The sequence below is a fragment of the Mycobacterium sp. ACS1612 genome (genome assembly GCF_001667505.1).
Taxonomy (GTDB): domain Bacteria; phylum Actinomycetota; class Actinomycetes; order Mycobacteriales; family Mycobacteriaceae; genus Mycobacterium.
Window position 1 is genome coordinate 53,352 of record NZ_LZHZ01000018.1, and the last position, 115,343, is coordinate 168,694.

General features: G+C 66.7%; 112 protein-coding genes and 1 pseudogene (2 of these 113 cut by a window edge). 39 read left to right on the forward strand and 74 right to left on the reverse strand.

From position 1 onward, the window contains the following. Positions 1–1,542 carry the 3' portion of an MOSC domain-containing protein gene (locus A5724_RS06005; RefSeq protein ID WP_067797758.1) on the forward strand. Its footprint begins 165 nt before the window's first position, so the window shows 1,542 of its 1,707 coding nt (coding positions 166–1,707); its start codon lies off the left edge, out of view; the stop codon is at positions 1,540–1,542. Between the two features lie 15 nt (positions 1,543–1,557). After that, a complete protein-coding gene (locus A5724_RS06010) occupies positions 1,558–2,820 on the forward strand; it encodes a carboxylesterase family protein (RefSeq protein WP_067797761.1) in 1,263 nt (420 codons plus the stop codon). Here the strand turns inward: A5724_RS06010 and hrpA are convergent, their stop codons facing one another. Together hrpA and A5724_RS06020 are read right to left on the reverse strand one after the other, a co-directional pair. Then, complete coding sequence (gene hrpA, locus A5724_RS06015; protein WP_067797764.1) at positions 2,821–6,750, reverse strand: ATP-dependent RNA helicase HrpA; 3,930 nt, start codon at positions 6,748–6,750, stop codon at positions 2,821–2,823. A gap of 10 nt (positions 6,751–6,760) precedes the next feature. Next, a complete protein-coding gene (locus A5724_RS06020) occupies positions 6,761–7,654 on the reverse strand; it encodes a mycobacterial-type methylenetetrahydrofolate reductase (RefSeq protein WP_067798305.1) in 894 nt (297 codons plus the stop codon). 286 nt (positions 7,655–7,940) lie between these two features. Between A5724_RS06020 and A5724_RS06025 the strand changes: the two genes are divergently transcribed. Together A5724_RS06025 and A5724_RS06030 are read left to right on the forward strand one after the other, a co-directional pair. Beyond that, complete coding sequence (locus A5724_RS06025; protein ID WP_156752154.1) at positions 7,941–8,153, forward strand: hypothetical protein; 213 nt, start codon at positions 7,941–7,943, stop codon at positions 8,151–8,153. 43 nt (positions 8,154–8,196) lie between these two features. After that, positions 8,197–8,715 carry a hypothetical protein gene (locus A5724_RS06030; protein ID WP_067797770.1) on the forward strand — a complete coding sequence of 173 codons (519 nt, stop codon included), beginning with the start codon at positions 8,197–8,199 and terminating at the stop codon, positions 8,713–8,715. Between the two features lie 8 nt (positions 8,716–8,723). On the opposite strand, the gene A5724_RS06035 is transcribed toward A5724_RS06030, so the two are convergent. Then, on the reverse strand, positions 8,724–8,960 hold the full coding sequence (locus A5724_RS06035; RefSeq protein WP_067797774.1) for a hypothetical protein: 237 nt from the start codon (positions 8,958–8,960) through the stop codon (positions 8,724–8,726). Between the two features lie 104 nt (positions 8,961–9,064). On the opposite strand from A5724_RS06035, the gene A5724_RS06040 reads away from it, so the two are divergent. Beyond that, a complete protein-coding gene (locus A5724_RS06040) occupies positions 9,065–10,462 on the forward strand; it encodes a YdiU family protein (protein WP_232004731.1) in 1,398 nt (465 codons plus the stop codon). A gap of 20 nt (positions 10,463–10,482) precedes the next feature. On the opposite strand, the gene A5724_RS06045 is transcribed toward A5724_RS06040, so the two are convergent. Then, positions 10,483–11,400 (reverse strand): CoA ester lyase, encoded by a 918-nt coding sequence (locus A5724_RS06045; protein WP_067797782.1) that lies wholly within the window; start codon positions 11,398–11,400, stop codon positions 10,483–10,485. Positions 11,401–11,458: 58 nt separating this feature from the next. On the opposite strand from A5724_RS06045, the gene A5724_RS06050 reads away from it, so the two are divergent. The 3 genes from A5724_RS06050 to A5724_RS06060 all read left to right on the forward strand — a co-directional run bounded on the left by A5724_RS06050 (position 11,459) and on the right by A5724_RS06060 (position 13,542). Beyond that, the gene (locus tag A5724_RS06050; protein WP_067797789.1) at positions 11,459–12,214 is read left to right on the forward strand and encodes a S9 family peptidase; all 756 of its coding nucleotides are present in this window, start codon (positions 11,459–11,461) and stop codon (positions 12,212–12,214) included. Positions 12,215–12,285: 71 nt separating this feature from the next. Continuing rightward, positions 12,286–12,987, forward strand: coding sequence for a cutinase family protein (locus A5724_RS06055; RefSeq protein WP_067797792.1), 702 nt, complete (start codon positions 12,286–12,288; stop codon positions 12,985–12,987). 39 nt (positions 12,988–13,026) lie between these two features. After that, positions 13,027–13,542, forward strand: coding sequence for a nitroreductase family protein (locus tag A5724_RS06060; protein ID WP_067797796.1), 516 nt, complete (start codon positions 13,027–13,029; stop codon positions 13,540–13,542). A gap of 46 nt (positions 13,543–13,588) precedes the next feature. Here A5724_RS06060 and A5724_RS06065 read toward each other — a convergent pair whose 3' ends face one another. Next, positions 13,589–14,245, reverse strand: a complete 657-nt coding sequence (locus A5724_RS06065) for a hypothetical protein (protein ID WP_067797799.1) — start codon at positions 14,243–14,245, stop codon at positions 13,589–13,591. Between the two features lie 73 nt (positions 14,246–14,318). Here A5724_RS06065 and A5724_RS06070 point away from each other — a divergent pair, with 73 nt between their 5' ends. Continuing rightward, complete coding sequence (locus A5724_RS06070; protein ID WP_067797802.1) at positions 14,319–15,341, forward strand: zinc-binding alcohol dehydrogenase family protein; 1,023 nt, start codon at positions 14,319–14,321, stop codon at positions 15,339–15,341. Here A5724_RS06070 and A5724_RS06075 read toward each other — a convergent pair whose 3' ends face one another. The 11 genes from A5724_RS06075 to A5724_RS06115 all read right to left on the reverse strand — a co-directional run bounded on the left by A5724_RS06075 (position 15,342) and on the right by A5724_RS06115 (position 25,033). Beyond that, positions 15,342–16,208: a hypothetical protein gene (locus tag A5724_RS06075; protein ID WP_197518572.1), complete on the reverse strand. Its 867-nt coding sequence runs from the start codon at positions 16,206–16,208 to the stop codon at positions 15,342–15,344. An 83-nt stretch (positions 16,209–16,291) separates the two neighbouring features. After that, on the reverse strand, positions 16,292–16,453 hold the full coding sequence (locus tag A5724_RS32900) for a hypothetical protein (RefSeq protein WP_369830610.1): 162 nt from the start codon (positions 16,451–16,453) through the stop codon (positions 16,292–16,294). 22 nt (positions 16,454–16,475) lie between these two features. Beyond that, complete coding sequence (locus A5724_RS06080; protein ID WP_067797807.1) at positions 16,476–17,198, reverse strand: SDR family NAD(P)-dependent oxidoreductase; 723 nt, start codon at positions 17,196–17,198, stop codon at positions 16,476–16,478. Positions 17,199–17,207: 9 nt separating this feature from the next. After that, on the reverse strand, positions 17,208–17,768 hold the full coding sequence (locus A5724_RS06085) for a sigma-70 family RNA polymerase sigma factor (protein ID WP_067797810.1): 561 nt from the start codon (positions 17,766–17,768) through the stop codon (positions 17,208–17,210). A 79-nt stretch (positions 17,769–17,847) separates the two neighbouring features. After that, positions 17,848–18,579 (reverse strand): triose-phosphate isomerase family protein, encoded by a 732-nt coding sequence (locus A5724_RS06090; RefSeq protein WP_197518573.1) that lies wholly within the window; start codon positions 18,577–18,579, stop codon positions 17,848–17,850. A gap of 48 nt (positions 18,580–18,627) precedes the next feature. Continuing rightward, positions 18,628–21,423, reverse strand: coding sequence for a LuxR family transcriptional regulator (locus A5724_RS06095; RefSeq protein WP_067797816.1), 2,796 nt, complete (start codon positions 21,421–21,423; stop codon positions 18,628–18,630). 120 nt (positions 21,424–21,543) lie between these two features. Then, positions 21,544–22,299: an SDR family oxidoreductase gene (locus A5724_RS06100; RefSeq protein WP_067797818.1), complete on the reverse strand. Its 756-nt coding sequence runs from the start codon at positions 22,297–22,299 to the stop codon at positions 21,544–21,546. 81 nt (positions 22,300–22,380) lie between these two features. Further along, entirely contained in the window at positions 22,381–23,154 is a 774-nt protein-coding gene (locus A5724_RS06105; protein WP_232004720.1) for a methyltransferase, read from the reverse strand. Then, a complete protein-coding gene (locus A5724_RS34410) occupies positions 23,055–23,399 on the reverse strand; it encodes a methyltransferase dimerization domain-containing protein (protein ID WP_369830611.1) in 345 nt (114 codons plus the stop codon). The genes A5724_RS06105 and A5724_RS34410 overlap by 100 nt, the downstream gene beginning before the upstream one ends. 63 nt (positions 23,400–23,462) lie before the next feature. Further along, complete coding sequence (locus A5724_RS06110) at positions 23,463–24,629, reverse strand: RNA polymerase sigma factor (protein ID WP_067797821.1); 1,167 nt, start codon at positions 24,627–24,629, stop codon at positions 23,463–23,465. Beyond that, positions 24,626–25,033 carry a YciI family protein gene (locus tag A5724_RS06115; RefSeq protein ID WP_067797823.1) on the reverse strand — a complete coding sequence of 136 codons (408 nt, stop codon included), beginning with the start codon at positions 25,031–25,033 and terminating at the stop codon, positions 24,626–24,628. The genes A5724_RS06110 and A5724_RS06115 overlap by 4 nt, the downstream gene beginning before the upstream one ends. Before the next feature lie 170 nt (positions 25,034–25,203). Here A5724_RS06115 and A5724_RS06120 point away from each other — a divergent pair, with 170 nt between their 5' ends. Further along, on the forward strand, positions 25,204–25,473 hold the full coding sequence (locus A5724_RS06120) for an FAD-binding protein (protein WP_067797826.1): 270 nt from the start codon (positions 25,204–25,206) through the stop codon (positions 25,471–25,473). Continuing rightward, entirely contained in the window at positions 25,470–25,658 is a 189-nt protein-coding gene (locus tag A5724_RS06125) for a helix-turn-helix transcriptional regulator (RefSeq protein ID WP_067797829.1), read from the forward strand. Before A5724_RS06120 ends, A5724_RS06125 begins: the two co-directional genes overlap by 4 nt. A gap of 2 nt (positions 25,659–25,660) precedes the next feature. On the opposite strand, the gene A5724_RS06130 is transcribed toward A5724_RS06125, so the two are convergent. Continuing rightward, positions 25,661–26,491 carry an LLM class F420-dependent oxidoreductase gene (locus tag A5724_RS06130; RefSeq protein WP_067798308.1) on the reverse strand — a complete coding sequence of 277 codons (831 nt, stop codon included), beginning with the start codon at positions 26,489–26,491 and terminating at the stop codon, positions 25,661–25,663. Between the two features lie 53 nt (positions 26,492–26,544). Continuing rightward, positions 26,545–27,189, reverse strand: a complete 645-nt coding sequence (locus A5724_RS06135) for a dihydrofolate reductase family protein (protein WP_067797833.1) — start codon at positions 27,187–27,189, stop codon at positions 26,545–26,547. Positions 27,190–27,275: 86 nt separating this feature from the next. Here A5724_RS06135 and A5724_RS06140 point away from each other — a divergent pair, with 86 nt between their 5' ends. Beyond that, positions 27,276–29,606: a Tex family protein gene (locus A5724_RS06140; protein ID WP_067797836.1), complete on the forward strand. Its 2,331-nt coding sequence runs from the start codon at positions 27,276–27,278 to the stop codon at positions 29,604–29,606. Here the strand turns inward: A5724_RS06140 and A5724_RS06145 are convergent. Genes A5724_RS06145 through A5724_RS06190 form a run of 10 tightly spaced genes read right to left on the reverse strand, consistent with a single transcriptional unit; the run spans position 29,565 to position 40,422 of the window. Continuing rightward, positions 29,565–30,692 carry an ABC transporter ATP-binding protein gene (locus A5724_RS06145; protein WP_067797839.1) on the reverse strand — a complete coding sequence of 376 codons (1,128 nt, stop codon included), beginning with the start codon at positions 30,690–30,692 and terminating at the stop codon, positions 29,565–29,567. The two genes, A5724_RS06140 and A5724_RS06145, sit on opposite strands and share 42 nt — an antisense overlap. Before the next feature lie 13 nt (positions 30,693–30,705). Further along, positions 30,706–31,629, reverse strand: coding sequence for a carbohydrate ABC transporter permease (locus A5724_RS06150; protein WP_156752155.1), 924 nt, complete (start codon positions 31,627–31,629; stop codon positions 30,706–30,708). After that, positions 31,629–32,519: a carbohydrate ABC transporter permease gene (locus A5724_RS06155; protein ID WP_067797842.1), complete on the reverse strand. Its 891-nt coding sequence runs from the start codon at positions 32,517–32,519 to the stop codon at positions 31,629–31,631. The genes A5724_RS06150 and A5724_RS06155 overlap by 1 nt, the downstream gene beginning before the upstream one ends. A 7-nt stretch (positions 32,520–32,526) precedes the next feature. Next, complete coding sequence (locus A5724_RS06160; RefSeq protein WP_067797845.1) at positions 32,527–33,807, reverse strand: ABC transporter substrate-binding protein; 1,281 nt, start codon at positions 33,805–33,807, stop codon at positions 32,527–32,529. Positions 33,808–33,823: 16 nt separating this feature from the next. Next, a complete protein-coding gene (gene melA, locus A5724_RS06165) occupies positions 33,824–35,122 on the reverse strand; it encodes an alpha-galactosidase (protein ID WP_067797848.1) in 1,299 nt (432 codons plus the stop codon). After that, complete coding sequence (locus A5724_RS06170) at positions 35,119–36,087, reverse strand: DMT family transporter (RefSeq protein WP_232004721.1); 969 nt, start codon at positions 36,085–36,087, stop codon at positions 35,119–35,121. Before A5724_RS06170 ends, melA begins: the two co-directional genes overlap by 4 nt. A 17-nt stretch (positions 36,088–36,104) precedes the next feature. Continuing rightward, on the reverse strand, positions 36,105–37,076 hold the full coding sequence (locus A5724_RS06175; protein ID WP_067798315.1) for an N-acetylglucosamine kinase: 972 nt from the start codon (positions 37,074–37,076) through the stop codon (positions 36,105–36,107). A gap of 4 nt (positions 37,077–37,080) precedes the next feature. Beyond that, a complete protein-coding gene (locus tag A5724_RS06180; RefSeq protein WP_067797850.1) occupies positions 37,081–38,223 on the reverse strand; it encodes an SIS domain-containing protein in 1,143 nt (380 codons plus the stop codon). After that, positions 38,216–39,529, reverse strand: a complete 1,314-nt coding sequence (locus A5724_RS06185) for a D-tagatose-bisphosphate aldolase, class II, non-catalytic subunit (RefSeq protein WP_067797852.1) — start codon at positions 39,527–39,529, stop codon at positions 38,216–38,218. Before A5724_RS06185 ends, A5724_RS06180 begins: the two co-directional genes overlap by 8 nt. After that, entirely contained in the window at positions 39,526–40,422 is an 897-nt protein-coding gene (locus A5724_RS06190; protein ID WP_067797855.1) for a class II fructose-bisphosphate aldolase, read from the reverse strand. The genes A5724_RS06185 and A5724_RS06190 overlap by 4 nt, the downstream gene beginning before the upstream one ends. Positions 40,423–40,553: 131 nt before the next feature. Between A5724_RS06190 and A5724_RS06195 the strand changes: the two genes are divergently transcribed. Then, positions 40,554–41,333, forward strand: a complete 780-nt coding sequence (locus A5724_RS06195) for a DeoR/GlpR family DNA-binding transcription regulator (protein ID WP_067797858.1) — start codon at positions 40,554–40,556, stop codon at positions 41,331–41,333. 255 nt (positions 41,334–41,588) lie between these two features. Here the strand turns inward: A5724_RS06195 and A5724_RS06200 are convergent, their stop codons facing one another. Together A5724_RS06200 and A5724_RS06205 are read right to left on the reverse strand one after the other, a co-directional pair. Beyond that, positions 41,589–42,590 (reverse strand): glycoside hydrolase family 6 protein, encoded by a 1,002-nt coding sequence (locus A5724_RS06200; protein ID WP_067797861.1) that lies wholly within the window; start codon positions 42,588–42,590, stop codon positions 41,589–41,591. Between the two features lie 54 nt (positions 42,591–42,644). Continuing rightward, positions 42,645–43,952, reverse strand: coding sequence for a S1C family serine protease (locus A5724_RS06205; protein WP_067797864.1), 1,308 nt, complete (start codon positions 43,950–43,952; stop codon positions 42,645–42,647). Between the two features lie 135 nt (positions 43,953–44,087). On the opposite strand from A5724_RS06205, the gene A5724_RS06210 reads away from it, so the two are divergent. The 3 genes from A5724_RS06210 (at position 44,088) to A5724_RS06220 (ending at position 46,969) form a co-directional block, all read left to right on the forward strand. After that, positions 44,088–45,125 carry an alpha/beta fold hydrolase gene (locus tag A5724_RS06210; RefSeq protein WP_067797867.1) on the forward strand — a complete coding sequence of 346 codons (1,038 nt, stop codon included), beginning with the start codon at positions 44,088–44,090 and terminating at the stop codon, positions 45,123–45,125. 81 nt (positions 45,126–45,206) lie between these two features. Continuing rightward, complete coding sequence (locus tag A5724_RS06215; RefSeq protein WP_067797869.1) at positions 45,207–45,863, forward strand: class I SAM-dependent methyltransferase; 657 nt, start codon at positions 45,207–45,209, stop codon at positions 45,861–45,863. A gap of 83 nt (positions 45,864–45,946) precedes the next feature. After that, positions 45,947–46,969: a fused (3R)-hydroxyacyl-ACP dehydratase subunits HadA/HadB gene (locus A5724_RS06220; protein ID WP_067797872.1), complete on the forward strand. Its 1,023-nt coding sequence runs from the start codon at positions 45,947–45,949 to the stop codon at positions 46,967–46,969. A gap of 13 nt (positions 46,970–46,982) precedes the next feature. On the opposite strand, the gene A5724_RS06225 is transcribed toward A5724_RS06220, so the two are convergent. Beyond that, positions 46,983–48,053, reverse strand: a complete 1,071-nt coding sequence (locus A5724_RS06225; RefSeq protein ID WP_067797875.1) for a glycoside hydrolase — start codon at positions 48,051–48,053, stop codon at positions 46,983–46,985. 128 nt (positions 48,054–48,181) lie between these two features. Here A5724_RS06225 and A5724_RS06230 point away from each other — a divergent pair, with 128 nt between their 5' ends. Next, on the forward strand, positions 48,182–49,018 hold the full coding sequence (locus A5724_RS06230) for a class I SAM-dependent methyltransferase (RefSeq protein ID WP_197518574.1): 837 nt from the start codon (positions 48,182–48,184) through the stop codon (positions 49,016–49,018). Between the two features lie 129 nt (positions 49,019–49,147). Continuing rightward, a complete protein-coding gene (locus A5724_RS06235; RefSeq protein WP_082964887.1) occupies positions 49,148–50,116 on the forward strand; it encodes a GlxA family transcriptional regulator in 969 nt (322 codons plus the stop codon). Between the two features lie 5 nt (positions 50,117–50,121). On the opposite strand, the gene A5724_RS06240 is transcribed toward A5724_RS06235, so the two are convergent. From A5724_RS06240 to A5724_RS06265, 6 genes are all read right to left on the reverse strand, one after another. Further along, on the reverse strand, positions 50,122–50,544 hold the full coding sequence (locus tag A5724_RS06240; RefSeq protein WP_067797881.1) for a cupin domain-containing protein: 423 nt from the start codon (positions 50,542–50,544) through the stop codon (positions 50,122–50,124). Then, positions 50,541–51,461, reverse strand: a complete 921-nt coding sequence (locus A5724_RS06245; protein WP_067797884.1) for an NADP-dependent oxidoreductase — start codon at positions 51,459–51,461, stop codon at positions 50,541–50,543. The genes A5724_RS06240 and A5724_RS06245 overlap by 4 nt, the downstream gene beginning before the upstream one ends. Before the next feature lie 11 nt (positions 51,462–51,472). After that, a complete protein-coding gene (locus tag A5724_RS06250; protein ID WP_067797887.1) occupies positions 51,473–52,714 on the reverse strand; it encodes an MFS transporter in 1,242 nt (413 codons plus the stop codon). An 8-nt stretch (positions 52,715–52,722) separates the two neighbouring features. After that, positions 52,723–53,361 carry an HD domain-containing protein gene (locus A5724_RS06255; protein ID WP_067797890.1) on the reverse strand — a complete coding sequence of 213 codons (639 nt, stop codon included), beginning with the start codon at positions 53,359–53,361 and terminating at the stop codon, positions 52,723–52,725. A 75-nt stretch (positions 53,362–53,436) separates the two neighbouring features. Continuing rightward, positions 53,437–54,567: a 1,4-beta-xylanase gene (locus A5724_RS06260; RefSeq protein ID WP_067797893.1), complete on the reverse strand. Its 1,131-nt coding sequence runs from the start codon at positions 54,565–54,567 to the stop codon at positions 53,437–53,439. A gap of 109 nt (positions 54,568–54,676) precedes the next feature. Next, positions 54,677–55,114 (reverse strand): hypothetical protein, encoded by a 438-nt coding sequence (locus A5724_RS06265; protein WP_067797897.1) that lies wholly within the window; start codon positions 55,112–55,114, stop codon positions 54,677–54,679. Positions 55,115–55,335: 221 nt separating this feature from the next. On the opposite strand from A5724_RS06265, the gene A5724_RS06270 reads away from it, so the two are divergent. Beyond that, positions 55,336–57,351: a hypothetical protein gene (locus A5724_RS06270; RefSeq protein ID WP_067797899.1), complete on the forward strand. Its 2,016-nt coding sequence runs from the start codon at positions 55,336–55,338 to the stop codon at positions 57,349–57,351. Positions 57,352–57,373: 22 nt separating this feature from the next. On the opposite strand, the gene A5724_RS06275 is transcribed toward A5724_RS06270, so the two are convergent. The 4 genes from A5724_RS06275 to A5724_RS06290 form a co-directional block, all read right to left on the reverse strand. After that, positions 57,374–58,702, reverse strand: coding sequence for an MFS transporter (locus tag A5724_RS06275; protein WP_082964888.1), 1,329 nt, complete (start codon positions 58,700–58,702; stop codon positions 57,374–57,376). A 347-nt stretch (positions 58,703–59,049) separates the two neighbouring features. Then, a complete protein-coding gene (locus A5724_RS06280) occupies positions 59,050–59,559 on the reverse strand; it encodes a (2Fe-2S)-binding protein (RefSeq protein WP_067797902.1) in 510 nt (169 codons plus the stop codon). Next, positions 59,556–60,506 (reverse strand): xanthine dehydrogenase family protein subunit M, encoded by a 951-nt coding sequence (locus tag A5724_RS06285; RefSeq protein ID WP_067798324.1) that lies wholly within the window; start codon positions 60,504–60,506, stop codon positions 59,556–59,558. Before A5724_RS06285 ends, A5724_RS06280 begins: the two co-directional genes overlap by 4 nt. After that, complete coding sequence (locus A5724_RS06290) at positions 60,503–62,860, reverse strand: xanthine dehydrogenase family protein molybdopterin-binding subunit (RefSeq protein WP_197518575.1); 2,358 nt, start codon at positions 62,858–62,860, stop codon at positions 60,503–60,505. The genes A5724_RS06285 and A5724_RS06290 overlap by 4 nt, the downstream gene beginning before the upstream one ends. A gap of 893 nt (positions 62,861–63,753) precedes the next feature. On the opposite strand from A5724_RS06290, the gene A5724_RS34145 reads away from it, so the two are divergent. Continuing rightward, complete coding sequence (locus A5724_RS34145) at positions 63,754–63,867, forward strand: FAD-dependent oxidoreductase (RefSeq protein ID WP_232004722.1); 114 nt, start codon at positions 63,754–63,756, stop codon at positions 63,865–63,867. A gap of 176 nt (positions 63,868–64,043) precedes the next feature. After that, entirely contained in the window at positions 64,044–64,433 is a 390-nt protein-coding gene (locus A5724_RS06300; RefSeq protein ID WP_067797908.1) for a RidA family protein, read from the forward strand. Between the two features lie 356 nt (positions 64,434–64,789). On the opposite strand, the gene A5724_RS06305 is transcribed toward A5724_RS06300, so the two are convergent. The 14 genes and pseudogenes from A5724_RS06305 to rpsF form a co-directional block, all read right to left on the reverse strand. Then, complete coding sequence (locus A5724_RS06305) at positions 64,790–65,779, reverse strand: LacI family DNA-binding transcriptional regulator (RefSeq protein ID WP_232004733.1); 990 nt, start codon at positions 65,777–65,779, stop codon at positions 64,790–64,792. 5 nt (positions 65,780–65,784) lie between these two features. Further along, positions 65,785–66,435 (reverse strand): nucleoside/nucleotide kinase family protein, encoded by a 651-nt coding sequence (locus tag A5724_RS06310; RefSeq protein ID WP_067797914.1) that lies wholly within the window; start codon positions 66,433–66,435, stop codon positions 65,785–65,787. After that, positions 66,432–67,352 (reverse strand): PfkB family carbohydrate kinase, encoded by a 921-nt coding sequence (locus A5724_RS06315; protein WP_067797917.1) that lies wholly within the window; start codon positions 67,350–67,352, stop codon positions 66,432–66,434. Before A5724_RS06315 ends, A5724_RS06310 begins: the two co-directional genes overlap by 4 nt. After that, positions 67,330–68,112 (reverse strand): ATP-binding cassette domain-containing protein, encoded by a 783-nt coding sequence (locus A5724_RS06320; RefSeq protein WP_067797920.1) that lies wholly within the window; start codon positions 68,110–68,112, stop codon positions 67,330–67,332. The genes A5724_RS06315 and A5724_RS06320 overlap by 23 nt, the downstream gene beginning before the upstream one ends. Next, positions 68,109–69,119 (reverse strand): ABC transporter permease, encoded by a 1,011-nt coding sequence (locus A5724_RS06325; RefSeq protein WP_067797923.1) that lies wholly within the window; start codon positions 69,117–69,119, stop codon positions 68,109–68,111. The genes A5724_RS06320 and A5724_RS06325 overlap by 4 nt, the downstream gene beginning before the upstream one ends. 1 nt (position 69,120) lies before the next feature. Beyond that, positions 69,121–70,119 (reverse strand): substrate-binding domain-containing protein, encoded by a 999-nt coding sequence (locus A5724_RS06330; RefSeq protein WP_067797926.1) that lies wholly within the window; start codon positions 70,117–70,119, stop codon positions 69,121–69,123. 185 nt (positions 70,120–70,304) lie between these two features. Further along, a pseudogene (locus A5724_RS33625) lies at positions 70,305–70,454 on the reverse strand (replicative DNA helicase); the annotation flags it as partial. 7 nt (positions 70,455–70,461) lie between these two features. Beyond that, positions 70,462–71,094 carry an LAGLIDADG family homing endonuclease gene (locus tag A5724_RS34415; RefSeq protein ID WP_232004723.1) on the reverse strand — a complete coding sequence of 211 codons (633 nt, stop codon included), beginning with the start codon at positions 71,092–71,094 and terminating at the stop codon, positions 70,462–70,464. Beyond that, positions 70,989–71,774 carry a hypothetical protein gene (locus A5724_RS34420; protein WP_232004735.1) on the reverse strand — a complete coding sequence of 262 codons (786 nt, stop codon included), beginning with the start codon at positions 71,772–71,774 and terminating at the stop codon, positions 70,989–70,991. The genes A5724_RS34415 and A5724_RS34420 overlap by 106 nt, the downstream gene beginning before the upstream one ends. 70 nt (positions 71,775–71,844) lie before the next feature. Then, on the reverse strand, positions 71,845–73,656 hold the full coding sequence (gene dnaB, locus A5724_RS06345) for a replicative DNA helicase (protein ID WP_067797935.1): 1,812 nt from the start codon (positions 73,654–73,656) through the stop codon (positions 71,845–71,847). Between the two features lie 483 nt (positions 73,657–74,139). Continuing rightward, the gene (gene rplI / locus A5724_RS06350) at positions 74,140–74,595 is read right to left on the reverse strand and encodes a 50S ribosomal protein L9 (protein ID WP_067797938.1); all 456 of its coding nucleotides are present in this window, start codon (positions 74,593–74,595) and stop codon (positions 74,140–74,142) included. A 19-nt stretch (positions 74,596–74,614) separates the two neighbouring features. Continuing rightward, entirely contained in the window at positions 74,615–74,869 is a 255-nt protein-coding gene (gene rpsR, locus A5724_RS06355) for a 30S ribosomal protein S18 (protein ID WP_067797941.1), read from the reverse strand. A gap of 42 nt (positions 74,870–74,911) precedes the next feature. Further along, on the reverse strand, positions 74,912–75,418 hold the full coding sequence (locus A5724_RS06360) for a single-stranded DNA-binding protein (protein ID WP_067797944.1): 507 nt from the start codon (positions 75,416–75,418) through the stop codon (positions 74,912–74,914). An 80-nt stretch (positions 75,419–75,498) separates the two neighbouring features. Further along, positions 75,499–75,789 (reverse strand): 30S ribosomal protein S6, encoded by a 291-nt coding sequence (gene rpsF, locus A5724_RS06365; RefSeq protein WP_067797947.1) that lies wholly within the window; start codon positions 75,787–75,789, stop codon positions 75,499–75,501. Positions 75,790–75,931: 142 nt separating this feature from the next. On the opposite strand from rpsF, the gene A5724_RS06370 reads away from it, so the two are divergent. Further along, positions 75,932–77,245: an adenylate/guanylate cyclase domain-containing protein gene (locus A5724_RS06370; RefSeq protein ID WP_067797950.1), complete on the forward strand. Its 1,314-nt coding sequence runs from the start codon at positions 75,932–75,934 to the stop codon at positions 77,243–77,245. On the opposite strand, the gene A5724_RS06375 is transcribed toward A5724_RS06370, so the two are convergent. The 15 genes from A5724_RS06375 to A5724_RS06445 form a co-directional block, all read right to left on the reverse strand. Continuing rightward, a complete protein-coding gene (locus A5724_RS06375) occupies positions 77,185–77,754 on the reverse strand; it encodes an HD domain-containing protein (protein ID WP_082964890.1) in 570 nt (189 codons plus the stop codon). The two genes, A5724_RS06370 and A5724_RS06375, sit on opposite strands and share 61 nt — an antisense overlap. Beyond that, entirely contained in the window at positions 77,751–78,590 is an 840-nt protein-coding gene (locus A5724_RS06380) for an inositol monophosphatase family protein (RefSeq protein ID WP_067797953.1), read from the reverse strand. The genes A5724_RS06375 and A5724_RS06380 overlap by 4 nt, the downstream gene beginning before the upstream one ends. Next, positions 78,587–79,789: an alpha-D-ribose 1-methylphosphonate 5-triphosphate diphosphatase gene (locus tag A5724_RS06385; protein ID WP_067797956.1), complete on the reverse strand. Its 1,203-nt coding sequence runs from the start codon at positions 79,787–79,789 to the stop codon at positions 78,587–78,589. The genes A5724_RS06380 and A5724_RS06385 overlap by 4 nt, the downstream gene beginning before the upstream one ends. Positions 79,790–79,820: 31 nt before the next feature. Beyond that, positions 79,821–80,567: a phosphonate C-P lyase system protein PhnL gene (locus A5724_RS06390; RefSeq protein ID WP_232004724.1), complete on the reverse strand. Its 747-nt coding sequence runs from the start codon at positions 80,565–80,567 to the stop codon at positions 79,821–79,823. Between the two features lie 5 nt (positions 80,568–80,572). Continuing rightward, the gene (locus A5724_RS06395; RefSeq protein WP_067797964.1) at positions 80,573–82,393 is read right to left on the reverse strand and encodes an alpha-D-ribose 1-methylphosphonate 5-phosphate C-P-lyase PhnJ; all 1,821 of its coding nucleotides are present in this window, start codon (positions 82,391–82,393) and stop codon (positions 80,573–80,575) included. After that, positions 82,390–83,502 (reverse strand): carbon-phosphorus lyase complex subunit PhnI, encoded by a 1,113-nt coding sequence (locus A5724_RS06400; protein WP_067797967.1) that lies wholly within the window; start codon positions 83,500–83,502, stop codon positions 82,390–82,392. Before A5724_RS06400 ends, A5724_RS06395 begins: the two co-directional genes overlap by 4 nt. Further along, entirely contained in the window at positions 83,502–84,083 is a 582-nt protein-coding gene (phnH, locus tag A5724_RS06405) for a phosphonate C-P lyase system protein PhnH (protein ID WP_067797970.1), read from the reverse strand. Before phnH ends, A5724_RS06400 begins: the two co-directional genes overlap by 1 nt. Then, positions 84,080–84,502 carry a phosphonate C-P lyase system protein PhnG gene (locus tag A5724_RS06410; RefSeq protein WP_067797973.1) on the reverse strand — a complete coding sequence of 141 codons (423 nt, stop codon included), beginning with the start codon at positions 84,500–84,502 and terminating at the stop codon, positions 84,080–84,082. The genes phnH and A5724_RS06410 overlap by 4 nt, the downstream gene beginning before the upstream one ends. Beyond that, positions 84,499–85,254, reverse strand: a complete 756-nt coding sequence (locus tag A5724_RS06415) for a GntR family transcriptional regulator (protein WP_067797976.1) — start codon at positions 85,252–85,254, stop codon at positions 84,499–84,501. Before A5724_RS06415 ends, A5724_RS06410 begins: the two co-directional genes overlap by 4 nt. 96 nt (positions 85,255–85,350) lie before the next feature. After that, complete coding sequence (gene phnE / locus A5724_RS06420) at positions 85,351–86,988, reverse strand: phosphonate ABC transporter, permease protein PhnE (protein WP_082964892.1); 1,638 nt, start codon at positions 86,986–86,988, stop codon at positions 85,351–85,353. Beyond that, positions 86,985–87,782 (reverse strand): phosphonate ABC transporter ATP-binding protein, encoded by a 798-nt coding sequence (gene phnC, locus A5724_RS06425; protein WP_067797979.1) that lies wholly within the window; start codon positions 87,780–87,782, stop codon positions 86,985–86,987. Before phnC ends, phnE begins: the two co-directional genes overlap by 4 nt. Continuing rightward, positions 87,779–88,741, reverse strand: a complete 963-nt coding sequence (locus tag A5724_RS06430; protein WP_067797982.1) for a phosphate/phosphite/phosphonate ABC transporter substrate-binding protein — start codon at positions 88,739–88,741, stop codon at positions 87,779–87,781. The genes phnC and A5724_RS06430 overlap by 4 nt, the downstream gene beginning before the upstream one ends. A gap of 261 nt (positions 88,742–89,002) precedes the next feature. Beyond that, a complete protein-coding gene (locus A5724_RS06435; protein WP_232004725.1) occupies positions 89,003–90,649 on the reverse strand; it encodes a glycosyltransferase family 87 protein in 1,647 nt (548 codons plus the stop codon). Continuing rightward, the gene (locus A5724_RS06440) at positions 90,646–93,123 is read right to left on the reverse strand and encodes a transglycosylase domain-containing protein (RefSeq protein WP_156752157.1); all 2,478 of its coding nucleotides are present in this window, start codon (positions 93,121–93,123) and stop codon (positions 90,646–90,648) included. The genes A5724_RS06435 and A5724_RS06440 overlap by 4 nt, the downstream gene beginning before the upstream one ends. Continuing rightward, positions 93,116–93,541 (reverse strand): DUF5318 domain-containing protein, encoded by a 426-nt coding sequence (locus A5724_RS06445; protein WP_067797988.1) that lies wholly within the window; start codon positions 93,539–93,541, stop codon positions 93,116–93,118. Before A5724_RS06445 ends, A5724_RS06440 begins: the two co-directional genes overlap by 8 nt. A 112-nt stretch (positions 93,542–93,653) precedes the next feature. On the opposite strand from A5724_RS06445, the gene A5724_RS06450 reads away from it, so the two are divergent. From A5724_RS06450 to A5724_RS06505, 12 genes are all read left to right on the forward strand, one after another. Further along, positions 93,654–94,505, forward strand: a complete 852-nt coding sequence (locus A5724_RS06450; RefSeq protein ID WP_067797991.1) for a DUF1707 domain-containing protein — start codon at positions 93,654–93,656, stop codon at positions 94,503–94,505. A gap of 113 nt (positions 94,506–94,618) precedes the next feature. Continuing rightward, complete coding sequence (locus A5724_RS06455; protein ID WP_067797994.1) at positions 94,619–95,173, forward strand: PadR family transcriptional regulator; 555 nt, start codon at positions 94,619–94,621, stop codon at positions 95,171–95,173. A 27-nt stretch (positions 95,174–95,200) separates the two neighbouring features. Next, positions 95,201–96,295, forward strand: coding sequence for an inositol-3-phosphate synthase (locus A5724_RS06460; RefSeq protein ID WP_067797997.1), 1,095 nt, complete (start codon positions 95,201–95,203; stop codon positions 96,293–96,295). Positions 96,296–96,425: 130 nt separating this feature from the next. Further along, positions 96,426–97,241, forward strand: a complete 816-nt coding sequence (locus A5724_RS06465) for a hypothetical protein (protein ID WP_082964894.1) — start codon at positions 96,426–96,428, stop codon at positions 97,239–97,241. A gap of 88 nt (positions 97,242–97,329) precedes the next feature. After that, on the forward strand, positions 97,330–98,220 hold the full coding sequence (locus A5724_RS06470; RefSeq protein WP_067798000.1) for an alpha/beta fold hydrolase: 891 nt from the start codon (positions 97,330–97,332) through the stop codon (positions 98,218–98,220). Between the two features lie 2 nt (positions 98,221–98,222). After that, positions 98,223–98,855: an alpha/beta fold hydrolase gene (locus tag A5724_RS06475; protein WP_067798003.1), complete on the forward strand. Its 633-nt coding sequence runs from the start codon at positions 98,223–98,225 to the stop codon at positions 98,853–98,855. Positions 98,856–98,918: 63 nt separating this feature from the next. Continuing rightward, the gene (locus A5724_RS06480) at positions 98,919–100,988 is read left to right on the forward strand and encodes a PhoX family phosphatase (RefSeq protein ID WP_067798006.1); all 2,070 of its coding nucleotides are present in this window, start codon (positions 98,919–98,921) and stop codon (positions 100,986–100,988) included. 10 nt (positions 100,989–100,998) lie between these two features. Further along, positions 100,999–101,799, forward strand: coding sequence for an LLM class F420-dependent oxidoreductase (locus A5724_RS06485; protein ID WP_067798007.1), 801 nt, complete (start codon positions 100,999–101,001; stop codon positions 101,797–101,799). A gap of 51 nt (positions 101,800–101,850) precedes the next feature. Next, complete coding sequence (locus tag A5724_RS06490) at positions 101,851–102,525, forward strand: GntR family transcriptional regulator (RefSeq protein ID WP_067798010.1); 675 nt, start codon at positions 101,851–101,853, stop codon at positions 102,523–102,525. 48 nt (positions 102,526–102,573) lie between these two features. After that, on the forward strand, positions 102,574–104,337 hold the full coding sequence (locus A5724_RS06495; protein ID WP_067798013.1) for an ABC transporter substrate-binding protein/permease: 1,764 nt from the start codon (positions 102,574–102,576) through the stop codon (positions 104,335–104,337). Between the two features lies 1 nt (position 104,338). Beyond that, the gene (locus A5724_RS06500; protein ID WP_067798016.1) at positions 104,339–105,067 is read left to right on the forward strand and encodes an amino acid ABC transporter ATP-binding protein; all 729 of its coding nucleotides are present in this window, start codon (positions 104,339–104,341) and stop codon (positions 105,065–105,067) included. A 56-nt stretch (positions 105,068–105,123) separates the two neighbouring features. Next, positions 105,124–105,567, forward strand: a complete 444-nt coding sequence (locus A5724_RS06505; protein ID WP_067798019.1) for a MarR family winged helix-turn-helix transcriptional regulator — start codon at positions 105,124–105,126, stop codon at positions 105,565–105,567. A gap of 12 nt (positions 105,568–105,579) precedes the next feature. Here the strand turns inward: A5724_RS06505 and A5724_RS06510 are convergent, their stop codons facing one another. Continuing rightward, positions 105,580–106,920, reverse strand: coding sequence for an amylo-alpha-1,6-glucosidase (locus A5724_RS06510; RefSeq protein WP_067798022.1), 1,341 nt, complete (start codon positions 106,918–106,920; stop codon positions 105,580–105,582). A gap of 53 nt (positions 106,921–106,973) precedes the next feature. Between A5724_RS06510 and A5724_RS06515 the strand changes: the two genes are divergently transcribed. Further along, a complete protein-coding gene (locus A5724_RS06515; protein ID WP_067798024.1) occupies positions 106,974–107,639 on the forward strand; it encodes an SDR family oxidoreductase in 666 nt (221 codons plus the stop codon). Positions 107,640–107,646: 7 nt separating this feature from the next. Here A5724_RS06515 and A5724_RS06520 read toward each other — a convergent pair whose 3' ends face one another. Further along, complete coding sequence (locus A5724_RS06520; RefSeq protein ID WP_232004726.1) at positions 107,647–108,918, reverse strand: lipase family protein; 1,272 nt, start codon at positions 108,916–108,918, stop codon at positions 107,647–107,649. 66 nt (positions 108,919–108,984) lie between these two features. Here A5724_RS06520 and A5724_RS06525 point away from each other — a divergent pair, with 66 nt between their 5' ends. After that, complete coding sequence (locus A5724_RS06525; RefSeq protein ID WP_067798031.1) at positions 108,985–109,401, forward strand: ester cyclase; 417 nt, start codon at positions 108,985–108,987, stop codon at positions 109,399–109,401. Between the two features lie 41 nt (positions 109,402–109,442). Here the strand turns inward: A5724_RS06525 and leuS are convergent, their stop codons facing one another. Beyond that, complete coding sequence (gene leuS, locus A5724_RS06530; protein ID WP_156752159.1) at positions 109,443–112,283, reverse strand: leucine--tRNA ligase; 2,841 nt, start codon at positions 112,281–112,283, stop codon at positions 109,443–109,445. 186 nt (positions 112,284–112,469) lie between these two features. On the opposite strand from leuS, the gene A5724_RS06535 reads away from it, so the two are divergent. Then, the gene (locus A5724_RS06535) at positions 112,470–113,375 is read left to right on the forward strand and encodes an LpqN/LpqT family lipoprotein (protein ID WP_067798338.1); all 906 of its coding nucleotides are present in this window, start codon (positions 112,470–112,472) and stop codon (positions 113,373–113,375) included. An 82-nt stretch (positions 113,376–113,457) separates the two neighbouring features. Next, the gene (locus A5724_RS06540; protein WP_067798037.1) at positions 113,458–113,799 is read left to right on the forward strand and encodes a hypothetical protein; all 342 of its coding nucleotides are present in this window, start codon (positions 113,458–113,460) and stop codon (positions 113,797–113,799) included. 2 nt (positions 113,800–113,801) lie between these two features. On the opposite strand, the gene A5724_RS06545 is transcribed toward A5724_RS06540, so the two are convergent. Next, a complete protein-coding gene (locus tag A5724_RS06545) occupies positions 113,802–114,407 on the reverse strand; it encodes a YqgE/AlgH family protein (RefSeq protein WP_067798040.1) in 606 nt (201 codons plus the stop codon). Between the two features lie 118 nt (positions 114,408–114,525). On the opposite strand from A5724_RS06545, the gene A5724_RS06550 reads away from it, so the two are divergent. Continuing rightward, positions 114,526–115,343, forward strand: partial view of an MFS transporter gene (locus tag A5724_RS06550; protein WP_067798043.1) — the 5' portion only. The gene runs 466 nt beyond the window's last position; 818 of the gene's 1,284 nt are visible here — the first part of the coding sequence; the start codon lies at positions 114,526–114,528; the stop codon falls past the right edge of the window.

Genomic DNA, 115,343 nt, shown 5'->3' on the forward strand with positions numbered 1-115,343 from the left:
GGCGAGCAACGCGCCGTAATGGTGTACCAGACCGAGTCGTACGACTACTGGCGCGAGTACCTGGACCGCGACGATCTGGTGCCCGGCCACTTCGGCGAGAACTTCACCGTCACCGGGATGGCCGACCACGACGTCTGCATCGGCGACCGCTACCGGATCGGCGAGGCCGAGTTCGAGGTCACCCAACCCAGGGTCACCTGCTTCCGAGTCGGCATGCGCATCGGCGAGCCCGACATGCCGAATCTGCTTGTCGCGCACCATCGACCAGGGTTCTACTTCAGGGTCATCACCGAAGGCGCCGTGCAGACAGGCGACGATATCGTGCTGACGCGCCGGGGCAGGCACCAGCTCAGCGTCGCCGACGTCGACGCGCTGCTGTACCTATCCGGCCGGGACAAAGATCTACTGAACAAGGCCGTCGACGTGCCTGCCCTCAGCCCGGGGTGGCAGCAGTCGTTCCGCGATATGCTCACGGCGAGTGAAAAACCCAGCGTGCCAAGACAAGTCGGATGGCCGGGGTTCCGGCCGCTGCGAGTGGCGGCTACGCATCGTGAGACCTCCACGGTGTTGTCGATCAGATTGGAGGCGGCCGACGGCGGTAGCCTGCCTGCCGCGCTGCCTGGTCAGTACCTCACGGTGAAGGTTCCCGATGCAGGCGATCCGGCGCCGACACGCAGCTACTCGCTGTCAGGGGCACCGGGCGCGGAGTACTACCGAATCAGCGTCAAACGCGAGGAGCACGGCCACGTCAGCCGCTGGCTGCACGACCACGCCGAGGCGGGCGTCGTGTTGGACTGCGCGGCGCCGCGAGGCGACTTCTACCTCGTCGAAGACACCGGTCCTGTGGTCCTGGTCTCCGCGGGTGTCGGCGTCACACCGGTCATGGCGATGGCGCACGCGTTGGCGGCCGCGAAAAGCACTCGCCAAATCTGGTGGCTGCACACGACGCAGACCGAAGCGACGTACGCGTTCGCCGACGAAGTCGCGGCGCTGCTCGCAGCACTGCCTGACGCGCACACGCACGTGTTCTACACCCGCGCGGCCAACGCGCCCGCGCGGCTGGACCGGCAATCGGTGGCGGCGCTGGGGGTGCCGACCGATGCGACCGCCTACCTGTGCGGCCCCGGCGCGTTCATGGCCGACATCCGCGACGCCCTCGTGGCCGCGGGACTCGACCCCGCGCACATCCACACCGAGTTGTTCGGCGCGTTGCCGCCGATCAATCCCGGCGTCGTGGGCGCGCCGCCTGCGACCCGGCCACACCCACCCGACGGTGCGCCGGGCACGGGGCCGCGGATCACCTTCGCCCGCAGCGGGCTCACCGTCAACTGGGCGCCCGCGTACCGCACGCTGCTCGAACTGGCCGAGGTGTGCGACGTGCCGACCCGGTACTCCTGTCGCAGCGGCGTCTGCCACACCTGCCTGACCGCGGTGATCGAGGGCACCGCCGACTATGTCGAGCCGCCGCTCGACGCGCCGGCGGACGGCTCGGTGCTGTTGTGCACGGCGACGCCGCACACCGATCTCGTCCTGGACCTCTGAGGCTACGGTGGACGTGTGCAGCAGCGACGACTCGATCCACCCGCGGGACCGCTGGTTGCTGACGATGACGGCACTCTGCTGCACGCCCGGGGGATTCGATACGGGCGCGCAGCGCGGTTCGCGGCACCGCAGCCCCTCGCCCCGTGGTCCGATGTCATCGACGCCACCGCCCGCGGCCCGGCGTCCCCGCAGTTGTCCTCCCGGTTGGAGTGGGTGACGGGCCCTGTCGTCGACGGTCTCGCCCAGAGCGAGGACTGCCAGGTTCTTTCGATTACCGCTCCGAGCGATGCCGACGGGTTGCCCGTGATGGTCTGGTTCCACGGCGGCGCATACGTATCCGGCAGCGGTGAAGCGCCGAAGTACGACGCGGACGTGCTCGCGCGCGACGGTCGCGTCGTCGTGGTCCGGGTCAGCTACCGACTCGGTGTGCTGGGCTACTTGAGCCCCAGCGGCGTGGACAACCTCGGACTGCGTGACCAGATCCTGGCGCTGCAGTGGGTGCGCGCCAACATCGCGACCTTCGGCGGCGACCCCGAAAACGTGACCCTCTTCGGCCAGTCCGCGGGTGCCGACTCGGCGTACTCGCTGATGTTGTGCGAGCACACGGCGGGCCTGTTCCATCGCGTGATCATGCAGAGCGCACCACTGGGTGTGCTGCACGGCCGCGAGGCGATGACCGCCGCGATGCGCTCGGCTGCCGCTTCGGTCACGACAGGCGAAGTGCTCGATGCCCAGACCGCGGCCGCGGCCGCCGCCGCACGATTCGGACTTGTCAGCGGCATGCCGTTCGCTCCGATCATGGGACGCGATCCGCTGCCGCCTCAGTCGCAGACCGATGCGCGGTTGGCCGATGCGGCGCGGCGCATTGAATTGCTCATCGGCTACACCCGCGACGACGGCGCACCGTTCGTCGCCATGGATCGCCGCATCGCTCGGCTGAAACGCTATGGCCCCGTTGGCCGTATCGCCGAACGCGCCGCCTCGGCCGTGATGACACGCCGTGCGTTCGCCAAGCCAGCGCAGCGTCTCGCCGACCTGTGGCGTGAAAACGGCGGCCGCAGCGCGACATTCCGCGTCGACTGGGCACCGTCGTCGATGGGTGCGTGCCACTGCATCGAACTGCCGTTGCTGTTCGACGCATCGGCCTGGGCGGGCGCGCCGATGCTGGGCGGCCGCCAGGTCGACGGTCTGCTTGCTGAGTCGATGCGCCGCAACTGGACTGGGTTCGCGCACCGCGGCGTCAGTGGACTCGATTCGGCCACGCTGCGGTTCGGCTAGTCACGGCGCGATCGCGTCGATCGCGCGGTAGATCCGCTGCTCGCTGACCGGCCGTGCGGTGCCGAGTTGTTGCGCCCACAGGCTCACCCGTAGCTCCTCGATCAGCCGCTCGATATCGCGGACATCTTCGGCGGCGCCGCGGGCAGGCGAAAGGGCTTGCCGGAGTTCGTCGTAGGCGTCCTCGACGGCGTGTACCCGCTGCATCCGGTCGTTATCACCCCTGACGTCGCGCGGCAACCGCTCCAACCTGCGGCCGATGGCGGCCAGGTATCGGGTGAGGTCGCCGAGATGCGCCGCGCCGGTGGCGGCGATGAATCCGCGCGGCAGCAGCCTGTCGAGTTGTGCCCGGATGTCGGCGACCGCGTCGGCCTGCGCCTGCGATGGGTGGGTGGGGATCGCCACCTGTACCTCGTTGGCCACGGCGAGCACCTTCTCGACCCGCCCGACGATGTCCACCGTCGTCGAGGCCAGTGCGCCCGCCACCCGCTGCACCAACGCGGTGAACTCCGCGCGGTTCCACACCGGGGTCGGCGCCAACGTCGCGACCGCGGCGTCCGCGCAGTCGTCGAGCAGCGCGGCCAGCGAGCCGTCCGGATTCGAGCCAAGCAACAATCGGGTGCGAGGATCTAACTGTCGCTCAACGGTTTTCACCGGCGACGCGACCGTCAGCCGGATCAGCCGCCGAACGCCTGGGCCCATCGCCACATCCTGTTCGGCTTGGTTCGCGAACACCCGCACGTCCACCGCACTGCCTGCGTCGACGAACGCCGGATAGCCGCGCACGGTGTGACCACCGGTATGGCGTTCGACGACGCGCGGCAACTCGTCGAGGTCGTCGGGCCAGCCTCGAAGGCCGGTGCATTCCATGCCGTCGGCGACCGCGGCGGCCACCGCCTGTCGTGTCGGCGCCGCCAATCGATCTTGCAGGGCACCGAGATCCTTACCGCGCGCCACCTCGGTGCCGTCCGCCGACTCGACCGCGAAGGTCACGCGCAGGTGCGACGGCAGCTTGTCGAGGTCGAACGCGTCGATCGGGACCAGCACCCCCGACAGCCGTTGTAGCGCCCGCTGCAGCGATTGCAGCAGCGGTTCGGTGCCCGGTTCGAGACTGGCCAGCACGGTGCGGGCGGTGTCCGGTGCGGGAACGAAGTTGCGTCGCAAGTCTTTCGGCAACGATCGGATCAGCGCGGTGACGAGTTCCTCGCGCAGCGCGGGCACATGCCAGGCGAACGCGTCGCCGCCGAGGCGCGCCAACACCTCGACCGGCACGTGCACGGTGGTGCCGTCGTCCTCAGCCCCCGGCTCGAACTTGTAGCTCACCGGCAGCGACAGGTCGCCCGCCTGCCATGCGTCGGGCCGGTCCTCGGCGGCGTCTTCGGTGCGCAGCAGATCGTCGCGGCCCAACGTCAGCAGATCCGGGGTGCGGTGCCGCTGCTTTTTCCACCACGCGTCGAAGTGCCGGGCCGAGACCACCTCGGCGGGGATACGCGCGTCATAGAACGCGTAGATCTCGTCGTCACCGACGACGAGATCGCGGCGACGGGCCCGCTCCTCGATCTCCTCCAATTCCTCACGCAGCCGCGCGTTGTCGCGGAAGAAGTGGTGTCTGGTCCGCCAGTCCCCCTCCACCAGCGCGTGCCGGATGAAAAGCTCACGCGCAAGCTCGGGTTCGATCTGGGCGTAGTTGACGCGGCGGCGCCGCACCAGCGGCAGGCCGTACAGCGTCACCCGCTCGAAGGCCATCACGGCGCCGCGTTCGGCTTCCCAGTGCGGTTCGCTGTAGCTGCGCTGCACCAGATGGTCGGCGATCTTCTCGATACCCTCGGGTTCGATGCGCGCCGCGATCCTGCCGTACAGCCTGGTGGTTTCCACCAGTTCAGCGACGACCACCCAGCGTGGGGGCCGCTTGGTCAGCACCGACCCGGGCGCCAGCACGAACTTGGTGTTGCGGGCGCCGGTGTAGTCCCGCGAATCGCCTTCGCGCAGCCCGATGTGTGACAGCAGGCCGGCCGTCAGCGCCGCGTGGATCCTGGCAGGGTCGGCGTCCTCGTCGGTTTCACGGATGCCGATGTCGCGGGCGATGCTGCGCAGTTGGCCCGTGAGGTCCTGCCACTCGCGGATCCTCAGGTAGTGCAGGAACTCTTCGCGGCACATCCGCCGAAACGCATTGCCGGAGCGCTCTTTTCGTTGCTCCCGCAGGTAGCGCCACAAGTTCAGGTACGAGATGAAGTCGGAGCGCTCGTCGGCGAAGCGAGCATGCTTCTGGCGAGCCGCCTCCTCACGGTCAGCAGGCCGCTCACGCGGGTCGGGAATCGACAGCGCGGCGGCCAGCACCAGCACTTCACGCACGCATCCCTCGGTGTCGGCCGCCAGGATCATCCGGCCGATCCGCGGGTCGACGGGTAGCCGCGCGAGGCGGCGGCCGACGTCGGTGATGGCGCCGTCGCGATCGAACGCGCCGAGTTCCTGTAGCAGCAGCACCCCGTCGCGGATGCTGCGCTTATCGGGTGGATCGAGGAATCCGAACTGTTCGATGTCGCCGAGTTGCAGTGCCGCCATCTGCAGGATCACCGCGGCGAGGTTGGTCCGCAGAATTTCGGGATCGGTGTACCGGGGCCGGGATTCGAAATCCTCCTCGGAGTACAGCCGGATGCATACGCCCGGTGCCACGCGGCCCGATCGGCCCGCACGCTGCGCCGCCGACGCCTGGGAGATCGGCTCGATCGGCAACCGCTGCACCTTGGTCCGGCGACTGTATCGCGAGATGCGCGCGGTGCCGGGGTCGACGACGTAGCGGATGCCCGGCACGGTCAGCGACGTCTCGGCGACGTTGGTCGCCAGCACCACCCGGCGGCCGGAGTGCGGAGCGAACACCTTATGCTGCTCGGCGGTCGGCAGCCGGGCGTACAGCGGCAACACCTCGGTGTTCTTCAGGTCGCGTAATGCGTCTGCGGTGTCGCGGATTTCGCGCTCACCGGACAGGAACACCAGCACGTCGCCTGGCGGCTCTTGCTCCAGTTCGTGGATCGCGTCGACGATGGCCTCGGTCTGGTCGCGCACCTCGGTGCGGACGATCTCGTGGTCGGGGTCGTCGGGGTCGTCGGGACTGCTCAGGCCGTCGTCTGCTGCAACCACGACTTCCAAAGGGCGGTAACGGATTTCAACGGGATAGGTGCGACCGGACACCTCGACGATCGGCGCACCGTCGCTGGGTCCATGTTCGGCACCGCCGAAGTGGGCGGCGAACCGTTGCGGCTCGATGGTCGCCGACGTGACGATCACCTTGAGGTCAGGCCGCCGCGGCAGCAGCTCGCGCAGATAGCCGAGCAGGAAGTCGATGTTCAGGCTGCGCTCGTGCGCCTCGTCGAGGATCAGCGTGTCGTAGCGCAACAGCCGGCGGTCGCGCTGTATCTCGGCCAGCAGGATGCCGTCGGTCATCAACTTCACCAGCGTGCGGTCGCTGGCCTGGTCGGTGAAGCGCACCGTGTAGCCGACGGCGTCGCCGAGCGGGGTGCCGAGTTCGTCGGCGATCCGCTGCCCGACGGTGCGCGCCGCCAGTCGGCGGGGTTGGGTGTGGCCGATGGTGCCGCGGATGCCGCGCCCCAACTCCAGGCAGATCTTCGGCAGCTGCGTGGTCTTACCCGATCCGGTCTCGCCCGCGACGACCACCACCTGGTGTTCGGCGATGGCCCTGGCGATCTCGTCGCGCCGCGCACTGACCGGCAGATCGGGATAGGTGATCGTCGGCACGGCGGCCCGGCGGGTGGCGACCAGCGCCTCGCCGGCGGTCACCTGCTCGGCGAGTTGCGCCAGCTTCTCCTGGCTGACCCGGCCGCGCAGATTCTTCAGCCGGCGGCCGAGGCGGGCGGCGTCGCGGATTGTCAGGCCGTCGAGACGCTTTCGAAGTTCGGGAACGGACGGCTCGGACACTCCGGCCAGGCTAGCCGTTGGCCGGTGACCAGTAGTCGAGCATCTCCGCGAACGTCTCGAAGGCGGGCGCCGACGCGCCGTACGCCGCCTCGAGGTGGATGCTCAACGGGAAGCCCAGTTCGGCGACGCCGTCGACGACGCGCTTGTACAAGTCGACCATCATCTTGCGCTTCTGCGCCGGGTCGGTCTCCGCCAACTGCGTGACGAATGCCTGCTCGTCGGCGACCGCGGCGTTGCCGGGGTCCTGGATCAGCCAGTTGATCAACCCGACGCGCGCCTCGACCTTGGGCACGAACCCGAAGGACAGCAGTATCTCGGGCCGGTGGTCGGTGGTTTTGGCGAATTCGGTGAGGAAGCCGACGATCGCGTCGGAGTACAGCAACTGTGTCATGCCGTACGTAGCGCCCTGATCGCATTTGAAGTTGAACCGGCCGTGTTCGCCCTCCCGGGTCGGAATCAGGATGGCGCCGCGGTTGGGCACAAGCTCGGTGTAGATCGACAGCGCGTCGGTGGGCGCGACCCCCGAGCCCTCACCGTCGTTCATCGTGCGCGGCACCCCGACGAACGCGATGCCGTCGAAGCCCGCGTCGCGCAGGTTGGTCAGCCGGTGCCGCAGCGCGGATTCATCCATGAACGCCGTGACCTGAGTACACAACCCCTTCAGGCCCGGCAGTTCGGGTTTGATGACGTTCCAGAAGTCCAACACGTCCATCCGGGGCTTCATCTCGATGGGACGGTCCTCGTCCTCCTCGATCATCCCGGGGATCATCACGTGTCCGATCCGGTCGTCGATGCCGGTCTCCTTGGCGAAGCGCACCACCTTGCGCGCTTCCTCCACAGCCTGTTCGGGGCCGAGATCGGCGTTCGGGGGTACCAGCTCGAACGCGACGGTGTTGAGGGTCAAGAGGTTGCTCCTCATTGCGCGATTGTCTGTCCGTCCGGAAGGGCGTCGGTGACCGCCGGGGAGGAGCAGAGCTCATCTACTGCTTTTCGAGATTAGCGGCTCTACTCATCTCGTCAGCCATCGCCCGCACCGCGTCTGGCAGTGATTGCATCCTCGGCGCAATTCTGCCAGGCCCGGTACAGATCCTGCCAGCGGGATGACCGCGTTCTACCTGGGCGTTCCACCGACTGGGTGGAGTACCGGGTTCGCCGGCCATCCGAGAAACTTGGCCAACGAGGAGCTTCGAATGAAGAAGATCACCTTTGCCACCGCCACATCCGGCGCGCTGGTGGTGTTGGCAGTCGCACTTGCGGGCCAGGCCGCGGCGGACGCAGGCAGCGGTTCGAATGTCGTGGCGCCCGCACCGGTCTATCCGCAGTCCGCGTACGGCGGCACGAATCCATACACGCCGTACGGCGTCGACCCGTACGTTCCCTACGGCGTATGGGCTCAGCACTAGCTGGCCTTGATTCGCATGGCGTGAGGCACAATTGGGGCATCCGATGGTGCCCTCGAGATGTTCTTGGCGCTTGCCGGCCGGGTGTTTCGCCCTGCTGGCGCTGCTGACCGCCTGCGGCACGGACGGTTCGGCCACACCGACGAGGACGGCCACCGCGACGACGGTGCCCGCGGCGACCACATCAATCCCCGCCCCGGCGGCGGCGCCCCCGCAGCGCAGCGAGAAGTGGATCGACCTCCAGGTCGGACAGTGTCTGGCCGACCCGCCGCCAACCGATCCGAGCGTCGTCACGGTGGCGGTCGTCGACTGCGCGCTGCCGCACGCCGCGGAGGTCTATCTGCGCACCGATGTCGAGGTCAACGCCGCGATCGCCGACGTAGCGGATCAACGGTGCCGCGCGGGACTGCAGCAGTACACCGGGCAGGCACCGGGGCCGCTGGCGATGACGTACCTGATCGACTCCAAGCAGGACCGGACGTCGGACAACCCGATGCCGAGCACGGTCATCTGCCTTCTGCAGGCGGCAGGTGGCGGCCCATTGACGGGTTCAGCGCACCGCTGAGTCGAGAGTTACTGCATCACAAAGTTATTCGGTGCCGGCGGAGGCGGCGGCGGGTCCGGCAGACACAACCCGGTGTTGGCGTAGTCGAAGTACCGGCCTGGCAGGCAGAACGGCGCGCAGTGGTCGGTGGTGCCCGTCTCGCCGTCGGCGCACGCGGTGTTGACCGCGGGCGGTGCGGTGATGGCGGACGCCATCGCTGCCGTCAACGCCAACGCGGACAGCGCCGCGATCACAACCCGTCGCATCGGCTCAGTCTAGGTGCGACAACACCCGTAGTCTGGGTGAAGTGAGCATTGCTTCGAATGCCACCGTCGTTTTGGATGACCGGTTCGCCCGCGAATTGCCCGAGATGGCGGTGCCCTGGAAAGCCCAGGAGCCGCCCGAGCCTCGTCTGCTGATCCTCAACGAGCGGTTGGCCGCCGATCTGGGTCTGGACGCGGCGTGGCTACGGACGCCTGACGGTGTGCGATTCCTGGCCGGTGTGGCGGTACCCGAGGGCGCCACCCCGGTCGCGCAGGCGTACGCCGGTCATCAGTTCGGCGGGTACGTCCCGCGCCTGGGTGATGGACGCGCACTGCTGCTCGGGGAGATCGCGCGGCCCGACGGTGCGCTTCGCGATGTTGCGCTCAAGGGTTCAGGCGCGACTCCGTTCGCCAGGGCCGGTGACGGCCTGGCCGCAGTCGGCCCGATGTTGCGCGAGTACGTCATCAGCGAGGCGATGCACGCGCTCGGGATCCCCACCACCCGGTCGCTGGCGGTCGTCGCGACGGGTCGCGACGTGCTCCGGGAGACCCCGCTGCCGGGTGCGCTGCTGGTGCGGGTGGCGAGCAGCCATCTGCGGGTCGGCAGCTTTCAATACGCCGCCAACGCGGGGGATGTCGACCTGGTACGCCGACTGGCCGAGCACGCCATCGCCAGGCACCATCCGGCCGCCGCTGAGGCGGCCAACCCGTATCGCGCACTGTTCGAGGCGGTGGTCGCGGCGCAGGCGTCCCTGGTCTCGCAGTGGATGGCTGTCGGCTTCGTGCACGGGGTGATGAACACCGACAACATGACCATCTCCGGCGAAACCATCGACTACGGGCCATGCGCGTTCATGGATGCCTACGACCCGGCCACGGTGTTCAGCTCGATCGACAGCTGGGGTCGCTACGCGTACGGACAGCAGCCCGCGGTCGCGGCGTGGAACCTTGCCCGGTTCGCCGAGACGCTGCTGCCGCTGTTCGCCGAGGACGCCGACGACGCGGTCACGCTCGCCCAGGAGTCACTCGACGGGTTCCGCAGTCGGTACACGGCGGCGACGACGACGGGAATGCTGGCGAAGCTCGGGCTGCGCGACGTCGACGACGAAGTGGCCGTCCCGCTGCTTTCCGACCTGCTCGACCAACTCGAGCAGAGCCGCGTCGACCACACGTCGTTCTACCGGCACCTCGGACGGGCGGCCGGCGGCGACACCGAGCCCGCGCGTGGCCTGTTCGTAGACCTCGCCCGGTTCGACGGTTGGCTGGCGCGCTGGCGGGCGTTGGGGCCGGACGCCGACGCGATGGACCGCGTCAACCCGGTGTACATCCCGCGCAATCACCTGGTCGAGGAAGCGTTGTCGGCGGCCACCGCCGGCGACCTCGATCCGCTGACACGGCTGCTCGACGCCGTCACCACGCCGTACGACGTACGGCCCGGTCTCGAGCGCTACGCCGAGCCGGCGCCCGACGACTTCGGCTCCTACCGAACCTTCTGCGGCACCTAGGCGCGAACGGCGCGGAAGGGTCAGTAGTGGTAGGTGTCTGACGGCGCAGGCATGTGCACCGGCTCGTCGTCGAAATGCGACACCTCGATGCCGTAGGACCGTGCGAGCTCCAGGATCTTGGTGGCCCTGGCGATGCGCGGCAGGTCGGACCCGTTGCGGATCTCTCCGCCATCCCGCTCGAACTCCGCGAAAAACTCTTTCGCCCAAGCGATTTCGTCCTGCGACGGGGACAATCCCTCGTTGACGACGGCGCACTGGTCGGGGTTCAGGCAGATCTTGCCGGTCATCCCGAACTCCACCGACACCGCGGTGGCCTCGATCAGCTTCAGTGGGTTCGAGCCGATGGTCGGCCCGTCGATCGCGCTCGGCAGATGCGCCGCCTTGGCGGCGATGGTGAATCGGGACCGGGTGTAGGCCAGCGTGGCAGGGTCGTCCCCGAAGCCGGTGTCGCGGCGGAAATCGCCGATGCCGAACGCGAGTCGGAATGTGCCCTTCGCCGCGGCGATCTCGGTGATGCGTTCCAGGCCGCGGGCCGTCTCCACCAGCGCAACGATCGGCACGTTAGGCAGCCGCTTCGCGGTTTCGGTGACGTGGTCGACCGACTCGACCATCGCCAACATGACGCCGCCGACGGAAGTGTCGGCGAGTGCCTTCAGATCGTCGGCCCACCACGGCGTGCCGAACCCGTTGATCCGCACCCAGTCCGAGTTGCCCGCGGCGAGCCACTGCACCACGTTGTCGCGGGCAGTGGTCTTGTCCTTCGGCGCGACGGCGTCCTCGATGTCGAGGACGACGATGTCCGCGCGCGAGTGCGCGGCCGCCTGGAACCGGTCTGCCTGCGCGCCGTTTACCAGCAGCCAGCTCCTCGCCAGAACCGGGTCGAGGCGCGAACCGACGTCGGCCGGATCCGGCGCGTCGGTGGTGACCTGTTCAGACATGGGTCAATGCTGGCCTAAACGGTGGCGGCAAGGCAAAGGGGGGTGGTAAACCTCCGGCATGGCCGAGCGTGTCACCTTCCTCAGCTCGACGGGGCCCGCTCTGGCAGGCATCATCGACCGGCCCGCTGGCGAGCCGCGTGGCTGGGGCGTCTTCTCGCACGGATTCACCCTCGGTAAGGACTCGCCTGCCGCGGCGCGCATCTGCAAGCAGCTCGCCGAGGACGGCATCGGCATGCTGCGCTTCGACGCCCTTGGGCTCGGCGATTCGGAGGGCGACTGGGGCGACGGCTCGTTCACCGTGAAGGTCAACGACGTGATCCGGGCGTGCGAGTTCATGGCCGACCAGGGCACACCCGTCGACATTTTGGTCGGGCACTCGTTCGGCGGTGCGGCGGTGATCGCCGCCGCACGGCAGTGCCCAGCGGTGTCCGCGGTGGCCACCATCGGCGCGCCGATGGACCCTTCCCACGCCGAACAGCAATACGACGCCGTGGTCGACCAGGTGTTGTCCGAGGGCAGCGCGCAGTGGATGGTGGGCGGACGCTGCCTGACACTGAAACGGGCGTTCGTCGAGGACGTCCGCGCGGCGGCGCTGCACGACAAAATCCGTGGCCTGAAGATGCCGCTGCTGATCCTGCACTCCCCGACCGACAACACCGTCGGCATCGCCAACGCCAGCGAGATCTTCCGCACCGCCCGTCATCCGCGCAGCTTCGTCTCCCTCGAAGGATCCGAGCACCTGCTGACAGGCCCGGGGCAGGCGCGCCGCGCCGCGCGCATCATCGGCGCATGGGCCGACGCCTATCTCGGGTAGGCGTTTGGGGTCCAAACGGGCCGGGTATCCAGCCGCGGCATTTGCGAAGCGACGTTGTTCGGGAGTCTGCAATGAGTGTCATCGGTCGGGTTGTCGGCGCTGCGGTCATCGCGGTTTCGACGGTTTCAGGCAGTGTCATCAGTAGTGCGGGTGCGGCGGCCGCGCCGTGTCCCGACGTCGAAGTGATTTTTGCCAGAGGCACTTTCGAGCCCGCGGGCGTCGGCGGAACAGGGCAGGCGTTCGTCGATGCGTTGAGCAGTCGGCTCGCCGGTAAGTCGGTCGACGTGTATCCGGTCAACTATCCGGCGTCGCTGGACTTCGCGACCGCCTCCGACGGTGTGGTCGACGCAAGCAACAAGGTTCGCGACGTCGCGAACAGTTGCCCGGACACCAAGATCGTGCTCGGCGGCTACTCACAAGGTGCGGCGGTCGTCGCGTACACGACCGTCGATTCGGTGCCCGACGGTTTCGCGCTTCCTGCGGGCATCACCGGGCCGATGGCCCCTGAAGTGGCAAAGCATGTCGCGGCGGTGGCGTTGTTCGGCAAGCCGTCGAGCGGTTTCCTGCAGATGATCTACACCGGGGCGCCGCCGATCACGGTCGGGGCGCTCTACACGGGCAAGACGATCGACCTGTGCATCCCCGAGGACAACATCTGCTCGCCGACCGGCACCGACAACGCCGCGCACAACCTGTATGCGGCCAACGGGATGACGGATCAAGCCGCTGACTTCGCCGCCCAGCGGGTCAGGCCGAACGGGTCGAGAACATAAGAACCGAATATCTGCGGGCGTCCGGGCGTTGAGTCAGCCGTGGAAACCTGGGATGCGATCCGAGCGCGTCGAAACGTCAGGAACTATCGGCCCGACCCGGTGCCCGACGACGCTCTGCAGCGAATCGTGGAGGCGGGCTGGCGCGCGCCCTCGGCGAAGAACCGCCAGCCGTGGGATTTCGTCATCGTCACCGATCCTGGGCAACTGCAGGAACTTTCGACCGTCTGGCCAGGCGCTGGCCACATCGCGTCGGCACCCGCTGCCATCGTTCTGGTCGCCCCGGTGCCGCCCGACGAGCGACGCAAGCTGCTCGACCAGTACGACCTGGGCCAGGCCACGATGGCGATGACCGTCGCCGCGACCGACCTTGGCGTCGGCACCGGCCATTCCTCGGTCGGCGATCAGGAGAAGGCCCGCGCGATTCTCGGAGTGCCCGCCGACCGCATCGTCGCCTACATGCTCGGCGTCGGCTATCCGGCCGACCGCCCGCTGAAGCCGATCGCCAAACCCGACCGCAGGCCGATCGACGAGGTCGTGCACCGCGGCAAGTGGTGACTCAGGACAGCACCAGCTAGGCGATGTTGACCAGGACGAGCCAAGTTCATCCGTCGAGCTCACCAAGAATCCCACGCTCGATGGCGGCGCGGGAGCGCTCCGGCAGCACGATCAGACCGTCCAGTTCCCGCGCGGCGACGGCGTAGGCCTGCTCCCGTTCCTGCCGCGTCGCGCCCTCGTCCACCGCGACCCGCAAGGCGCTGCGGGCCCGGGTCAGCCGCTGCTGCTCCGGCTTCGTGAAGTCGTTGCGCCGCTTGCGTATCGCTTCGCTTTCCGCGACGTCGAAGGCCGTCACGTAGTTCTCGACGGCGTCCAGGTACTCGCGGGCGGCGTCACCGTCCTGGAGCAGATCCTCGACGTTGGCGGGCCGCAGCAGATCCGCCCGCAGCTTGGCCCGGTGGAAACGCTCGGTCAGCGGGTTGCGCATATCGGTCATCAGCGGGAAGTCGAGTAGCTTGCCGACGTCCAGTTCGTAGTCCAGCCAGCGGGTATCCGTTCGGTCGTGCTCCTTGATCGTCCGGGTGATGGCACGCCACTGCGCCGCCCGACTGGTCACTGTCGTCGCCGCGGCGCCCACTGACTCGCGGTCCTGCTGCTGACGGTCGCGAGCAGCGGAGATGGCCTTCACTCCGGCGAACCCGAGACCGATGAGCGGCACGACGACTATCAGCAACTCGACGAGTCGGACCAGCAACAGCCCCATGACGCCAGGATGCCATTGCGCCGCGACTGCGCGTATTCTGGGTTGCTCAACCCAATCTTGTCTGGAGGCCGGCATGCCCAATGCACTCGCCGTCGTACGTGAACAGTCCAGTGACCAGAGCATGCGCGCGATCATCCTGACCAAGTTCGGTGGGCTCGACAGCTTGGTCTACGCCGAAATCCCGAAGCCGCTGCCGAAGGACGGCGAAGTCGTGATCGAAGTCAAAGGCTTCGGCATCAACCATGCGGAGATGCACATGCGGCGCGGCGAATGGGCCGAGGCCGCCGAGGTCAGCGGCATCGAGTGCGTCGGCGTCGTCGATTCGTGTCCCGGCGGTGAGTTCCCGGTGGGCGCCAAGGTGGCGGCACTGATGGGCGGTCTCGGGAGAACCATCAACGGCAGTTACGCCGAATACACCCGGGTACGCGCCACGAACGTCGCACTCATCGAATCCGACCTGCCGTGGTCGCAACTCGCCGCGCTGCCCGAGACGTACGCGACGGCGTGGACATGCCTGTTCCGCAACCTCGAACTCGGGGCCGGGCAGACCATCCTGATCCGCGGCGCGACTTCGTCTTTCGGGCAGGCCGCAGTCAAGATGAGTGTGGCCGCGGGTGCACGGGTCATCGCCACCACGCGCAGTCGCGAACGGTTCGGACTGCTCGAGCAACTCGGGGTGTCGCGCGTCGAATTCGAGGCGCCGGATCTGGCGGGCCGCATCGCCGAGTCGAAACAGCTGGACGCGGTGCTCGACCTGGTCGGCAACAGTACGATTCTCGACTCCCTCGACATGCTGCGCCGCGGCGGCAGCGCATGCCTGGCGGGGTGGTTGGGCGGACTCGATCCGATCGGCGACTTCAACCCGTTGGCGCGGATGGCCAGTGGGGTGAATCTGAACTTCTTCGGCAGCTTCGTGTTCGGCACACCTGGTTTCCCGCTGTCAGATGTGCCGTTGCAGGACATCGCGCAACAGGTGGCCGACGGCCGACTGGAGGCCGCACCGTCGCGCGTGTTCCCCTTCGACCAGATCCACGAGGCGCACCGTGTCATGGAGTCCGGCGAGGCAGGCGGGAAGATGGTCGTGGTGCTCGACTAGCTACCCCGCCAGCGACAGGCGTCTCGCGGGGGCCAGCCAGGTCGCGATGTTGCGGACGTAGTCCTTGAAGATGTCGAGCCGGGACGGGTCGGCCTTGATTTGCGTGCCCGGCACCTCGGTGACGAAAGTCGGTGCGCCGCAACCAAGATCCCAGTTGTAGTCGGCGAAGTGATGGAATGTCGATTCGGCGATCGCCCGGCCGATGGTGCGACCGTCGGGTGAGCGTTCACCGTCCAGGGCGACGGCGAGGTTGAAGTGCCGACCGGTCGCGGTGCTGCGGCCCCGCGCGATCGTGGTCGCGAATGGTCCAGTCGCCGATACCAGGCCCTCGTGGGGGTGAGCCGGGAACCATTCGATCCGTCCGCTTGCCGTCCTGTCCGTTCGCAGCAACTCGTGCACCGGTCCGTCGACGAGCACGGGTTGATAGTCGCCGTTGGCGCCGGAGTGGTAGTTCGGCCACGAGATGGCCGGGGTGTCCTGGTCGTCGCACATCGTGGCAGGGTCGATGCTCTTGTCGTGGAACTCGTTGACCACGCCCAGTGAGCCGAGTCGGCTTATGCAGCAACCCAAGTCCTGATGGTCACGTGCGGTGAGCACACCTCCGCCGTTCTCGCGGAACTGGCGTATCGCGTACGCGTCGGCGGCCGACAAGCCGTCGCCGACGTCCACGGCCATCAGCCACAGTTGGTCGTAGCCGAGGTCGTCGAGGTGGCTGAGCACCGGATCGTCTCCGTCCCGATTGGCCCGGTTACGTGCCACCACCTCGTGGCCAGCGGCGCGCAGCTCGTCGGCGAGCAGTGAGAACCGGGCGACGTCCCAGTCGTCGGAACTCTCAGTGATCGTGGTTTGCAACAGGATTCGTGACATCAGGACCAACTCCGTTCAATCGACTTCGGCGGCAGTGACGCGTAGATGCGCCCTGGCGGCCAGTTCCTGGTCGTCGACCAGGGTCAGCATCGGCCGGCCCGAATCACCCGCGAAGGTTGGCCTTCGAGTTCGAAGAGCATCTCCCCCTCCAGCATGGCGTGCGCCCCCTCGGGAAAGAACGGCGGTTGTACCTCCTGCACAACCGACAACGCGTTTTCCCAGTCGGGGTCATACTTCGTGGGCATCGAGATCTCTCCTTGTTTTCCGTCAGACCGCCGTGCCGCCGCCGTCGACGTGCAGGGTCGACCCGGTGATGAACGTCGACCGCGGGGAGGCGAGGAACAGAATCGCCTCGGCGATCTCCTCCGGTTTGGCGGTGCGGCCCAGCGGCAGCGCACGACCCAACTCCTCGTTGGTGTCGCCCCATTCCGCCTCGACGCCTTCAGTTTTCGTCGGGCCGGGTGCGACGCTGTTGACCCGCACGCCGTGTGGGCCGAACTCCGCTGCCCACGTTCGGGTCAGTGATTCCAGCGCCGCCTTGGATGCGCTGTACGCGCCAGCACCGGGGACTCCTCGTGACGCGACCATCGTGGTGACGTTGATGATGCTGCCGTGTCCGCGTTCGACCATCCCCGGTACCAGTCCGGCGGCGAGGAAGTAGCTGGCGCGGACGTTGGTGTCGAAGGTCTTCTCGAACGACGTCACGTCCTGGTCGACGGTGAGCGAGGCCGGGAAGCTGGCCGCGTTGTTCACCAGGATGTCGATGTTCCCGACCTGGACCACAAGCGATTTCACCGACTCGATGTCCGACAGGTCGGCCTGGACGAAGCGCACGCTGCCGTCGATTGCCGCTGCGGCCGCCTTCCCCCGCTCGGCGTCGCGTCCCGAGATGACGACCGTCGCGCCTTCATGTGTCAGCAGCCGCGCGGCTGCCAGGCCGATGCCAGCCGTTCCTCCGGTGACCAGGGCCGTCTTGTACGCCAACTCCACTGCTGACTCCTATGCGACTTGTGATTCGATGTCGGCCAGCGCGATGCGCAGCCGTTGCCTGCCCCGCGATGCGCGCGACATCACGGTTCCGTGCGGGATGCCGAGGATCGCGGCGGTTTCCGCGTATGTGTAGCCCTGGACGTCGGCGTAGAACACCACCGAACGGAAACCGTCCGGCAGTGCGGCCATCGCCGTCTTGATCACGTGGTCGGGCAGCGCATCGAGCACCTCGGCTTCGGCGGACCGGTGCGCAGCGGTCGTCCGCGCGGCGCCGTCGGCCAGGTCGCGCTCGGTGATCACGTCGACGGGGACCTCACAAGGGCGGCACTGGCGGGCGCGGAAGGCGCTGATCCACCGGTTCTGCAGGATCCGGAACAGCCACGCCTTGAGGTTGCTGCCGTCGTGGAACGTGTGGAACCCCGCGTAAGCGTGCATGAGTGCGTCCTGCAACAGGTCTTCGGCGTCAGCCTCGTTGCGGGTCAGCCGGCGGGCCCGGCGAAGCAGCACGCCGAACAGCGGTTCGGTTTCGCGGGCGAAGCGCGCAGCGAGGTCGGCATCGGGTCCTGGCATGCAGACAGACTCGCGCGCATCGAGATGAAGCGAACCCTTGGTTCTCCGTAGTCGGTGGTCCGTAGTCCGTAGTGGACCGCTAACCGGTCAAGGTCTCAGCCGCTTCGTCGAGGACCTGTCTCAACCCGTCGATCCGGTGCGCGCGCCGGCCCAGGAACACCCCGTCGAAGCCGGGGTGCAGTGCGCGCAGCGTACCCGGTCCCGCCGTACCGCCGTAGATCAGCCGGCCCGCCCCTGCGGCCAGCGCGGGCACGGAGGTCTTCAGCGCCTCGCCGACACGTAGGACGTAGCCGGTGTCGGCCGGCGCGTCGGCGCCGATCGCCCACTGCGGTTCGTACGCGATCACCACGGGTTGGCCCGCTAGTTGATCGGTCACCAGTCGGGCCTGCCGAACCACCTCGGCTGCGGCACCGTCCGGGTCGTGGACGGCCTCGCCGACACAGATCAACGGCACCAGCCGGTGCCGCGCCGCCGCCGCGGCTTTGCGGTTCACCATGTCGTCGTCCTCGCCGAACAGGGAGCGGCGCTCGGCGTGGCCGATTTCGGCGTACTGGCAACCCATTTCGGCCAACAGCGCGGCGGTGACTTCGCCGGTCGCCGGGCCGGCTTCGGCCCAGCTGACGTCTTGGCTGCCGACCCGCACCCCGAAACGGCCGAGGGTGTCCAGCGCCCGTTCCAGCAGCGGGAACGGCGGCATGACGGCCACCTCGACGGCCGCAGGTAGCGGGTGCTCGGTCAAGAGGTCGGCGACACCGGCCATCCAGTCACGGGCCTGCGCATAACCGAAGTAAGCCTTGAGGCTCACCGCCACCAGAACAGCTTTTGACGCCGACAACTCAGTCTCCCAAGGTATTTCGTGCTAGCTGGCCCAGGAGACAGTGCGCAGCTGCCTGCGCGACTTGATGCCGAGCTTGGCGAAGACCTTGCGCAGATGCCATTCGACGGTGTGAGTGCTGATGAACAGCTGCGCGCCGATCTCCTGATTGGTCAGCCCGTCTCCGGCCAGTCGGGCGATCTGTGCCTCCTGCGCGGTCAGCTCACCACCTGAACTGTGCGGCTTGTTGCGCACCGTCTCACCAGTCGCAACCAACTCCCGACGGGCGCGCTCGGCGAAAGCCTTGGCACCCATCCTGGTGAACAACTCATGGGCGTCGGTGAGTTGGCGTCGAGCGTCGATCCTGCGGTTGACCCGGCGCAGCCATTCGCCGTAGTGCAGATGGGCCCGCGCCAGGTGCACCACGACGCGGGTGCGGCCGAGGTGTTCGATCGCCTCGGAGTACAGCGTGTCGGCGTGCTCGTCGTCGGCGACAAGGGCTTGCGCGTTGGCGAGCGCGCCCAGCCCCCAATCCGTTTCGCTCGCGCCGGTGTGCGCCTGGAATCGCGCTACCGCGGCCGCGGCAGTTTCGCTGTCGCCACTGTGCGACGCCGCTTCGATCAGCTCGAACAACCCCCAGCCGTGGAAGCCGAGATCCTCGTAACGACTGGCCTCCGCGGCGGCCGCGGCGGCCTGGTCATACCGGCCGAGACCGTTGTAGAGCACCGCCGTGGCGTATCCGGTGAGCCCCAACAACCGGCCTTCCCCCCTGGCAATTCCGTCGGCGGTCGCCGACTCGATCGCCTTAACCGCCTCCGCCGCGTCGCCCCGCCAGGCCGACAGCAGCAGCGAGTGATACCTGACCGGCGACAGATGGTCGGTCGAGCCCGAGATCGAATTCGCCTCTTCGATCAACGTCGCCGACGCGGCGAATTCGCCTGCCAGCAGGTGCGCGCCCGCCCGATACACCAGTGCGCGTGGCAGCACGTCGAGTGCGCCGGCGTCGCGGGCCTGGCGCACCACCGCGGCCGACAATTCCTCGATGATGGCCTCGTCCCACACCTCGTGGGCCGCGGACTCCTGCAGGATCGGAAACGCGGGCACCATCCAGCGCCGCACCTGCAGATCATCCGAATGCGCCAGTTCGCACATCGCATCCAGCGCGACGCGCAGCGGGCCGGCGCCCGCACTCACCCCACCGGTGATCCGCTCCGCGATGCCCTTCAACATCAAGTCGATGCTCCGCGGCGCGGCGGACGACCGGTCGATGACGGCACCCGCTGCCGCTGCCGCATCCGCGAGCGCACCAGGTTCACCAAGGCGTCCGGCGTACAACATCGCGGCGATCGATTCCGCATACGTCTCGCTGGCGGCGTAGTCGTCAAGGTTCTCCAGTTGCTTTGCGGCATCGAGCAATTCGCGCGCGGTGGCGAAGACGCTCGGCGCACCGGCGTGACCTCCGCGGCTGCGGGCGAATTGCATCTGTGCGCGCAGCCGAGCCACCTCGGCTTTCTGCAGATCCGACAATTGCCCCAGTTCGGCGATCGCGAGCAGTTCGTATGCCGCCTCGGGTGCTGCCGCGTCCCGTTTGGCGCGGGCGGCCGCCAGCGCCCTGGCGCTACGTTGCGCAGGGTCGGACGTCAGCGCGGTGGCGCGTTCGAGGAACGCCGCCGCCGCGGCGACACCCCCTCGGCTCTGCGCGCGACTTGCCGACGCCTCCAACTCCGCGGCCACGCAGTCGTCGGGTCCCGCCGCAGCATTGGCGGCGTGCCATGCGCGGCGGTCCGGATCCGACTGCGGATCGGTGGCGTCGGCCAACGCCCGGTGGACAGTTCTGCGGTCGATCAGACCGGCAGCGCGGTAGGCGGCCGATCGCATCAGCGGGTGGTGGAAGCGCATCCGCGGACCGAATTCGATCAAACCGGCGGCCTCGGCCGGCGCCAGCGCGTCCACCGGGATGCCCAATTGCGCGGCGGCGCGCAGGAACAACGCCGCATCCCCGACCGGTTCGGCGGCAGCCAGCAGCAGCAGCCGCTGCGTGGGCTCGGGCAGCGACTGGATGCGGCTGACGAAACCGTCCTCGAGGGCCGCCGCCGACGACCGCTTACCGGAGATCCAGAAGCCGCCCGCGAGCTCGGTGGCCGACACACTGCGTGGCACCTCGAGGAGGGCAAGTGGGATTCCCCTGGTCTCGGCCACGATGCGGTCCCGCACGCGTGGGTCGACGCTGCCCAGCAGCACCGAATCGAGCAATTCCCGCGCGTCGCCGTCGGACAGTCCGGTGATCGGAAGTTCCGGCAGCCCGGACAGCGCCTCGGCGCCGCGGTCTCGTGCCGCGAACAGCACCGCGACGGGTTCGGCGAGCAGACGGCGGGCCACAAACGACAGCGTCTGCACCGACACCGCGTCCAGCCACTGCGCATCGTCGACGATGCAGAGCAGGGGCCGGGTGGTGGCAGCCGCAGCCATCAGCGACAGCACCGCCAGCCCGACCAGGAAGCGGTCCGGTGGTGCCCCCACCCCGCGGCCGAACGCGACGTTGAGCGCTTCGCGCTGCGGCTCCGGCAGTTCGTCGAGGTGCTCCAACAGCGGCGCGCACAGCTGTTGTAGCCCGGCAAACGCGAGTTCCATATCCGATTCGACACCCGCCACACGCACACAGCGGAACTCCGACGAGTTCTCGGATACGTAGTCCAGCAGCGCCGTCTTCCCGACGCCTGCCTCACCGCGCAGCACCAACACCTGGCTGGTGCCGGATCGGGCGGTCGACAACAGACCCCGCAGCGTCTCGCATTCGCTGTCGCGACCGCGAAGACGTTGCCCCCCATCCTGACTCGACATAGACACCACCGCGCTTGTTTGCAGTGGTGACCTTACCGGTAAGCCGCCCCGGCTCCGCGACCGCCCCGATCATGATCAGGTAATGTTCGCCAATTCGCCTGCAGTCCAGTCCGATTCGGGCTATGCCGTGGCGGCGGTTTGCAGCAGCCACTCCTCGAACCGGGTGTCGAACAGGGTCGCGTCCTGCGTGGGGCACAGCGTGCGCTCGCCGATGTCGATGCCCCAATACTGTGCCTTCGGGTCGGCGATGACCTCGCGGGTATCACCGCGGGCGGTCAGCGCGGTCCTGATCAGGTCGGGCAGCAGAACTGCCTCTGGCCCACCTATTTCGGTGATGCCCTTGACGGGTGCGTTGACGGCGGCGATGGCGAGCCCTTCGGCCACGTCGGCGGCGGCCATCGGCTGGAAGTACGCCGGTGGCATCCGCACCACGCCGTCGACCGTCGCCGAGTCGGCGAGCGTGTTGACGAACTCGAAGAACTGCGTCGCGTGCACCAGGGTGTATGGGACCGGACCCTCGGCGATCAGCTTCTCCTGCAGGAGCTTGCCCTCGAAGTAGCCGCTGTGCGGGGCCAACCGTGCGGTGCCCACCACCGACAACGCGACGTGGTGGCCTACCCCGGCGTCCTTCTCGGCGGTGAGCAGGTTAGTGGTGGCGGTGCGGAAGAACTCGATGGCCGCGTCGTCGAGCGTCGGCGAATTCGACACATCGACCACCACCGACGCCCCTGCCAGGACCTCCGCCAGGCCTTCACCAGTGAGTGTGTTCACCCCGGTCGACGGCGCCGCGGCGACCGCCTCTTGACCGCGGCGGATCAAGTTGTCCACCAGCTTGGATCCGATGAGTCCGGTGCCCCCGATGACGACGATTTTCATGGCGATCCTTCCGTTGTCTGACCTTCCTGACGGCCAGAACGGGTGGACGCCCGCGAAGTCATCCCGCGGGGCCTTGATGCGTTACTTGATAGCGACGACCATCGAGTCCGGGCCGGCGAGGTGCTCGACGAAGCTGTTGCTGAAGCCGGTGTCGGCCATCCAGCCACGGCAGTCGGCGCCGGTGAAATCGAATCCGGTGGGCCCCCCGATCAGCATATTGAGGCTCATCAGCAGTCCGAACGCGTTGTGCCGCCGCTCGTCGTCGATGAGCGCCTCGTAGACGATCAACGCCCCGCCGGTGGGCAACGCGTCGTATGCCTTGCGCAGCAGTAGCCGCTTTTCGTCGAGATCCCAGTCGTGCAGGATGTGGCCCATCACCAGCACGTCGGCGGTGGGTAGCGGGTCGGCGAAGAAGTCGCCGCCGATGAACTGCAGGCGGTCGGTCAAACCATGTTGTGCCACATAGGAGTTGAAGATCGGCCCTACGGGCGCCAGATCGAATCCGCCGCCAGTCAGATGGCCGTGCGCGGAGGCGATGGCGACGGGCACGGCGCCTTGCGCGCAGCCGATGTCGACCACACTGCGGTAGTCGCCGAAGGGGAACTTGGCCGCGATGGCGTCGCCCGCGGCCCGACTCAGCCCTGTCATCGCCGCGGCGAAGCCCGCGAGTTTCTCTGGATCGGCGTAGAGCGTTGCGAAGAAGTCCCCGCCGGTCTTGGCCTCACTCTGCGGCTGCCCCGTCTGTAGCGCCTCGGTCAGCGACCCCCAGAACCGATACAGCCGAACACTGGACATCTCCAGCACGCCACCCAGGTAGGTGGTTTTGCCCGGGTCGAGGAAGAGGTCGGTCTCCATCGTGTTCGTGTACCTGCCGTCCTCGCGGTCGAGCATCCCGAGCGCGACGAGCGCGTCGAGAAGTCGCGCGCGCCGCGCGGGTGCAGGCCCAACCGGTCCCTCAGTTGCTCGGCGTCCAGCGGTCCCGTCTGCGCCAGCAGGCCGAAGATTCGGAGTTCGACGGCACTCAGCAGCGCCCGCGAAGCCCAAAAACCGAAGCCCAGTTGCATGATGCGGTCTGGCGCCGGCGCGTTTCGTCCACTCATTCGACTTCCGCCTTTGGCGTCAGCATGCCCGAAATCGAGTTCCTGGTCGCCGGATTCACCCGATCACAGCCCTGGCTTCTGTTCGGCGTGATCGGCATGTTGACGCAGTGTGGCCGCCCGCAGCGTGAGGTGGTTGCGTTCCGCGACGTTCTGCGCTTGTTCGGCCGCCTTCGCGTAAAGCTCTGCGGCCGTTATCAATTCGCCTGCCTGCTCGTGCAAATAGGCCGACGACGCGGTGTATCTCGGCAGTCCGGTATCGACCTCGGCGAGCGCGGCGAGGCCCGCGTGCGGGCCGTCGGCCTGTCCCACCGCCACCGCCCGGTTGAGCTTCGCGATCGGACTGTCGGTGAGCCGGACCAGTTCGTCGTACCACTCGACAATCTGTACCCAGTCGGTCTCGTCGGCGGTCTGGGCATCGGCGTGCAGTGCGGCGATCGCCGCCTGCGCTTGGTACTCCCCGAGGCGATCGCAGGCAAGCGCGGCCTGCAACACCGCGACGCCCTCGGTAATCAGGTCGCGGCGCCACAGGCTTCTGTCCTGATCGGACAGCGGGACGAGGCTGCCGTCGGCGCGGGTCCTGGCCACACGCCTGGCGTGATGCAGCAGGAACAGTGCCAGCAGCCCCGCCGCCTCCGGGTCGTCGGTGGCCGCGGCCAGCTGTCGGGCCAGCCGGATGGCCTCGGCCGCGAGGTCGACATCGCCGCTGTAGCCCTCGTTGAAGACCAGATAAAGCACCTTCAACACCGTGCGCAGATCTCCCGGCCGGTCCAGCCGGACGTCGGCCACCATGCGCTTGGCCCGGCTGATCCGTTGCGCCATCGTCGTTTCCGGCACGAGGTAGGCCTGCGCGATCTGGCGGGTGGTGAGCCCGCCGACCGCCCGCAAAGTCAGCGCGACTGCCGACGCGGGACTCAGGCTCGGGTGCGCACACAGAAAGTAGAGCTGCAGTGTGTCGTCCGCGACCTCGGTCGGACCTTGCGGCGGTTCCTCGGACATCAGGTTCTCGCGCTGTCGCCGCGCGGCGTCCGAGCGAACCACATCGATGTAGCGCCGCCACGCGGTGGTGATCAGCCAGCCCTTGGGATCGTCCGGACACCGATCCGGCCACACCTCGATCGCCTTGAGCAGCGCCTCCTGCACGGCGTCTTCGGCGGTTGCGAAGTCCGCGCCCCGGTGCACGAGCGCCGCCAGTACGCCGGGGATCAGCTCCCGCAGCTCGGCCTCATTCATTCCATGACGGTTGGCTGATGGGTCAGAAACGGCCGCAACTCCAGCCACTCGTGGATCGGTTTGCCGCCTGCGCCTGGCGCCGCGGACAGTTCACCCGCCAACTCGACAGCGCGCTCATATGAGTCGACATCGATGATCATCCAACCCGCGATCAGGTCCTTGGTCTCGGCGAACGGGCCGTCGGTGACGGGCGGCTTGCCTTCCCCGTCGTGACGGACCCACACCCCGTCCGGCGCGAGGGCCTGGCTGTCGACGTACTCGCCGCTGGCCTGCAGCTTGGCCGCGAAGTCGTTCATGTACTTGATATGCGCCTCGACCTCGGCTGGCGCCCACTGGTCCATCGGCACGTCGTTCACGGCTGCCGGAGCGCCGCGGTAGTGCTTCAACATCAGGTATTTGGCCATGATTTCTCCCTTCGCGCTGGCGACCCTAGTTGGTCGCCTACCCCAAGGACGGAGCCGTCATTCGGATCTCGACATACGGCCTCCCGGAGTCAAGTCCCGGGGAAAGCCCGGGGTCACCCGGGCGGTCGAACTGCCAGGGTGAAGCCGAACTCCACAGAACTGAGGACGATATGGACAGCAGCGCCCTGACCGCATTCGCGGCGGCCGTCTCGAACAGCGTTGTCACCGATGTCGACGTCTTGACCGCACGTGGCCGCGACTACTGGGGCTTCGGCGGCGTGCCAGGTATCGCGGTCCGGCCCACGACCCGCGACGAGGTCGTCGCCGTGGTGAAGATCGCCGCGGCGCACGGCATCCCCGTGGTCACCCGCGGCGGCGCGTCGAATTGCAGTGCGGGCATGATGGCCGCACCGGACGCCAGCGCGGCCAGGGCACCATGACGCCGCTGACCACACAGGAACGTCACATCACCAGGCTTGCCCGCGAGGGCTACACGAACTCCGCGATCGGTGCTCAGCTGTTCATCAGCGCGCGCACCGTCGAGTGGCACCTGGGTCGCATTTACGCCAAGCTGGGCGTCACATCACGCCGCGAATTGCGCAGCGTCGCTCTGCAACTGGTGTGAGTTCAGCCGCGATACTGCGACACCTGTTCGGCGTACTCGTCGAGCAGGCGCAGCGAGTCGTCCAGCGGCTTCGACGGCAACATCAACGCGACCTGGCCGTAGCCGAGTTCCTCGGCGGCGTGCCAGTAGTCGGGGTCCGCGGGTGTACCGAACATCGCGAGCGGGACATCGTGGCCCGCGCCATCGCGCATTTGACCGATGCGCCGTTTCAACGCCTCGACCGGCAGCGGGTTGGAGATCCAGCCCGCTTCGTGGCGGATCACCCTCTTGACGGTGGCGTCGGAATCTCCGCCGATGTAGATCGGCGGGTGCGGTTTCTGGACGGGTTTGGGCCGCATGTAGGACGGCTCGAAGTCCACGAACCTGCCGCGGTATTCGGCGGGCTCGCTGGTCCACAGCGTCTTGATGGCCTCGATGCGTTCGTCAAGCAGCTTGCCGCGCGTCTTCGGATCGGTGCCGTGGTCGCGCATCTCCTCGAGGTTCCAGCCCGCGCCCACCCCGAACACGAACCTGCCGTTGGAGATCAGATCAATGCTGGCGGCTTCCTTGGCGGTGATGATCGGGTCACGCTGGATCAGCAGCGCAACCCCGGTGAACAACTCGATCGTCGAGGTCACGGCCGCGGCGGCGGCCAGCGTCACGAACGGATCCAGGGTCCGGTAGTAGATGGAAGGCAGTTCGCCGCCGAGCGGATACGCCGACTCCCTGCTGGCGGGGATGTGCGTGTGCTCGGCGATGACAAACGAGTGGAAACCGCGCTCTTCGATCGCGCGGGCCAGCGACACCGTGTCGATGGTGTCGTCGTTGACGAACGTGGAAACCCCGATTTTCATCTGCACGCCACCAGGCTAGCCCCGGCCCGCTGTGACTTGACTGGGGCCAACGCTCAGCGCCGCCAGAACAGATGGTGTGTCACGCCGCTCGGGCTAGGCACGACGTCGTGGTGGAAGCGGTCGTCGAGTTCGTCCGGTGAGTGCCACAACCGCGAGCCCGACCCGATCTCCACCTCTGACACGGCCACATGCAACGTGTCGACAAGGTCGGCGCACAGGAACTCCCTGATGGTGCTCGCGCCGCCGCCGAGGCGGACGTCTTTACCGTCGGCGGCCGCTCGGGCCTTGGCGAGGACGGTAGCAGGATCGACGTTGACAAAGTGAAAAGTCGTGTCGGACAACGTGAACGACGGCCGTTCGTGATGTGTCAGCACGAACACCGGGGTGTGGAACGGCGGCGTGTCACCCCACCAGCCCTTCCAGTCGTGGTCACGCCACGGCCCGCGCTGGGGACCGAACTTGTTGCGGCCCATGATCTCTGCGCCGATATTGTTGGTGAAGTCCCGCGTGAAATAGTCGTCGAGGCCCCTGCTGCCGCCCGGGTCGGTACGGTTGGGCCAACTCGCCGTCGCGCCGGCCCAGGAGAACATCGAGCCCGGGTCGGCGTCGCCAAAGGGGTGCTCCAGGCTCTGGTTCTCCCCCGCCCCGAATCCGTCCCTCGAGACGTTGAAGTTCTGGACTCTCAATAGTTGCACCACGTTTTTGTCTCCTCGTCGTAGACATGTAGACATGCCCATGATCAGACCACCGCTCGGCACAGCAGTCATCGCTGTAGAGTCTTCGCGTGTCTGAAAGCTCAACGGTGAAGTCGATAAATGCCCGTCTCGCTGCGGAATTGGCCGTCGGTGAAGGTCAGGTGGCCGCTGCTGTGCGGTTGCTCGACGAGGGCGCAACCGTCCCGTTCATCGCCAGGTACCGCAAGGAGGCGACCGGCAGTCTCGACGACGGCCAACTGCGCGTGCTGTCCGAACGCCTGCAGTATCTGCGGGAACTGGACGACCGTCGGGAGGCGGTGCTGGCCTCCATCCAGGAACAGGGCAAACTGACCGACGAGTTGAAGGCCGACCTGCTGGCCGCCGACACCAAGGCGCGCGTCGAGGACATCTACCTGCCGTACAAGCCGAAGCGGCGGACCAAAGCGCAGATCGCTCGCGAAGCCGGTCTCGAACCCCTCGCCGACCGGCTGTTGGCCGATCCGAATCTGGTGCCCGAGGAGGCGGCCGCGGACTTCCTGAACGCCGACGTGGCAGACGCCGCGGCGGCATTGGACGGTGCGCGGCATATCCTCGCCGAGCGTGCCGCCGAAGACGCCGAACTGGTCGGCGCTGTCCGCGAGAAGTTCTGGTCGAGTGGTTCGCTGAAGACGGCGCCCTGGTCTGCGGATGCCGCGAAAAGCGATGCCGCGCAGAAGTTCCGCGACTACTTCGAGTATGCGGAGGCGTTGGAGAGCATGCCGTCGCACCGCGTGCTCGCCGTGATGCGCGGCGAGAAGGAAGAGGCCCTTGCGCTGACGTTCGACGGCGGCGACGACACCGAGTACCAGGCCATGATCGCCAGGACGCTCGGCATCGACATGACGGCCAACGCCGCCGCGACGCCGTGGCTGGCCGCCACCGTCGACTGGGCGTGGCGCACCAAGCTGATGATCTCTGCCAGGGTGGACGCCCGCATCCGGTTGCGGCAGCGCGCCGAGGAGGAGGCCGTGGCGGTGTTCGCCAAGAACCTCAAGGACCTCCTGCTCGCGGCGCCCGCGGGTAACCGCACCACGCTGGGCCTCGACCCTGGCTACCGCACCGGCGTCAAGGTGGCGGTCGTCGACGGCACGGGCAAGGTCGTGGACACCTGTGCGATCTTCCCGCATCAGCCTCAGCGGCAATGGGATTCGGCGAAAGCGGTGCTGGGCGCGCTCGTCGCGCGGCACGGCGTCGAATTGATCGCCGTCGGCAACGGCACGGCGTCGCGCGAAACCGACGCGCTGGCTGCCGAACTGATCGCCGACATCCGGGCCGCCGGAGGCAAGGCACCCGTGAAGGCCATGGTGAGCGAGGCAGGCGCCTCGGTGTATTCGGCGTCTGCCTACGCGGCGCACGAGTTGCCGACGCTCGACGTCACCCTGCGCGGCGCGGTGTCGATTGCGCGGCGACTGCAGGATCCGCTGGCCGAGTTGGTGAAGATCGAACCGAAGTCGATCGGTGTCGGCCAGTATCAGCACGATGTGACGCCCGGCACGCTGGCCCGCAGCCTGGACGCCGTCGTCGAGGACGCGGTGAACGCGGTGGGTGTCGACTTGAACACCGCGTCGGTCCCGCTGCTCTCCCGCGTCTCCGGGGTATCGGAGTCGCTGGCCGAGGCTATCGTCGCGCATCGCGACCAGTCCGGACCGTTCCGCAACCGTAGGGCGCTGCTGAAGGTTCCTCGGCTGGGTCCCAAGGCATTCGAGCAATGCGCGGGCTTCCTGCGGATCCGTGGCGGCGACGACCCCATCGATGCGTCCGGCGTGCACCCCGAGTCGTATCCGGTGGTCCGCCGCATCCTCGACCGCTCGGGTATCACCCTTGCCGAACTCATCGGCAACGAGCGCACGTTGGAATCCCTTCGGCCCGCTGACTTCGCCGACGACCGGTTCGGCATCCCCACGGTGACAGATATCCTCGCCGAACTCGAGAAGCCGGGACGAGATCCGCGACCAGCGTTCACCACCGCCACCTTCGCCGCCGGTGTGGAGAAGGTGGCCGACCTCAAGGTCGGCATGGTATTGGAAGGCGTGGTCACCAACGTCGCGGCGTTCGGTGCGTTCGTCGATGTCGGCGTCCATCAGGACGGCCTCGTACACGTCTCCGCGATGGCCGACCGCTTCGTGTCCGACCCGCACCAGGTGGTCCGGTCCGGACAGGTGGTGCGCGTGAAGGTGCTCGACGTCGATGTCGAGCGCCAGCGGATCGGACTTTCGCTGCGGCTCAACGACACGCCACCGCAACATCAGGGCAAGCGGCCCGATCAGCAGCAGAGCAAGAGGCCTAAGCCGAACCGCGGCAGGGATTCTGGACGCCGCGACTCGGCGCCGGCCAGCGGCTCAATGGCCGACGCTCTGCGCAAGGCGGGTTTCGGTGGCTGACCGCCGCGCGTCGCCGGTTTCGGCATCGAAGAAGTAGGTTCGGTCCTGCGGTAGCGCAAGCCCGACCTGCGCTCCGTTCGCCAGTTCGGTGCCCGCCGGCGCGTTCACGATCACAGGTACCTGCTCGGTCGTGGACAGCACGCCATCCCCGGAGACCTTGACCTGCGCGGTCACCAGGGCATGGCTGCCCAGAGGTTCGACGAAATCCACGCGGGCGGGTACGGTGCCTTCGGCCGGATCGGCGCGCAACTGCAGATGTTCAGGGCGCACCCCGACGGTCACCGGACCGTCGGGCGCCGAAACGGTTGTCACCTGTGTCCCGCCGAGGTGCAGGACGCCGGAGCGGATCACACCCGGTATCAGGTTCATCGGCGGACTGCCCATGAAAGCGGCGACGAAGGTGTTGGCGGGGCGGTTGTAGATGTCGTCGGTGGTGCCGATCTGTTGCACTTCGCCGCCCGCCATCACGCACAGCCGGTCGCCCAGCGTCATGGCCTCGACCTGGTCGTGCGTGACATAGATCGACGTCACGGGTACTTCGCGGTGCAGCCGTTTCAGATCACCTCGAACTTGGTTGCGCAGCTTGGCATCCAGGTTCGACAGCGGTTCGTCGAGCAGGAACGCCTGGGGTTTGCGGACCAGCGCACGCCCCATCGCGACGCGCTGCCGCTGACCGCCCGACAATTGGCCGGGTTTGCGGTCGAGCAGTTCCGTTATCTGCAGCAATTCCGCGGTGTCCCTGACTCGTCGCTCGACCTCCGCGCGGGGCGTCCGGCGCTGCCGTAGCCCGTAGGCGAGATTGCGGTACACCGACATGTGTGGATACAGCGCGTAATTCTGGAACACCATCGCGATATCACGCTCACCGGGCGCCAGGCTGTCGACGACGTCCCCGCCGATCCGGATCTCACCCGACGTCGGCTTGTCCAACCCGGCCAGTAACCGAAGCGCCGTGCTCTTGCCGCACCCCGAGGGGCCGACCAGGACGAGGAATTCGCCGTCGGCCACCGTTAGGTTGAGCCCGTTGAGCGCCGTCACTCCCCCGGCGTACCGCCGCGTGACATCACGAAACTCCACTTCGGCCACCGCAATACTCCCTTCAGCCCTTCAGGCCGGTATTGGCCACCGACTGGACGAAATAGCGCTGAGCACCGATGAAGACCAACAGCATCGGCAGCAAGCTCATTACATTGGCAGCCATCAACAACGGCCATTTCACCCTGTGTGCGCCCTGAAAGTAACTGAGCCCCAACGGAACCGTCATCTGGTCATGCGACGTGATCACGATCAGCGGCCACAGGAAATCGTTCCATGACGTCAACACCGTCAGCGCTGCCAGCGTCGACAAAGCAGGCAACGACAGCGGCAGCACGATCTTGAACAGCACACCGATCCGCGACGTGCCGTCCACGCGGGCGGCCTCCTCGAGTTCGACGGGCACGGTCTGGAAGAACTGCCGAAGGAAGAAGATGCCGAATGCTGTGGCGAGATTGGGCAGCATCAAGGCGCCGATGTGGTCGATTCCCAACCCGGCCCACACGTTGTCGCCGAACCATTTGACGATCAGGAACACCGGAATCATCGTGACCTGGAACGGCACCATGAGCGTGGCCATCAGCGTGACGAAAAGGGCTCCGCGGCCGAGGAATCGAATCCTGGCGAAGGCGTAGCCCGCCAGACTGCAGACGACAAGGTTGCACACCAGCACGACGAAGGTGACCATCAGGCTGTTGAGGAAGAAGTGGCCGAACGGCGCAGCGGCCCACGCTTCGGAGTAGTTCTCGAACCGCGGATGCTCCGGCAGTAGGACCGGCGGGAACCGGTTGGCTTCGCCTTCGGTTTCCAGCGAGGTGATCAGCATCCACAGCAGTGGGACGACGAGAATGAAACTCAAAGGAATGAGCACCAGGTGCCACGGGCTGAACGGCAGCCGCAGACGCGTCCTGCTGGCAGGCGCCGCCGCCGGCGTGAGCAGCTCGTCGGTCCCCGGGGTCGGGAGGGTGGACAGTTGAGGCGTTGTCATCACGTGCGCACATGCCTTCGCGCGATACGGAACTGGACGGCGGTGATCAACAGAATCACCACGAACAGCGCGTAGGCCATCGCCGCGGCATATCCCGCGTCGAACTGGACGAAGGCCCTGTCCCACAAGTAGTACACGATGACTGTGGTGGCGCGCAGCGGCCCGCCGCGCGTTGTCGCATAGACCTCGTCGAACAGTTGCAACGCGTTGATGGTCAGCCAGACGACGAGAAACAGATTCGCCGGGCCCAGAAGCGGCACCGTGATCGTGCGGAAGCGAGTGAATGCAGATGCGCCGTCGATCGCCGCCGCCTCATGCAACTCGGCTGGAACACCTTGCAGCGCAGCAAGGTACACGATGACCGAGAAACCGGTCCAGCCCCAGATCGTCATCGCCACGATCACGAACAGAGCCTGCGACGGCGATGCCAAAAACGGCTGCGACGGCACTCCCACCGCGTTGAGGGCGGCGTTGACCAGACCGTAGTCGCGATCCGTCAGCCACAGAAAGATGATGCCCTGCGAGATGGTCGACACCGCCATCGTGATGTAGGCCGTCGTCCGGTAGACGGAGATGAACCGGACCGAGCGGTTCATCGCCGCGGCGACGAACAGCCCCACCACCATGGTGCCGGGAACGAACAACGCGGTGTAGACGATGGTGTGCTTGATCGCCTCGACGAAGACCGGATCGCCCGCCAGCTTCCGGTAGTTGTCGAGACCCACCCACGGCGTCTCCGGTGTCAACAGGTCGGAGTGCTGAAACGACAACATCAACGACATGACGACCGGCAGCAGGCCGAATATCCCGATGAGCACCGCGCCTGGGCTCACCAACATCCACCCGGACAGGCTCTCCGAGCGACCGAGACGGCCCAGCGACGCGGACATCTCCGGGCTACTTGCCGGCCAGTGCGGTGTCGGCGGCCTGCGCTGCGGCGTTCAACGCCGATCCCGGCTGATCCTTACCAAGCATGACGGCGACGATCGCCTGACCCAGCGCTTCGGAGATGGCGGGATACTGCTCGACTGTCGGCCTGACCTTCTTGACGTTGTTCAGGTTCTCCACGAATGTCGCGCTGCCAGGCAGCTTTTCATTCATCTTCGCGACCAGCTCCTGATCCGCGCCCACGGAGGTGCGTGTCGGCAGATCGCCGGTACCCAGCGAGAACGCCTTGACCTGCTCCGGCGCGGTCAGCCACTTGACGAAGTCGAGCGCCGCCTTTTTCTTCTTGTCGCCGTTGTTGAACACCACCCAGTTGTCCGGCCCCGAGATCGTCTGGTGGGCGCCGCCGGCACCGGCGAACGTCGGCATCACCTGGACGCCGTACTGAATGTCACTCAGCGAGCTCAGATCCCAAGGCCCGGTGACCAGCATCGCGACCTTGCCGCTGTTCATCAGCTTCGGTCCGTTCTCGTTGGTGGTGTCCAGGTACAACGACTTGTCGGTGACCGCCATCTGCTGCAGCGCAGTGAGCGCCTTGACACCGGCCTCCGAGTTGAATACTGCGTGCTGGTTGTCGGGCGACAGTATGTCGCCGCCGGCCTCCCAGAGCATCGGAATGTAATGCCACACAGTGTCCTCGCTGCCGTCGGCCGGGATGAGCCAGCCATACTGGCCTTTCGACGGGTCGGTCAGCTTCGCGGCCGCCGCGCGGAAGTCGTCCCACGTCCACGTCGGTGACGGCGGTGCCACCCCGGCGTCTGCGAAGAGCTTCTTGTTGTAGACGATCGCGAGGTTGTCGACCAGGGCCGGTACGCCGACGACCTTGTCCCCCACCGTCGCTGCCGCACGCTCGGCCGGATAGAAGTCGTCCCATTTCCAGTCGGGTGCCGACACCACGTCGGACATGTTGACCAGTTGCGGGATCTTGGCGATGTTGGGCGACCAGGACCCGAACATGTAGGCGACGTCGGGTGCGCTGTTGCCCCGCACCGCGGTCAGAACCTTCTGCAGCACAAGGTCATTGCTGGAGTACAACTCGCTGACCTTCACGTCCGGGTGCGACTTGTTGTACTGGTCGAGCAAGCCTTTGAAAACGTCGCCCTCGGTGTCTTGGTACCCGTGCCACACCACGATCTCGGTCGGACCGGAGGATGACGAGCCGCCACCGCCGCAGGCGGTGACAACGAGCGCTATTACAGCTACCAGAGCGAGGCACAGCCGGCGTCGGTTCACGGTAGTCACTCCTTTGTCATGAGCGCAGTGGCTCGGGTAGTAGGTCACCGTGCGCGAGCGTCAGTTCGTCGCACAGCTGCCAGATCTGATCGACGGTCAGCGTGGCCGCGGTGTTCGGGTCGACCATGGCCGCCGCGCGCACCAGGCGCGGGTCGCCGTCCACGGCGGCGCGTACCGCCAGATCGACGGGCCCGAGGAAGCTGCGGTTGAGTGCCGCACACTGCGGCGGCAGGTCGCCGACTCGCATCGGATGAGCGCCCAGCGCGTCGAGCAGCGTGGGCACTTCGACGGCCAGCCCGTCGGGCAGGTTGGTGATCAAACCCGCATTGACGACGTTGGCGGAGATAACGCGTGAGGTGCCGGTCTCGAGCGAGTGGATCACCTGCGGTGCGTACTCGGTGGATGTGGTGTCCACCGCAAGAGTTTCGGCTTCGTTCAATTCGGTTCGAACCCGGTCGTATTCGGCGAGGTTTCGCTCACTGATGGCGACGTACTCACCGACGTTGATCCGTAGCCGTTCGATCTCGTCCGGGTGCCGGACATACCAGGGCACGTACTCGCTGGAGTGCTCGCTGGTCTCGGTCGGGTAGTAGCCGAGGCGCCGGTACATGTCGACCCGGACACGGCGGCGCAGTTGCGGGTCGTCGGCGATTCGCTGGTCCAGCAACGGATACAGATTTTCGCCGGCACGCTCCCACCGCAGCACCCAGGCCTGGTGGTTGACTCCTGCCGACCAGTAGGACACCTCGTCGTACGGCACGCCGACGAGTTCGCACAACCCGACCATGGTCCAGTAGACGGAGTGGCACAGCCCGAGAACCTTCAACTTCGGAGCGACGTGGTGCAGAAAAGTGACGTTCATGGCCATCGGATTGGTGTAGTTCAGCAGCCACGCGTTCGGACATACCTGCTGCATGTCGCGGGCGATGCCTGCCAGCACCGGGAATGTCCGCAGGCCGCGGAAGATTCCGCCGATGCCGATGGTGTCGCCGATGGTCTGGTTCACGCCGTAGGCGGCCGGAATCTCGAAGTCGCGCAGGGTGGCTTGGTGCATGCCGACCTGGATGACGTTGATGACGTAGTCGGCGCCGTCCAGTGCGCGGCGGCGGTCCAGGGTGGCGACCACTTCAGGTTGGGCTCCTGCCGCCTTGGCGGTGGCCCGTGCGATCGCCTCCGCCGTCTGCAGGCGTTCTGTGTCGATGTCGTGCAAAACGACTCGAATCGAGGCGAGTTCGGGGAACGACAGGATGTCGCCGAGCAGTTCGCGGGTGAATTCGACGCTGCCCGCACCGATGATGACGACGGTCGGTTTCACTGCGCTGACCGGTGTTCGGTGGGACTCGGCGCGTCGGCAACGACCGCTTCGGTGAGGGCCTCGCCGCGTTTCTCGTCGGCATACACCATCAACGTGGAGCCGACGAGAGCCAGCACGATGCCGATCGCCCCGTAGGGGGTTGGCAGGGTCTGGTAGGCGATCAGCGAGATGATGACGGTCAGCGCAGGAGCAAGGGCGTTCGTCGTCGGCGCGACGATCGAGGCCTTACCGCGGGCGAGGGCCATCACCAGAAAGAGCGCGCCGACGGCATTGAGGACCTGGGTGATCGCCGTCAGTGCGGGTGCCTGCCAGGGAAAGTCGGTGGGGATGCCGCCGAGTGAGATCAACGCGACCGGGACCAGCAGCAGCCCGCTGATGGTCATCCAACCGAACGTGGTGGCCTCGTTGACTCCGATCGTCGCGGTCTTTCGCATGAAGTATGCCTGCACGCCCCAGGCCACGCAGATCAGAATCGCCAGCAGCAGCCACGGGCCGGACGACCCTTCGGACTCACCGCCGGTGATGGTGAACAGCACGATGGCCGCGAGCGCCATCACGAGGCCGACGGCCGCAAGAACCGAAAGTCGTTCGCGGAGAAGCACCATCGCCATCAGCACGGTGATTGCCGGAGAGATCGAGATGATCGGGAAGATGAGATAGGCCGGCCCCATGGTGAGCGCTTGGAAGAGCACAAGCTGGCCGCCGGCCCCGGTGAGCCCGATCAGCAAGCCGTAGATGGTGGCGGCTGGCCTGCGGTCCCAGCGTTGGCCACGCAAAATGAACACGGCCGGGATGATCATCGTCAGCGCCCAGATGCTGTAGATCATCTCGTCGGGATAGTTGTATTTCGACGACGGCAGCGCGGAGAACGCTCCCCATACGCCCCAGAACAGGACGAGCAGGGCGGCGTAGAAGATCCAGCTGCGGGTGCCCCTGGTACTTGTTGCGGTCGGTGCGTCGGTCACGGTGTCTTCACCTCGAATCAGGCTCGGCTGGTGGTGAGTTGGTGTAGCGCGCTTTGGCTCAACGGCTGACCGCTGTGTTTGGCGGCGTACAGTGCTGCGCCCAATGCGGGGTCGAGCAGCGGGCGCTGCAGGTCGTATTTGGCCTGCTGCCGCTGCAGTGCGGCAAGGAATCCCGTCAGGAAGCCCTCGTCGGAGAACATGCCGCCCGAGTAGGACACCGGCACCGTCTCCTGGTCGGTGAATCCGACGAGTTTTCTCGTCGTCTCGATGAGTGTCACGAGTTCGTCTGCAGCCTCGGACAGGATCTTCGCCGCTGCCGAATCTCCGGCTTGCGCCGCTTCACACACCGTTGTCGACAGCGCTGCAATGGAACTGCGGTTACCGCCCCATTTCTCGATCACGAGGCTCACGACGTCGAGATCACCGCCCAACCGCAGGTGATCCTTGAGCAGCGCGTACAGCGGCCCCCGCGGCAGCCTGCCATCGCTCATCCGGCTGAACGCGTTCAGGCCCGCGGCAGCAACCCAATACGCGGAGCCCTCGTCACCGAACAACTCACCCCAGCCACCCACCCGGTGTCCGACACCCTGGCGTTCGCCGTAGGTCATCGAACCCGTGCCGCTGATCACGTTGATGCCATCTTCGCAGGCAAGCGATCCCGCCCAACCGCACACCATGTCGTTGTTGCAGCTGTAGCGATCATGACCAAGCACCAGTCCGGGAACCGCGTCGAGCCGCTCGACGTCCTCGCTGGCCTCGCCGTAACCCGGTATGCCGAAGAACGCGGCGTCGATATCGCCTGGCGTGATGCCGGTCTGTCGGCAGATGTCGGAGACGCCCTGCGTCAGCACGCGTTCGACCACATCGAAGCCGTCGTTGAAGTAATACGACGTCGGTGCCGCGGCACGAGCCAGCACCTGTCCGCGGTCGTCGATCAGCGCGAACGCTGTCTTCGATCCGCCGCCGTCGACACCTAGATAGCGCGCCATGTTTTCACCGGCCAATCGGAGTTTGTGCGGATGATGACAACGGGTAGATGGTGACGCCGCGCACGACGCGACTGACCTCGCCGGACGGGAATGGGTTGTCCGGCGTCTTGCCGTACTCGAGTGAGGTGAACAGCGCGAGGTATTGCGCGAAAACCAGGTAGCTCAACGCGACACACGGGTCATCCAGACCGTCGAGGCCGGGTAACACCACGGCGGGCCCATGTGATGCCGGTACCGGTTGGGTGCTGATGACGGTCACCGCGTCCGCGCCGAGTTGGGCACGGATTTCGGCGATGATGTCGAGGTCGTAGCGACGGGTGTACGGGTCTGTCGACACGTAGACGACGACGTGGGTGTCGGTGTCCAGTACTGACTTCGGCCCGTGTCGAAACCCCAGCGGAGAGTCGAAGTACGTCACGACCTCGCCGGCGGTCAATTCCAGTAGCTTGAGCGCTGATTCGCGCGCCAGGCCTTCGAGCGGGCCGCTGCCCAGATAGACGATCCTCTGCTTCTTCGTCTGCGCGAGAGCGCGGATGTCGGCCTGCATACCGGCGACGAACTCGGCCGCACTGGCCAGTGCTTCGGCATCTGCACGATCGGCCGGCCCGAGCATCATCAAGCACGACAGCAACATCGACGTCAGGCTCGAGGTCATCGCGAATCCCGTGTCGTTGGTGCGTTCCGGCATGTACGCCACCCGCGAATTGGCGCGACCGCTGTGTGCGCGCCCCAACTCACCGCGCCTGTCGCAGGTGTAGATGAGATGCCAGACGTCGGAGACCAGTTCGTCGGCAAGGGCCGTGGTGGCCAGACTTTCCGGACTGTTGCCGGACCGGCCGAAAGAGACCATCAACGTTGGTGTTTGCCGCTCCAGGTAGTCGATGGGGTTGGCGACGATACTGGTGGTCGGGATGGCTTCGACCCGCAGACCGAGGTGCCGACGCAGCGCGGGCGCGGCGATGTCGCCGACGAAGGCGGAGCTTCCCGCGCCGGTCAGGATCACGCGCAGGTTCGGCCGATTGAGCACATCACGAAGAAAGCCGGCAATGTCGTCGTCCGATCGGCCGCCGACCTCACGCCACGCGTCGGGCTGCTGGCCGATCTCCAAAATCGTTGCGCCGCCCTCAATATGAGAAGAATCAGTCATTGACACCTCCGGTCGCTTGTGCGTATGGCCGTAACGCATCTCGTATTCGGTCGATCACCAGCGCTTGCGCGACGGGCTTGAGCTCACCGGCCCTGATGCGCTCATACTGGCCGGGCAGGAACTGGCTGATGAGTGGCAGCGGGATCCCGGTGCGGTCGAGGTTCGTCAGCAGTGTCCGCCGTGCCGCGTCGACCTTTTCGTCGGCCCAGTAGTAGCGCAGCCGGTCGCTGTAGCTGTACCGGCGGGACGTCCGTTGTGTGACGGGATCCCCGTCGTAGTAACCGCGCCAGTGGTCCGGCTCGTCCAGCATGCGACGCTCGATGACCTCGACCAGGTTGGCCCGCGACGGCCGCGGCACGAGCTCGGCCTCGATGAGGTTCAGCGCGAACAGCGCTTCCCGCATGGCGAATGTGAGCGCGGGACCCACTTTGAGGACCGCCCAGTGATCCTCGACCAGTTCTCGGAGTCGAGCGGGTCGCTGGTAGTCGGTGGAATGCGCTTCGAACACCAGAGACTCTTCATCGTCGAGCACGTGACGCAACTCGGTGGTTGCGGCGCGGTCGTAGTCGATGACGTTGAGGTGGTCGAACTCGACACCGGGCTGCACGACCAGCGCCATCACCCGTGGCCAGACGTGCGCAAGGCCGACGTCGGCGAAGGCGGTGCGATGCGCGGCGATGGTTCGCCTGGCCCGGTCGGCCGGGGTCGGGGTGAGGTGCCTCAACGTTTCGTGGGCCCCGCCCGGCACAGGCACTTCGGTGCCGACGACGTAGGCGGGTCCGGTCTGGCCGCTGCGGCGCGCGGTTTCTTCGGCGACTCTGAGTAGGCGCGCGGTTCGCTCCGCGACGAGTTCGTCCGAGAGCACTGCGGGATCGTCCGCGCACGCCATGCTGCAGTCGAGATGGATCTTGCGGTAACCGGCCTCGACGTAGGCTGCGATCAGATCTTCCGCGTTATCCATTGCCAGTGCGGCGTTTTCACGCTGCCACCGATTCGGCCCGAGGTGGTCGCCGCCCAGCACCACTCGGTCGCGGGGGAACCCGCTCTTCTCGGCGATGCCAACGACGAGGTCGCGGAAGTCCGCGGGACGCAGACCTGTGTACCCGCCGAACTGGTCGACCTGATTCGAGGTGGCCTCGATGAGAACATGGCTGCCGTCGGCAGCAGCTTGTGCGATGGCGGCCTCTACTACGGTCGGGTGCGCTGAACACACCGAGTACACACCCACCGCGGCACCGCTCTTGTGCCGCCGGACGGTGTCGGCAAGCCAATCGCCCAGAACCGTGGGCGCTTCGCCTTTGGTCATCGCGCATCACCCTGCCCGGCGCTTGCCGCCTGCCGCGTGGCGACGGCTTCACACAGCTCTGCCACGGTGTCGGCGATGGCTCGCCGTCCCGATGCGAGGTACCCGCGGGGGTCCGGCTTTGCGAGATCGGTCGTGAGCGCGGAACGAACGGCGCCCGTGTACGCGACGTTGAGCGCGGTACCGACGTTGATCTTGCGAATTCCGGCGTCTACCGCTGCCAGGAGCTGACCGTCGGACACGCCCGAAGATCCGTGCAGGACAAGTGGAATGGCGACCTTGTCCGCCAGTTCACGGATCAGGTCGAGGTCGAGGCTGGCATCACGGGTGGTCATCGCGTGAGTACTGCCCACCGCGACGGCCAGGCCGTCCACCCCGGTCTGTTCGACGAAAGCCACGGCTTCGGCCGGATCGGTGCGGGCACCCGACTGGTGCGCCGATACGGGTCCGTTGTCCTTGCCGCCGATCTCGCCCAACTCCGCCTCGACCCACAGTCCAGCGTTCTTGGCTTGGCGCGCGAATGAGCGAGTCTGGTCGACGTTGCGTTGGTACGGCAGGTGGGCGGCGTCGATCATGATCGAGGTGACGCCGAAGCCATTGGCGACCTCGAGGGCTTCGGTGATCAGCGCCTCGTCCTGGAAGTGATCGAGGTGCACGGCCAACGGCGTCGAGCAGCGTCTCGCGATGTGCGTGCAGGCCGACACCAACGGCGCGATCTGACCTCCGCGGAACTTCACCGCGTTCTCGCTGACCTGCATGAGCGCGGGCACCCGCACCCGCTCGGCACCCTCGGCGATGCCTTCTGCGTGCTCGAGGGTGATCACGTTGAAGGCGAGTACCGCCGAGTGGGTTTTCGCCGCCGCCGCGATGAGGTCGGCGGTGGCTACCAGAGTCACGTTGCCGGCCGGTGTCGGGAGGTGTCGAACATTCGTCGATGATGGAAAGCTCGCTCAAAGCACGCAATACAGAACCCGGAAACGATCAGGAAAACTGAGCGTCTGCACTGTCTTCGAGAAGGTTGTTTGCGATGTCGATCAAACGCACGGACCGGATGCGACAGGTCCTCTCGCTTCTCCGCGACCGCGGCGAGGTCGCGTCGCAGCTGCTGCGCGATGAGTTGGGGGTGTCTCCGGCGACGCTGCGGCGTGATCTCACCGAGCTCGAGGAGCAGGGCCTGCTGATGCGGACCCACGGCGGCGCCCGTGCCCTCGATCCGAGCGGAAGCGAGATACCGGTGCGGCTGCGTGATCATCGGACAGTTGCGATCAAGCGGCGCATCGCCCAGCACGCCGCGGCTCTGATTCCTCCTGGTGCGCAGGCGGTTGCACTCACCGGCGGTGTCACCACGGCCGAGGTGGCCCGCTCGTTGAAGGGCCGCCCGCAGATGACGATCGTGACGAATTCGCTGACCATTGCAGCCGATTGCGCAGTGGACGCCCACATGAAAGTGATCGCGACCGGCGGGTTGGTCAGGGCGAACACCCTCGAAGCTGTCGGCCCGATGTCCGAACACGCTTTTCAGGTGGTCACCGTGGGGACCGCGGTGCTTGGGGCGGACGGGATGTCCGCGGAGGTCGGAGCGACGACCTTCGATGAAGCCGAGGCCCGCACCGCGATCGCCATGGCCACGAATGCGCAACGGGTCGTTGTTGCCGTCGACGGTTCAAAGATCGGCAAGGTGACGTTGGCGAAAATGGTGTCGCTCAACCAGATTCATCATCTGGTCACCGATTCGTCAGCCGACCCAGACCAATTGGAGCGGATCGCGTCGAGCGGCGTGCGGGTGCACGTCGTGGAGGTGCCCTAACACCCTCTGGTGTCCAGCAGCGAGCATGGCCCGACGGGACCGCGGTTGTCCGGAGGGTCGACTACCCCACTTGGCCGCCGGTGCTACCTGATTACCGGCCGCGCAGTTGGGGTATCAGGCCGCCATGACAACATCAGAAGGAAATGTAATGCCGGAGCCAGTCGCTGAAGAGGAGGCGCTGGCGCCCGCCACGCCGGGCGCCGAGGCCCTACCGCTTCCCGACGACGAAGTCGACAAGCCGTCGCAGGATTAGCCTCACCGACCGGCGTTGCGCGCCAGTTCCACCGCGAACGAGTTCACGAAGTTACCTGCCGGCGGGTCACCGCGGTTGCATGATCCGTCGGACTCGCCGGGCCGTTTGATCCACAGATACGCATCGGCATGCGCGCCTGCGGTGGCCGTGGTCGGCGCAGTGCCAATTGCCCGACCGTCCGGATTGCACCAGTCCAGTGGGGCGTCAGGTGCGGGCCCTGCGCCGTTACGCGACGTGTCGATCACGTAGTGCGAACCGTTCGTGAGGCCGGAAATGGCTTCGCCGTATCCGATTTCGTCTTCCGTCGTGAAGAAGTTCGCCGTGTTGAGGCTGAAGCCTCGCGCGTGGTCGATGCCGGCCTGGTTGAGCCGGGCGGCCATGTCGTCGGCGCTGTGCCAGCGCAGGTGACCTGCGTCGATGTACACCGCGGCGGCGGGATTGCGGGTCAGCGTGTCGACCGCGTACCGGATCAGGTCGTAGCGTTCCTGGCGCTGGTCTCCCGACAGGCAGTCGGCCATCGCCAGCGCGTCGGGTTCGACGATCACCGCCGCGGGCGAGGACCCGATGCCTGCGGCGATGCCGTCGATCCATTGCCGGTACTCGGCCCCGGACCCGAATCCGCCCGCCGCGAAGCTCCCGCAATCCCGGTGCGGGATGCCATAGATCGCGAACACCGGCAAGGCCCCGGCGGCCTGCGCGTCGCCGACGTACTTGGGGACGGTGGACGCCGACGAACCGGGAACCAGCCAGTACGCCTGTGGCGTGTTGGCAATGGCGGTCAACTCGGGGCTCGGCGGGTCGGCCCGCTGCGCGGCGCGCATCGCCGCCGACGTCGGGTTGACGTAGAACGGCATCCCGGCCAACGGGTTTCCGTCGTCGGCGGCCAACCACACCGCAGGCGCCGGACCGACCGACACCGAGTGGGCGATGAGGCCCAGACAGGTCGCCGTGGCAAGGAGGGGAGCGGTCAACCGCGTGACTGCGCGAGCAGCTGTGGACGTCACCCCGGGGAAATTAGTGGGTCGAAGCGTCCCGCGCCAATCCCCGGGGTTCGGGCGTCAGGCCTTGCCGAGCGTGACCTGGGTGGTCTGCGTCGCGCCGGACTGGTCCATGTAGCTCAACGACACCGTGTCGCCGGGCGCCTTCGACCGCACTGCGGCCACGAGCGCCTCGGGACCGTCGATCACCTGGTCGTCGAGCTTGGTGATCACCGCCCCGCTCGGCACGCCCGCTGCGGCTGCGGGTCCGCCGTCGACGACCTCGCCGATGGCCGCACCACCACCCTTGGTGCCGTCGTCGCTGAGCTGCACACCCAGCGAACCGTGGCTGGCGGTGCCGGTGGAGATGAGCTCGTCGGCGATGCGCTTGGCCTCATCGGACGGGATCGCGAAGCCCAGCCCTATCGAACCGCTCTGGCCGGCGCCGGGACCGTCGCCGCCGCCCATGCTCGCGATCGCCGAGTTCACACCGATCAGCTCACCCTTCATGTTGACCAGGGCGCCGCCGGAGTTGCCGGGGTTGATCGCCGCGTCGGTCTGGATGGCGTCGATCACGGAGACGTTGTTGCCGTCGCCCTCACCGGCCGCGACCGGTCGATTGAGCGCGCTGACGATGCCATTGGTCACCGTGCCCTGCAGACCGAGCGGCGAGCCGATGGCCACCACCTGTTCGCCGACCTTCACGTCCTTGGACGATCCGATGGCGATCGGCGTCAGTCCGGATACGCCCTGCGCTTTCACGACAGCCAGATCCCCGGTCGGGTCGGTGCCGACGACGGTGAACGGCGCCGTCTGACCGTTGGCGAAGGTGACGGTCTTCTTGATTCCGCCGCCGTCGGTCGAGTCGGACGAGGCGGGCTGAGCGGCCTGATCAGCACCGACGGCGGGCGCCACCACGTGGTTGTTGGTGAGGATGAGCCCATCGGGGCTCAACACGATGCCGGAGCCGGTGTCGCCCTGGTCGCCCATGTCGATCTGCAGCTTGACGACGCTGGGCATCACCTTGGCCGCGACCTGTTCGACACTGCCTGCCGGTGCCTTGACGGCGGTCTGCGGCGCCGCGGGCAGCTGCGTGATCGGCGGCCGGGACGCGGTCGGTTCGTGGGCCAGTGTCAGGGCTCCGGTGGCGGCTGCGCCGAGTCCACCGCCGACTACGGCGACCACCGCGGCGCCCGCGATGACGGCTCCGCGGCGAGAACCCTTCGGCCGAATCCTCGGGATCGGCGCCGTAACCGGTTCGTGCGCAGCGTGATACCCGTAGTACGGCGGTACGGTCGGCGGCTGGGTGTAGCGATAGTCGTACCGCAGGTGAGCGGGGATGTAGGGTTGCGCGTCCGGGTTTGGCTGCCCCGCAGGCTGGTTCGTCATGGTGTTCCGTTCTTCTTGATTCGTGAATCAGCCCAGTGGCTTCAGCAACAAGGTGCCTGCGGTGGCTGAGACGGGACTGAGAGCGTGCTCAGGGAAGTCCGAGACTTTGCTCTGGACCGTCGTACGCTCATGGGGATGTCCGAGAGGTCCGAGATTCGGTTTCTCCACCTCGGCGCCAGGCGGTTGGCGTACGAGGTGCGCGGACACGGCCCGCCGCTGATCGCCCCGGCGTGGTGGGTCAGCCATCTCGAACTCGACTGGCAAAGCGCTGGTGTGCGGAGATTCTGGGAAGGCGTCGCGCAGGATCACGCCCTGATCCGCTACGACCGGTTCGGTGTCGGCATGTCCGACCGCAGCGTGCGGGATTCCGATCTGACCCTCGATGGTGAGGTCGACGTGCTGTGCGCCTTGGTCGACGAACTCGACGTCGACCGGGTGACGCTCATCGCGGGGTCGTCGGGAAGCTGCACGGCGGTGGCATACGCGGCCAGGTTTCCCGAACGGGTTGAGCGAATCGTGCTTTATGGGGCGTATTCCGACGGCCAGGCGCTGACGCCGCCCGGCGTCGCGGACGCGATCATGGCGGCGGTGCGCGCCCACTGGGGCCTCGGATCACGCATGCTCAGCGACATCTTCCTCGGCAGCGCCGACCCCGCAGAACACGACCGCTTCGCACGGTTGCAGCGCGAGTCTGCCAGCGCCGAAACCGCGGCCGCTGTACTGGGTTTGGTGTATCGCCTCGATGTGCGCGCGCAGCTACCGTTGGTCAGCCGACCGACCACGGTCGTGCATCGCCGCCACGACCGTGCGGTGCCGTACCGGCTCGGCCGTGAGGTCGCTGCCGCGATTCCTAGCTCGACATTCGTTCCGCTGCAAGGGGTTTCGCACTTCCCGTGGCACGGCGACGTGGACGGCGTTGCACGCGCGTGCCGCGAGGCGTTGGCAGCACAGCACCGTCCCGCTGTCGATGAGCAGGCTCAGGGCCTGCTGTCCGGTCGTGAGCGCGAGATCCTCGGATGCGTCGCGCGGGGTCTCGGCGACCGCGAGATCGCCGAACAGCTCATGCTGAGCCCGCACACCGTGCACCGCCACGTCGCGAACATCCGCCGCAAGCTCGGACGGACCTCCCGGACGGCGGCGGTCGCAGAGGCCGCGCGGCTCGGCCTGTTGTGAGATGGCCGGAACCGGCCAGCGGACAGAGATGGCCTGTCTGAGCGATGCTCGCCGAGGGCGGCCGTTTGTAGATTCACGGCTATGACCGACATCGCCATCGGCACCACCAGTACCGCGTGGAGTAACGCGTGGCTGCGGGTGATGGCCGTGCTGTACGACCCGTTCCTCTGGCTGGGGGAGATCGCAGGGATGCGGCGGCGGCGCCGCGCGCTGGTGGCCGCGGCCCGCGGGCTGGTCGTCGAGATCGGCGCCGGGACCGGACTGAACGTCGCGCATTACCCCGACGCGGTCGACGAGCTCATCCTCACCGAGCCCGAGCCCGGAATGCGGCGCAAACTCGCCGGGCGCCTGCGGCGGCTGCCACGCACCGCCCGCATCGTCGACGCGCCCGCGCAACGGCTGCCGGTCCCGGACGCCAGCGTGGACACGGTCGTTTCGACCCTTGTGCTGTGCACGGTCGACGATCCGCAAGGCGCACTACGCGAGATCGCTCGCATCCTTCGCCCCGATGGCCAGCTCCTGTTCATCGAACACGTACGCGCCGGCTCACGGCTGCTGGCGGTGTGGCAGGACCTGCTGATGCGGCCCTGGCGCGGCTTCGCAGGCGGATGCGTGTGCAATCGACCGACCCTGAACCTGATGCGCGGCTGCGGGTTCACCGTGCAGGCCGATGACACGGTGTGGCGCGGGATGCCTGCGATCGTTCACCCGCTGGCAGTCGGGCGCGCCACCCGGTAGTCGCGGGCAGCGCCGCAGTCTGCTCGCGTTACTGTCTTTCGGTCGGCCCCAGCGAAAAGCCGACGGAAGAGTTGAGCAAATCCATGACTGCACCAACAGAATCGTCTGCGCTCGATGAGCGGGTCGGCCACTACTACCAGATGGACGGCACCTACCTCGTCGGCCGCGAGAAGTTGCGCGAGTATGCGCGCGCCGTGCAGGACTACCACCCGGCGCACTGGGACGTCGCCGCCGCCGCCGAACTCGGCTATACCGACCTGGTCGCGCCGCTGACCTTCACCTCTACCCCCGGCATGACCTGCAACCGGCACATGTTCGAGCAGGTGGTCGTCGGCTACGACACCTATATGCAGACCGAAGAGGTCTTCGAGCAGCACCGCCCGATCGTGGCGGGCGACGAACTACACGTCGACGTGGAACTGACGTCGGTGCGCAGGATCGCGGGCCGCGACCTGATCACCGTGACCAACACCTTCACCGACGCCGCTGGCGAACGGGTGCACACGCTGCACACCACCGTGGTCGGGGTGACCGCCGAGGATCTCAATCCGGAGATCAAGTCGGCCGTGCACAACGCGATGATGCACGACGTGGACATCTTCGGGATCGGTGAAGCCGACTACCAGAAGACCGTGCGTCCCGAGGGCGAGGTCCGCATCGCCGACGAAAGCGCCCGCACGCCGGGCACGCCGTCCTTCGACGAGGTCGGGGTGGGCGACGAAATACCCGCACGCCATATGCGGCTGTCCCGCGGGGACCTGGTGAACTACGCCGGAGTCGCGGGTGACGCCAACCCGATCCACTGGGACGAGGACATCGCGAAGCTGGCGGGGCTGCCAGACGTGATCGCCCACGGCATGCTGACGATGGGCCTGGGAGCCGGATTCGTTTCGGCGTGGTCGGGCGACCCCGGCGCAGTCAGCCGTTATGCAGTGCGGTTGTCGGCGCCTGCGATCGTGTCGGCGGCCGAGGGCGCCGACATCGAGTTCAGCGGCCGGATCAAGTCCTTGGACCCGGCGACGCGTACCGGCGTGGTCATCGTGGGCGCGAAGTCCGATGACAAGAAGATCTTCGGCCTCGCGACGATGCAGATGCGCTTCCGCTGACGCACCGGCCGGGTCAGCGGCGTGGTGTCGTGGTGACGTGCACGTGGTCAAAGTGGCCGTATCCCGATGATTGCGGGCCGGCCGGCGTGTAGTACGTGCCGCGCCAGATCACGTCCTGCAGACCGAAGCGCGCCGCGTTAGCCATCACGAACGCCTTGATCTCGTCACCCAGCGCGATGCCGGCGGGACTGCTGGGATTCGGAATCATGATGTCGATGGCGAGGCCGTTGGGATGCCACGGCTTGGAGTCCGGCCGCACCCCATCGATGGTCGCAATCTGTGGGAACCGCGCGCTGACGGCGCGCGCCACAAGCACGGTGTTGGCCTGCAACCCGGCCTCGTTCGCGACGCCGACTGGCAACGCCTCCGGGATGTCACTGAATTGTCCTGGCATCGCGAGAACCGGCGGATCCGCCGGAGCGGGCGCAACCGGTGGCGGGATCGCGGCGTCGATCACCGCCTGCTGTTGCGGAGTCAGCGCGGCGTACTGCGCCTCCGCCGCGGCGATCTGACGCTGCAGGTCGCGGTATTTGGCCTGCAGGTCCGCACGCACCGCCGCAGACTGTTCGGCCGCAGCCCTGGCGTCGCCGGCCGATACCTCTGAGGCGCTGGCAGCGGCTGCGGCACGCGCACTCGCCGCTTTGAACTCCCTCATCTGGTTCGCCGTCTGCGCGAGCACCGCCCGCTGAAGCGAGAGGTGGTCGATCAGCTGTTGCGGGGAGGCTGCGGTCAGCACCGCGGCCGTTGAACCGGTGCGTCCACTCATGTAGTCCATCGCCGCGATCCGGTCGGCAGCGGCTTGATGGGGCGCAAGTTGGGCATTCGCAGCCTCGAGCACCCCCAAATTGGCGCGGTGGCGGTCTTCGGCCGCCTTCTGAGCAGCCAGTTTGGCGTCGGCGTCACGCTGGGCAGCCGTGACATCCTCACGCGTCTGCAGCGCCTGACGGGACAGTTCGTTGAGTTTGGCGAGCGCATCAGCTGCCGGGTCCGCGTTGACGCCGCCCGCCATCGACATGGCGAGCACCAGGACCCCGGTAGCAAGACCGCCCACCATCTGCCGAAGAGGCTGGCGCGCCCGACTCATTCGGATTGTCACGATCCTTCGTTGCAGGGACCGACCGTGGCCCGGCTACGTACGTCTCGGACAGGCTATGAACTGGCACCGCCGATGTCTAATCAGCCGTCTGGGCCGGAGCTCGGTAGCTTCGGGACATGCACTCTGCGGACCCGGAAAAGGTCGACGCCGGCATCCTGACTGGGGTCTCCGAGACCGCGTTGTTGACGCTCAACGGCAGGGCGCACCAGGCCAGCCTGCCCGATGCGATCATCGAGGACCCGATGGCGATCCGGCTTGTCAGTTCGATCGACTTCGACTTCGACAAGTTCGGCCGCAAGGGCCAGGAGATGGCTTTGCGCTCGCTGGCCTTCGACCGCGCCGCACTCCAGTACCTGTCGCGTCACCCGTCAGCGACCGTCGTCGCTCTTGCGGAGGGCTTCCAGACCAGTTTCTGGCGTCTGGAGAGCGCTCTTCCGGATGCCGAATTCAGTTGGGTCACAATCGACTTCGAAACCGTCATCCGGCTGCGCCAACGGTTGCTGCCCTCCTCTGGCCGGATCAAGTACCTCGCCCAATCCGCCTTGGATTACAGCTGGATGGACGCGATCGAAACTGATCGCGGCGTGTTCATCACCGCCGAGGGGCTGCTGATGTATCTGCAACCCGAGGAATCGATGGGCTTGATCGCCGCGTGCGCCAACCGGTTTCCCGGCGGGCAGATGGTCTTCGATCTGCCGCCGGTGCTGGTGAAGAAGTTCGCGCCGAAAGGCATTCGCTCGACGCGACGCTACCGCGTGCCCCCGATGCCGTTCAGCCTGACGCCGGCCCAACTGGCCAAGCTGGCGCACACCGTGCCGGGTATCCGTGCCGTACACGACCTGCCCATGCCAAGGGGTCGGGGATTCTTCTTCAACACCGTGTTTCCGGCCTTCTGGCAATTGAAGCTCACCAAGCAGTACCGCGGCGCCTACACGCTGCTCGAGTTCGGTTGAGCGGGCCATCAACCCCGATTGCGCGCGTCTTTGGCCGCCGACTGGATGCCGCTGATGATCAGCGGCCACTGTGCGCCGTAGCTCTTCCAGCGGATCCGGCACGTCGCGAGATTGGGCGATAATCAGTGCATGCCGGTGCGCCGCGTCGCGATCTTCGTCTACGACGGCGTGACGCTGTTGGACGTCGCCGGTCCGGCGGAAGTGTTCAAAGAGGCGAACCGGTTCGGCGCCGACTACCAGATCGCGCTGCTGTCGCCGACCGGTGCGTCCGTCGCATCGAATCTCGGGTTCAAGGTCGACGTCGATGGTGCTGTCTCCGACGGCACCGCATCGGATACCTATCTGGTGCCCGGGTCCGACCGGTTCCCGCGGACTCCTGTGCCACCTGCGCTCGCCGACGCTGCCGGGGTACCGGCCGCCGGGGCGCGTCGGGTGGCGTCGATCTGCACGGGCGCGTTCATCCTGGCTGCCGCGGGTCTACTGACGGGCAAACGGGCGACCACCCATTGGAAGGTCGCCCACCAACTCGCCTCCCGTTACCCGACGTGCAGCGTCCAACCGGACGCGATCTACGTCCGCGACGGCGACACCTACACGTCGGCCGGTGTGACCGCCGGAATCGACTTGGCCCTCGCGCTTGTCGAAGAGGACCACGGGCCCGAGTTGACGCGCGATGTGGCCCGCTCACTAGTGGTGTACATGCAGCGCTCGGGCGGCCAGTCGCAGTTCTCCGCGCCGCTGCAAGGTCCACCGCCCCGGTCTCCGGCGTTGCGGTCCATCACCGACTTGGTGACGGCGGACCCGCATGGGGATCACTCGCTCAGTGCGCTCGCCAACCATCTCAACGTGAGCACCCGCCATCTCACCCGGCTCTTCAGCGAGGAACTGTCGACCACACCGGCGCGGTACGTGGAGGACATCCGCTTCGACATGGCCAGGGCGCTGCTCGACCAACGGCACAACGCGACGGAAGCCGCGGCCCTGGCCGGGTTCCCGAGCTACGAGAGCATGCGACGGGTATTCGCGAGGAAGCTGGGCATCAGTCCCGCGGCCTACCAACGCCGGTTCAGCACGGCTCGCCGCGCCGCCGACGGTTAGCAGGGTTAGTCGTCCACCTTGAGCTGGGCGCCGGTGTCGGCGACGAAAACCACCAGCAGCCGCGCCGGCTCGGTTTGACTGTCGTTCTGCGTCACCACGTGGTGCGCGCCTGGCGGCTCGGACCAGTTGTTGCCTTGGTGATACACCTGCGCGGGCTCGCCCTCGATCTGACTGCTCACCTCACCTTCGAGCACATACGCATAGACAAATGCGTCGCCGTGCCGGTGGGGCATCGCACGGGCGCCGGGCGGAAATGTGACGATCGCCGATGTCAAGGTCTTGCCAGGGATATTCGGCAGCTCCTGGGTGAGCAACGGCATCAGGGTCTCTGACGAAGGCTTCGGGTCGGCCGCGGACGTGCCGCAGCCGACGATCAGGCCCGCGATCGCCGTGGTCAGCAGGCCGGTAGTGAATCGGTTTCTGGTCATTTCGTCACCTCGATGATCGTCTTGCCGGGCGCGCGTCGCCCGCTGGTGAAGATGTCGACGGCCTCGTCGAGTGGTCGCAAGTCGCCGACGAGAAGCCGGAGACGCCCGGCGCGCACCCGCTGGGCGAGGTCGACGAGCTGGGTGCGGTCGGGTTCGACGACGAAGAACACGGCGCGGCCGTCCTTGGGTTGCGCCTTCGGTGGCATGGCAATGCTCACCAGGGTGCCGCCCGCTCGGACCAGTGCAGCAGAGCGCTCGAGAACATCGCCCCCGAGGACGTCGAAGACCACGTCGACCTCCCCGACGCTGTCGAGTGCGTCTTCTTCTTCCAAGTCCAGGAACGCGTGCGCGCCCAGCCCGAGAACCACGTCGCGGTCCTTGGTCCGTCCGCTACCGATCACCCTCGCCCCTACTTCGAGGGCAAGCTGTACGGCGACCGATCCCACTCCGCCTGCTGCGCCGTGGATCAGTACGGTTTGGCCCGCGGTGAGGTCGGCGTGGACGAACAGGCCCTGCCACGCGGTCAGCCCCGAGATCGGCAGTGCCGCAGCTTCTGTGAAGCCGATGTCGGCCGGCAGCGGGGCGAGGTTGCGCGCTTCCACGGCGGTGTATTCAGCCAGTGAGCCGTCGCGGCACCAGTCGGCGAAGCCGAACACCCGTTGGCCGATGCTGAGACCCGTAGTGCCGTAACCCAATTCGACGACGATGCCGGACAGTTCATGCCCCGGCACAGACGGCGTGCGGTCGCGGCCCGCCCGGTCGGTCCAGGTGGCGGGCCAATCCAGCTCGCCCGGCGTGAATCCGGCGGCGTGAACACGCACGATCACGTCGTTCTCGGCGGCGTGGGGGTGCGGGATGTCGGTCAGCGTGAGGCCGGCGACACCGGCGTCACGGTCGTGCACCGTGATGGCTTTCATATCGCGTCCTTTCATACGGGTTGTCGAAGGTGTTGTGCGGGGGCATGCGGTTTGGGTGCAGCAGTGCGGCGGCGCCGAGCGGCATCGAGCGTGGCGGCGACGGACACGGCTGCGACGAACGCCGCGTAGAGGTAGCCCGTCGTTTTCAGTCCCCATAACGGAGCCACCAGTCCCGCCGCCAGGGACGGCAGGCCCAACGCCGCGTAGCTGACCACGAAGGCTGCGGAGAAGACCTGTGATCGCGACGTCGCGGGGGCGGCCTCGCTGATGTCGCGGAAGGTGCCGTTGAAAGTCATTCCGACGCCGAGGCCGGATATGACCGACCCGGCGAGGAAGACCACCGGGGACAGGAGAATCAGGGCGACCGCCAGGCCCACCGCGCCGACAGACAACAGGGCGGCACCGACGAAGGTGGCGCCACGCGCCGGGCGCCGAGCCGCCCACAGTCCGCCAATGGTGTTGGCGAGGTACAGCACGGTGATACTGAGACCGCCTGCGGCGCCGAACTTCACGTGCAGCACGGTTTTGATCACCGATGGTGCGAGTGCGAGGAAGTATCCGGTGATCGCCCACCCAGCCACGATGGCGGGAACCGCAGCCAAGAACTGTGGTCGCGATGACTGAGGTACCCGGATCCGCGGGCGCATCGAAGCGCGTCCGCCGGGGCGCCGAACAGCGCTTTCGGGAAGTGCGAAGATCAGTCCCGCCAACGCGAGGAACGCCAATGTGAGCGCTGGAAAAATAACCGCATCCGGACGAGGCGCTATCTGAACGAGCAGACCTGCGAGGCCGCCACCCACCGCCAGGCCGAAGCTTGTTCCGACGGCGGTCAACGTCGGTCCGATGTGCTCGCGACCTCTCGGGGAGAACTCGACCAGCCCGGCTGCCAGAGCACCGGTCGCCGTGCCGATGGCGATGCCCTGCACCACGCGGGCGAGTACCAGCGATACGACGCCTTGGGCGGCCCAGAAGATCTCCGTCCCGGCGGCGGCGACCAAGAGGGAGCCGATCAGCACCGGGCGGCGACCGAAGTGGTCGCTCAGCGAGCCGACTGTCAGAAGTGCGAGAAGTAACCCGGCCACATACACGGCGAATATCACGGTCAGCGTCGTGACTGAAAAACCCCATCGCTCAACGTAAATCGGATATATCGGGGACGGAGCGCTGGTGGATGCCATGAGCAGCACGTTGGCGAACACCAGTACGGCCAACGCTGCGCCCCTGTTCAGACGCTGCCCACCCGTGACGTTCATTGTGGTGATCAGCTCGGCCAGGGCGCCCCGAGCATGCGCTCGACGGTAGTGGTGCGCCGGTAGTTGGGCATGAAGTGTTCGACAACGTCGGCGTTGACGGTGCCGTTCGTGGTTTCCGGGCGGTGCTTGAACCCGTCGAAATACGCCTGCAGGAACGCGGTTTTGAAGTCACCGCGCGGATGGATGGCCAGTATTTCGTCGACTTCGTCGGCGTTGAGGTCGTCGAGGCCGTAGCCGATCACGTCGGTCAGCACGCCGAGGTAGGTGGCGGCGATTTCGGGGCCCATCCGATCCGGGATGCCGGGTGTCGTGTGCAGCGCGATGGCCGCCCAGACGGTGTCCGCCGCCCCGGTCGAGAAGCCGCGGTCGAGCAGGAACTTGCGTCCGTGGTCGGCACCGTCGACCTCGAAACGCTGTTCGGCGGCGGAGAACGGTGTCACCAGACCGGTGTCGTGGAACATCGCGGCCACGTACTGGAGTTCGGGATCAGGTTCGAGACCCAACCGGCGGGCGTGAAGCCGGCCGAAGAGGAACACTCTGCGCGAATGGTGGTAGAGGAGCGGGCTGGTCATCTCCGATGCGATACGAGTCGACTCGGCAACCGCCGCCGTTTCGGGTACTTGCACCCCTGCGATTACTTCGGACATGCCATCAATGCTGCGGCCACGGGGGTGCGCAGCGCCGCCTTGTTTCAGCCTCAAATCCCTCAAATGCGGACGTCGCTAGGCGCGTTGGCTGGCGAGCTTTTGGATGAGGCGAATCTCGCTGTCGTCGTGGGCCGCTCCGCTGGGGTGGATCAGATCGCTGAACCATGTCTTGGGCATCGTGGTGTAGGGATGCTTCCAGGAATCCCACGGCAGGTACGTCTGCGTCCGGCCCGCGACGAAGCCCCAGTTGTATGCACCGACATTGCGTCGCTTCGCGACGGGCAGGATCCCCTCCACAGTGCTGCCGAGGCTGCGCGCCAGATACTCGGTGCACAAAATCGGGCGGCCAAGCGGAGCGAGTTCGTCGATGCGGGCCTCGAATTCGTTTGGATTCCCGTAGTTGTGGAAGCTGATGATGTCCGACTGCTCGAGCTGCACACTGCAGACCGCGGTGCGGCTGCCCGGGTCACGCCAATGCCCTTGCCACACACCGCTTGTCAGCGGCTGGATCGGGTTGACGGCGCGTGCCCACTGAAATACGTGTGGCAGAAATGCGGCGACCAGTTGTTGTTTGTCCGGGTCTTCGACCTTGCGATAATCGGCAGACGGGTTGTCCGGCTCATTCCACACGTCCCAACCGAGCACGCGGGGATCGTTGCGGAACAGGCCCACCACGCCCGTGACGTAGCTCTGCAGTACGGGTGTGTAGGCCGGGTCCTGCAGGCGGTAGGCACCCGGGCTCTGCACCCACCCGGAGTTGTGCACGCCTTTGATCGGCGGGCGTTGGCGGCCCGCTCGTGGGAGCGGGTCCCAGCAGGAGTCGAACAGGACGAACAGCGGCTTGATGTTGCGGCTGGCCGCGATGCTGACAAAGTCGCTGAGACGGCGGCTGAAGCCGGCCTGGTCTGCGGCCCACAGCTGGTCGTGCAGAAATACCCGCATGGTGTTCATCCCGATGCGCTGCGCGACACTGAGTTCGCCGGCGATGCGGCGCGGGTCGTAGGTGTCCGGCTGGAACATCTCGAACTGATTGACGGCGTTCGAGGTGACGTAGTTGGCGCCGAGCAGCCAGCCCTGCTTCGCGTACCAGGCGTTGGCGCGGTCGGCCGGCCAACGGCCCGTGTCACCGGATGCCAGCGGAACTTTGCTCAATGTCGCAGCTGCCGCGAGGTACAGCGGGAGCTTGAGAGCAGTTCGCCGGTGCACCAGGTGAAGATAGTGTCCTCGGTGGGCCCGTACGGCCCGCCGGGTCAACCTGCAACACAACAGGTTTCGAATTGTTACCTACGACGCTGACGCCCGTGTTTTCCGGCGGTCACGGGGTGATGTGGAGTTCGGCGCCTGGGTGTGAACTGAGCGTGACGACGACTGTGCCGCTTCCGGTGTCGAACGTGGTGTTGGCGTAGCCGACGAAACCGTAGTGCCCGTCGATCGTCGACACCGCGGTGATGTCTTTGCTCCCTGAGGCGCCGGTGTCGAGGTTCGTCCAGGCCGCGGTCACGGTGAGTGCACAGGAACCGTCATAGCTGCCGGCGTCGTAGTGGATCGCGACGCGCACGCCGTTCCCGACACGATCGCCCACCTGCACTGGCGTCACCTGCGCCTCGGCGCTGACGTTGCCGGCACACGTCGGGGAGGCCACCACCGGAACCGGATCCAGTTGGGCGAACGCTTCAGCATGGGCCGTCGACAGCCACCACCATGGCGCAACGACCGCCCCGGCGAACACGCCGACGGCACGGAACGGGGTCATGCCTTGGTTATCGACGGCGGCAGGTCCGGCGTTAGCGAATTACTCACATGACTACCAAAGGGGCGATAGCGGAGGCGATTTCGGCTGGTTTCTGTGTGTGGCTATGCGCGACCTGTGGCTTGGTGATGAGTCGCGCGCGCCGGGTGGGTGAGCGCATCGGGAATACGTAGATTTTAGTTGTGCTTAGTAGTCTTCGTGCGTAGGTCGTCGAGGAGGTCGGCATGACGACTCTCAGTCCCCCACCCGCCCGCGAACACCACGTGCCGTCGGTTGCGCCTCCGTCACGATGGCGCAGGTTGATACCGCGGTCACGTCGGGTCAGGATCGCAGTCGCCGTCGGACTGGCTGTGGCCCTCGTCGCAGGCGTGCTTGGCGCAACGTACGAGACCTCGCCGGGAGGCGCTCTGTGGGGAGCGGAGAAGGCCGTCTTTCCCGAGCACGCCCAGGATGTGGCGCTGGCCGCGGTGGTCGGCGATCTGAAGAAGGCACAGGACATCCTCGGCAGCGGCCAGCAGCCCACGCCTGATGAGTTGACCGATGCGCGTACGTCGCTCAATCAGGCCGGACAGGACTTGGACTACCTGTCGCCGTCGCCGGAGCGGACGAACCTGCAGAACCTGTATTTGCAGCTGACACAACAACTTCTGCAGTACACGCCCGACTCGGTGCAGCAACTGCCCCCGCTGCCTGCGCCGCCTCCTGCCGCGCCGCCGGTTGCCGACCCGGGCAGCCCTCCACCCGACTCGACGGATGCGGCACCCTCCTGGGGATATCCGATCACCGACGAGTCCGCGACCGCACCGCCGCCCGATGTTCCGGATGCGCCGGAGGCCGACTGGCCGCAGCCGTACGATCCGCCGCTGACACCGGACCTCGAGGACCTGGGCTATTACGATCCGTCATGGGGACAGCTCTACGGCTACGACCCCGTCGACTGGTACAACTACGACCTCAGCGGCTACAACGAGTACGGCTACGACTTCCTTGGCTTCGACCGGTGGGGCTTCGACCGCTGGGGTTTTGACCGGTGGGGTTATGACCGCTGGGGCTACAACTGGGCGGGCTACAACTGGGCAGGCTATGACCGCCATGGCTGGGACCGCGACGGCCGCAACGAATGGGGCCAACGCCGCGATCACCCCGGGGATCCGCGCAATCAGGGCTGGTACAACCGACACCACCCGTACGAGCAGTACTACCAGTGGAAGTTCCGGAACAACGACCCGGTGTATCGCCGTACGCAGTGGGATCACGCGCGGGGATTCAATCCGGATCAGTATCAGAACTGGAACATGAATCGGGATTGGCACAATCCGGTCAAGCGGGACTGGGCGCCGCTGGCCACCACCACCGTCAACGCGCGCGTGTCCGAACCGGTGGTGAACTTGAAAGCCTCGCTGACACAGTTCATCTCGACGGACAAGGCGGCGAACAACTCCGGGTCACTGATGAATGATCTGGCCAACAAATCGGTGTATGACTTCAGCCGAGAACTCAACCCACGGACCACGGTCTCCATCGGGTCTCCGCCGACGTCGGTGCCAGGCAAGCGCCCTGCAGCGCCGGGGGCGAACCGCCAAACTGCCTTCGCGCCACCGGCTTTGACGGCACCCGCGCCGACTGCGCCGCCGTCGAAGGTGTCGCAGGGGTTCAGTGCACCCAAGCTGTCGCCGGTGCCCGCATATACACCGCCGAAGGTCAGGCAGCCGGTGCGCACACCGGATCAGGCGAGGTCTCCCGGTAGGACTGGCCCGCCGAACGATGGGGCGGTGCCGCCGGGCGATTCCCGGCCCCAACCCAACCCCGAGGCGGCTACTCCGCGGGAACACCCTGTGCCGCAGACGAATCCGGATCAGCAGTCGCCGCAACCGGAACCGCGCGACCGCGCCGCGGCGCCGGATCGGCAAGAGCCACCGCAGCAACGGACCGCACCGGAATCACCGGTGCATGACGCCCCGCCTCCCGAAGCGCCAGCCCGGCACACTCCCGTGCAACAAGCGCCTGCGCCGCGGGAAGAGGCTCCGGATCGGCCTGCCCGGCAAGCACCGCCCGAGCGCGAGGCGCCCGCACCACGTCAAGCGCCAGCGCCGCGTCAGGCGCCCGCACCACGGGCTGCTCCCGCGCCGCGTCAGGCACCCGCGCCGCGTCAGGCGCCGGCGCCGCGTCAAGCACCGGCACCACGTCAGGCGCCGGCACCACGTCAGTCGTCCCGGTGTGCAATGCCGATGTGTCGATAGGTTTTCGAAGGGATGGGCGTATTCAGTCCGGGAGGACCTGGCCCTTGGTTTCGGGCGCCAGTCGAACCAGGCCGATTCCGAGCACGAACACCACCGCCGTGAGGCTGATCGGGATGGCCAGCCCTCCGGTGGCGTGGATGCCGTAGCCGATGAGGAACGTGCCGACGGCGGCGACCCACCGGGAGAGGGTGGTGGTGAAGGCGAACGCCGTCGCGCGCATACGGGTGGGGTACTGCTCGGGCAGCCAGATGGTGAAGACCGCGAAGTTGGCGCCGGCGAGGCCGAGGACCGGGAGGAACGCGAAGGTCACGCCGATGGACTGCAGCGGGTAGCCCACCCCGTAGGTGCCGATCGCCCCGACTGCCAGCAGCCCGAACAGCGCCGCGAGCGTGCGGCGCCGTCCGAACCGGTCGGCCAGCGGCGGAACGAGGAAGCAGCCGACGATGGTGAAGACCGCGACCGTCATCGCCGACAGCCCGGCGAGGCGCACTGTGCCGTCGTGGCTGTACCCGGCGTGCTCGGCCAGCGTGGTCATGGCGGTCGGAACATACGTCGAGCCGGCCCACAACCCGATCACACACACCGAGAGCAGCAGCAGATTGCCCACGGTGCGGCCTCGGTAGGGCGGGCTCAGCACGTCGACGACGGGCTGCCAGAAGGACTGCTGGCGTACCTCGCCGGAGTGCTGCTGCCAACGCTCCGGTTCGGGGGTGGCGCGGCGGATGAGGAACACGGCCAAGGCCGGGATGCCGCCGATGAGGAACATGCCACGCCAGCCGAGTTGCGGGCCGGCCACCAGGTAGAGCGCGGACACGGCGAGGACGCCGAAGTAGGCGGCGGAGTGCATGGCGCCGCCGAATCGGGCGCGCACCCGCTCGGGCAGGATCTCGGACAGCAGGGTGCCCGCCATGGCCCATTCACCGCCGATACCGATGGCGGCGATGAACCGGAACGCATTCCATTCCCAGACGTTGGTCGCCGCGCCGGCCAGTGCGGTGAAGATGCCGTAGAGCATGATCGAGGCCGTCATGGCCGGCATCCGTCCGAAGCGGTCGGCGATGGGTCCCCAGATCGCAGAGCAGCCCCAGCCAAGCAGGAAGACCGCCGCGCTGAGCTGGCCGTACCAACCGATGTTGGCTGCGGTGGGCTCGATGCCCTCGCGCGGCAGCAACGCCACCATGGTCGGTGCCAACACGAGTCCGAACACGGTCCAGTTGAAGCCGTCCATCGCCCAGCCGCCGAAGGAACCCCAGAACGCTCGGCGCTGCGTTTTCGTCAACCGTGCCGGTTCGTCTTCGCGTGTGCTGGGGGAAGCGTTCACCGAATGCGTCGGGTCCTGACTGATCGTCATTGCGGTCCTCGATTCTGGTGGCGCAAGCGGCACCGCGTGGGTGGTGACCTAGTGGATCACTGGACAAGCCAGTGAAGCAGTGATCTAGGCGACCTGTCAATAAGTCCTGTGGTCGCCACCACCTACACAGCCCCACAACCTCCGGCTCCGGTGCGCCATTCCAATCTGCAACAGCCGGTTGAGTCGGCGAAGAACTCGCTACGTCAACAGGAACCAAGCCGACGGCTCTCTCGGTGGCATCGACCAAGCCGAGCAACGAGGAAACGAACGACGTTCATCTCGCCCTAGTGCCGAGGCGGTCGATACCTCTTACCGAGTCATGAATGTGTTGCGGCGTGTGATGTGTCCTACCGATCGCCGGCAGCCTCCTCGCTGTGCGTTCGGTCCCTTCCGTACGCACGCAGCACGGCACGGCGGATGCCCTCGTAACCGGTGCAACGGCACAGGTTCGAGCTCAGCAGGGCGTCCAGGCGCTCGGGATCCTCGGCGATGGTCGGATCCTGGTCGAGGGCGCCGACCACGAGCATCACGAAACCGGCCGTGCAGAAGCCGCACTGCAGCCCGTGCTCGGCGGAGATCGCCTCCTGGAACCGGTGCAATCGGCCGTCCGCCGCGAGTCCCTCGATCGTCCGGATGTCACGGCCGGCACACTGCACCGCCAACATCAGGCAGGAGCGCACCCCCTCGCCGTCCACCAAAACGGTGCACGCGCCACAGACGCCCTGTTCGCAACCGAGCTTGGTACCCGTCAGGCCGCAGTCGTCGCGCAGCACGTCGGCGAGGAGGCGACGCGGCTCCACCGTCGCGTCGTACGCCTTCTCGTTGACCGTGAGGCGTATCGGAGTGCCTCCCCTCATCGTCTTGTCCTCTCCTCGCTATCCTCATGGGCCTCCTTCAGGGCGCGCCGGACGAGCACACCGACGACGTGCCGCTTGTACTCCACGCCGGCGTAAGGCTCGGCGACCGGAATGGCGGCAGCCATAGCGAGTTCGGCGGCCCGTTCGAAGACCCGCTGCACGGGCTCGCGGCCGAGCAGATAAGCCTCCGCGTCGTGCGCGCGCAGCGGTCGGTCCGCTGCGTTGCCCAACCCGAGCCGGGCACCGCTGATCACACCGTTGCGCAGGGTTAGCACCGCGACGGCGCAGACCTGCGCGAAGCCCGTCTTTCCGCGGCGCTGCTCGCAGAAGCCGACGCCCACCGCGTCCGCCTCGGCGTCGGGCCACGGGAGCAGCGGCAGCCGCACCGACGTCAGGATCTCGTCCGGCTGCCGCGCGGTCTTCTTCTGTCCGATGTACAAGAAGCCGCCGGGGGGCACTGGGCCGCTGTCCTCCGCCGGGCCGAAGAAGAAGTCGCCGGCGGTTACTGTGCGGCAGCCCGTCGGCCCGGTCAACTCGATCGCGGCGTCGAGGGCGACCGCCATAGCGCACCACTCACCCCCGGGATACGCGAAGACCAGGCTGCCGGCCATGGTCCCCCGCGCGCGGATCGGCGGATGCGCGATGAACGGGCTGATGCGACTCAGCAGTCGGCCCAGCGCCCCTGGTGCCACGCTTGGCGTCTCGAAGGCACGATGCCGGGCCAGGGCGCCGACGCGCAGCGCGTCACCGTCCACGGTGATCGCGTCCAGCGCGCGCACGTTGTTGATGTCGACCAGCAGCGCAGGGCGTTGCAAGCGGAAATGCATATCGACCAGGAGGCTCTGGCCGCCGGCCAGCACATTGGTCGTCTCCGGCTGCTCGGCCAGCCGGGCGACAGCGTCGGCAAGCTCCTTCGGAGCCACATAGTCGAAGGGTGCCGGTTTCATCGCACGCCAACCCCCTGCCGGTCGGCCGCCGGCCAACACACCTCCGGGATAAGCGGCAGCTGCACGCCGCCGATGTCCGTGCCCGCCGCACCGGTGCCCGTGGCCATCGGCCCGAGGGCGTCGATGACGGCGTTGACGATCGCGGGCGGGGTGCCGATGCACCCGGCTTCGCCCGCGCCCTTCGCGCCCAGCGCGGTGTTCGGGTTCGGAGTGACGGTCGCGCCGAGGACCAGCGGCGGCAGCTCGCCGATCGTCGGCAGCGAGTAGCCGAGCAGGCTTTCGGCCAGCGGACGTCCCTCGTCGTCGTAGGGCATCGCCTCATACAGCGCCTGTCCGATCCCCTGCATGACGGAGCCGCGCACCTGGTCCTCCACGATCTCGCGGTTGACCGCCACGCCGCAGTCGTCGACCGCGACGAGGCGCAGCACGCGCACATTGCCCAGCTCCCGCTCCACCTCGACGACGGCCACGTACGTGCCGAAAGGGAACGCGGCCGGGGTGTCGTAGACGCCCTCGATCCGCAATGGTTGCGGCGTGGCCGCGGCGAGTTCGCCCAGCGTCCAGCTGTGCTTGCCGGCGTTGACGGTGCCGTGCGCGTACGCGGCCTGCGCGCCGGCCAGTAGAGCGGCGCGCCGCTTCGCCTCCTCGATCAGCTCCAGCGCCGCTCGGTGCAATGCCGAGCCTCCCACCTGCATCGACCGGCTCCCGAACGTGCCGATGCCCTGCGCCACCTCGTCGGTGTCGCCCTCGATGAGCGAGACGTGATCGGCAGGGATGCCGAGGGTGCGGGCAACGAGCTCAGGAAAAACGGTTTCGTGGCCTTGACCCGAGGAGCAGGTGCCCACACGCGCGGTGACGCTTCCGTCGGGAGCGACGTCGAGGGCCGCCCACTCGTTGGCCCTGTCCTTCTGTTCGATTCCAGATCGCTCGACGAAACAGCAGATCCCGATGCCGATCGGCCGCTCGTTGCCGGAGCGCCGACGGCGCTGCTGTTCCTTGCGCCAGTACGGGTAGTCGACCAGCTCCAGCGCCTTGTCCAGGGCCAGCTCGTACTGCCCGGTGTCGAAGCGCCTGCCGGTCGGTGACTCGTACGGGAACGCCTCTGGCGGAATGAAATTGCGCCGCCGCAATTCCGCCGGATCGATGTCGAGCCGGCGGGCGAGCAGATCGATGGTCCGCTCGACGGCGTACGCCTGCTCGGGGCGCCCGGCACCGCGGTAGGACGTGGTGACGGGCAGGTTGGTGACGATAGTGCGGATGTGGGCGTGCACCTTCGGGGTCCGGTAGACACCGCCCGCGGCGAGCCCCGTCTCGGACGCCACGAAAGCGCCCAGCGGGTAGGCCCCGACGTCGGCGTCGACCTCCAGCTCCAGCGCCAGCATTCGGCCGTCCTCATCGGCGGCGATCCGTACCCGCTGATACTGGCCACGACCTTGAACAGCGGCGGTCAATGCCTCGAAGCGGTCCTCGAGCCAACGCACCGGGCGGCACAACTCCAGCGCCAGGCGGACGACCACCAGGTACTCGGGGAAGGCACCGTTCTTGGCGCCGAAGGCACCGCCGACGTCACCGACCCGCACCCTGATGTGTTCGGGGTCCAAACCCAATGCAGCGGTCAGATCGGCACGCAGCCGGTTGGGTGCCTGGTGTGAGACCCAGACCGTCAGCCGCCCATCCGCCTCCGGCACCGCCAGGATCGACCGGGGCTCCATCGAAGTAGGCGCGATCCGCGGTTGCCGGTACGCGCCTTCGACCACGACCGCGGCCCGCCGCCAGACCTCGTCGGGGATGCGCTCCCCGAAATCCATCTCGCCCGCGACGTTGTCCTTCCCGTCGAAGAGCCACGTGGACGACGCGGCGGCCTCCCCGGGGTCCACAAGCGTGTGCAACGGGTCGATGTCGACACGCACGGCGCCCGCGCCGTCCTCGGCGACATAGCGATCGTCGCCGACCACCACGGCAACCGGCTCCCCGACGTACCGGACACGATCCACCGCGAGGACGGGGCATGGTCGGTCGCCGGGACCCGACGTGGAACCGAACAACGGCACGAACGGCATCTCGTCACCCAGGTCGGCTGCGCTCCACGCCGCTACCACGCCGTCGACCTTGGCCGCTGCGCTCGTGTCGACGCCGACCAGCCGTCCGTGTGCGACCGTGCTGCGCACGAATGCAACCTCGAGGCAATCGGGGACGTCGAGGTCTCCGACGTAGCGTCCCGCCCCTGTGATCAACCGAGCGTCCTCGCGTCGCCCGAGGCGCCACGACTGAGCGGCTTCGGGCACGTGGGCGAACGTGGGCTGCGACGACACCGGAGTCGGCACTGGCTTACGACTCTCAGAGAAGTCACTCAATGATCACTGCCTCCGCGTCAAAGAAGAATGCTTTTAGTGAAACCTGCTGCAGCAGGCAGCTATTCAACGCTAGTTCGTATCCGGTGGGCATCGTGGGCCACCTCACCGACGCGACTTGGGGCCACTTCCCGCATGAAGCCGGCCATGGCTCGAAAGAATCCAGCGCGGCGATTGTGATTGCGGTCACCGACAGTCTCGGTGACTGGTGCGTACAGGATTAGCAGCTTCCGATGTCGCGTTCAGTGCCGGTCCCCGCGGCTGGCGGATTAGGCTCCCGCCAGAACATCTCTGGAGGCGAAATGAGCTTATCCGCGCCGAAACCGACCTAGAGACGCTATTCCCATGGGGCCAAGAGGAACTCGTCGACGGACCGAGTGATAGTGTCATCGACGAATGCCGGATCCACAGCGGTGAAGTATTCGATGATGAGGCCTTGGAAGGCGGCCAGCGCCAGGCGTGAGCGCGCCTCGGTTGCTGTCGTAAGTCTTCGCGTCTCAAACGCAGCTGACGTGATTTGTCGTCTAGCCGATGATTTTGATGTAGGCGTCGAGCGCACACCGTGAAAACCCATCAACGCGCCGTGTACCCGCAAACTGGGCGTTGACAGCCGCACTGCAGCGGTCACGCGAGCAGGGAAACTCGGCTTGCGCTAACCCGCCGTGCTCCACACCCTTCCCCGCAGACGAACACATTCAGCATCACCCGGGTGAACATGTACTCAGGGCGATGACCGCTCACCCCTCCAGGCGCGAACCTGATACGGACCCCAGCACAGCGGCGTGCTGAAACGCCGGAGACCTGTGTCCGCGCGCCGCTGTGCGCTTAGGCCCGTAAATGTCCTGACTTGCAATCGAATACCACCACGCAACAGACCACCGGAAGGGAGCCCGGCTGTGACTGTCGAAAACTTCGACGTGGTCGTCGTAGGCGGCGGGGTGGGCGGTGTGGCCACCGTGCGCAAGCTTGCATCGGCAGGCCTCGCGGTCGCGCTCGTCGAGGATCAATAGGTTTAAGATCTGCTGCTTGCCGAGGAGTCCGAACTTGCCATTACTGAGGACCCGGAACATGGGTGCGGACGGATACGAAGCGAAACCCCCTAGATACCTTCACCGTTGGATTATCGGCCCTCAAAGGGCCTCTGTCCGCTGGGCGAATAGAAATCTCACATGTTAGGAGTCCGAAGATGACCACCTTCAGCCCGATCTACACCGGAGTAGCGAGGCACATCGGCAGCTATGCCGACGCAGTGGCCCTATCCAGCGGCGGCACACAAATTTTCGTCTCAGGAACGCCCGGGTTGCGCGAAGACGGCAGTCCGCCGGAGGACTTCACTGACGAAGCACGACAGTGCTGGGCCAACGTCGAAGCCGCACTGGAGGCGGCCGGCGCAAAACTCACCGACATCGTCTACATGCGCCAGTGGCTCACCAGCCGTGACCATCTGCCCGCCTACCTGTCGGTGAGCAGGTCGGTGATCACCCACCAACCCGCCGCCATGTTCAGCATCATCGACGGGCTGGTGTGGCCCAACCTACGGGTGGAAATTGAAGCCATCGCCATCGTGCCGAAGTGATCGATTGCTGGGTGCTGCGCCGACGAAACACGTTGTCATGCATACTCACTCGCGCTGGTGACAAAAAGGAAACCCAGAAGGGGACGCTTTCGTGAGTTCGTCATGCAAGTCATCAACAACGACACAGCACGGTGGTTAACTTGGCGCCGCCCGCCGCCGCACGCGGGAATGGGCCGGCAGCAGTGGGTCGTTGAGGGATACCTGCTGGCACTGGGCGCATTGGTCTGCATTAAGGCGCGTCCATCAGGGGTGCATCCGCAACCATCCGCCATTTCGATGCGACTTCCGCCGCCGAGCCGCCATTAGGAATGAGATTCCGCCGAGCAAACAGGGCTGAAGGCGCGGCGCGGGGCGGGTTAGGGGCATCCGCACGAATTGCGGTGATGGAAGGTCGTTGGGACCTGAATATGTTGCGGCGGCCCATCATGTCCCTCAACGCGGACCAGTAGCAATCGGACTGCAGTGGCGCCGATCGTTTCGACATCCTGCGCTGCCGCAGTGAGCTTGGGTTCGAAGAGATCCGACCATTCGAAGTCGTCGTAGCAGACGAACGCCACGTCACCGGGAACCGACAAGCCAAGACTACGAATGGCTTTGAGCGTTCCGATAGTCATGGCGTTGTTCATCGACACTAGTGCGGTGGGCCGGTCCTCACCCGACATCAATGCGCGCACTTGGCGTTCCGCCACGTCCATATTGGAGTCACCATCGAGGATCAAATCGGCGTCGACCACGATACCGCGATCCGCGAGCGCTGCGAGGTAACCGTCGAATCGCTCGGTGGTGGAGGAAATCCCGGGACGGCCGCGGACGACTGCGATCCGACGGTGACCGAGGTCGAGCAGGTGCTCGGTCAACGACCGTGCCGAGAGGAAGTTCTCCGAGCCGACCTGGTCGCACTCGATGTCGGCGCGGCGATCGATCAGAACCAGCGGCGTTCCCGTGCGGGTGATTTCGGGGAGAGTGATCCGCTCTGACCCGGCCGCAGGTGCCACAATCATTCCGTCGACCTTGCGGTCCAGAAGCGAGTCGATCACGCGCTTCTCCGACTCCACTTCGTCATGGGAATCTCCCACGACCAGCACATAACCGGCGTCCGACAGGGCCCGTTCCACGGCGTGAACCAGATTCCCGAAATATGGGTTCGTCAACGCGGAGATCGAGAGCCCGACCGTGTGCGTGCGACCGGCCGCGAGCGAACGCGCGACGACGTTGCGCCGGTAACCGGTCGCCTCGATGGCCGCTTCGACGCGTAAGCGTGTAGCTGTGTTGACCTTGCGCGTGCCATTGAGCACGTGCGAGACCGTGGATGCAGAGACGCCCGCGATCCGGGCGACATCGCCCATCGTGGTCACGGGAGACGCACGATCCGGTCCGCGCGACACGCGGTCGACTCGATCAACTGGGCATTGCGCTCGTCGGGTCCGAGAGCCCAGCGCGCCGCGTCCTCCGGGGACTTCCCGTACGCCTCGTGGCGGCGCAGCAACCGAGTATGGCGAACTTCGGTGTCGAGGGCCAGGAACCAGACTTCGTCGATAGAGGCCCTCGCTGTAGGCCACGCGTCGCACTCCAGGAGGAGGTAGTTGCCCTCGGTGACGACCAGCGGCACCGTGGCAGGGACGGGAATCGAGGAGGCGATCGACTCTTCGATCTCGCGTCGGAACCGCGGTGCGTACACGACCGGGTTGTCCACGCGCTGCGCCCGAAGTGTCGCGATCAACCGTGCATACCCACCGTCGTCGAATGTGTCATGCGCGCCCTTGCGGTGCCGGCGCCCCAGGTCGAGCAGTACTTCGTTGGCCAGATGAAAGCCGTCCATCGGGACGAGCACGGCAACGTCCGGACCAAGGGCTGTGACGAGGTGCTCTGCGACGGTCGATTTCCCGGCTGCAGGAGCACCGGTGAGACCGAGGATGCGGCGTTCGCCGGGAACGACAAGCGCCTTTGCCCACTCGACGAGCTGGTCGAGTGTGACATCCTGCACATCCTGGTCGATGGTCACCGTTCTCGCTTCCGAGTCTGTTCACTAGGGAGTTTGCTCAGCCACGCCCGCGGGCCGACCACCGAACACCGTAGTGCTGCAACGCGAGCCGAGCGATCGATGCGCTCGGCAACACCGCTGTCGGCCTGGGTCGAGTAGTAGGAATATGCGCCGTGGAAGACATCGCCGGCGCCCAGTGTGTCGACCACCGCCACCGGTTGCACCGGCACGGATCCGGACTCGCCATCCGACCACCACTGGACGGGATCGCCGCCGTGCGTGGTGACGACGGTGCGCACACCGCTGCCGACCAGCGTCGCGGCGGTGGACTCCGGGGTGTCGGCGCCCGGCGTTCGGAAGTCGTGGGAGCACACCATGTCCGTCGCGTGCGCAACGATGTCGGCCATCACGGGTTTCCATCGGCCGGCGTCGACGACGAGTGTGGTCCCGCGTGCTGCGGCATGTCGAACGGCAGCACGGGCGATCAATGGGTGGTGCCCGTCGACGAGCACCACGTCGGCACCGGCCACGAGATCAGCAATGTTCGTCGGGGGCGACGCGTCGGAGCCCACGGCGTCGAGCGAGACGACAGATCGGTCACCGGTCGATTCGACGACCGACACGGCGGAGACGGGCACCGCTCGGCTCGTCCCTGCGGCCGCGTCGACAACGCTGACGCGATACGCAGCAAGGTCGGCGCGGACCAACCCTGCTACCGGATCGTCGCCAAGGGCGGTCACGAGGATCGCGTTGCCACCCAGCGCTGCGAAGGTGACGGCCGCGATAGCGGCTGGCCCGCCCGCGGCGACGAACTGAGCGGTCGACGTGATCTTCTCGTTCACTGCAGGTGGTTTCGCGATGCGGTGAATCACGTCGAGGGTCGCCAAGCCGACGAAGACCCCGACGGGGGTTCTCTCAGAGACCGGCGCGTTCCTCATCAGTCGGCTCCTCTGCACCGGTCATGAGCGCGACGACCTCGGACATCGAGCGCTTTTTCGGATCGACCACTCCCGCACGTTGCCCGAGCCGGTGGATGTGAATCCGGTCGGACACCTCGAACACGTGCGGCATGTCGTGGCTGATGAGCACCACCGGGATGCCGCGGTCGCGAATCGACTTGATCAGGTCGATGACCTGACCGGATTCCCGCACGCCGAGGGCCGCGGTCGGCTCGTCCATGATGATCACGCCGCGGCCGAACGCCGCGGCCCGCGCCACCGCGACGCCTTGCCGCTGCCCGCCCGACAGTGTCTCCACGGCCTGGCCGACCGACTTGATGCCGATCTTCAGGTCCGTGAGGTGTTGCGAGGCGTCCTGGCGCATCCTGGGCATGTCCAGCCGACGGAAAAGCTTGCCCGCGACGCCTTTTCGCCGGATCTCCCGGCCGAGATAGAGGTTCGAGGCGATGTCGAGGGCCGGGACGACCGCGAGGTCCTGGTACACCGTCTCGATCCCGGCGGCCCGGGCGTCGAGCGTGTTGCGGAACGACACGGGTTCGCCGTTCATGAAGATCTCACCCGCGTCCGGAACGATCGCGCCCGCCAAAGCCTTGATCAGGCTGGACTTTCCGGCGCCGTTGTCACCGATGACCGCGAGAACCTCGCCCGCGCGGAGCTCGAAGTCGGCGCCGTTGATCGCGGTGACGCTGCCGTACTTCTTGACAAGTCCGCGCGCTTCGAGAACGGGCGCTCCGGTCATTGTGACCTCCTACGCGCGAATTGATCCACCGCGACCGCGACGATCACGAGGATTCCGGTGGCGATGTTCTGGTAGAGGCTGTCGACGCCGGCCTGCGTGAGGCCGTTGCGGAGAACGGCGACGATCAGCATGCCCACCAATGTGCCGCCGACGCCACCGCGACCGCCGAACAAACTGGTTCCGCCGATGACGACCGCGGTGATCGTCTCGAGATTGGCGTTCTGGTAAGCGTTCGGGTCGGCGTTCGGGATTCGACCCAGCGCAGCCCATGCGGCGATCGCCGCGATCAGGCCCGTCACGATGTAGACGGAGAACAGCACCCGCCCGGACTTGACGCCCAGCAGTTGGGATGCCTGCGGGCTGCCGCCGACGGCGTAAATGTGCTTGCCCCAAGCTGTTTGGGAAAGTGCGTACCACATGACGGCATAGACCAGGAGCATCGCCACCACGCCGTATGTGGTCGCGAACGACCCGATGCGAAAGGACGTGCCCAGAAGCGTGAGCGGCCCTTGCTCCACGCGGTAGGTCTCGCTGCCAGCGAGCAGGCGGGTGCCCGCCAGTATCGCGGTGAACGTTCCCAACGTGACGATGAACGGCGGCAATCGCAGGGTGGTGACGAGTCCGCCGTTGATCGCGCCGAACGCCACGCACACCAGCAGCGTGGCGCCCAGCGCGAGGAACGGTCCACCGGCCCCTGCGGTCTGTGCCATCACGATGGTGCCGAACACGGCCACCGCGCCGATCGACAGATCGATGCCTGCGGTGAGGATGATCAGCGTCTGGCCGACGGCCAGGATTCCGACGACCACCGACTGCTGCAGGATCAGCGACACGTTCTGCGGGTTGAGGAACGAGTTCGAGATCGAACTGAAGACGATGATCGCGATGACGAGCGCCACCAACGGGCCCACCAGCGGTTCACGCAGGAGTGCCCCCACGTTGAACCGCTTGACCGCCGGTGGCGGCGGCGTCGCGGAAGCGGTTGCGGTCACAGAAGTCTCGGCCATCTCAGCCCCAGCAGTTCTGATCGCCCCATGCGGTGTCCTTCGACTCGAGCCCCGGCATCGGCTTGTCGGTGATGAGCTCGGACCCGGTGTCGTTGAACCCGCTGGGTTTGGTCCCGTCCTTGGCGAACTTGACCACGGCCTGCACGCCGAGTTCGGCCATCTTCGCCGGGAACTGCATGACCGTCGCGCCGATCTTTCCGGCCTTCACATCCGCGACACCCGTGCAGCTTCCGTCGATGGACCCGATGGTGATTTGGCCTGTTCGGTTGGCTGACTGGATCGCCTGGTACGCACCGGCCGCCGCGGGCTCGTTGATGGTGTAGAGCGCGTTGACGCCCGGCGCACGCTGCAGCAGGTTCTCCATGGCGGTCTGGGCCTTGGTCTGGTCGCCGTTGGTGTTCTCGCGGCCGACGATCTCCGGCGAGTTCTCGGTGAGACCGAAGCCCTCGAGGAACCCGTCGTGGCGGAAGGTGTCGACGGTGCCGCCCGGCGTGCCGTCGAGCATCACGACCTGAGGCGGGGTGTTGCCCAGCGCCGCCTTGACCCACTTGCCCTGGGCCACGCCCGCGGCCTTGTTGTCGGTGGCGAACGTGGCGTCGACGGCGTTTTCGGGGTCGGTCGCGGTGTCGAGAGCGATGACGACGACACCGGCGTCGCGCGCCTTCTTGATCGCATCGAGCACCCCAGTGGAGGAGTTCGGGGTGATCAGGATGCCCTTTACACCCTGGCCGACCATGTTCTCGATGGCCGTGACCTGGCCTTCGTTGTCACCGTCAAACGCACCCGCCACCGCGACCAACTGGGCACCGTCTTTGTCGGCTTGCGCCTGCGCAGCCTCACGCAATTTCACGAAGTACGGATTTGAATCCGTCTTGGTGACCAGTCCGACCTTGACGCTGTCCGAACCCGACCCGCCGCAGGCGGTCAGACCGAGAACCAGCGAGCCTGCCATCAGGACAGTCCCGACCGTGAGCGTGCTCTTGTTGGCCTTTCCGAACATGTGAGCTCCCTGTTGCCTGAAGCGACGCCGGTCGCGCCGCGTCTCTGCAGGAGCTTAGAGTTGACGCAAGCGCTTGCGCATGCGCTTGCGTGAAATTTCCGGGCAGTTCAACCGGGTATCGATCGGACCGAGGACCGTCTCGCCGTGGTCCGCTTGTCAATCTTCGCCGCATCTCGACACCTGCCCTACGCCTTGGCCATGTTGGTGAAGCTCGACAAATGCAGGTGATGCGCAACGGTAATCGTCTTCGTCGGACCGTTGCGGTGCTTGCCCAGAATCAGGTCCGCTTCACCGCCGCGCGGGTCGTCACGCTCGAACGCATCCGGTCGACGCAAACATCGGCTAGCGCACTACCAGGCCCTGGGCGATCACGGGATAGCGCTCGGCTCCGTCGATGACGCACGTCTGCCGGTCACCCAAATGCACAATGCCGACCACCTTGTCCCAATAGATGTCATTCGTCGCCAAGTCGTGTAAAACCGGATCCTCCAATATGACGGACAACCGATGCAGCCTCGATCTGCCGGGCGCATGCGTCCACATTCTTTCGCCGTCATATCTAGTGTTCGTCGCCAACGCGAAGCCCTTATCGGTCCAGTTTCGTTGCGCAAACCCGCTTCTCACGCGGTTCCAGATCTCGACGGGGATGGTATCCGTCCCTGGCCGACGGGTGCGGCCGGCGAGCTGCTCGACGACCTCCTTCGCCTTGACGCCGCGCTCACCGTGCACGCCGACCTTGGTGAGGAATGCGATTTGATTGGCTGCTCTATCGATGCTGAGGAACCAGCAATCGCGATAGCCCTTTTTGGTCGTCCGCGTAATCCTGCCCTGAACCCCGATCCGCAACAGCAACTGCATCACGTCTTCGGTCAGGCGGCGACTGGTCGACGCGTAGTAGACCCGGCCCTGTGATGTCTTGGCATCCCAGCGGACCGAACCATCGGTTGCCCACAGGTGCCGCAAGAACAGCGCCACTTGCTCGTGCGGTAGCGCGAAACTTGGGCGGGCACGAACTTCTCGTAACTGCGCAGACCAAAGAGGCCGAGACCATCCAGCCATTCCGCTATCGGATTGCGCTTTCCGTGCGTCAACCGAAACGGGGCGGGTAACCGCAACGTCGTGACTCGCGCGGCCGCATAATCATCGCGGATCGCTGTCACGCCGAAGTGCGCGGCCGCAACGGTCACACCCAGCAGGTTGGCTTCGTCAATTGACGCGTACCGAATCGGCTGTCGCTTGACGCATGATCCGTCACCAATCATGTGCGCCAGCAGGATCAGCTCGGAATCGTCCATCCGAGTAGTCCAGGTCGGTTCGGACAGCCGGCGGACAACCGCTACCCTGCTGCCAACGCTCAACTCAGTCACGGGTTTCCAGCCGTCGACCTTCAGGACTTGTTGTGCCGATGCGAGTTCAAGTTCACGCCCCGAGGCAAGGCTCAACCGGAAGACCTCCTGCCGAGATGACACGACGCGCCCACTGATGCGTCGCCTGGCGAGCCGCATCCTGTCGCCGATCGACCACAGCAGCGGTGGGTCGGTGTCCTGCGCCAATTGGTCCAGCGGAACTTCGAACCCGTTGTCTGCCCGCGCCACTCGCATCTGCTGTAGCGGCGGACCGTCATGCGCCAAACTGGAATGGTCCCCTCCGGTCATGACCGGAGGCTACCGGGACCTACCTACACCGCTTGCCTGGCGAAATCTGTTGCGGCCGAGAGGCCGCGGCCTACGCCTTGGCCATATTGGTGAAGCGCGACAGATGTAGTTGGTGCGCAACGGTAATCGTCTTCGTGGGGCCGTTACGATGCTTGCCCAGAATCAGGTCCGCTTCACCACCGCGCGGATCGTCACGCTCGAACGCATCCGGCCGGTGCAAAAGTATGACCATATCGGCATCCTGTTCTAGCGATCCCGACTCGCGCAGGTCAGACACCATGGGCTTCTTGTCTGTGCGCTGCTCCGGTCCACGGTTCAGCTGGCTGATCGCCACGACTGGTACATCGAGTTCCTTGGCCATCAGCTTCAGGCTTCGCGAGAAGTCCGACACTTCCTGCTGGCGCGATTCGTACTTCTTGCCCGACGTCATCAGCTGCATGTAGTCCACGACGATCAGGCGCAATCCGGCCTTCTGCGAGAGCCGCCGAGCCTTCGCGCGGATCTCCATCATCGTGAGATTCGGCGAATCGTCGATATACAAAGGCGCTTCGCTGATTTCGCTCATCCGGCGCGCCAACCGCGTCCAGTCGTCGTCAGTCATCCGGCCCGACCGCATGTCGGCGAGCTTGATCTTCGCCTCCGCCGACAGCAGCCGCATCACGATCTCGGACTTACTCATTTCCAGACTGAAGATAACGCTCGGCAGGTGGTGCTTGATCGAGCATGAGCGCATGAAATCCAAACCGAGCGTTGAGTTGTGCGTCGGCACCATGCCCCGGCCGGCCAGATACAGGTGGGCGCTGTTGTCCACCTCGACACAGCGGACGGGAACCGTCCGCACCCGACGCACCGCATCGATCTGCAGCACCGGCGCCATCAAGGTCGTCGCGGCGCCGTGGTAGCGCGCCATCGATCCGGCCGCCGCGATGGTGTCGACACCTGCGCGCAGTTCCGCGGTGGTCCTGATCCCGTAGCCCGTCGGCCACTGGTGTGCGGCATCCGCGACAATGACTGTGCCGTCTGAGAATTCGACCTCATAGCACGGCCGACCCAGCATCACGTCGGTGGCGGCAACCACCTTGGTGGGTTCGCCGTCGGCGCCGAGCAGCATATCGCCCACCGCGACGTCGCCCATCTTGGTCCAACCCGATGGCGTCGGCAACGGGGTGTCGAGCTTGAGTGCCTTGCCCACGCCCGGCCGGGCCGCGATGATGATCATCTGACCGGCGTGCAGGCCGTTGGTCACCTCGTCGAGTTCAACGAAGCCCGTCGGAACGCCTCGCGCGATACCGCCCTGCGACGCGATCGCATCGATCTCGTCCATGGTGGGTTGCAACAGTTCCTCGAGCGGCACAAAGTCTTCCGACGTACGCCGCTCGGTGACGTCGTAGATCTCCGACTGAGCCCGGTCGACGATCTCGTTGACATCCGCGCCGTCAGCGCCGGCATAGCCGTACTGCACGACCCGGGTACCCGCCTCCACCAATCGACGCAGCAGCGCCTTCTCCGCGACGATGCCCGCGTAATAGCCCGCGTTGGCGGCCGTCGGCACCGTGGAGATGAGCGTGTGCAGATACGGCGCCCCACCGATCCGGCGCAGCAGGCCACGCCGATCCAACTCGGCGGCCACCGTCACCGCATCCGCTGGTTCTCCGCGGCCGTACAGATCGAGGATCGCGTCGTAGACGTTCTGATGCGCGGGGCGGTAGAAGTCACCGGGCCGCAGTTTCTCCAGGACGTCGGCGATCGCATCCTTGCTCAGCAGCATGCCGCCCAGCACGGACATCTCGGCCGCGTTGTCCTGAGGGGGCTGCCGACCGTAGTCCTCACTGGGAGGCGGCGAGTCCATACCCGAATGGCCGAGGTCATCCACGACAGCCACGGAGCGGCTCACCCCTTCCAACAGATCGAACGTACATTCGATAGTCTGCCACTTGACTATAGGGGCGTCGACCGACAATTCCCCCTGGCAAGCCTCGAACAACGGCCCGCGACGGCCAACGCTAGACGTTGCTAGGACCCCTACAAAGTGGCCCTGTTCATGAAGTTGTGGATGGAATGTGGATAGGTCTGGACAGGCATGTTGAGTCGTTGGGGAAAACCTGTGTATGGACCTCTTTGTTCAGTGCATTCACGCAGATAGCCGCACGATAACCGTGGTTCATACCTGTGGATGACAATTGCCTCGGCGTGTCGGCCCGGGTTGCGGTCTCGGGCGTGTTGTGTTGCGCGCAAGGGCCCGGCAGGTTAACAACGCGTAAGGTTCGCTGGGGTCAGAACCTGCCAGATGTTCGCCAACAGATACAGCAACGGCCGGGTGAAGATCGATCATGGTCTTCACCCGGCCGAATTGACGCTGAGGTAATTAACCTGCGACTACGTTGACGGACACCGAGGCGTCGACCTCGGGGTGTAGCCGCACAGCAACGGGGTGCGTGCCCGTCGACTTGATGTGTGCCTTGGGCAGTTGCACCGTCCGCTTGTCGAGGTTCGGTCCGCCGGCCTTCTTGATGGCAGCGACGACGTCGGCCGCCGTCACCGAACCGAACAGCTTGCCGGTGTCACCCGCCGACTTGACGGACAGCTCGACAGGTCCGAGACCTTCGAGCGAGGTCTTGAGTTCCTTGGCGTGCTCGAGGCCCTGTACCGCCTTGGCCTGACGTGCGCGGCGGATCTCCTCGGCCTGGCGCTCGGCTCCGCGCGATGCGACGATCGCCAGTCCGCGCGGCAGCAGGTAGTTGCGCCCGTAGCCGTCCTTGACCTCCACAATGTCACCCGACACACCGAGGTGGTCGACCTCTGCAGTGAGAATCAGCTTCATCTTTTCGTCCTGTCCTGCTCTACCGCGTTGACGAGGTGAAGGGCAGCAGCGCCACCTCGCGGGCGTTCTTGACTGCGACCGCGATGTCGCGCTGGTGCTGCACGCAGTTACCGGTCACGCGGCGGGCGCGGATCTTGCCGCGTTCACTGATGTAGGTACGCAGCAGCGCCGTGTCCTTGTAGTCGATCGCCTGCCCCTTCTTGGAGCAGAAGACGCACTTGCGCGTCTTGACGGGCTTTTCGGGCGCGGGGCGCCGCTTGGTGGCCTTGGCCATGTGTCTATCTCTTTCCGGGTATTGCTAGTTGAAAGTTGGTTGTCAGAAGGGCGGTTCGTCGTCGCTGCCCGCGAACGAGCCCGACGCCGGGGCGCTGCCCCACGGATCGTCCTGCTTGGCTTCCGAGCCGCCGCCGCGGGAACCGCCGCCGCCGCCGCCGAATCCACCGCCACCGCCACCGCTGCGGCTCGCCTTGTTGACCTTGGCCGTCGCGTACCGCAGCGAGGGGCCGATCTCGTCGACCTCGACCTCGACCACGGTGCGCTTCTCGCCCTCACGGGTCTCGAACGAGCGCTGCTTGAGCCTGCCCTGCACGATCACCCGCGACCCACGGGTCAGGCTCTCGGCCACGTTCTCGGCCGCTTCCCGCCAGATGTTGCAGCGTAGGAACAGCGCCTCGCCGTCCTTCCACTCCCCGCTCTGGCGGTCGTAGATGCGCGGCGTCGACGCGACCGTGAAGTTCGCAACGGCCGCACCCGACGGCGTGAAGCGCAGTTCCGGATCGGCGGTCAGGTTTCCGACGACGGTGATGGTGGTGTCACCAGCCACGAGTTCCTCCTGGAGTTGGCCGTGTGCGGCAGTCGCAGGCGAGCCTACGGAAGCACTCCGACGCGCACACGCCGTTCCGACTAGTGCTTGTCGGTCCGCAGCACCTTGGTCCGCAGCACGGACTCATTCAGGTTGAGCTGACGGTCGAGCTCGGACACCGTCGCAGGCTCCGCCTTCACGTCGACGACGGCGTAGATGCCCTCGGCATGCTTGGCGATCTCGTAGGCCAGCCGGCGCTTGCCCCAGATGTCGACCTTGTCGACACTTCCGCCGTCCTTGCGGACGACGTTGAGGAACGTCTCCAGCGACGGAGCGACGGTGCGCTCGTCGAGAGTGGGGTCGAGGATGACCATGATTTCGTATGGACGCATAAGGAACCCATCACCTCCTACGGTCTGGTCGGCCACGGTCGTTCCGTGGCAGGAGGGTCGCCTGCGTCGGCAACCGGCCCAGGCTACTCCAATGCCTGCTGATCTGCGAAATCGGCCAGTTCGGCGGGCTTAGACTCCCGCCATGTTCTCCGAGACGCGCTATGCGCTCAACGGAGATCTGCGCGTGGCCTACCGCGCGTCTGCACCGGCCGAACGCGACATCGTGTTCCTGCCCAATTGGTTCACCTGCTGCGAGGTCCTGCCGGAAGTGCTGGCCCTTCGCGGATGGGTGGAGGCGCTGACATCGGTCGGCCGACTCATCTTCTTCGACCAACCCGGTACGGGAGGTTCTGATCCCATCGTGCCGGGCGCGATGCCAACCCTGGAGCAGTGGACGGACAGCATCACCGCGGTGCTCGACGAGCTCGGGAGCAGCGAGGCTGTCCTGATCGCCGTCGACGGTTCCGTCGCCACGGGAGCCGTTTTCGCAGCCACGCATCCCACCCGCACGACCGCGCTGGTGGTCATGGAAGGCTATGCGGACGCCGCGACCATCGTCACCGAACCCGACGCACCCCACGCGCTGGCCGCTATGTGGGGCACCGGCGAGTTTCAGCGCATATGCAACCCCGACATGCCCTGGAACGACGAGATCCGGGCGTCGTGGGCACGGATGGAGCGTCTTGCCGCAAGCCCTTCCACGGTCGCGCTCATGATTCGGCTCGTGATGGAGCTCGACGTGCGTCCGGTGCTTCCGACCGTGCGGGTACCGACTCTGGTGCTCCAGCACTCCGACGACCCGATGATCGTGCCCGCGATGGGCAAGTACGTAGCCGATCACATACCGGGCTCGAAATACGTTGAGCTGCCGGGTCGCAACTTGTACCACTTCGTCGAGCCATGGCGAGATTCGTTCGAGGTGATGTGCGAGTTCCTCACCGGCCACCACGCCGACGTGCCAGACGACCGGGTCCTCGCGACGGTGTTGTTCACCGACATCGTCGACTCGACACGACTCGCGGCAGAACTCGGCGACCGCAATTGGCATGCCCTACTCGATGCGCACGACGCCGTCGTCCGCGCACAACTGGCGCGCTTCCGTGGCCGCGAGATCAGCACGGCCGGCGACGGCTTCCTCGCGACGTTCGACGGGCCCCAGCGGGCGATCCGCTGCGCCATAGCCATTCGAGATGCGGTGCACGCGTTGGGAATTGAGGTTCGCGCTGGGTTGCACACTGGCGAGTGCGAGGTCCGCGGCGACGACATCGGCGGCATCGCGGTGCACATCGGCGCCCGCGTCGCCGCGTTAGCCGGGCCCAATGACGCGCTCGTGTCCAGCACCCTGCGCGACCTCGTCATCGGATCCGGTCTCGAGTTCGACGATCGCGGCGCCCATCAACTCAAGGGCGTCCCCGGCGAATGGCACCTGTTCGCCGTCCCGCACAGCCGTCCGTAGGCGTCGAGCACGTCGACGATCGACACCACCGGCCCGTTCGGATCTTTGGCGTTGTCATCCCAGCGCCGCACCATCACCGCCTGTTCGGCGTTCGGGTGCGCCGCGAAGGCGGTTACCTCCGCCTCGTTCATCGGCCCGCCCTGCCGCGTCAACGACGCCACCGATGCCGCGCTCAAGTGGGCGTGATAAGCGCCGTCGGTCGCGACCAGGTAGCGCTTGGCGGGGACGTGCGCGGCGATGATCCACGCGGCCCGCTGGCCGACGTGGCACTTCGCGAACTCAGCACCGGCCAGCTCATGCGGCAGCCCCGGCCACTGCGCGATAACCGGCTTGGCCCGGCCGACGTCGTGCAGCACCGCGGCCAACAGCAATTCGTCGTCGGCACCGGCCTGCGCGGCGTACCACCCGGTCTGCAGCGCATGGGTGCGCTGATCCACCACCTCGTTGCCGTAGGGCAACCCGGCGAGACCATCGATCAGCCCGGCGAGCGCGTCACGGGTCAGCGTCACTGCGTGTCCCTTCCATCGGCGTCGTCGTTGAGGGTGTCGACCAGTTCTTCGGCAAGCTCTCGGGTCGCCGCCACCACCCCCGACCACCGCCGGGTCAAATCCGGATCGAGTTCCAGCGGCCTGCCCCGGACATCGAGCACCGCACCGCCCGCCGCGGGCACCATCACCATCGCCGCCGCCAGATCCATGATCCGGTGGGTGTCCGACCCAGCATCGGCGAACGCGTCAGTGGACCCCTCAGCGACGAGCGCGGCCTCCAGGCAACTGGTGGACAGGATCCGTACCCGGGCAGCCCTTCTGGCAACCCGCCACCATGCGTCGTCATCAGGGCCATGCGGGCGCAGGAGGCTCACTGCCGCGCCGTCGAGAGTCTTCCGACCTGTCGTCCGGTAGGGCGCGGGCTCGCCCGCGACCGCACGCCAGCATCGTCCGGTGTCGAACCAGCATGTCAACGCCTCGGTTGCGACACCGTCGATCGCAACCACCCCGGCGAACGCCGAAAGTGGCACTCCTGCAGCCGCATTCGCGGTACCGTCGACCGGATCGACCACCAGGGTGAGCGCCGAGCCGTTGTCCATGACGCCGATCTCCTCGCTGAGCAGGTTGACCTGGTGCTTGTCGACGACCGCGGCGATCGCCGTGTCGACCAGGATGTCCAACCGCATCGTCGGTGTGCCGTCGGCGCCCATCTCGACCTTCTCGGCCAGCGCACCCCGATCGTATTGCACACGGGCCGAACCGAATTCGGCGGCCGCCGCACGCACTGCGTCGGCGAGAACGGGATGGGTGCCCGGCGGCACACCTGGTTCTGGCACCGGCCAGCCGATGTGACTCATCGGGCGCTCACCAGGACCGAATGCACGACCGGCCACAGCGGCCCAGTGGCGATCAACGCGATATCGGCGCGCAGGCCGGGCTGCAATCGGCCGCGGTCCGTCATACCCGCCACGTCAGCCGGTCCCGCGGTCACCAGACCGATCGCAGCCGGCAACGCGAGCAACCCATCGCCCTCCAAAGCGAAGACCGCGGCCAGCAGACCCGACGGCAGGTAATCCGACGCGATCGAGGTCACCAGACCCCTGCCCACCAACTCTCGCGCCGACGCATTGCCGTTGTGCGAACTGCCGCGCAACACATTCGGCGCGCCCATCACCACGGGCAAGCCACGCTCCCGTGCGGCTTCTGCGGCTTCGACCGTGGTCGGGAACTCCGCGACCGCACCACCGCGTCGCACCAGGTCCTCGACTTCGGCGGCCGAGGTGAGATCGTGCCCCAGCAGCCTGATCCGGCCCTCACCGGCCTGTTCGCTGAGCCACGCCATCGTCGCATCCCGCAGCCCGAGCCGGCTGTCACGTTCGGCGATCAATTCGTCGACGTGTTTGACCGCCTCCTCCTGCGAGATGCCGCGGGTGCCGACGAGGTAACGCTCGTAGTAGCGCCGGTCGGCGTACTGGCCGATCCCTGGGGTGTGGTCCTCGTGCGACACCAGCACGTGTTGTGGGGCGATATCGGCCAACCGCTGCTGCAACGCCCGCAGCCCCTCCGCCGACCGCACATCGAGGCGGTAGAGCAGCCGGTGGTCGACCAGGCCGTCGGCGGCGCGCGCGTCGATTGCCGCGCAGGCCTGTTGTGCGCCTTCCACCGTGCGCGGCACGCCGCGCCCGAAACTGTTCTCGAATCCGGTGCCGTGGAAAACGGTTGTCACCGCCGCTGCGCGCAGTTTGGCTTCGAACGACAGCAGCGCGAAGTCAAGCGGCAACTCAGCGCCGGGCCGAGGCAGCCGCTCCTTTTCCAGGCCGTCGCTGTGCGTGTCGACCAAGCCGGGGATGCATAACAACCCCTCCCCGTCCACATCGGCTTGTACGCCGGGCCGATGCGGCTCGACGGCGGCGATCAGACCGCCGCGCACCGCGACCAGCGCATCGTCGAGCACCCGATCGGGCAACACCGCCCGCACGTGTCCCAGCACGTAATCGTCCGGTGGCGCGGCCAAAGGCCAATGCACCAACCGTGATTCGGACAACTCGGTTCTCATGCGCGATCCCACTCCGTTCCTCGCTTGCAAGTCATGCAGCTCCCTCCAACATCTCGTTCGGTGCGCCGTCGCCGACGATGCGTCCGTCACGCATCAGGACCACGCGCGACGCCAGCTGACGCATCGCGGCGAGGTCATGGAATACAGCGAGGACGGCGACGCCCTGCGCGGCCAGCGACGCGATCAGCTCCAGCGCCGCCTCCCGGTTCGCCGGGTCCAGCGCCGACACCGGCTCGTCGAGCAGGAGCAGCCGGGGCGGCGACACGGTGCCGGCTGCGATGTTGACCCGCTGCCGCTCGCCACCCGAGAGCACCGAGCAGTCCACATCCCACAGCGCCTCGTCGAGGTTGAGCCTGCGCAGCGCATCGACCGCGGCATCCCGCGCCTCCGCCCGGTCCAGCCCGCGGCGACGTGCCGTCGCCGCCACCACATCCAACGGGCCCGTACGCGGTGGCGCATTGAGAAACTGTGATACATAACCGAATTCACGGCCGCGGATGCGCGCCATCACCCGGTCCGACAGTTCGGTCAGCTCGACCCGCTCATCCTGCGCGACGCGCAGGGCCACCGATCCGGAGTCCGGCAGGTAGGTCCGGTTCACGCAGCGCAGCAGCGATGACTTGCCCGCCCCGCTCGGTCCGGCCAGCGCGACGTGTTCGCCCGGGTGCACATCGAGGTCGACGCCGTACAGCGAATTCACCGTTCGCCCGTCAATCGTGTGCAGTGTGAACGACTTTCGCAGCGCGCGAATGGACAACACAGTGGTTACTTCGGACACAGCGATCACCTCCTTGCCGCGGCAACGAGCCGCTGGGTGTAGGGCTGGTGCGGATCGTGCAGCAGCTGGTCGGTGAGACCGGCTTCGATCACGCGTCCCAGATGCATGACGATGGTGCGATCGGTGAGCGCTTCGATGACCGAGAAGTCGTGGCTGACCACGACGGCCGCGACATCGCGTTCGGCCAGCAGGCTGCGCAACAGGTCGACCACCCCGGCCGCCACCGACGCGTCCAACCCCGTCGTCGGCTCGTCCAGCAGCACCACCGGCGGTTCGGTGGCCAACGCCTTGGCGATCTGTACCCGTTGACGCATCCCACCGGAGAATGTGCCCACCGGGTCATCCATCCGGCTCAACGGGACTTCCACCCGCTCAAGCAGTTCCGCGGCGCGGTTGCGGATGTCGTGATAGTTCCGCCAGCCCGCCGCGGTCAGCCGCTCGGCGATGTTGCCGCCGGCGCTCACCCGCAAGTTCAGCCCGTCACCCGGGTTCTGGTGCACCACCGCCATACCGTCGATGCGCAATCGGCGCCGGTCAGCGTCGGGTAACCGAAGCAGGTCTGTTTTGCCCGCGTCCAGCGTGGCCAGATGCACCGACCCCGCGGTGGCTTGTTCGTCGCCGATCACGCACTTGAGAACCGTCGACTTACCGGAGCCGGATTCGCCGATCACTCCGAGTGCCTCGCCGGGCGCGACGTCGAACGACACATCCCACGCGGCGACGACGGCCCCCGTGTCGGGGCTGACCGCGGTGCCGTATCGGGGGCCGGTACCAGGCACCGCGTGCACACCACCGGGGCCGTGCACCTTGCCGATCGAGTCGACTCGCAGCAGCCATTCCGCGCCACCGCTGCCGGTCTGCCTGCGCGGGACCGGGCGGTTCCGCGAGGCCGCGGCCGTCGCCGCAGCGCGCCTGCCCGGATCGGGCAGCAGGTGCAGCGGAGACCGCTGGCGATGGGCGACGCGGTCGGCGTCGCCTTCGCGCACCCGCCCACACCATTCGGTATCGCTGCACACGAACCCGCCGCTGGTGCCCGCGGGCACCAGGAAAACATCGTCGCTGCCGCACAGTTTGCACACCGCGCCCTCGGCGTACTCCACCTCGAACGGGACGTCATCGAACGTCAACGGCGTCACATCGGTGTGCGGCGGGATCGCCATGATCCGCTTCTCCCGGCCCGCGCCGTAGAGGTTGATGTGCTCACTGTGGTGCAGCCGAGGAACGTCCCAGCGGGGCACGGGCGATGTCGTCATCACATAGCGCCCGCCGACCAGCACCGGATAGCCGGTGGTCCTGGTGATCATGCCGTTGTGCACGATGTCCTCGTACAGGTTGACCCACATCAGGGCGTAGTCGTTCTCGGCGTGCATGCGTTCGCATTCGGCGACCGACTTCTGCACCTTGCGCAACACCTCGGCGACCGGAACCTGGAAGACGAGTAGCTTGCCAGCGCCCAGCGCCTCCTCGGGCACTCGGTGCCGCGTCTGCACCACGGTGGCCTCCCGGGTGTCCACCGATTCGGCGCACCCGGTGGTCGCGGCGATCATCCGGCGCAGGTTGGTGGCGTTGACGCCGGCGTCGTCGCCCTGATCGATGACCTTCACGGTGTCTGCCGCGCCGATCACGGCCAGCGTCACCTGCAGCCCACCGGAACCCCAGCCGCGGGCCACCGGCATCTCCCTGGATCCGAACGGCACCTGATACCCGGGCACACAGATCGCGGTCAGTACCGCGCGGCGAATCTCTCGCTTCGCACCCTCGTCGAGGATCCCGGGCGGGGCGGCCTCGGCCGCCAACTCGGTGAGCAGTTCTGCAGTCGACGTCATACGTGCTCTCCTCCAACGGTTTCCGGAATTCCGACGGCCGCGCGCTCCGCGTCCTGCAATGCCTTCTTGCGCTCCACCATCGAGCGGAATGTCACGTAGTGCGGCAATTTGAGGTGCTCTAGAAAGCCACCGGAATCCAGCCCGTCCGTGGTGAGCAGCAGCAACTGCTCCAGCGGACCCGACCGGCCGAACCGGCGGTTGGCGATGTCCATCGCGGCCATTGCGATCGCTTTGCGTTCGTTGTGGCCGAAGCACAACCCGTAGCCGACGTCGAAGCGGCTGCGGTCCTCGTCGGCGCCGTCGAGATCTTCGATCGCCTCGGCCTCGGTGACCCGGAACGACCCCAGCGTCACCGGCTCTCCGGTGTGCGGATGCTTCACCCGCAGCGGCACCCGGCCGTGCCGAACCTCGCCGAGTGTCACCTCGTGGATGTCACCGTCCGGCCCGAGGATCGACCGATACCACAACGCAACCAGGGCACCGGTTTCCGCGCGCGCCATCGCGGCGAGCACGGCCGAGCGTGGTGCGGGCGGCCGGGCGGGCACCCGGGAGATGTCCACCGGTTCGGGGTCGCCGCCGCCGCGGTGGTCGACGGCCAGATCCATCTCGCGCAACAGGTCGAGGAAGCGGCGTGGGCTGCGCTGCTCGGGCGTGCGCGGCTGGATGGCTGTCTTGGCTGCTCCGGTCTCCTCGACCGGTGCAGGGCCTGCGGTCGGCTTTTCAAGCAGCCTCCGGGTGTAATCAGTTGTGCGACCGAGCAATTGGGGTCCATCCGGGTCGCGGTAGGCCGACACGATGCGCCGCATGATCACCATTTCATCGGGATCCGCGGGCTCGCTGACGGCCAGTCGCGGCAAGGTGGACCGGTGCGCGCGAACCAGGTGCGCGGCCTCCTGAGGATCACCCTCCGCCTGCCGCAGCGCCGCTGCCGCGGTGTCCTCGTCGTACAGCGCACCCTCACCCATCACGCGGTCGACCGCGTACCGGAACCGGGCGGTGATCTGTTCTGTCGACGCCCATGGCGCCGGCGCATGATCGCGGGCCCGGCGAACCAGATCCTCGGCGGCCAGGATGGCCTGCATGCCTCCGCGTGCTCCCGCGTAACCCATCAGTTCTCCTCCGTGATCGAGGTGGTGCGTGGTAACCCGACGACGCGGCCGTCGCCGGTGATCAGCAGGACATCGATGCCTGCCGGATAGCCGGCCACCGCTTCGGCTCTGGCGGTGACGAATCCGGGCGGCAGACCCACCGGCGAGAGCGTCGTCTCGCCTGCGATTCCCGGGCCTGACAGCCGCCAGCGGCGCGGACCGCCGTGCACCTCGGGCACGGCAATGCACACCAGGGCGGCCGCGCTCGGATCCGCGGCGGTGCCCCTGGCGAAGTCGCGGACGTCGGCTTCGGTCACCGGACGCAGCACGGCGACCAACCTGGCCAGCTCCGCAGGCCACAGTGGGGCACCCGTCGCCGTCGTGACCGCCTCGCTCCACCGGTCGTCCGCGTGCTCCAGCACGCACACACCGGTGCCGAGATCGGCCAACGCGAAGATCGGGGTGATCGCGGGGGCCAGCGTTTTCAGCGGATCGTCCGGCAGCATCATCGCGCTACCCGGTCGCGCCAGCGCCTCCAGCACCGCGCGGAACACCTGCTGCGTATCCGTCGGGTGTAATGCCGCGGTGAACACGCCGGTCATGTCAGCTCCTCGAATTCGACTATGGTGGGCGCCAATTCGGCCCATTCGCGGTCATGACGCTCAGTCAGCCTGCGGGCCACCTCACGACACAGGTCGTCGATCGCGCCTGCCTGCGGGCGCCCCGCCTCGGCTTCGGCGTCCAGCACCGCCGCGGCCAACACCGCCGCCCGGTCGTCGCCCAGTCGCATCGCCCAGCCGCGGTGCCCAGCGAGTTCGACCTCGGCCCGGCAGGCCAGCACATCACCGATCAGAAACCGTTCGCCTGCAACAGGTTCGCGGATCTGAGTCGACACACAGCCGACCTCGGGTGCGACCAGCACCCGGATCTCGGCGCCGTCTGCCAGGCACGCGTCGGCCAGTTCACGCAATTCACCGACCTCGGCCTCGGCCAACAGCCCGCAGCGCTTCGCGCGATTCACTTCGCACCTTCTTCCTTGACGTGGTCCTGTCCGATCGCCGAGTTGTCTTCCAGCTCGACCACTACCCGCACCGCGTCCGCACGCGTCCACGCGCTGCTGATCAGCAGCACCTCGCCCGACGAAGCATCGCGACTGAGGCTGTCGATTCGCCACACGGGGACGCTGGCCTCGATGCCCAACTCCCGCAACACTTCCGATGGTGGAATGTCCAGACTGGCCCGACACCATGCGCGCACCGGTTCGACTCCGCCCAGCTGGCGGAGGACCATGTCGACCGACTCGTAGCTGTGCAGCGCGATGTCGAGATCGGGGGCGGCCTCCAGCGGAATCAGTTCCTGGGTCACCGAGGCGAGCAGGTCGTCGATGAAGAAATGCCGGGTGACCCGGTAGACCGGGGCGCCTGCCGGGCAACCGAGGCGTGCAGCGTCCTGTGCGGGCACCGCGGTGCGCTCCACGTTCTTGGTCTGCGACCGCGGCACGGCGCCCGCGGCGGCGACCGTCGCGTGCCACGACGCCGGCCTGCTGCGAGAGATCAGGTAGTCGATACGCCGGTTGACGAACGTGCCCGCGCCCTGGATCCGGCGGACCACGAGCCGTCGCTCCAACTCCTGCAGTGCGGAACGGGCCGCGGCCCGTCCGACACCGAATCGGCTGGCGACCTCCGGCTCGCTGCAGACCCGGGTGCCCGGTGCACACGACGCCAGTTCGCCGGCCAGCTGATCGGCGATGTCAAGGTATCTGGTGGACGTCATGCCAGCCACGGTGCTGTGACAGCTTGTCCGGACAACTTCAGTGCGGCCAACGCCGATGCCTACGCAGGTGAACAATTCGAACAGTTGTCGCGGAGCTCATCGCAATTCGTGCCTCAGCCACACGGCCAACCCTTCGACGATCAGCACGGTTACGAACACCATCAGCAAAATTGTTGTGACCAAACCGAACTCGATGATTTGAGCCGCACTGAGGAGATCGAAGCCGATCCCGCCTGCACCCACGATGCCCAGCAACGTCGCAGACCGGATGTTCACGTCGAGTTGATAGAGAACGTGCCCGACGAAGGCCGGCGCGGCCTGTGGCAGCGTTCCTGTGAAGAAGACCTGCCAGCGTCCTGCCCCGGTGGCACGGACGGCGTGCTCAGGCCCGGGATCCACTTCCTCGAGTGAATCCGCGACCAGCTTGCCGAGCAGCCCGACCGCGCCGACTGCCAGTGCCAACGTCCCTGCAACGGCCCCCAGGCCGGTTATCACCACGAACACCACCGCAAGGATGAGTTCAGGGATACCGCGGATACCCACGATCAGGAGCCGGAACGCATGGGCGATGCGCGGCGTCGGTGCGACGTTGCGCGCCGCCAACGCGCCGAGCGGCAGTGCCAAGACTGCGCCGATCGTGGTGGCGCCCAAGGCAATCTCCACCGTCTGGGACAGATCGGCCAGCAGCGTGGTGAAGATCCCGCCCGTCTGCGGCGGCCAGAACAGCCCTGCCGTTTGGCCGATACCGTCCAGCGACCGCAGGAAGTGCAGCGGGTTCAGGTCAGCGGCCCAAGCCGATACGGCGATCACCACCGCCGTCACCACCACATAGCAGAGCCGCCGCAGCCGGCGCAGCGTCCACGGCGGACTGATCTGGTCCCCGCGCTGCATCGGCACCCCGGCACCGCGGTGTTCAGCGGAGTTGCGCAGCAGTACCCGCCGAATGGAGCCGGACAACAGTTCGACACTCACACACAGGGCCAGTACGACAACGGCCAGCGCCATGCCCCTGCGGTAGTCGACTTCCTTGAACGCCAAGGCAATCTGATAGCCGAGGCCGTCGACGCCGACGAAGCCGAGCAGCACCGAGATCCGCAGGTTGATGTCGAACCGGTGTAGCGCGGTCGCGACGAACGCGGGCAGCACCTGCGGGAGCACGCCGGAGATCAGTTCCTGCGTCGGTGTGGCGCCTGCGGCGCGGATCGCGGTGCGGGGGCCTTCGTCGATCTGTTCGATCGCATCCGCATAGAGCTTGCCGACCATCCCAACCGAATGCAGGCCCATCGCCAGCACTCCGGTCATCGAGCCGAGCCCGAAGATCCGGAAGAAGATGATGGCCAGCACCACATCCGGGACCGCCCGCACCACCACGATCAGCGCTCGCGCGCCGTAGCGCGTCACACGACGGGGTGTGGTGTTGGCGGCGGCTAGGATCGCCAGCGGCACGCTGATGACCACCGACAGCAACGTGGCGGACACCACGATCGACAAGGTCTCGCCCGACCACGCCAGCAGTTCACCCAGCGACGGAAAGTCGAGCGGGAACATCCTGGCCGCGAAATCCGCGGCGTTGTGGGCGCTGTCGACAAAGGTTGCGACGTTGATGCGCAGGTCGGTGACAGCCCGGCAACCCAACGCCGCCAGCGCCGCGAGCACGAGCCAGGCGGCGGTGCGGGTCGGCCGCCTGGCTGTCGCCGAATTCCGCAGCGCTGGCGAGGGCGCTGTGGTGGTCAACCGACTGCAGCCTCCGCCGGCATGGGCGCGGCACCGACCTTCGCGTACAACGCCATCGCGTCCTCACGATCGAGGGTGGCCACCGGGGTGTCCAGCACCGCCCTTCCGCCGCGCATACCGATCACCCGGTCGCCCCAGCTCAACGCCAAGCTGACCTGATGCAGGCTGCACACCACCGTCAACCGCCGTTCCGCGCTGATCTCTCGGATCAGCCGCATCACCTGGTCCGACGACTCCGGGTCCAGCGAGGCGACCGGCTCGTCGGCGAGCAGGATCTCGGGCTGCTGCATCAGTGCCCGCGCCACCGCGACCCGCTGTTGCTCACCGCCCGACAGGGTGTCAGCCCGCTGAAAGGCCCTGTCCTGCAGTCCGACCCGGTCCAGATGGGCCAGCGCCTGGTGGCGCAGCGCCTTTGGGTAGCTGAACAATCCCAGCCTCGGTCCACGTAATCGGCCGAGCGCACCGGAGCAGACGTTCTCGAGCACGCTCAGGCTGCCGACCAGATGAAACTGCTGGAACACGAAGCCGACTCGGCGACGAAGCCCGCGCAACTCAACCCCCGCCGCTGCGCCGACGTCGGTGCCGAGCACCGTGATTGTGCCGGATGTGGGCCGGTGCAGGCCGTCCACGTGGCGCAGCAGCGTGGATTTTCCCGAACCCGACAGTCCGAGCAACACCACGATCTCGCCTCGCTGGACTGTCAGCGAAACATCCTGCAGTGCAGTGATTTCCGGGCCGAATCGCTTGCTGACGGATTCGAATCGGATGGCCACGCCGCTGGAGTCGTCGGTCATGACTGACCACTGCACTGCTTGGCCTTGGTGATGTCGCAAACCTGGCGCACCCCGTCGTAGAACGAGTTGTCGACCTTCGCCCACCCCCAGTCGCCGGAATCGTCGGCGGTCGTGCAGTTCGGGGTGCAGAAGCCGTTGGCGTTCAGGTAGTCGATGTTGGCCTTGGTATTGAACGCGTCGGCGATCTTGGCCTTCAGATCCGGTGCGAGGTCATCGCTAAGGGCAATTGGCGCACCGGCGATCACGTCGGACTTCCAAATCACATCCAGCTGGCCAGGTTTCAGGTGTCCCTTGTCGGGCAGGGTGGTGTTGATCATGCTGTCCTCGGCGAAGCCGGCGTCGCACTGACCGCTCAGTACGGCGAGCACGGAGGCGTCGTGGCCGCCGGCCATCACTGGAGTCACGTCCTTGGCCGGGTCTATTCCCGCCTTCAGCAGCGCAGCGGACGGGTAGAGGAAGCCCGACGTCGAAGCGGGGTCGACGAAGCAGATCTTCTTCCCCTTGAAATCGGCGAGCGTCTTGATGCCTGTGTCGGGCCGGGTGATCCCGTAGGACTGGTAGCCAGGCGTGGTTCCCTTTTTCAGCACCTGGGCCGCCACCGGCGTGGTCTTCACGCCGCTGTTCTGTGCGGTGATCAAAGAGAACGCACCGTATTGGGCGATGTCGACCTTCCCTGACCGCTGCGCCTCGATGACAGCCGAATAGCTGGTGGCGCTCTGGAACGTGACCTTCTTACCGATTGCCTTCTCCAACATGGCGATGACCGGCTTGTAGTCCTGCTGGAGACTCTGCGCGTTCTCGGCAGGCACCGCGGCCATCACGAGTTGATCGGGGTTGCGACCGCCCCCGGATGAATTGCTGCCGGCGCCGCTGGCGCCCTGGCCGCAGGCCGCTAGCAGCAGCGCCGCCAGCAGGGCCATACCGGCGGTACCGGCCGACCGTCGGGAAGCAGCGAACATCGGGTATCTCCTCTCCGCCCGAAGGTGAATCCATCGGACGTGGAGATCGTGGTTGGACTCGATGCGGACCAGGAGACGGTTGGGTTACCAGCAGGCCAACTCCGGGCGTGCATTGCGAGCGCCCATTCGCACGAATCCGCCCGTACATCAACACAATCGGGCGGCCCCTGTGAGGCGGGTCTCAACGCCCGCAGGGATGGCATCACAGTGCCGCAACCGGGCGTTCGAGGCTACCGACGCGGGGCAGACCGTTGGCCCGCGCTATGTGCTTCGTTGACCCGCGAAATCCGGTTCGGGCTCCGGTTCCGGTGCGGGGGTGATGCGCACACGGTCCGCCTGCGGCCGCAGCCAGTCCGGCAGCCAGCGCGGCAGATCGTCGTTGGCGTGTTCGAACACCCCACCGGACGGGTCGTCGACCTGACCTCGGCACCGCACGAGATCCAGCTCGGGCCGATAGATCTGTCGAATCACCAACGCGCACAACACGATCACCGCGATATCGCGCAACAGCACCGTTACAGTGAACGGCTGCTCGGGCAACCCGCGGTTCTGCTCGCCATAGAGGTACAACATCCGCGGTATCCACACCAGGGCGTCGATGGTCATCCACGCCAACAGGATCCGCCGATGAGGCAGCGCCAACACCGCCAGCGGCACCAGCCACAGCGAGAACTGCGGACTCCACACCTTGTTCGTCAGCAGGAACGCCGCCACCACCAGGAACGCCACCTGCACCAGGCGCGGCCTTTGCTTGGCCGTCAGCACCACGTAACCGATTCCCACACAACAGGCTACGAACAGCGCCGCGCTGACGGTGTTGAGTATCGTCGGCGGCTGCCAGAAGCCCAGGTGCTGGTCGAACCCGCCCCACCCGGTGAACGACTTCACCACGTTGTACAGCGAATCCATGTCATCGCCGCGACGAGTGTTGAGCCGGAAGAACTCCGACCAACCGCGCGGAAACAGCACCATGATCGGCAGGTTCACCACCAGCCACGTCACCACCGTGGCGACCGCGGCCTTGCCCACATCTCGCATCCGTCCGGTGCGCAATGCCAGCAGCACCATCGGCACGAACAGCAACAGCGGATACAGCTTGGCCGCCACCCCCAGCCCGATCAGCGCACCGGCCAACCACGGTTTCCGGCGCGCCCAGGCCAGCAGTGCACCGGTCGCAAAAGCCGTTGCGAGAGCATCGAAGTTGGTGAATGCCTGGAAAATCAGGATCGGCGAGGCCGCCACCATCGCGGCATCCCACACCCGCCGCTGCCCCGCCAATCGCGCGCTGGCCCACACCGTGACCAGCCACGCGAGCGCCAACCCGAACGCGGCGATGTTGAAGAACATCACCACCTCGGCGATGAGCGGGACCGACACCAGCTTGGTCACCGCCGTGTAGGTCTTGGCCAACGCCATCGACACGTACTGGTAGATCCCCGTCAGCACCGGATATTCCATGTAGCGCACGGCGATGTTGCCGTCGTACTGCCGCTTCGGCTTACCGTCGCTGTCGGTCTCGATCCAACTGGACTTGTACGGAAACTTGCCGAGGTTCAACAACTCCGCCGTGTACAGCGGAACGGTGTCGGAGTAGCACAGTTCGTAATAGGCCCGTTGGTTCTGCCAGTTACCCACCCGCTGATCGGCGGTGCCCGTGCCGGTGGTCTGCAGGCAGGCGGCCTTCGTCGAATAGCCCAGCGCCAGGAACACCAGCGCGATGATCAGCATCACGCGCAGCGGCGTCAGGAAGCGCTGCCTGCCGATCAGGGCGTGCCGCCCTACCGGGCCACCGATCACCTCGGAGAGCGCAGCGCCGATCGTGTCCGTGCGACTTGGTAGGTCACGGTCGTCCAGGCTGCGCCGATCGTCGGCCAGCCTGGCGGGCGACACCACCTCGCGGTCGGTCACGGAGGCGGAGGCGGTCCGGGCGGCGGGCCGCCCGGCGCCACCGGGACGGGTGCACCTGGCGCAGGCGGCACCATCGGCACCGTGGTCGGCGGGCCGATCGGGATCGTGATGCCGGGCGCCACTTCGATCGTCGGCTGAATCACCGTCTCCGACGGCGTCGGCGGCGCCAGACTCGTAGTCGACGGCGGTGGCGGCGGCGCCTGCGGCACACCGGCATACCCGCCGATCTCGGTGGGCTTGGGGAACGACTCGTTGTCGGTGCCCTCCAGCGCACCGTCCATGGTCGCCTTCCAGATGTCCGACGGCAGACCCGAACCGTAAACCGGTGCGCCCCACTTGTTCTCGAGCGGCTTCGTGCCTTCAGTCGTGCCGACCCACACCGCAGTCGACAGCGACGGGGTGAACCCGACCATCCACGCGTCCCTGTTGGCGCCGGTGTCGCCGAGCTGGTTGGTGCCGGTCTTCGCCGCCGACGGCCGTCCCCCCGCAAGGTTGTGGCCGTTGGAGTACGCCGCGATCGGCTGCATCGCCGACGTCACGTTGTCCGCCACCGATTTGTCGATCCGCTGCTCGCCGGAATTGTCCTCCTGGGTGGCGTCGAACAACACCTCGCCGCGCGAGTTGACCACCTTCTGCACGAAGTGCGGCTTGTGGTACACGCCGGAGGCCGCCAGCGTGGCGTATGCCGACGCCATGTCGATGACGCGACTCTGGTACTGGCCCAGAACGACTCCGTTGTTGGGCGGTCCGCCCTTACCATCCTCGGACAGGGTGTGCTCGACACCGGGGAAGCTCTCGGCGATGCCCGCCTTGTGCGCGGCGTCGGCCACGTCCTGAGGGCCGTTCTTCAGCTTCAACATCAACCGGTAATAGCTGGTGTTGAGCGATCGCTTCAACGCCTCGGCGATGTTGCAGGTGCCGCACCCGGCGCCCTCGACGTTCGTGATCTTGATGCCGTTCACGTCGACGGGCGAACTGTCCACCTGGTATCCGAGTCCCATGCCCTGCTGCAGAGCGGCCACCAACGCGAACACCTTGAACGACGAACCCGTCGGCAATCCAGCCTGCGCGAAGTCGAACCCGTTCGCGTCGGTGCCGCCGTAATACGCCTTCACCGCGCCGGTCTTCGGGTCGATCGACACGACCGCCGTGCGCATGTCGGGATCCTGGCCGTCGAGGTACTTCGCGGCGGCGTCCTCGGCGGCCTTCTGCGCCTTCGGGTCGATGGTCGTGGTGATCTGCAGACCTTGCGTGTTCAGCGTGCGCTCGTCGATGTTGAACAGGTCGAGCAGTTCCTGCTGAACCTGCCGTTCGATCAGGCCGTTCGGGCCGGTGGTCTGGTTCTGCGAGCGTGCCTGCTCGGGTGGCACCGTCGGCGGGAACTGTTGCGCCGCACGGTCTTGTTTCGACAACGCGCCGATGTCGACCATGCCGTCGAGCACCCAGTTCCACCGCTCCGTCGCGCCTTCGGGGTTGACGGCCGGATCCAGGCCCGAAGGCCGCTGGATGAGCGCAGCCAGCAACGCGCCCTCCGCCACCGTCAACTGCTCGACCGGTTTGTCGAAGTACGCCTTGGCCGCCGCCGAGATGCCGTACGCGCCGCGACCGAAATAGATGATGTTCAGATACGACTGCATCACTTGGTCTTTGGACCATTCGCTGGACATCTTCGTCGAGATGACCAGCTCCTTGGCCTTGCGAACGATGCCGCCGAGCCCCGATCGGGCATCGCCGACCAACGCGTTCTTCACGTACTGCTGAGTGATCGTCGAGCCACCCTGCAGATCACCGCCGAAGATGTTGTTCTTGAACGCCCTCGCGAAGCCTGTGAACGAGAAGCCGGGATTGGAGTAGAAGTCGCGGTCCTCAGCGGCCATCACCGCATCGCGCACGTGCACCGGAACCTGGTCGATGGTGACGTCCACCCGGTTGCCTTCGGGCGGAACGATTTTCGCCAGTTCACTGCCGTCGCTGGCCAGGATCGTCGACACCTGGTTGGTACGGATGTCGCCGGGCTTGGGCACATCGACGATGAGGTAGGCCATCCCGAAGGTGACCAGCGGCAGGACGATCATCACCGCCACGCCGGCATACAGTGCGCGGCGCACCCACTTCCAGTTGATCTGCTCACGCCAACTGGGCTTCGGAGTCTGCGGTGGAGGCGGGCCTCCACGCGGTCCGCCGCCGCCGGGTGGGCGACGCGGCGGGGGCGGCGGTGGCTGCTTCGGCGGTGCGAGCGGGGTGCCGTCCAGCGCCCGCTTGACCACGTCGATCGGGTCACGCAGATGCGGGGGCGGGCCGTTGCGCACCGCAGGGATCACGGCGGTCGCGCGGTCGTCCGGAGGCGCGCCGGCGGCCCGGTGCCGCGGCGGGCCATCGGGTCGATGCTGTTGGGGGCGCGGACCCACGCCATCAGCAGCGCGCCCCGTGCGGGCCTCACTGGCTGACCGGTCGTGGCGCCCTTCGCTATTCACTGGCCGTGCGCGCCGTACCGCGCGCGGTTCGTGTGCCACGAGACCCCTTTGGCGGCGGGACCGCGCCGAGCACATACGACTTGACCAAGTGATTCCAGCTGCAGGTGCGGCATACCTCCACCACGTGTACGGAGAACTCGTCGTATCGGGTCGCCAGCAGAACCAGCTCCTCAGCAGTGCGGGCCGAGCCTGACACGGCGCCTAGATGGTCACCGAATACCCACGACACGAGGGTGAGCTGTTCCTTGCGGCAGATCGGGCACATCACCGAACTGGGCTTCCCGTGGAACTTCGCGGCCCGCAGCAGGTAGGGGTTGGCGTCGCAGACCTCCGAGACGCCGGTGCGGCCCGAGTACACCTCGGCCAGCAGGGACCGGCGCCGAAGGGCGTAGTCCACCACTTGTCGCTGCAGTCGCACGGAGACCAGAGTACGTCGGCCTCGCCACCACCGAGGCGTGACTACGCCGCCACACCCCCGGCAACGTCATCTGGTCTGCGCCGATAGCAACCGAACTCTTACGATCATCGTCGTGGCGACACGGCATACACCAGGAACGCGGGCGAAGGACAGCGACCGCAACGACACGTGCCAGATCCTCGACAGCGCGCTCGCCGACGGCCAGCTGTCGATGGAGGAACACCGGACCCGCGTCGCGTTGGCCACCGGAGCCGAGACGCTTGGCGATCTGCAGTCGCTGGTGTCGGATCTGCAGACCAACAACGCCCCGGTGCAGTTGCCTGACCTCAAGAAGCGGCCCAAGATCGCCGCGGGCGGCAGCCGGGGCATCGCCGTCGCGATGACGGCAGTGCTCGTCGTGCTCGGCATCTTGATCGGCTGGGGCCTGTACGGCAACTCAACCTCGCCGCTGGACTTCACGAAGGATCCGGGGGCCAAGCCCGACGGCGTGGTACCGCTGGTGGAAACGCCGCCGACCGAATTGCAGTCGCTCGGTGGTCTGTCTGGGCTGTTCACCCAGATGCGAGCCAAGTTCGGTGACACCACCGGCTACTCGTTGATGATCTGGCCGAACCGCGCCAGCCTTACCCGCCCGGATCCACGCGATGACCGCCGTGTGCTGACCTACGACTATCGCGGCGGCTGGGACGATCCGTCGTCCAGCACCAAAAGCGGGGACAATCGCGTGGTCGACCTCGCCAAATTCGACTACCCCGCGATCATCGGACGCACCAGGGGCGCCGCAGAGATCCTGAAGATGAATTCGCAGAAGATCGAGGACGTGCGGATCGACATCGAGAACAACAGCGATCCACTCGATCTCGATGGCCTCAACATCTCGATCTACGTGTCCGGCGAGTTCAACAGCGGGTACATCAAGGTCGCTCCCGACGGGACCTGCGAGCGCTGCGAGCCCGCCACCTGACGTTCGTCGCCCGCCAGCGGGGCGCAACCCTTTGTTGGCGCCGAATATATCGGCGCGATACTATGGCCCGAGGTGTCGAACCGTCGTAGCGGCCGAGCAAAGGGGGTGGTTCTATGTTGGAGCTCGCAATCCTGGGGCTTCTGCTGGAATCGCCGATGCACGGCTACGAGCTGCGCAAACGGCTGACCGGCCTGCTCGGCGCCTTCCGCGCGTTCTCCTACGGATCGCTGTACCCGGCGCTGCGGCGGATGCAGGTCGATGGTCTGATCGTCGAGGACGCCGCACCGGAGGGGATCCCGAAGGTGCGTCGCGCGCGGCGCGTGTACCGGCTCACCGATGCCGGTAAGCAGCGCTTCGCCGAGCTTGTGGCCGACACCGGTCCGCAGAACTACTCCGACGACGGCTTCGGCGTACACCTCGCGTTTTTCAACCGCACGCCTGCCGAGGCCAGGATGCGCATCCTGGAGGGCCGTCGTCGTCAGGTGGAAGAACGCCGTGAGGGTCTGCGTGAAGCAATTGCGCGGGCCAGCAATTCGCTCGATCGCTATACCCGGCAGCTGCATCAGTTGGGTCTGGAGTCCAGCGAACGTGAGGTCAAGTGGCTCAACGAGCTGATCGCCGCAGAGCGTCTGGGGCAAGGCCGCTCGGACAACACGGTGCAGCCGTAAAGCAATACCGAGAAAGTACGCAGGGATATGAAGGGAAGAGACGTCATGTCATCAAGTTCGGAGGTGCGGGTCGCGATTGTCGGTGTGGGCAACTGCGCATCCTCGCTTGTTCAGGGTGTGCAGTATTACCAGGACGCCGACGAGACGGCCACGGTGCCCGGTCTGATGCATGTGCGCTTCGGCCCGTATCACGTCCGCGACGTGAAGTTCGTCGCCGCGTTCGACGTCGACGCCAAGAAGGTCGGCTTCGACCTGTCCGAGGCGATCTTCGCGTCGGAGAACAACACCATCAAGATCGCCGACGTGCCGCCCACCAACGTGATCGTGCAGCGCGGCCCGACGCTCGACGGCATCGGCAAGTACTACGCCGACACCATCGAGGTGTCCGACGTCGATCCGGTCGACGTGGTCAAGGTGCTCAAGGAGAACAACGTCGACGTGCTGGTGTCCTATCTGCCCGTCGGGTCGGAAGAGGCCGACAAGTTCTACGCGCAGTGCGCGATCGACGCAGGCGTGGCGTTCGTCAACGCGCTGCCGGTGTTCATCGCGTCGGATCCGGTGTGGGCCAAGAAGTTCGCCGACGCCGGCGTGCCGATCGTCGGCGACGACATCAAGAGCCAGGTCGGCGCGACCATCACCCACCGCGTGATGGCCAAGTTGTTCGAGGACCGCGGCGTGCAACTCGACCGCACGATGCAGCTGAACGTCGGCGGCAACATGGACTTCCTGAACATGCTCGAGCGTGAGCGGCTGGAGAGCAAGAAGATCTCCAAGACCCAGGCCGTCACCAGCAACCTGCAGCGCGAGTTCAAGACCAAGGACGTGCACATCGGCCCGTCGGATCACGTCGGCTGGCTCGACGACCGCAAGTGGGCCTACGTGCGACTCGAAGGCCGCGCCTTCGGCGACGTGCCGCTGAACCTGGAGTACAAGCTCGAGGTGTGGGACTCGCCGAACTCGGCAGGCGTGATCATCGACGCGGTGCGCGCGGCGAAGATCGCCAAGGACCGCGGCATCGGCGGACCCGTCGAGGCGGCGTCGGCCTACCTGATGAAGAGCCCGCCGAAGCAGCTGCCGGATGACATCGCCCGGACGCAGCTGGAAACCTTCATCGAGGGCTGAGCGCAGCTTCCTCACGCAGACGGGGATCCCCTCAACGGGGGTCCCCGTTTGACGTTGTGCCGGATGTTTACGCAGCTGGCGCATGGGTATGACGCCGGTGTCAATAAAGCACCGACCCGAGGGAGTACCCATGCAAGACCAACTGCGAGATATGTGGGGTTCGGTGCTCGCCGTCGCTCCGAAGCTGCTTCTCTTCCTCCTCATCCTGATCGTCGGCTGGATCGTGGCCAAGCTGATCGCGAAGGTGGTCGACAAGATCCTGGAACGCGTCGGTTTCGACCGCGCAGTCGAGCGTGGCGGTGTCCGGCGCGCGTTGGCGCGCAGCGACTATGACGCCTCGACGATCGTCAGCAAGATCGTCTATTTCGCGTTGATTCTGGTGGTCCTGCAGTTCGCCTTCGGCGTCTTCGGGCCGAACCCGGTGAGTGCGCTGATCGCGGGCGTCATCGGGTTCCTGCCCCGGCTGTTCGTTGCGCTGATCATCGTCGTGGTAGCCGCCGCTATCGCGGCCGCGGTGCGCGACATCGTGTCGAACGCGCTGAGCGGATTCTCGTATGGACGAATGCTCGGCACCATCGCCAGCGTGTTCATCCTCGGCCTGGGCATCATCGCGGCGCTGAACCAGATCGGCATCGCGCTGACCGTCACCTTGCCGGTGCTGATCGCCGTGCTGGGGACCATCGCGGGCATCCTCGTGGTCGGCGTCGGCGGTGGCCTGATCAAGCCCATGCAGGCGCGCTGGGAGGACTACCTGACGACGGCGGAACGTGAGGGCCGCAGCATCCGCGAGCGACGATCGGGCGCCGAACTGACCGCCGATCGACCGCGCGAGACCGATTACAAGTGGACCGCTGACGACACCACCGCTCAGCCGCGGCACATGACGGCGCCGACGGCTCCGGCGGCGCGTCCGGCGCACTCGAGTGAAGGCCGGCCGAAGATCTAGCTGCTTCGGTGTTTGACTCCGGGCTCAGGGCGGTGCTTCTCGCACATCGACGCCCTGGGCGCAGAGTCATTTCAAGTAGGGTCCGATCGTGGTCTCCGACGACGAACTGACCGGCCTCGACGAGTTCGGGCTGCTTCACGAGAACGCCGAGCAGATCGGCGCCGACACGATTCCGTCGGTGCGACGCATCGACGCCGGACCGATCAGCGCGCTGAAGTGGGGCGACCAACCACCTCAGGTGGTGTTCCTGCACGGCGGCGGCCAGAACGCGCACACCTGGGACACCGTGGTCGTCGGACTCGGTGTGCCTGCGCTGGCCGTCGACCTGCCCGGCCACGGCCGCTCGGCGTGGCGGGAAGACGGCGACTACGGGCCAAAGCTCAACGCCGAGACCCTGCGCCCGGTGCTGCGTGAGCATGCACCCGATCCGCGCCTCGTCGTCGGCATGTCGCTGGGCGGGCTGACCGCGTTGCGCATTGCCGCCACCGAACCCGCGCTGGTGCCGCGACTCGTACTCGTCGACGTCACCCCGTCGGCACCCGAGCGGCACGAGGAGATGACCAAGGCGCAGATGGGCACCGTTGCGCTGGTCCAGGGTGACCGGGCGTTCCCCAATTTCCAGGCCATGCTCGACGTGACGGTGGCCGCTGCCCCGAACCGCGACCGGAAGTCGTTGCGCCGCGGCGTATTCCACAACTCCAAACAGCTCGACGATGGCACCTGGACGTGGCGGTACGACTCGTTCCGCAAGGGTGACGGTTTCGAGAACCTGTGGGACGACGTCCCTGCCATCACGATGCCGACGACGCTGGTGCGCGGCGCCAACTCCTACTTCGTCAACGACGACGACGCCGAGGCGTTCGCCAACGGCGCGCCGGGATTCCAGCGCACGCACGTCGTCGCCGACTCCGGGCATTCGGTGCAGGGCGACCAGCCCGCGGCGCTCGTCGACATCCTGCGCAGCGTGCTGGCCGGCTAGCGATGGCGACGTTCGCCTTCATCCACGGCGGCGGCGACGTCGGGTGGTACTGGCATCTCGTCGAGGCCGAACTCCGGTCGCGTGGCCACGACACGGTCGCGCCTGACCTGCCGTGTGCTGACGACGACGCCGGCCTTGCCGAGTATGCCGAAACCGTGGTCGAGGCGATCGGTGACCGCACCGGCGTCGTCGTCGTGGCTCACTCGCTCGGCGGGTTCGTTGCGCCGATCGTGGCCGACCGCGTCAACGCCGACGCGCTGGTGCTTGTCGCCGCCATGATCCCCGCGCCGGGCGAGCCGCCCGCCGACTGGTGGCAGAACACCGGATACCAGTCACCGACCGACGACGATCCGTTCGTCACGTTCTACAACGGCGTGCCGCGCGCGCTGGCGGTGGAGGCGATGGGTAGGGAACGCGACCAGTCCACCGAGTGGATGGCCGGGCCGTGGCCGATGGCCGCGTGGCCGGCAGTGCCGACGAAAGTCGTGTTGTGCCGCGACGACCGCTTCTTCCCGCCGGACTTCCTGCGCCGCGTGGCGAAAACACGGTTGGACATCACCCCCGACGAGATCGACGGCGGCCACTGTGTGGCGCTGAGCCATCCGCGGGAACTCGCTGACGTGCTGGCCGGCTGACGTTCCCAGCTGTTCACCATTTGCTTCCCAGCTGATTGCCAAGCTGTCGTAAGTTCCACGTCCGTGGCCCTCATTCCGTTGAATCTGCTTGTGTCCCATGACGGTCGATCCGTGCGCCAGCATGTGACGTGCCGTTACAAATGCGGCGATGCCTGCTCCAAACCGGTTCCGAACACCAGCGACAACGAATACTTCGGCGACGTCGTGAAAGCGGTGTCGCGGCGATCAGTGCTGCAGGCCGGTGGTATCGCGGTGCTGGCGGTCGGCGCGGGATCGGCTCTCGCCGCCTGCGGGCGCGACGAGCAGCCAGTCGCGACGCCCACCTCGTCGGCGGCGCCCGCCGCCACGGCGCCGGGGATGAACTTCACCGCGGTCGCGCCCAATGACGAGGACGCCGTCGTCGTCCCCGAGGGCTACCAACAGTCGGTCGTCATCAGTTGGGGTGACCCGATCCTGCCGGACGCTCCGCGGTTCGACGTGGCCGCGCAGACCGCCGCCGCCCAGCGTGGCCAGTTCGGGTTCAACAACGACTTCGCCGGGCTGCTGCCCGTCCCCGGCCAGTCCAACCGCTTCCTGCTGGTGACCAATCACGAGTACGTCACCCCGCAGTTCATGTTCCCCGGCTACGACGAGAAGAAGCCGACGCGCGAACAGTTCGACATCGAGATCGCCGCGGTCGGCATGAGCGTCGTCGAGGTCGAACGCACACCGGAGGGGCTGAAGCCGGTCTCCGGGCCCTACAACCGTCGCATCACCGCCGACACCCCGTTCACCCTGACGGGTCCCGCCGCGGGCACCGACTTCGTCAAGACCGCCGCCGATCCGGTCGGCCGGACCGTGGCGGGCACCTTCGCCAACTGCTCGGGCGGGGTAACCCCGTGGGGCACAGTGCTTTCCGGTGAAGAAAACTTCCACGAGTACTTCGGTGCGGCCGAGGACGCGCCCAAGCCGAGTCCGGTCGACGCCGACCGGCAGGCCCGCTACGGCGTGCAAGCGGAGCCGACCGATCTGCAGTGGGAGACCTTCGATCCCCGATTCGACCTCGCCAGAACACCCAACGAAGCGAACCGCTTCGGCTACGTCGTCGAACTCAACCCGTGGGACCCCGCCAGCAGGCCCGTCAAACACAGTGCGCTCGGTCGGTTCAAGCACGAAGCCGCCAACGTCTACGTCACCGGCGACGGAACCGTAGTGGCCTACGCCGGCGACGACGAGCGCTTCGACTACATGTACAAATTCGTTTCGTCGAAGAAGATCCAACCGGGTACCGACCCAGCCGCGATGGCGCACAACATGACCATCCTCGACGAAGGCACCCTCTACGTCGCGAAGCTCACCAGCGACATCCCCGTCGACGAGATCGACGGGTCCGGAAAGCTGCCAAGGGAAGGGACGTTCAGCGGCACCGGGACCTGGATTCCGCTGCTGCGGTCCGGGCCGAACGGCGAGGGCCAGTCCCTCGTCGACGGAGTGACGGCACAAGAGGCGGCGGTGTTCACCCGGCTGGCCGCCGACAAGGCGGGCGCCACCAAGATGGACCGACCGGAGGATTTCGAGGCCAACCCCAAGACCGGCAGGGTGTACGTCGCGCTGACCAACAACGACAAGCGAGGCACCGACGGCAAGGTGCCCGCCGATGCGGCCAACCCCCGCAACGAGAACAAGAACGGGCAGATCCTCGAGATCACCGACAACCAGGCGGGCACCGACTTCACCTGGGATCTGCTGCTGGTGTGCGGTGATCCGAAGGCGGCCGATACCTATTTCGCCGGCTTCGACAAGAACAAGGTCAGCCCGATCTCCTGCCCCGACAACGTCGCCTTCGACAGCCACGGCAACTTGTGGATCTCCACCGACGGCAACGCGCTGAAGTCCAATGACGGGTTGTTCGCGGTGGCGCTGGAAGGCCCGAATCGCGGTGAGACCAAGCAGTTTCTGACGGTGCCGAAGGGCGCCGAGACCTGCGGACCCATCGTGACCGACGATCTGGTCACGGTGTGTGTGCAGCATCCTGGCGAGGGTGACGACTACAGCATCGACAAACCGCTGTCGCACTGGCCGGAGGGCGGCACCGGCACCGCGCGGCCGTCGGTGGTGGCGGTCTGGAAAGCGGGCGGACAGATAGGCGTCTAGCCTCGAAGCAGTGAGCTTCCCCATTCGCATCGGCGTGCAACTGCAGCCGCAACACTCTTCGCAATACAGCCACATCCGCGACGCGGTCCGCCGCTGCGAGGACATCGGCGTCGACGTCGCCTTCAACTGGGATCACTTCTTCCCGCTGTACGGCGATCCCGACGGTCCGCACTACGAATGCTGGACCATGCTGGCCGCGTGGGCCGAGCAGGCGTCGCGGCTGGAGATCGGCGCGCTGGTCACCTGCAACTCGTACCGCAACCCCGAGTTGCTCGCCGATATGGCCCGCACCGTCGACCACATCTCCGACGGCAGACTCATCCTCGGCATCGGATCGGGCTGGAAGCAGAAAGACTACGACGAATACGGTTATGAGTTCGGCACCGCAGGCAGTCGCCTCGACGACCTGGCGGCCGCGATGCCGCGCATCAAATCGCGGCTGGCCAAACTGAATCCGCCGCCGACCCGAGACATCCCGGTACTGATCGGCGGGCAGGGCGAGCAGAAGACGCTGCGTCTCGTCGCCGAATACGCGGACATCTGGCATGGGTTCACCACGCTCGAGTCCTATCCCGCCAAGGCGGAGGTGTTGGCGCGGCACTGCGCCGACGTCGGTCGCGACCCGGCCACCATCGAGCGCTCCGCAGGGGTGCAGGGCGCCAACATCGACGCGATGCTCGAAGAGGCGGGTGCTTTCGTCGAACTCGGTGTCACGTTGCTGACCGTCGGCGTCAACGGACCTGACTACGACCTGACCGAGGCCGAGGCGCTGTGCCGGTGGCGGGACCGTCGACAAGCAAGTGGAAACTGAACTGCCGGAACGGCTCCCGGCGCGGCGGCTACATGAGATGCTGACCGCGCCATGCCCAAGAAGTATGGGGTCAAAGAAAAAGACCTCGTGGTCTCGCATGTCGTCAACCTGGTGCTGACTGGCAAACTCCGCTCGGGGGACCGAGTTGATCGCAACGAGATCGCCACCGAACTAGGACTGTCGCGCGTCCCGATCCAGGAGGCGGTGGTCCAGCTCGAACATGACGGGATCCTGTCGACGCAGTACCACCGCGGCGCGTACGTCGAACGATTCGACGATTCGGTGGTGCGCGAACACCACGAACTCTACGGCGTGCTCAGCGGTCTCGCCTCGGCCCGCGCGGCCGTCGACGGGCAGCCGCGGATCCTCGACCAATTGGCCGTGCTGGTGGAGGCGATGCGCAGCAGCAAAGACTCGCGCACGTTCCAGGAGACGGCATGGCAGTTCCGCAACCTGATCAACGACGAATACGCGGGCCCGCGACTGCAGGCCGCGATCCGCGCGTCGCAAACGTTCATCCCGCGCGGGTTCTGGCTGAGTTACCTCAACAACCACGACGAGATGCTGCCCTTCTACGAAGCCGAGACGTCCGCCATCCAACGCCGTGATCCGGACGGGGCGCGGGCGGCCTGCGCTGAGCGCTCCGAAGCGATGGGCCGAATCCTGCTGAACGAGTTGGTGCGGCGGGGTGTTTTGCGTCCGGCAGGCGCGCCCATTGCGTTCTAACTGAGCGCAACGCGATTCCGGGGGGCGCCTGCCGGATACCTTGCTCTGATGACCGCCGTGAAGACCTTCGTCGTCACCCTGGTCGCGCTGTTGATCTGTAGCCTCGGCCTGGCTGCGCCTGCGGCCGCCGATCAATGCGCGCCGCCGGGGATCCAGAGTGCCAGCGCGCTGCCGACCAATCTCGCGAAGGCCGCGACGGGTCCCGACGCCGACAAGTACACGACCGCGACGGTCGAACCGCTGTCCGCCGTCAACGTGAACGCGCTCGGCCTGAGCGTGCCTGGCACGCTGACCGTCGGGACGCTGTCCGATGCACCACCGAGCATCTGTATCAACTCCGCGGGCCAGTTCACCGGCTTCGACAACGAACTGCTGCGTGCGATCGCGGACAGGCTCGGGTTGAAGATCAACTTCGTCGGCACCGAGTTCTCCGGGCTGCTGGCTCAGGTCGCGTCGCGGCGCTTCGACGTCGGCTCGTCGTCGATCACCACCACCGACGCCCGCCGCAAGACCGTCGGCTTCACCAACGGTTACGACTTCGGCTACTTCTCGCTGGTGGTGCCGTCCGGTTCGCCGATCACCGGGTTCGACAAGCTGGCGGCGGGCCAACGCATCGGCGTGGTGCAGGGCACCGTGCAGGAGGCATACGTGATCGACGCGCTGCACCTGCAGCCGGTGAAGTTCCCCGACTACAACACCGTCTATGCCAGCCTCAAGACCCGGCAGATCGACGCTTGGGTGGCACCCTCGCAGCAGGCGTCGGGCACGGTTCAGCCCGGCGATCCGGCGCAGATCATCGAAAACACCTTCAGCTTGGACAATTTCGTCGCGTGGGCGGTGGCTTCGGAGAACAAGCCGTTGATCGACGCGCTGAACTCGGGGCTGGACGCCATCATCGCCGACGGCACCTGGGCACGGTTGTACTCCGATTGGGTGCCGCGTGCGCTGCCGCCGGGGTGGAAGCCCGGGTCGAAGGCGGCGCCCGTGCCGCAGTTGCCGGACTTCGCCGCGATCGCGGCGCAGAACGAGAAGCCGGCGACGGGTGCTGCCGCGCCGAAGTCGACCCTGTCGCAGCTGAGGGATTCGTTCCTCAACTGGGATCTGTACAAGCAGGCGATCCCCGACCTGTTGAAGACCGGGCTGCCCAACACGCTGATTTTGACCGTCTGCGCAGCGGTGATCGGGCTGGTGCTCGGTATGGCATTGGCGGTTGCGGGGATATCTCGGTCGCGGTGGCTGCGGTGGCCGGCCCGGGTGTACACCGACATCTTCCGCGGGCTTCCGGAAGTGGTGATCATCCTGTTGATCGGGCTCGGCGTCGGGCCGGTGGTGGGCGGGCTGACGGGTAACAATCCGTTTCCCCTCGGCATCGCGGCGCTGGGTTTGATGGCCGCGGCGTACGTCGGGGAGATCTTCCGGTCCGGCATCCAAAGTGTGGAGCCCGGTCAGCTCGAGGCGTCGCGCGCGCTGGGCTTCAGCTACACGTCGTCGATGCGGTTGGTCGTCGTACCGCAGGGCGTGCGGCGGGTGCTGCCGGCGTTGATGAACCAGTTCATCTCGCTGTTGAAGGCCTCGTCGCTGGTGTACTTCCTCGGGCTGGTGGCCAATCAGCGCGAGCTGTTCCAAGTCGGCCGAGATCTCAACGCGCAGACCGGAAACCTGTCACCGCTTGTCGCGGCGGGGTTGTTCTATCTGCTGCTGACGGTGCCGCTGACGCATCTGGTGAACTTCATCGACACCCGGTTGCGGCGCGGCCGCGAACCAGGGCGCGAAGATCCGCTCGAGTTGTCGACGTCGCAGGAGATGATCTGATATGGCCGCTGTGAGCCTGAGCGCCAACGACATTCACTTGTCGTTCGGGCCGAACGCGGTGCTGCGCGGCGTCGACCTCGACGTGCCCGCCGGCACCACCACGGCGGTGATCGGACCGTCGGGGTCGGGAAAGTCGACGCTGCTGCGGACGCTGAACCGGCTCTACGAACCGGACAAGGGCGACATCCTGCTCGACGGGCGGTCGGTACTCGCCGACAATCCCGACGAGTTGCGCCAACGCATCGGCATGGTGTTCCAGCAGTTCAACTTATTCCCGCACCGCAGCGTGTTGGACAACGTGACGTTGGCGCCGCGCAGGCTCAAGCGCCTGGACGCGGAGCAGGCGCGTGAGTTGGCGTTGGCGCAGTTGGACCGCGTCGGGTTGAGGAACAAGGCCGATGTGCGACCGGGCACCCTTTCCGGCGGGCAGCAGCAGCGGGTGGCGATCGCGCGGGCGCTGGCGATGTCGCCGCAGGTGATGTTCTTCGACGAGGCGACCTCGGCGCTGGATCCGGAACTGGTCAAGGGCATCCTGGCGTTGATCGCGGATCTGGGCGCGGACGGCATGACGATGGTGGTCGTCACACATGAGATGGGGTTCGCGCGGTCGACGTCGGATTCGGTGGTGTTCATGGACCACGGTCAGGTGGTCGAATCGGGTCCGCCCGAGAGGATTTTCGAGGCCGCCGAGACCGACCGGTTGCAGCGATTCTTGTCGCAAGTTTTGTGAGCCTAATTGACGCGCATTCACATGTGGCAGCCTCCGACAGGTTAGACTGGCGAATTATGGGGGAGACCGATACCCAGGTGGGCGAACTCGCTGGTGAGCTGCAGCGCGTGCTTTCCAAGGTGTTCTCGGTGCTGCGTCGGGGCGACACCAATCGGAACGAGGCCGGGGACCTGACGCTGGCTCAGCTGTCAATTTTGCTGACGTTGCTCGATCAGGGCCCGATCCGGATGACGGAACTGGCTGCGCATGAACGTGTGCGCACGCCGACCACCACGGTGGCCATCCGTCGGCTGGAAAAGTTGGGCTTGGTGAAGCGCTCGCGCGATCCGTCGGATCTGCGGGCCGTCCTTGTTGACATCACGCCGAAGGGGTTGGCGCAGCACCGCGAGGCGCTGGCCGCGCGGCGCGCGCATCTGGCGACGCTGCTGGCGAAGCTGTCGCCGGAGGATCTCGAGACGTTGACCAAGGCGCTGGTCCCGTTGGAGCGGTTGGCCGAATAGCTCTGGGTGGGTTCAGCCAAGCCAGTCGAGCACGGCAGCCGCGGTCCACGACTGCTGCATGCTGCCCAGCGGTTCGCCGGTGAAGGGTTCGTAGTACTCGGCGAAGGTGCCGTCGCTGGCCTGTCGCAGGCCTTCGCGTTTGAGCATCAGCGCACGTTCGGACCATCCGCGCCGCGCGAAGCACCACGAGAACAGCCACGTCATCACTGGCCACACCGGGCCACGCCAGTATTCGCGGGACCGGAAGTCGCGCGAAACGGCTGAGGTCGACGGGATCAACGCGTACCGCATATCCGGATGCCCACAGAACCGCGGCCCTTCGAGCAGGCGCAGCAGGGTGCGCTCCTTGTCGTGCGGCAGTCCGCCACACAGCAGCGGCGCGAACTGCGCGACCGTCTCAGCGGCCACCCATGCGTCGGCGCGTAAGTCGAAATCCCTTGCGGCGCCAGTGCGTTCGTCAGTGGTTTCGACGACGCCCCTGCGGAACCGCTCTGCCCACGCATACAGGTCCTTGACGTCGGCGTTCGGCCGTTTGTAGTCCTCGCCGATCTCGGCGAGCACCGTGCACGCCACCGACAAGATGGCCGACACGAATACATCCTCGACCGCGAAACTCATCACCTTGGGCAGCAACTCGTCGTCGTATCGAACCGACTTCATCTCCTCGAGCAGCCATAGATAGCGGTCGTACTCCAGATCCGACGGCCGCTGGCTGGCGTCGGTGACGATGGTGTTGTCCTCGCGCTGATACTCCGGCACATTGCCTGGAACCACGTTGGCGTACGCGCTGTCCCAGCGGGGCGAGTTGTCCATGCCCGACTCCCAGCCGTGGTACAGGGTGACGCGGCCGCGCGACTTCGGGTCGCGGGCCTCGGCCAGCCAGCGGTGCCAGCGCACGAGGTCGGCCCAGCGGCGATCGAGGAATGACTCGGCGACCGCACGGGTGGACCGGCCACGGGAGCGCGCTTGGTCGAGGATGCGCTGCACGGCGATCGCGTGCACCGGGGGTTGGGTGATGCCCGACGTGTGCCGGCTGCGCGGTGCGTTGGCGGCGAGCGCAGAGGTGGCCCAGCGGGCGGGTCCAGGGAAGTAGCCGTCGACGCCGTTCGCGAAGACGATGTGCGGGATCATGCCGTTACGCCACTGCGCTGACAGCAGCGTGTCCAGTTCGACAACGGCGCGCTCGACGCTCAGCGGCGCCAGCCCGATCGCGACGAACGCCGCGTCCCAACTCCACATGTGTGGGTACAGCAGTGGCGCCGCGGTGGTCATGGTGCCCAGGTCGTTGCCGCGCAGCAGATACGCGGCGCGGGCAGCGAGCTGGGTCGGCGCGAAGCTGTGGTCGGGTGGCATCCGTTCAATAATGCGACGCGTCGCTTCGAATCGCAGATCGGTACGGTTTGGACATGCCGACCGCGATGATCACGGGCGCAAGCGGTGGCCTCGGTGCGGCGATCGCCGAGGCGCTGGCGCCGACACACACGTTGTTCCTGGCGGGCAGGCCGTCGTCGAGGCTCGACGACTTGGCGGCCAGGTTCGGCGCCACGACATGGCCGGTCGATCTGGCCGACGTCGACGAGATCCCGGCCGCCGTCGAGCCGATCGATGAACTGGACGTGCTGATCCACAACGCCGGCGTGGCGTTCCCGGGGCGGGTCGCCGAGTCGAGCATCGACGAGTGGCGAATGACCATGACCGTCAACGTGATTGGTGCGGTGGCGCTGACGCTTGAACTGCTGCCCGCGCTGCGGGCCGCCAACGGTCATGTGGTGTTCATCAATTCGGGCGCGGGCATCAACGCGTCACCGGGTCTGGCGTCGTACACGGCTTCCAAGTTCGCATTGCGCGGGTTCGCCGAGTCGCTGCGCAGCGACGAACCGTCGCTGCGGGTGACGTCGGTGCATCCGGGCCGGATCGCGACCGTCATGCAGGAAGGGTTGGTCGCCTACGAGGGCCGCGATTACGACCCGTCGCATTACCTGAGCCCGGGGACGGTCGCGCAAGTGGTCGCGGATGCAGTCAATGCACCGGCCGATGCGCACATCCACGAGGTCATAGTCCGGCCGCGGTGAGCCATGGCTACCTCACTGGCCGCCCGAGGATGACTTTCGTTGTGGTGACGGCGAGTTTGAGCATGCCGACTCCAGTGGCCGGGTTGAGCAGCGTCGGCCACTTGGTGCGCGCCCTGTGCTCATCGAGCGGACGCCCGTCGAACCGCTCGCGAAGCCAGCGCAGTGCCGTCGGTGCCGACAGCGGATGCAACAACAAGTGCTCGCAGAACCGGTCCCGGTGATAGGTGACTGCCGCGCCGCCATCGTCGTAGGTCTGCACCAGCGCGTCGATGTCGTCGACACTGATGATTCCGTCGTGCACGGCCTGCACGACCAGCACTGGCACGTCGGGGATCGACTTACCGAGCTTGGTTTCCTCGAAAATGTGGCGTACCTCGGGAAGATCCCAGAGTTCGTCGGCGGACATGTCGACATACGAGCCGATGTCCACCCCGCGCAGTCGCCACAACGCCTCGGCGGTCGTCATCGTGTGCAACTCGTCGAGCAGGGCTTTGCCTTCCGCGGTGGCATGCTCGTTGACGACTTGTTGTGCGCCGGGGAAGACGTGGGTCAGCGAGGTGATCATCAGCGCGGCGAGACCGGCGAAGAAGCTGCAGTTGAGGCGCCGAGCCACGCTGCCCGGATCTCCGACCGGTGAACCGAGAACCGCACCGACGACGTCCAGTTCGGGGGCGTAGCCGCCGCGGAGTTCGGCCGCCCACGCCGAGGCCAGGCCGCCGCCGGAATACCCCCACAGCGCCACCGGTGCGGAGGGCCGCAGACCCAACCGCTCCTGCTGCAAGGCCGCGCGAACTCCGTCGAGGATCCGGTAACCCGGCTCGCGCGGAGCGCCCCACATGCCATGGCAACCCTCATGATCGGGCACCGACACCGCCCAGCCCTCGGCCAGTGCCGCCGCTACCAGTAGGTACTCGGCCTGGGTGAACGCGCCGACAGGGCGCGCGCCAAGGCGCATTGCGTGTGAGGGGAAGCACCGGGACGTCACCGCGTCGATGGCGCACTGATAGGACAACAGCGGGTAAAGCCGTGCGGGTTCGGGCTGGGCAGGGATCAAGACCGTCGTGACGGCAACCTCCGGTTCGCCGTGCAGGTTGGTCGTGCGGTACAGCAACTGAGTCGCGGTCACCCGTTGCGCGATGACGCCGAGGAACCCGATCCGCACATCGCGCGAGCGCAGGACCGTTCCGGGGTCGGCCTCGGCGTATCCGGGCGGCGGGTCGTAGAACGGGTCGTCGTCGGGCGTGACCGAGTACTCCGCGACGCTGGCAGGGCTGTTCACGCCAAATGCGATACCCGCGGTATCGCATTCTCAACCGTCGCAGAGTGGTTGGGTGCACAATTCGCTATGAGCACCATCAAAGACACCGCCGAACGATTCTTCAAGGCGTGTGAAACCGGAAAGGGTTGGCCGGGGTGCGAGCCCTACTGCCATCCCGACGCGACATTCGAGGCGCAGACAGACGCGCTGGCTGACGTGACGACGCTGCAGGCCTACACCGAATGGATGAAGGGGCTGATGGCGATCCTTCCCGATGGCAATGCCGAGGTCCGGTCGTTCGCCATCGACGAGGACCGCAACAACGTCGCCGTGTTCGGCGTGTTCCGCGGCACGCATACCGGCGATGGTGGTCCGGTGCCGCCGACAGGCAAGTCCGCCGCGGCCGACTACGTCTACGTGATGGACTTCGACGGCGACAAGATCCGGCATATGACGAAGATTTGGAACGACGGCATCACGATGCGCCAACTCGGCTGGGCGTAGCGAAAAGGCACCTGTCTTTTTGCGGCCGCCGGGCGCTCCACCTACACGACGATGTTGACCAGCCGCCCGGCCACGACGATCACCTTCTTCGGCGTCGCGCCGTTGATGAAGGCCTGCACCTTGTCGTCGGCCAGCGCGGCTGCCTCCAGCGCGTCGGCGTCGGCATCCGCAGGCACCGTCACACGCCCGCGCACCTTGCCGTTCACCTGCACCGGGTACTCGACGGTGTCCTCGACGAGGTACTGCGGATCGGCAACCGGGAACGGCCCATGCGCCAACGACGTGTCGTGCCCCAACCGCTTCCACAGCTCCTCCCCGAGATGCGGAGCCAACGGGGCGACCATCAACACCAGCGGCTCCAACGCTGCCCGCGACCGCACCCCGTTCTTGGTCAGGTAGTTGGTGTACTCGATCAGCTTGGCCGCCGCGGTGTTGTTGCGTAGCGCCGCGTAATCCTCCGACACCCCCGCGATCGTGCGGTGCAACTGCCGCAGCGTCTCGTCGTCCAGCGCCTCATGCTCGGCGACCCGCACCGTGCCGGACTGCTCGTCCACCACCAGCCGCCACACCCGCTGCAGAAACCGGTATGCCCCAACGACATCCTTGGTCGCCCACGGCCGCGATGCCTCCAGCGGACCCATCGACATCTCGTAGACCCGCAACGTGTCCGCGCCGTAGCTGTCGCAGATCTCGTCAGGCGACACGGAGTTCTTCAGGCTCTTGCCGATCTTGCCGAACTCCTGGTTCACCTCGATCTCGCCGTCGGGGCCCGGCCAGTAGAATCTGCCATCACGCTCGACGACCTCCGCCGCAGGCACGTACGCGCCACGCGCATCGGTATACGCGTACGCCTGGATGTAGCCCTGGTTAACCAGCCGCCGGAACGGCTCCTTCGACGAGACATGGCCGAGGTCGTGGAGCACCTTGTGCCAGAACCGCGAATACAGCAGATGCAGCACGGCATGCTCGACACCGCCGACATACAGGTCGACGCCGCCCGGGTCCTTCGCGCCGTGCTCGGCAGGCCGCGGCCCCATCCAGTACGCCTCGTTTTCCTTGGCGCACATCTCTTCTGAGTTGTGGGGGTCGGTATACCGCAGCTCATACCACGAACTGGCGGCCCACTGCGGCATCACGTTGGTGTCACGGGTGTACGGCTTGAGCCCATCACCGAGATCCAACTCGACGTGCACCCAGTCGGTCGCCTTGTTCAGCGGAGGCGACGGCTCGCTATCCGCGTCGTCGGGGTCGAACAGCACCGGCGAGTAATCCGGCACATCCGGCAATTCGACCGGTAGCGCCGACTCCGGCAGCGCGTGCGCGCGGCCGTCGGCGTCGTACACGATCGGGAACGGCTCACCCCAGTACCGCTGCCTGGCGAACAACCAGTCACGCAGCTTGTACTCGATGCGTGACTGGGCCCTGCCCTCGGCCGACAGTCGTTCGGTGACGGCCTCCTTCGCCGATGTGACCGACAACCCGTTGAGATACTCTGAGTTGACGATCTCGCCGTCGCCGTTGTACGCTGCCTGCGAAATGTCGCCGCCCGCAACGACTTCGACGATCGGCAGGCCGAACTCGGTGGCGAACTCCCAGTCACGCTGATCGTGTCCGGGCACCGCCATGATCGCGCCGGTCCCGTAGCCGATCAACACATAATCGGCGATGAACACCGGGATCTGCTGCCCGTTGGCCGGATTCGTCGCGTAGCTGCCGACGAACACACCTGTCTTGGTCTTGTTCTCCTGGCGTTCCAGGTCGGACTTCGCGGCGATGGTGGCCCGATACGCGGCCACGGCCTCCGCAGGCGTCGCGGCGCCGAACGTCCAGCGTTCGTCGACACCCGCCGGCCATTCGGCCGCGGTCAGCTTGTCCACCAGATCGTGCTCCGGTGCCAGCACCATGTACGTCGCACCGAACAGCGTATCGGGCCGCGTGGTGAACACCTCGATGTCACCGGCCTCGGTGGCGAACAGCACCGAGGCTCCCGTCGAGCGACCAATCCAGTTGCGCTGCATGGTCTTGACCTTCTCCGGCCAGTCCAGCAGGTCGAGGTCGTCGAGCAGGCGATCCGCGTAGGCGGTGATGCGCATCATCCACTGCCGCAGCCTCTTGCGGAACACCGGGAAATTGCCACGCTCGCTGCGCCCGTCGGAGGTGACCTCCTCGTTGGCCAGCACGGTGCCCAACCCCGGGCACCAATTGACCATCGAGTCGGCCAGGTACACCAGCCGATACGAGTCGATCACGTCGGCTTGCTCACCGACCGACAACTCCGACCAAACCCGGCCGTCGTCCAGAGTCCTTGTCCCGGAATCGAATTCAGCCACCAGGTCCGCGATCGGCCGCGCCTTGTTGGCCGCCCGGTCGAACCACGCGTTGTAGATCTGCAGGAAGATCCACTGCGTCCACTTGTAGTAGTCGACGTCGGTGGTGGAAAAGCTGCGACGCGTGTCGTGCCCGAAGCCCAGCCTGCCGAGCTGGCGGCGGAAGTTGGCGATGTTCGCCTCGGTGCGGATCCGCGGATGCGTGCCGGTCTGAATGGCGTACTGCTCGGCGGGCAGGCCGAACGCATCGAAGCCCAAAGCGTGCAAGACGTTGTGCCCCGTCATCCGGTAGTACCGGGCGTAGACGTCGGTGGCGATGTATCCGAGCGGATGCCCGACATGCAGACCCTCGCCCGACGGGTACGGGAACATGTCCTGGACGAACATCTTGTCGGCGGGCACCGACGAGCCGTCCGTCGGCGCCAGGGAGCCCACCGGGTTGGGTACTTCGAAAGTCCCGAGCACGTGCCACCGCTCCTGCCAGGCGTGCTCGATCTGTCCGGCCAGCTCCGCGGTGTAGCGGTGCTGCGGGGTGTCGACCTCGGGCTCTGTCACGTGAACAGGGTATAAGCCGCCGACGGCGGCTTCGCGGGCCACGGGTTGGTCTCGGTTCCATTGCGGAGCGGTCAGAGGTTGGTCCCAGGACGGTCCCGGCTCTGGTGGCTAACGCTGCGCGCGGGATACGGTCGGCGCCTGACTGGGATATGACGCACCCCGACGCACGTGGAAGGACCGCCGTCGATGAACGAGATCGCCCGCCGCTGGCGGCTTCTGGCAGGTGGCACGGCAGCCGGTGTAGCTGCCGTCGTCGGCTTCGCCGGAACCACCGCATCAGCAGAGCCGGTGTTCCCGCAACCGTCGTTGCCCATGCCCGCGACCGTCACCCAGACGGTCACCGTGGCGCCCAACGCCGCGACGCCCCAGATGCTCGGCCAACCCGCCGTGGCGCCCGCCACAGCAGCACAGGTGGCGGCGGTGCCGGGCGGCATCGAGGTTCCGGCGGTGCCCGCCCCGCCGCCCGTGACGATCACGCCCGCCGCGTCGGGCACCCTCGCCGAGTACTTCAAGTCGAAGAACGTCGCGATGGAGCCGCAGAACAGCCGCGACTTCAAGGCGCTGAACATCGTGCTGCCGATGCCGAAGGGCTGGTCGCAGGTCCCGGACCCGAATGTGCCCGACGCGTTCGCGGTGATCGCCGACCGGGTCGGCGGCAACGGGCTGTACTCGACCAACGCGCAGGTCAAGGTCTACAAGCTGGTCGGCGACTTCGACCCCAAGGAGGCCATCAGCCACGGCTTCGTCGACAGCCAGGTGCTGCCGGCGTGGCGGGCCACCGACGGTTCGCTCGCCGACTTCGGCGGGTTCCCGTCATCTGTCATCGAAGGCACCTACCGCGAGAACTCGATGACGCTGAACACGTCGCGACGCAACGTCATCGCCACCGCGGGCCCCGACAAGTACCTCGTATCGCTCGCCGTGACGACAAGCGTCGACCAGGTCGTCGCGGCGGCGGACGCTACCGACGCGATCGTGAACGGCTTCAAGGTGAGCCTCCCCGGGCCACCGACCCCGGCACCACCGCAAGCCCCCGTGCCGGGCCTGCCCCAGTTATCGGCGCTTTCGCAGCCGACGGGGCAAACGGGATAGTCGTCGTCCCCCGGGCGAAGCCTGGCGCCCGGGGGACGGCCTCATTCGGCAGACTGGCCACCGGGCTCGTATTGTGTGGCGCATGCTGATCGCCGCGGTGCTCTGTTTGTGCGCCGCCGTCGCGACCGCCGGACTCGGCGTCTGGCTGCTGACCCGGCCTCGCTCCGGTGACTACGTGCGCCAGGTGCTGCGCGGCGTCGCGCCGATCCAGCTGGCGGCCGCGGTGATGCTCGCCGCAGGCGGCGCGGTCGCGCTGTCAGCCAAACCGCAGACCGGACTGGTGGTGATCATCGTCTGCGTCATCGGCGCGATCAGCACCGTGGCGGCCGGCTGCTGGCAGAGCGCCAAGGTGGTCGCTGCGGGGCAGGCCGCGGCGCCGGACTGCGCAGGCTCCTGCGCGAGTTGCACGCTGTCCTGCAAGTGATTTCAGTTGCGGCTGACGTCGATCGGATGGCTGGCCAGCAGCGACAACGGCAACGGCTGACGGCGTAGCACGCGGGACCACAGATCCACCCGCGGCTCGACCAGCACGTCAGATGGCAACGCCGACAGCACAATCCAGTCGTCGCGCTCGATCTCGCCCTCCAGTTGACCGATCGTCCAGCCTGAGTAACCCGCGAAGATTCGCACGCCTTCGACCACCGGAGCGATCACGTCGGGATCCGCGTCGAGGTCGACCATCACCATCCGGCCCTGCACATGCCGCAGCCCCGGCGTCCCGTTGGCTTCCATGCCGACCCGCAGCGTCGCCAGGCACAGCGCCGCGTCGCGCTTCACCGGCCCGCCGATGAACATCGTCTTCGGCTTGGCGGCGAGCTTGGCCCATTGCGGCAGCACGTTGTAGACCGCGGTTTCGCTGGGCCGGTTCAGCACCACTCCGAGGGTGCCGCCGTCGTTGTGCTCGACGATGTAGATGACGCTGCGGCGAAACGTCGGTTCGAGCAGATCCGTGTTGGCCAACAGCAAGGTTCCCGCACGCACCCGCTGCGCCGCAGGAGCGACGAAGTCCTCGGGATCTTCTGAGTGCGCCACATCACCATCATGTCACCGGCAACGGGTCGTCGGGGGAACAAGCGCGGCCCGCCGAGATATTTGTACTGTGGGTCGGGTTGCCGATCCGCAATACCGCTCAACCAGGACGTGATTTTTCTTGGCCGACACCCGCCCACCGATCGCGCTGTGGCGATCGGTGCGAGCGCTGCCCGAGTTCTGGCGGCTGCTCGAACTACGCACCGTCAGCCAGGCCGGCGACGGCCTGTTCCAGGCGGGGTTGGCGGGCGGGCTGCTGTTCAATCCCGAACGGGCCGCGAGCCCGTGGGAAATCGCCGCCGCGTTCGCCGTCCTGTACCTGCCGTACTCGCTGCTCGGCCCGTTCGCAGGGGCGCTGCTGGACCGCTGGGACCGCCGCGTCGTGCTGATCGCCGCGAATTTCGGCAGGCTGCTGCTCGTCCTCGGGGTCGGTGCGCTGCTGGCCGCGGGCGCCGGCGATTACGCGATTCTGTTCGGCGCGTTGATCGTCAACGGCTTCACCCGCTTCGTGTCGTCCGGGTTGTCGGCGGCGCTGCCCGACGTGGTGCCCCGCGGGCAGGTGGTCACGATGAACGCGGTGGCCACCGCCACCGGTGGGGTGGCCGCATTCGGCGGCGCACTGTTCATGTTGGTGCCGCGCTGGCTGTTCGGCGCCGACGACACCGGCGCCGCCACAATCATTTTCATCGTCGCCGCGCCCGTCGCGGTGGCGTTGCTGCTGTCGGTGCGGTTCCCGCCGCACATCCTCGGACCGCACGAGAGCAAGCGGTCGATCCACGGGTCGGTGCTCTACGCGGTGGCCACCGGCTGGCTGCACGGTGCCCGCACGGTGCTCGCGGTCCCGACCGTGACGGCGACGCTGTCCGGGTTGGCCGCCCACCGGATGGCGATCGGCATCAACACGCTGCTGGTGCTGGTGATGGTGCGCCAGACCAACCT

Coding starts and splice junctions, on each gene's coding strand:
- A5724_RS06025 (WP_156752154.1), top strand. CDS start 7,941: ATGAAGAAGATCACCTTTGCCACCGCCACATCCGGCGCGCTGGTGGTG.
- A5724_RS06030 (WP_067797770.1), top strand. CDS start 8,197: ATGGTGCCCTCGAGATGTTCTTGGCGCTTGCCGGCCGGGTGTTTCGCC.
- A5724_RS06035 (WP_067797774.1), bottom strand. CDS start 8,960: ATGCGACGGGTTGTGATCGCGGCGCTGTCCGCGTTGGCGTTGACGGCA.
- A5724_RS06040 (WP_232004731.1), top strand. CDS start 9,065: ATGGCGGTGCCCTGGAAAGCCCAGGAGCCGCCCGAGCCTCGTCTGCTG.
- A5724_RS06045 (WP_067797782.1), bottom strand. CDS start 11,400: ATGTCTGAACAGGTCACCACCGACGCGCCGGATCCGGCCGACGTCGGT.
- A5724_RS06050 (WP_067797789.1), top strand. CDS start 11,459: ATGGCCGAGCGTGTCACCTTCCTCAGCTCGACGGGGCCCGCTCTGGCA.
- A5724_RS06055 (WP_067797792.1), top strand. CDS start 12,286: ATGAGTGTCATCGGTCGGGTTGTCGGCGCTGCGGTCATCGCGGTTTCG.
- A5724_RS06065 (WP_067797799.1), bottom strand. CDS start 14,245: ATGGGGCTGTTGCTGGTCCGACTCGTCGAGTTGCTGATAGTCGTCGTG.
- A5724_RS06070 (WP_067797802.1), top strand. CDS start 14,319: ATGCCCAATGCACTCGCCGTCGTACGTGAACAGTCCAGTGACCAGAGC.
- A5724_RS06075 (WP_197518572.1), bottom strand. CDS start 16,208: ATGTCACGAATCCTGTTGCAAACCACGATCACTGAGAGTTCCGACGAC.
- A5724_RS32900 (WP_369830610.1), bottom strand. CDS start 16,453: ATGCCCACGAAGTATGACCCCGACTGGGAAAACGCGTTGTCGGTTGTG.
- A5724_RS06085 (WP_067797810.1), bottom strand. CDS start 17,768: ATGCCAGGACCCGATGCCGACCTCGCTGCGCGCTTCGCCCGCGAAACC.
- A5724_RS06095 (WP_067797816.1), bottom strand. CDS start 21,423: ATGTCGAGTCAGGATGGGGGGCAACGTCTTCGCGGTCGCGACAGCGAA.
- A5724_RS06100 (WP_067797818.1), bottom strand. CDS start 22,299: ATGAAAATCGTCGTCATCGGGGGCACCGGACTCATCGGATCCAAGCTG.
- A5724_RS06105 (WP_232004720.1), bottom strand. CDS start 23,154: ATGGAGACCGACCTCTTCCTCGACCCGGGCAAAACCACCTACCTGGGT.
- A5724_RS34410 (WP_369830611.1), bottom strand. CDS start 23,399: ATGAGTGGACGAAACGCGCCGGCGCCAGACCGCATCATGCAACTGGGC.
- A5724_RS06110 (WP_067797821.1), bottom strand. CDS start 24,629: ATGAATGAGGCCGAGCTGCGGGAGCTGATCCCCGGCGTACTGGCGGCG.
- A5724_RS06115 (WP_067797823.1), bottom strand. CDS start 25,033: ATGGCCAAATACCTGATGTTGAAGCACTACCGCGGCGCTCCGGCAGCC.
- A5724_RS06120 (WP_067797826.1), top strand. CDS start 25,204: ATGGACAGCAGCGCCCTGACCGCATTCGCGGCGGCCGTCTCGAACAGC.
- A5724_RS06125 (WP_067797829.1), top strand. CDS start 25,470: ATGACGCCGCTGACCACACAGGAACGTCACATCACCAGGCTTGCCCGC.
- A5724_RS06130 (WP_067798308.1), bottom strand. CDS start 26,491: ATGAAAATCGGGGTTTCCACGTTCGTCAACGACGACACCATCGACACG.
- A5724_RS06150 (WP_156752155.1), bottom strand. CDS start 31,629: ATGACAACGCCTCAACTGTCCACCCTCCCGACCCCGGGGACCGACGAG.
- A5724_RS06155 (WP_067797842.1), bottom strand. CDS start 32,519: ATGTCCGCGTCGCTGGGCCGTCTCGGTCGCTCGGAGAGCCTGTCCGGG.
- A5724_RS06175 (WP_067798315.1), bottom strand. CDS start 37,076: ATGGCGCGCTATCTAGGTGTCGACGGCGGCGGATCGAAGACAGCGTTC.
- A5724_RS06180 (WP_067797850.1), bottom strand. CDS start 38,223: ATGACTGATTCTTCTCATATTGAGGGCGGCGCAACGATTTTGGAGATC.
- A5724_RS06185 (WP_067797852.1), bottom strand. CDS start 39,529: ATGACCAAAGGCGAAGCGCCCACGGTTCTGGGCGATTGGCTTGCCGAC.
- A5724_RS06195 (WP_067797858.1), top strand. CDS start 40,554: ATGTCGATCAAACGCACGGACCGGATGCGACAGGTCCTCTCGCTTCTC.
- A5724_RS06205 (WP_067797864.1), bottom strand. CDS start 43,952: ATGACGAACCAGCCTGCGGGGCAGCCAAACCCGGACGCGCAACCCTAC.
- A5724_RS06210 (WP_067797867.1), top strand. CDS start 44,088: ATGTCCGAGAGGTCCGAGATTCGGTTTCTCCACCTCGGCGCCAGGCGG.
- A5724_RS06215 (WP_067797869.1), top strand. CDS start 45,207: ATGACCGACATCGCCATCGGCACCACCAGTACCGCGTGGAGTAACGCG.
- A5724_RS06220 (WP_067797872.1), top strand. CDS start 45,947: ATGACTGCACCAACAGAATCGTCTGCGCTCGATGAGCGGGTCGGCCAC.
- A5724_RS06225 (WP_067797875.1), bottom strand. CDS start 48,053: ATGAGTCGGGCGCGCCAGCCTCTTCGGCAGATGGTGGGCGGTCTTGCT.
- A5724_RS06230 (WP_197518574.1), top strand. CDS start 48,182: ATGCACTCTGCGGACCCGGAAAAGGTCGACGCCGGCATCCTGACTGGG.
- A5724_RS06235 (WP_082964887.1), top strand. CDS start 49,148: ATGCCGGTGCGCCGCGTCGCGATCTTCGTCTACGACGGCGTGACGCTG.
- A5724_RS06240 (WP_067797881.1), bottom strand. CDS start 50,544: ATGACCAGAAACCGATTCACTACCGGCCTGCTGACCACGGCGATCGCG.
- A5724_RS06245 (WP_067797884.1), bottom strand. CDS start 51,461: ATGAAAGCCATCACGGTGCACGACCGTGACGCCGGTGTCGCCGGCCTC.
- A5724_RS06250 (WP_067797887.1), bottom strand. CDS start 52,714: ATGAACGTCACGGGTGGGCAGCGTCTGAACAGGGGCGCAGCGTTGGCC.
- A5724_RS06255 (WP_067797890.1), bottom strand. CDS start 53,361: ATGTCCGAAGTAATCGCAGGGGTGCAAGTACCCGAAACGGCGGCGGTT.
- A5724_RS06265 (WP_067797897.1), bottom strand. CDS start 55,114: ATGACCCCGTTCCGTGCCGTCGGCGTGTTCGCCGGGGCGGTCGTTGCG.
- A5724_RS06270 (WP_067797899.1), top strand. CDS start 55,336: ATGACGACTCTCAGTCCCCCACCCGCCCGCGAACACCACGTGCCGTCG.
- A5724_RS06275 (WP_082964888.1), bottom strand. CDS start 58,702: ATGACGATCAGTCAGGACCCGACGCATTCGGTGAACGCTTCCCCCAGC.
- A5724_RS06280 (WP_067797902.1), bottom strand. CDS start 59,559: ATGAGGGGAGGCACTCCGATACGCCTCACGGTCAACGAGAAGGCGTAC.
- A5724_RS06285 (WP_067798324.1), bottom strand. CDS start 60,506: ATGAAACCGGCACCCTTCGACTATGTGGCTCCGAAGGAGCTTGCCGAC.
- A5724_RS06300 (WP_067797908.1), top strand. CDS start 64,044: ATGACCACCTTCAGCCCGATCTACACCGGAGTAGCGAGGCACATCGGC.
- A5724_RS06305 (WP_232004733.1), bottom strand. CDS start 65,779: ATGGGCGATGTCGCCCGGATCGCGGGCGTCTCTGCATCCACGGTCTCG.
- A5724_RS06315 (WP_067797917.1), bottom strand. CDS start 67,352: ATGAGGAACGCGCCGGTCTCTGAGAGAACCCCCGTCGGGGTCTTCGTC.
- A5724_RS06320 (WP_067797920.1), bottom strand. CDS start 68,112: ATGACCGGAGCGCCCGTTCTCGAAGCGCGCGGACTTGTCAAGAAGTAC.
- A5724_RS06325 (WP_067797923.1), bottom strand. CDS start 69,119: ATGGCCGAGACTTCTGTGACCGCAACCGCTTCCGCGACGCCGCCGCCA.
- A5724_RS06330 (WP_067797926.1), bottom strand. CDS start 70,119: ATGTTCGGAAAGGCCAACAAGAGCACGCTCACGGTCGGGACTGTCCTG.
- A5724_RS34420 (WP_232004735.1), bottom strand. CDS start 71,774: ATGACCGGAGGGGACCATTCCAGTTTGGCGCATGACGGTCCGCCGCTA.
- rplI (WP_067797938.1), bottom strand. CDS start 74,595: ATGAAGCTGATTCTCACTGCAGAGGTCGACCACCTCGGTGTGTCGGGT.
- rpsR (WP_067797941.1), bottom strand. CDS start 74,869: ATGGCCAAGGCCACCAAGCGGCGCCCCGCGCCCGAAAAGCCCGTCAAG.
- rpsF (WP_067797947.1), bottom strand. CDS start 75,789: ATGCGTCCATACGAAATCATGGTCATCCTCGACCCCACTCTCGACGAG.
- A5724_RS06370 (WP_067797950.1), top strand. CDS start 75,932: ATGTTCTCCGAGACGCGCTATGCGCTCAACGGAGATCTGCGCGTGGCC.
- A5724_RS06380 (WP_067797953.1), bottom strand. CDS start 78,590: ATGAGTCACATCGGCTGGCCGGTGCCAGAACCAGGTGTGCCGCCGGGC.
- A5724_RS06385 (WP_067797956.1), bottom strand. CDS start 79,789: ATGAGAACCGAGTTGTCCGAATCACGGTTGGTGCATTGGCCTTTGGCC.
- A5724_RS06395 (WP_067797964.1), bottom strand. CDS start 82,393: ATGACGTCGACTGCAGAACTGCTCACCGAGTTGGCGGCCGAGGCCGCC.
- A5724_RS06400 (WP_067797967.1), bottom strand. CDS start 83,502: ATGGGTTACGCGGGAGCACGCGGAGGCATGCAGGCCATCCTGGCCGCC.
- phnH (WP_067797970.1), bottom strand. CDS start 84,083: ATGACCGGCGTGTTCACCGCGGCATTACACCCGACGGATACGCAGCAG.
- A5724_RS06415 (WP_067797976.1), bottom strand. CDS start 85,254: ATGACGTCCACCAGATACCTTGACATCGCCGATCAGCTGGCCGGCGAA.
- phnC (WP_067797979.1), bottom strand. CDS start 87,782: ATGACCGACGACTCCAGCGGCGTGGCCATCCGATTCGAATCCGTCAGC.
- A5724_RS06430 (WP_067797982.1), bottom strand. CDS start 88,741: ATGTTCGCTGCTTCCCGACGGTCGGCCGGTACCGCCGGTATGGCCCTG.
- A5724_RS06455 (WP_067797994.1), top strand. CDS start 94,619: ATGTTGGAGCTCGCAATCCTGGGGCTTCTGCTGGAATCGCCGATGCAC.
- A5724_RS06460 (WP_067797997.1), top strand. CDS start 95,201: ATGAAGGGAAGAGACGTCATGTCATCAAGTTCGGAGGTGCGGGTCGCG.
- A5724_RS06465 (WP_082964894.1), top strand. CDS start 96,426: ATGCAAGACCAACTGCGAGATATGTGGGGTTCGGTGCTCGCCGTCGCT.
- A5724_RS06475 (WP_067798003.1), top strand. CDS start 98,223: ATGGCGACGTTCGCCTTCATCCACGGCGGCGGCGACGTCGGGTGGTAC.
- A5724_RS06490 (WP_067798010.1), top strand. CDS start 101,851: ATGCCCAAGAAGTATGGGGTCAAAGAAAAAGACCTCGTGGTCTCGCAT.
- A5724_RS06495 (WP_067798013.1), top strand. CDS start 102,574: ATGACCGCCGTGAAGACCTTCGTCGTCACCCTGGTCGCGCTGTTGATC.
- A5724_RS06500 (WP_067798016.1), top strand. CDS start 104,339: ATGGCCGCTGTGAGCCTGAGCGCCAACGACATTCACTTGTCGTTCGGG.
- A5724_RS06505 (WP_067798019.1), top strand. CDS start 105,124: ATGGGGGAGACCGATACCCAGGTGGGCGAACTCGCTGGTGAGCTGCAG.
- A5724_RS06510 (WP_067798022.1), bottom strand. CDS start 106,920: ATGCCACCCGACCACAGCTTCGCGCCGACCCAGCTCGCTGCCCGCGCC.
- A5724_RS06515 (WP_067798024.1), top strand. CDS start 106,974: ATGCCGACCGCGATGATCACGGGCGCAAGCGGTGGCCTCGGTGCGGCG.
- A5724_RS06525 (WP_067798031.1), top strand. CDS start 108,985: ATGAGCACCATCAAAGACACCGCCGAACGATTCTTCAAGGCGTGTGAA.
- A5724_RS06535 (WP_067798338.1), top strand. CDS start 112,470: ATGAACGAGATCGCCCGCCGCTGGCGGCTTCTGGCAGGTGGCACGGCA.
- A5724_RS06540 (WP_067798037.1), top strand. CDS start 113,458: ATGCTGATCGCCGCGGTGCTCTGTTTGTGCGCCGCCGTCGCGACCGCC.